Origin of the sequence: Romboutsia timonensis (assembly GCF_900106845.1) — a bacterium.
Taxonomy (GTDB): domain Bacteria; phylum Bacillota; class Clostridia; order Peptostreptococcales; family Peptostreptococcaceae; genus Romboutsia; species Romboutsia timonensis.
Map to the genome: position 1 here is coordinate 235,468 of NZ_LT629850.1, position 115,343 is coordinate 350,810.

General features: G+C 27.3%; 107 protein-coding genes and 2 other annotated features (1 of these 109 running past the window's edge). Of the genes, 97 read left to right on the forward strand and 10 right to left on the reverse strand.

Annotated features, from left to right (window positions below; genetic code table 11):
- From BN7997_RS03750 to murJ, 9 genes are all read left to right on the forward strand, one after another.
- Positions 1-174, forward strand: the 3' portion of a protein-coding gene (locus BN7997_RS03750) for a polysaccharide polymerase (protein ID WP_071119537.1). It extends 981 nt beyond the left edge of the window; 174 of the gene's 1,155 nt are visible here — the last part of the coding sequence; the start codon falls outside the window, past its left edge; the stop codon is at positions 172-174.
- Positions 174-1,013 carry a glycosyltransferase family 2 protein gene (locus BN7997_RS03755; RefSeq protein ID WP_071119538.1) on the forward strand — a complete coding sequence of 280 codons (840 nt, stop codon included), beginning with the start codon at positions 174-176 and terminating at the stop codon, positions 1,011-1,013. Before BN7997_RS03750 ends, BN7997_RS03755 begins: the two co-directional genes overlap by 1 nt.
- A gap of 23 nt (positions 1,014-1,036) precedes the next feature.
- Positions 1,037-2,218 (forward strand): CDP-glycerol glycerophosphotransferase family protein, encoded by a 1,182-nt coding sequence (locus BN7997_RS03760; RefSeq protein ID WP_071119539.1) that lies wholly within the window; start codon positions 1,037-1,039, stop codon positions 2,216-2,218.
- Positions 2,219-2,235: 17 nt separating this feature from the next.
- Positions 2,236-2,985, forward strand: a complete 750-nt coding sequence (locus BN7997_RS03765) for a glycosyltransferase family 2 protein (RefSeq protein ID WP_071119540.1) — start codon at positions 2,236-2,238, stop codon at positions 2,983-2,985.
- 159 nt (positions 2,986-3,144) lie between these two features.
- A complete protein-coding gene (locus tag BN7997_RS03770; protein ID WP_071119541.1) occupies positions 3,145-3,897 on the forward strand; it encodes a glycosyltransferase family 2 protein in 753 nt (250 codons plus the stop codon).
- A gap of 28 nt (positions 3,898-3,925) precedes the next feature.
- Positions 3,926-5,221 carry a UDP-glucose dehydrogenase family protein gene (locus BN7997_RS03775; protein WP_071119542.1) on the forward strand — a complete coding sequence of 432 codons (1,296 nt, stop codon included), beginning with the start codon at positions 3,926-3,928 and terminating at the stop codon, positions 5,219-5,221.
- A gap of 70 nt (positions 5,222-5,291) precedes the next feature.
- Positions 5,292-6,374, forward strand: coding sequence for a glycosyltransferase (locus BN7997_RS03780; RefSeq protein WP_071119543.1), 1,083 nt, complete (start codon positions 5,292-5,294; stop codon positions 6,372-6,374).
- A gap of 144 nt (positions 6,375-6,518) precedes the next feature.
- Positions 6,519-7,985 (forward strand): polysaccharide biosynthesis protein, encoded by a 1,467-nt coding sequence (locus BN7997_RS03785; protein ID WP_074010956.1) that lies wholly within the window; start codon positions 6,519-6,521, stop codon positions 7,983-7,985.
- Positions 7,986-8,015: 30 nt separating this feature from the next.
- Entirely contained in the window at positions 8,016-9,566 is a 1,551-nt protein-coding gene (murJ, locus tag BN7997_RS03790) for a murein biosynthesis integral membrane protein MurJ (RefSeq protein ID WP_071119544.1), read from the forward strand.
- Positions 9,567-9,644: 78 nt separating this feature from the next.
- On the opposite strand, the gene BN7997_RS03795 is transcribed toward murJ, so the two are convergent.
- Positions 9,645-10,724 (reverse strand): glycosyltransferase family 2 protein, encoded by a 1,080-nt coding sequence (locus BN7997_RS03795; RefSeq protein ID WP_071119545.1) that lies wholly within the window; start codon positions 10,722-10,724, stop codon positions 9,645-9,647.
- Between the two features lie 302 nt (positions 10,725-11,026).
- Here BN7997_RS03795 and BN7997_RS03800 point away from each other — a divergent pair, with 302 nt between their 5' ends.
- The 4 genes from BN7997_RS03800 to BN7997_RS15190 all read left to right on the forward strand — a co-directional run bounded on the left by BN7997_RS03800 (position 11,027) and on the right by BN7997_RS15190 (position 18,480).
- The gene (locus BN7997_RS03800) at positions 11,027-13,480 is read left to right on the forward strand and encodes a cell wall-binding repeat-containing protein (RefSeq protein ID WP_071119546.1); all 2,454 of its coding nucleotides are present in this window, start codon (positions 11,027-11,029) and stop codon (positions 13,478-13,480) included.
- A gap of 458 nt (positions 13,481-13,938) precedes the next feature.
- Positions 13,939-16,026: a family 10 glycosylhydrolase gene (locus BN7997_RS03805; protein ID WP_071119547.1), complete on the forward strand. Its 2,088-nt coding sequence runs from the start codon at positions 13,939-13,941 to the stop codon at positions 16,024-16,026.
- A 309-nt stretch (positions 16,027-16,335) separates the two neighbouring features.
- Positions 16,336-17,022 carry a C40 family peptidase gene (locus tag BN7997_RS03810; RefSeq protein WP_071119548.1) on the forward strand — a complete coding sequence of 229 codons (687 nt, stop codon included), beginning with the start codon at positions 16,336-16,338 and terminating at the stop codon, positions 17,020-17,022.
- A 127-nt stretch (positions 17,023-17,149) separates the two neighbouring features.
- Positions 17,150-18,480 (forward strand): IS3 family transposase gene (locus BN7997_RS15190; RefSeq protein ID WP_408638332.1). Its coding sequence is split into 2 segments (ribosomal slippage): positions 17,150-17,543 and positions 17,543-18,480, totalling 1,332 coding nucleotides; the frame shifts between segments, so codons are not numbered across the junction.
- A 50-nt stretch (positions 18,481-18,530) separates the two neighbouring features.
- Here the strand turns inward: BN7997_RS15190 and BN7997_RS03825 are convergent.
- A complete protein-coding gene (locus BN7997_RS03825; protein ID WP_071119550.1) occupies positions 18,531-19,511 on the reverse strand; it encodes an LCP family protein in 981 nt (326 codons plus the stop codon).
- Between the two features lie 199 nt (positions 19,512-19,710).
- On the opposite strand from BN7997_RS03825, the gene BN7997_RS03830 reads away from it, so the two are divergent.
- The 3 genes from BN7997_RS03830 (at position 19,711) to BN7997_RS03840 (ending at position 21,816) form a co-directional block, all read left to right on the forward strand.
- On the forward strand, positions 19,711-20,352 hold the full coding sequence (locus BN7997_RS03830; RefSeq protein ID WP_071119551.1) for a DUF3298 and DUF4163 domain-containing protein: 642 nt from the start codon (positions 19,711-19,713) through the stop codon (positions 20,350-20,352).
- A gap of 18 nt (positions 20,353-20,370) precedes the next feature.
- On the forward strand, positions 20,371-20,889 hold the full coding sequence (locus tag BN7997_RS03835; RefSeq protein WP_071119552.1) for an amidase domain-containing protein: 519 nt from the start codon (positions 20,371-20,373) through the stop codon (positions 20,887-20,889).
- Positions 20,890-21,030: 141 nt separating this feature from the next.
- Positions 21,031-21,816: an HAD family hydrolase gene (locus BN7997_RS03840; RefSeq protein ID WP_071119553.1), complete on the forward strand. Its 786-nt coding sequence runs from the start codon at positions 21,031-21,033 to the stop codon at positions 21,814-21,816.
- A gap of 33 nt (positions 21,817-21,849) precedes the next feature.
- On the opposite strand, the gene BN7997_RS03845 is transcribed toward BN7997_RS03840, so the two are convergent.
- From BN7997_RS03845 to BN7997_RS03855, 3 genes are all read right to left on the reverse strand, one after another.
- Positions 21,850-22,971 (reverse strand): DHHW family protein, encoded by a 1,122-nt coding sequence (locus tag BN7997_RS03845; RefSeq protein ID WP_071119554.1) that lies wholly within the window; start codon positions 22,969-22,971, stop codon positions 21,850-21,852.
- 15 nt (positions 22,972-22,986) lie between these two features.
- On the reverse strand, positions 22,987-24,213 hold the full coding sequence (locus BN7997_RS03850; RefSeq protein ID WP_330385858.1) for an MBOAT family O-acyltransferase: 1,227 nt from the start codon (positions 24,211-24,213) through the stop codon (positions 22,987-22,989).
- Positions 24,214-24,596: 383 nt separating this feature from the next.
- Entirely contained in the window at positions 24,597-25,061 is a 465-nt protein-coding gene (locus BN7997_RS03855) for a DUF4358 domain-containing protein (protein WP_071119556.1), read from the reverse strand.
- Positions 25,062-25,278: 217 nt separating this feature from the next.
- Between BN7997_RS03855 and uppS the strand changes: the two genes are divergently transcribed.
- The 12 genes from uppS (at position 25,279) to BN7997_RS03915 (ending at position 38,279) form a co-directional block, all read left to right on the forward strand.
- On the forward strand, positions 25,279-25,923 hold the full coding sequence (uppS, locus tag BN7997_RS03860) for a polyprenyl diphosphate synthase (protein ID WP_071119557.1): 645 nt from the start codon (positions 25,279-25,281) through the stop codon (positions 25,921-25,923).
- A 113-nt stretch (positions 25,924-26,036) separates the two neighbouring features.
- A complete protein-coding gene (locus tag BN7997_RS03865; RefSeq protein WP_071119558.1) occupies positions 26,037-26,858 on the forward strand; it encodes an N-acetylmuramoyl-L-alanine amidase family protein in 822 nt (273 codons plus the stop codon).
- 100 nt (positions 26,859-26,958) lie between these two features.
- Positions 26,959-27,867 carry a patatin-like phospholipase family protein gene (locus BN7997_RS03870; RefSeq protein WP_071119559.1) on the forward strand — a complete coding sequence of 303 codons (909 nt, stop codon included), beginning with the start codon at positions 26,959-26,961 and terminating at the stop codon, positions 27,865-27,867.
- Positions 27,868-27,916: 49 nt separating this feature from the next.
- A complete protein-coding gene (locus tag BN7997_RS03875; RefSeq protein WP_071119560.1) occupies positions 27,917-29,614 on the forward strand; it encodes an N-6 DNA methylase family protein in 1,698 nt (565 codons plus the stop codon).
- A gap of 58 nt (positions 29,615-29,672) precedes the next feature.
- The gene (locus BN7997_RS03880) at positions 29,673-30,017 is read left to right on the forward strand and encodes a hypothetical protein (protein ID WP_143023160.1); all 345 of its coding nucleotides are present in this window, start codon (positions 29,673-29,675) and stop codon (positions 30,015-30,017) included.
- Between the two features lie 116 nt (positions 30,018-30,133).
- Entirely contained in the window at positions 30,134-31,345 is a 1,212-nt protein-coding gene (locus tag BN7997_RS03885) for a patatin-like phospholipase family protein (protein ID WP_071119562.1), read from the forward strand.
- Between the two features lie 133 nt (positions 31,346-31,478).
- A complete protein-coding gene (locus BN7997_RS03890; RefSeq protein ID WP_071119563.1) occupies positions 31,479-31,739 on the forward strand; it encodes an HPr family phosphocarrier protein in 261 nt (86 codons plus the stop codon).
- 69 nt (positions 31,740-31,808) lie between these two features.
- Positions 31,809-33,521 carry a phosphoenolpyruvate--protein phosphotransferase gene (ptsP, locus tag BN7997_RS03895; RefSeq protein ID WP_071119564.1) on the forward strand — a complete coding sequence of 571 codons (1,713 nt, stop codon included), beginning with the start codon at positions 31,809-31,811 and terminating at the stop codon, positions 33,519-33,521.
- A 180-nt stretch (positions 33,522-33,701) separates the two neighbouring features.
- Positions 33,702-34,724, forward strand: coding sequence for a LacI family DNA-binding transcriptional regulator (locus tag BN7997_RS03900; RefSeq protein WP_071119565.1), 1,023 nt, complete (start codon positions 33,702-33,704; stop codon positions 34,722-34,724).
- A gap of 214 nt (positions 34,725-34,938) precedes the next feature.
- Positions 34,939-35,186, forward strand: a binding site (T-box leader).
- Between the two features lie 127 nt (positions 35,187-35,313).
- The gene (gene asnA, locus BN7997_RS03905) at positions 35,314-36,318 is read left to right on the forward strand and encodes an aspartate--ammonia ligase (RefSeq protein WP_071119566.1); all 1,005 of its coding nucleotides are present in this window, start codon (positions 35,314-35,316) and stop codon (positions 36,316-36,318) included.
- Between the two features lie 71 nt (positions 36,319-36,389).
- Complete coding sequence (locus tag BN7997_RS03910; protein ID WP_071119567.1) at positions 36,390-36,779, forward strand: YkvA family protein; 390 nt, start codon at positions 36,390-36,392, stop codon at positions 36,777-36,779.
- A 294-nt stretch (positions 36,780-37,073) separates the two neighbouring features.
- Positions 37,074-38,279: a dicarboxylate/amino acid:cation symporter gene (locus BN7997_RS03915; RefSeq protein WP_071119568.1), complete on the forward strand. Its 1,206-nt coding sequence runs from the start codon at positions 37,074-37,076 to the stop codon at positions 38,277-38,279.
- 136 nt (positions 38,280-38,415) lie between these two features.
- On the opposite strand, the gene BN7997_RS03920 is transcribed toward BN7997_RS03915, so the two are convergent.
- The gene (locus BN7997_RS03920; protein WP_071119569.1) at positions 38,416-39,492 is read right to left on the reverse strand and encodes a pyridoxal phosphate-dependent aminotransferase; all 1,077 of its coding nucleotides are present in this window, start codon (positions 39,490-39,492) and stop codon (positions 38,416-38,418) included.
- 187 nt (positions 39,493-39,679) lie between these two features.
- Between BN7997_RS03920 and hpt the strand changes: the two genes are divergently transcribed.
- The 8 genes from hpt to BN7997_RS15375 all read left to right on the forward strand — a co-directional run bounded on the left by hpt (position 39,680) and on the right by BN7997_RS15375 (position 45,886).
- On the forward strand, positions 39,680-40,198 hold the full coding sequence (hpt, locus tag BN7997_RS03925; RefSeq protein ID WP_071119570.1) for a hypoxanthine phosphoribosyltransferase: 519 nt from the start codon (positions 39,680-39,682) through the stop codon (positions 40,196-40,198).
- A gap of 322 nt (positions 40,199-40,520) precedes the next feature.
- A complete protein-coding gene (locus tag BN7997_RS03930; protein WP_071119571.1) occupies positions 40,521-41,834 on the forward strand; it encodes an MATE family efflux transporter in 1,314 nt (437 codons plus the stop codon).
- Positions 41,835-41,983: 149 nt separating this feature from the next.
- Positions 41,984-42,607: a phosphatase PAP2 family protein gene (locus tag BN7997_RS03935; protein WP_071119572.1), complete on the forward strand. Its 624-nt coding sequence runs from the start codon at positions 41,984-41,986 to the stop codon at positions 42,605-42,607.
- Positions 42,608-42,651: 44 nt separating this feature from the next.
- Complete coding sequence (locus tag BN7997_RS03940) at positions 42,652-43,626, forward strand: IS30 family transposase (RefSeq protein WP_071119190.1); 975 nt, start codon at positions 42,652-42,654, stop codon at positions 43,624-43,626.
- A 67-nt stretch (positions 43,627-43,693) separates the two neighbouring features.
- Positions 43,694-43,999 (forward strand): hypothetical protein, encoded by a 306-nt coding sequence (locus BN7997_RS03945; RefSeq protein WP_071119573.1) that lies wholly within the window; start codon positions 43,694-43,696, stop codon positions 43,997-43,999.
- 26 nt (positions 44,000-44,025) lie between these two features.
- Positions 44,026-45,252: a BaiN/RdsA family NAD(P)/FAD-dependent oxidoreductase gene (locus BN7997_RS03950; protein WP_074010957.1), complete on the forward strand. Its 1,227-nt coding sequence runs from the start codon at positions 44,026-44,028 to the stop codon at positions 45,250-45,252.
- A 100-nt stretch (positions 45,253-45,352) separates the two neighbouring features.
- The gene (locus tag BN7997_RS03955; protein ID WP_071119574.1) at positions 45,353-45,568 is read left to right on the forward strand and encodes an alpha/beta-type small acid-soluble spore protein; all 216 of its coding nucleotides are present in this window, start codon (positions 45,353-45,355) and stop codon (positions 45,566-45,568) included.
- Between the two features lie 147 nt (positions 45,569-45,715).
- Positions 45,716-45,886 (forward strand): hypothetical protein, encoded by a 171-nt coding sequence (locus BN7997_RS15375; RefSeq protein ID WP_143023161.1) that lies wholly within the window; start codon positions 45,716-45,718, stop codon positions 45,884-45,886.
- A gap of 49 nt (positions 45,887-45,935) precedes the next feature.
- Here the strand turns inward: BN7997_RS15375 and BN7997_RS03960 are convergent, their stop codons facing one another.
- Entirely contained in the window at positions 45,936-46,409 is a 474-nt protein-coding gene (locus tag BN7997_RS03960) for a hypothetical protein (protein WP_071119575.1), read from the reverse strand.
- Positions 46,410-46,525: 116 nt separating this feature from the next.
- Between BN7997_RS03960 and BN7997_RS03965 the strand changes: the two genes are divergently transcribed.
- The 7 genes from BN7997_RS03965 to pduL all read left to right on the forward strand — a co-directional run bounded on the left by BN7997_RS03965 (position 46,526) and on the right by pduL (position 53,754).
- The gene (locus BN7997_RS03965) at positions 46,526-46,999 is read left to right on the forward strand and encodes a hypothetical protein (protein WP_071119576.1); all 474 of its coding nucleotides are present in this window, start codon (positions 46,526-46,528) and stop codon (positions 46,997-46,999) included.
- Between the two features lie 25 nt (positions 47,000-47,024).
- Positions 47,025-48,791, forward strand: a complete 1,767-nt coding sequence (locus BN7997_RS03970; RefSeq protein ID WP_071119577.1) for a SpoIIE family protein phosphatase — start codon at positions 47,025-47,027, stop codon at positions 48,789-48,791.
- Between the two features lie 10 nt (positions 48,792-48,801).
- Positions 48,802-49,395 carry a flavodoxin family protein gene (locus BN7997_RS03975; protein WP_071119578.1) on the forward strand — a complete coding sequence of 198 codons (594 nt, stop codon included), beginning with the start codon at positions 48,802-48,804 and terminating at the stop codon, positions 49,393-49,395.
- A gap of 37 nt (positions 49,396-49,432) precedes the next feature.
- Complete coding sequence (gene aroC / locus BN7997_RS03980) at positions 49,433-50,602, forward strand: chorismate synthase (protein WP_071119579.1); 1,170 nt, start codon at positions 49,433-49,435, stop codon at positions 50,600-50,602.
- On the forward strand, positions 50,590-51,732 hold the full coding sequence (gene aroB / locus BN7997_RS03985) for a 3-dehydroquinate synthase (RefSeq protein WP_083335002.1): 1,143 nt from the start codon (positions 50,590-50,592) through the stop codon (positions 51,730-51,732). Before aroC ends, aroB begins: the two co-directional genes overlap by 13 nt.
- The gene (aroA, locus tag BN7997_RS03990) at positions 51,725-52,984 is read left to right on the forward strand and encodes a 3-phosphoshikimate 1-carboxyvinyltransferase (RefSeq protein ID WP_071119580.1); all 1,260 of its coding nucleotides are present in this window, start codon (positions 51,725-51,727) and stop codon (positions 52,982-52,984) included. Before aroB ends, aroA begins: the two co-directional genes overlap by 8 nt.
- Positions 52,985-53,184: 200 nt before the next feature.
- Positions 53,185-53,754 (forward strand): phosphate propanoyltransferase, encoded by a 570-nt coding sequence (gene pduL, locus BN7997_RS03995; protein WP_071119581.1) that lies wholly within the window; start codon positions 53,185-53,187, stop codon positions 53,752-53,754.
- 38 nt (positions 53,755-53,792) lie between these two features.
- Here the strand turns inward: pduL and BN7997_RS04000 are convergent, their stop codons facing one another.
- Positions 53,793-54,155 carry a winged helix-turn-helix transcriptional regulator gene (locus BN7997_RS04000; RefSeq protein ID WP_071119582.1) on the reverse strand — a complete coding sequence of 121 codons (363 nt, stop codon included), beginning with the start codon at positions 54,153-54,155 and terminating at the stop codon, positions 53,793-53,795.
- Between the two features lie 301 nt (positions 54,156-54,456).
- On the opposite strand from BN7997_RS04000, the gene deoC reads away from it, so the two are divergent.
- The 6 genes from deoC to BN7997_RS04030 all read left to right on the forward strand — a co-directional run bounded on the left by deoC (position 54,457) and on the right by BN7997_RS04030 (position 64,768).
- The gene (deoC, locus tag BN7997_RS04005) at positions 54,457-55,131 is read left to right on the forward strand and encodes a deoxyribose-phosphate aldolase (protein WP_071119583.1); all 675 of its coding nucleotides are present in this window, start codon (positions 54,457-54,459) and stop codon (positions 55,129-55,131) included.
- A gap of 428 nt (positions 55,132-55,559) precedes the next feature.
- Positions 55,560-59,102, forward strand: coding sequence for a pyruvate:ferredoxin (flavodoxin) oxidoreductase (nifJ, locus tag BN7997_RS04010; protein WP_071119584.1), 3,543 nt, complete (start codon positions 55,560-55,562; stop codon positions 59,100-59,102).
- A 99-nt stretch (positions 59,103-59,201) separates the two neighbouring features.
- On the forward strand, positions 59,202-61,163 hold the full coding sequence (locus BN7997_RS04015) for a fructose-1,6-bisphosphatase (protein WP_071119585.1): 1,962 nt from the start codon (positions 59,202-59,204) through the stop codon (positions 61,161-61,163).
- Positions 61,164-61,356: 193 nt separating this feature from the next.
- Positions 61,357-62,232, forward strand: coding sequence for a BglG family transcription antiterminator LicT (gene licT / locus BN7997_RS04020; protein WP_242873382.1), 876 nt, complete (start codon positions 61,357-61,359; stop codon positions 62,230-62,232).
- 49 nt (positions 62,233-62,281) lie between these two features.
- Positions 62,282-62,785, forward strand: a complete 504-nt coding sequence (locus BN7997_RS04025) for a PTS sugar transporter subunit IIA (RefSeq protein WP_071119586.1) — start codon at positions 62,282-62,284, stop codon at positions 62,783-62,785.
- Positions 62,786-63,082: 297 nt separating this feature from the next.
- Positions 63,083-64,768: a PTS transporter subunit EIIC gene (locus tag BN7997_RS04030; protein WP_071119587.1), complete on the forward strand. Its 1,686-nt coding sequence runs from the start codon at positions 63,083-63,085 to the stop codon at positions 64,766-64,768.
- A gap of 35 nt (positions 64,769-64,803) precedes the next feature.
- Here the strand turns inward: BN7997_RS04030 and BN7997_RS04035 are convergent, their stop codons facing one another.
- Positions 64,804-65,682: an AraC family transcriptional regulator gene (locus tag BN7997_RS04035; protein WP_071119588.1), complete on the reverse strand. Its 879-nt coding sequence runs from the start codon at positions 65,680-65,682 to the stop codon at positions 64,804-64,806.
- 169 nt (positions 65,683-65,851) lie between these two features.
- Between BN7997_RS04035 and BN7997_RS04040 the strand changes: the two genes are divergently transcribed.
- The 5 genes from BN7997_RS04040 to BN7997_RS04060 all read left to right on the forward strand — a co-directional run bounded on the left by BN7997_RS04040 (position 65,852) and on the right by BN7997_RS04060 (position 72,679).
- Positions 65,852-67,306 carry a UDP-N-acetylmuramoyl-L-alanyl-D-glutamate--2,6-diaminopimelate ligase gene (locus tag BN7997_RS04040; RefSeq protein WP_071119589.1) on the forward strand — a complete coding sequence of 485 codons (1,455 nt, stop codon included), beginning with the start codon at positions 65,852-65,854 and terminating at the stop codon, positions 67,304-67,306.
- A gap of 18 nt (positions 67,307-67,324) precedes the next feature.
- Positions 67,325-68,581: a dicarboxylate/amino acid:cation symporter gene (locus BN7997_RS04045; protein WP_071119590.1), complete on the forward strand. Its 1,257-nt coding sequence runs from the start codon at positions 67,325-67,327 to the stop codon at positions 68,579-68,581.
- A gap of 128 nt (positions 68,582-68,709) precedes the next feature.
- On the forward strand, positions 68,710-70,368 hold the full coding sequence (locus BN7997_RS04050; protein ID WP_195906795.1) for a sensor histidine kinase: 1,659 nt from the start codon (positions 68,710-68,712) through the stop codon (positions 70,366-70,368).
- Between the two features lie 10 nt (positions 70,369-70,378).
- Positions 70,379-71,128, forward strand: coding sequence for a LytR/AlgR family response regulator transcription factor (locus BN7997_RS04055; protein ID WP_071119591.1), 750 nt, complete (start codon positions 70,379-70,381; stop codon positions 71,126-71,128).
- Between the two features lie 120 nt (positions 71,129-71,248).
- The gene (locus tag BN7997_RS04060; protein ID WP_071119592.1) at positions 71,249-72,679 is read left to right on the forward strand and encodes a carbon starvation CstA family protein; all 1,431 of its coding nucleotides are present in this window, start codon (positions 71,249-71,251) and stop codon (positions 72,677-72,679) included.
- A 316-nt stretch (positions 72,680-72,995) separates the two neighbouring features.
- Here the strand turns inward: BN7997_RS04060 and ychF are convergent, their stop codons facing one another.
- Complete coding sequence (gene ychF / locus BN7997_RS04065; RefSeq protein ID WP_071119593.1) at positions 72,996-74,093, reverse strand: redox-regulated ATPase YchF; 1,098 nt, start codon at positions 74,091-74,093, stop codon at positions 72,996-72,998.
- Positions 74,094-74,314: 221 nt separating this feature from the next.
- On the opposite strand from ychF, the gene BN7997_RS04070 reads away from it, so the two are divergent.
- From BN7997_RS04070 to BN7997_RS04275, 43 genes are all read left to right on the forward strand, one after another.
- Positions 74,315-75,424: a ferrochelatase gene (locus BN7997_RS04070; RefSeq protein ID WP_071119594.1), complete on the forward strand. Its 1,110-nt coding sequence runs from the start codon at positions 74,315-74,317 to the stop codon at positions 75,422-75,424.
- A 217-nt stretch (positions 75,425-75,641) separates the two neighbouring features.
- A complete protein-coding gene (locus tag BN7997_RS04075; RefSeq protein ID WP_071119595.1) occupies positions 75,642-76,421 on the forward strand; it encodes a tyrosine-protein phosphatase in 780 nt (259 codons plus the stop codon).
- A 10-nt stretch (positions 76,422-76,431) separates the two neighbouring features.
- On the forward strand, positions 76,432-77,175 hold the full coding sequence (lgt, locus tag BN7997_RS04080) for a prolipoprotein diacylglyceryl transferase (RefSeq protein WP_071119596.1): 744 nt from the start codon (positions 76,432-76,434) through the stop codon (positions 77,173-77,175).
- 19 nt (positions 77,176-77,194) lie between these two features.
- Positions 77,195-78,130, forward strand: coding sequence for a 16S rRNA (cytosine(1402)-N(4))-methyltransferase RsmH (rsmH, locus tag BN7997_RS04085; RefSeq protein WP_071119597.1), 936 nt, complete (start codon positions 77,195-77,197; stop codon positions 78,128-78,130).
- A gap of 373 nt (positions 78,131-78,503) precedes the next feature.
- Positions 78,504-78,869 (forward strand): hypothetical protein, encoded by a 366-nt coding sequence (locus tag BN7997_RS04090; RefSeq protein ID WP_071119598.1) that lies wholly within the window; start codon positions 78,504-78,506, stop codon positions 78,867-78,869.
- 16 nt (positions 78,870-78,885) lie between these two features.
- Positions 78,886-80,865: a stage V sporulation protein D gene (locus BN7997_RS04095; protein ID WP_071119599.1), complete on the forward strand. Its 1,980-nt coding sequence runs from the start codon at positions 78,886-78,888 to the stop codon at positions 80,863-80,865.
- A 154-nt stretch (positions 80,866-81,019) separates the two neighbouring features.
- Positions 81,020-82,393: a UDP-N-acetylmuramoyl-tripeptide--D-alanyl-D-alanine ligase gene (locus BN7997_RS04100; RefSeq protein WP_071119600.1), complete on the forward strand. Its 1,374-nt coding sequence runs from the start codon at positions 81,020-81,022 to the stop codon at positions 82,391-82,393.
- 38 nt (positions 82,394-82,431) lie between these two features.
- Positions 82,432-83,403, forward strand: coding sequence for a phospho-N-acetylmuramoyl-pentapeptide-transferase (mraY, locus tag BN7997_RS04105; RefSeq protein ID WP_143023162.1), 972 nt, complete (start codon positions 82,432-82,434; stop codon positions 83,401-83,403).
- Positions 83,404-83,419: 16 nt separating this feature from the next.
- Positions 83,420-84,778 (forward strand): UDP-N-acetylmuramoyl-L-alanine--D-glutamate ligase, encoded by a 1,359-nt coding sequence (murD, locus tag BN7997_RS04110; RefSeq protein ID WP_071119602.1) that lies wholly within the window; start codon positions 83,420-83,422, stop codon positions 84,776-84,778.
- A 34-nt stretch (positions 84,779-84,812) separates the two neighbouring features.
- Positions 84,813-85,943 (forward strand): stage V sporulation protein E, encoded by a 1,131-nt coding sequence (spoVE, locus tag BN7997_RS04115; RefSeq protein WP_074010958.1) that lies wholly within the window; start codon positions 84,813-84,815, stop codon positions 85,941-85,943.
- A 14-nt stretch (positions 85,944-85,957) separates the two neighbouring features.
- Positions 85,958-87,193 carry an undecaprenyldiphospho-muramoylpentapeptide beta-N-acetylglucosaminyltransferase gene (gene murG / locus BN7997_RS04120; RefSeq protein ID WP_071119603.1) on the forward strand — a complete coding sequence of 412 codons (1,236 nt, stop codon included), beginning with the start codon at positions 85,958-85,960 and terminating at the stop codon, positions 87,191-87,193.
- Between the two features lie 72 nt (positions 87,194-87,265).
- Entirely contained in the window at positions 87,266-88,528 is a 1,263-nt protein-coding gene (murA, locus tag BN7997_RS04125) for a UDP-N-acetylglucosamine 1-carboxyvinyltransferase (protein WP_071119604.1), read from the forward strand.
- A gap of 164 nt (positions 88,529-88,692) precedes the next feature.
- The gene (locus tag BN7997_RS04130; RefSeq protein ID WP_071119605.1) at positions 88,693-89,430 is read left to right on the forward strand and encodes a cell division protein FtsQ/DivIB; all 738 of its coding nucleotides are present in this window, start codon (positions 88,693-88,695) and stop codon (positions 89,428-89,430) included.
- 27 nt (positions 89,431-89,457) lie between these two features.
- Positions 89,458-90,135, forward strand: a complete 678-nt coding sequence (locus tag BN7997_RS04135) for a DUF881 domain-containing protein (protein WP_071119606.1) — start codon at positions 89,458-89,460, stop codon at positions 90,133-90,135.
- Complete coding sequence (locus BN7997_RS04140) at positions 90,136-90,834, forward strand: DUF881 domain-containing protein (protein ID WP_242873383.1); 699 nt, start codon at positions 90,136-90,138, stop codon at positions 90,832-90,834.
- Positions 90,835-90,895: 61 nt separating this feature from the next.
- The gene (locus BN7997_RS04145; RefSeq protein WP_083335003.1) at positions 90,896-91,249 is read left to right on the forward strand and encodes a small basic family protein; all 354 of its coding nucleotides are present in this window, start codon (positions 90,896-90,898) and stop codon (positions 91,247-91,249) included.
- Positions 91,250-91,354: 105 nt separating this feature from the next.
- Positions 91,355-92,503 (forward strand): cell division protein FtsZ, encoded by a 1,149-nt coding sequence (gene ftsZ / locus BN7997_RS04150; protein WP_071119607.1) that lies wholly within the window; start codon positions 91,355-91,357, stop codon positions 92,501-92,503.
- Between the two features lie 454 nt (positions 92,504-92,957).
- Entirely contained in the window at positions 92,958-93,800 is an 843-nt protein-coding gene (locus BN7997_RS04155) for a sigma-E processing peptidase SpoIIGA (protein WP_071119608.1), read from the forward strand.
- Between the two features lie 23 nt (positions 93,801-93,823).
- Positions 93,824-94,546: an RNA polymerase sporulation sigma factor SigE gene (sigE, locus tag BN7997_RS04160; protein WP_083335004.1), complete on the forward strand. Its 723-nt coding sequence runs from the start codon at positions 93,824-93,826 to the stop codon at positions 94,544-94,546.
- An 86-nt stretch (positions 94,547-94,632) separates the two neighbouring features.
- Positions 94,633-95,406 carry an RNA polymerase sporulation sigma factor SigG gene (gene sigG, locus BN7997_RS04165; RefSeq protein WP_071119610.1) on the forward strand — a complete coding sequence of 258 codons (774 nt, stop codon included), beginning with the start codon at positions 94,633-94,635 and terminating at the stop codon, positions 95,404-95,406.
- Between the two features lie 136 nt (positions 95,407-95,542).
- On the forward strand, positions 95,543-96,016 hold the full coding sequence (locus BN7997_RS04170; protein WP_071119611.1) for a hypothetical protein: 474 nt from the start codon (positions 95,543-95,545) through the stop codon (positions 96,014-96,016).
- Positions 96,017-96,018: 2 nt separating this feature from the next.
- A complete protein-coding gene (locus BN7997_RS04175) occupies positions 96,019-96,669 on the forward strand; it encodes an accessory gene regulator ArgB-like protein (RefSeq protein WP_071119612.1) in 651 nt (216 codons plus the stop codon).
- Between the two features lie 73 nt (positions 96,670-96,742).
- The gene (locus BN7997_RS15035) at positions 96,743-96,862 is read left to right on the forward strand and encodes an AgrD family cyclic lactone autoinducer peptide (RefSeq protein WP_083335005.1); all 120 of its coding nucleotides are present in this window, start codon (positions 96,743-96,745) and stop codon (positions 96,860-96,862) included.
- A 72-nt stretch (positions 96,863-96,934) separates the two neighbouring features.
- Positions 96,935-98,608, forward strand: a complete 1,674-nt coding sequence (locus tag BN7997_RS04180) for a bifunctional diguanylate cyclase/phosphohydrolase (protein ID WP_071119613.1) — start codon at positions 96,935-96,937, stop codon at positions 98,606-98,608.
- 85 nt (positions 98,609-98,693) lie between these two features.
- Positions 98,694-98,957: a YlmC/YmxH family sporulation protein gene (locus tag BN7997_RS04185; protein ID WP_071119614.1), complete on the forward strand. Its 264-nt coding sequence runs from the start codon at positions 98,694-98,696 to the stop codon at positions 98,955-98,957.
- A 19-nt stretch (positions 98,958-98,976) separates the two neighbouring features.
- Complete coding sequence (gene nrdR / locus BN7997_RS04190) at positions 98,977-99,435, forward strand: transcriptional regulator NrdR (protein WP_071119615.1); 459 nt, start codon at positions 98,977-98,979, stop codon at positions 99,433-99,435.
- A 1-nt stretch (position 99,436) separates the two neighbouring features.
- A complete protein-coding gene (gene pgeF, locus BN7997_RS04195) occupies positions 99,437-100,147 on the forward strand; it encodes a peptidoglycan editing factor PgeF (RefSeq protein WP_071119616.1) in 711 nt (236 codons plus the stop codon).
- A 16-nt stretch (positions 100,148-100,163) separates the two neighbouring features.
- Complete coding sequence (locus BN7997_RS04200; protein ID WP_071119617.1) at positions 100,164-100,853, forward strand: winged helix-turn-helix domain-containing protein; 690 nt, start codon at positions 100,164-100,166, stop codon at positions 100,851-100,853.
- Positions 100,854-100,871: 18 nt separating this feature from the next.
- Positions 100,872-102,155: a HAMP domain-containing sensor histidine kinase gene (locus BN7997_RS04205; RefSeq protein ID WP_071119618.1), complete on the forward strand. Its 1,284-nt coding sequence runs from the start codon at positions 100,872-100,874 to the stop codon at positions 102,153-102,155.
- A gap of 84 nt (positions 102,156-102,239) precedes the next feature.
- Positions 102,240-103,172, forward strand: coding sequence for a YIEGIA domain-containing protein (locus tag BN7997_RS04210; protein WP_071119619.1), 933 nt, complete (start codon positions 102,240-102,242; stop codon positions 103,170-103,172).
- Positions 103,173-103,185: 13 nt separating this feature from the next.
- The gene (locus BN7997_RS04215; RefSeq protein ID WP_071119620.1) at positions 103,186-104,118 is read left to right on the forward strand and encodes a YIEGIA domain-containing protein; all 933 of its coding nucleotides are present in this window, start codon (positions 103,186-103,188) and stop codon (positions 104,116-104,118) included.
- A 2-nt stretch (positions 104,119-104,120) separates the two neighbouring features.
- The gene (locus BN7997_RS04220; RefSeq protein ID WP_083335006.1) at positions 104,121-104,321 is read left to right on the forward strand and encodes a capping complex subunit for YIEGIA; all 201 of its coding nucleotides are present in this window, start codon (positions 104,121-104,123) and stop codon (positions 104,319-104,321) included.
- 158 nt (positions 104,322-104,479) lie between these two features.
- Positions 104,480-105,808, forward strand: a complete 1,329-nt coding sequence (locus tag BN7997_RS04225; protein WP_071119621.1) for a DUF512 domain-containing protein — start codon at positions 104,480-104,482, stop codon at positions 105,806-105,808.
- Positions 105,809-105,822: 14 nt separating this feature from the next.
- Positions 105,823-107,148: a ribosome biogenesis GTPase Der gene (gene der, locus BN7997_RS04230; RefSeq protein ID WP_071119622.1), complete on the forward strand. Its 1,326-nt coding sequence runs from the start codon at positions 105,823-105,825 to the stop codon at positions 107,146-107,148.
- A gap of 22 nt (positions 107,149-107,170) precedes the next feature.
- On the forward strand, positions 107,171-107,776 hold the full coding sequence (gene plsY, locus BN7997_RS04235) for a glycerol-3-phosphate 1-O-acyltransferase PlsY (RefSeq protein WP_071119623.1): 606 nt from the start codon (positions 107,171-107,173) through the stop codon (positions 107,774-107,776).
- A 28-nt stretch (positions 107,777-107,804) separates the two neighbouring features.
- Entirely contained in the window at positions 107,805-108,827 is a 1,023-nt protein-coding gene (locus tag BN7997_RS04240; RefSeq protein ID WP_071119624.1) for an NAD(P)H-dependent glycerol-3-phosphate dehydrogenase, read from the forward strand.
- Between the two features lie 281 nt (positions 108,828-109,108).
- Positions 109,109-110,584, forward strand: coding sequence for a stage IV sporulation protein A (gene spoIVA, locus BN7997_RS04245; protein ID WP_083335007.1), 1,476 nt, complete (start codon positions 109,109-109,111; stop codon positions 110,582-110,584).
- Positions 110,585-110,939: 355 nt separating this feature from the next.
- Positions 110,940-112,049, forward strand: a complete 1,110-nt coding sequence (locus BN7997_RS04250; RefSeq protein ID WP_071119626.1) for a biotin/lipoyl attachment domain-containing protein — start codon at positions 110,940-110,942, stop codon at positions 112,047-112,049.
- Between the two features lies 1 nt (position 112,050).
- Positions 112,051-112,755 carry a YggS family pyridoxal phosphate-dependent enzyme gene (locus BN7997_RS04255; RefSeq protein ID WP_071119627.1) on the forward strand — a complete coding sequence of 235 codons (705 nt, stop codon included), beginning with the start codon at positions 112,051-112,053 and terminating at the stop codon, positions 112,753-112,755.
- 45 nt (positions 112,756-112,800) lie between these two features.
- Positions 112,801-113,256, forward strand: coding sequence for a cell division protein SepF (locus BN7997_RS04260; RefSeq protein WP_071119628.1), 456 nt, complete (start codon positions 112,801-112,803; stop codon positions 113,254-113,256).
- A gap of 96 nt (positions 113,257-113,352) precedes the next feature.
- On the forward strand, positions 113,353-113,610 hold the full coding sequence (locus BN7997_RS04265) for a YggT family protein (protein WP_071119629.1): 258 nt from the start codon (positions 113,353-113,355) through the stop codon (positions 113,608-113,610).
- Positions 113,611-113,622: 12 nt separating this feature from the next.
- Positions 113,623-114,408, forward strand: a complete 786-nt coding sequence (locus tag BN7997_RS04270) for a YlmH family RNA-binding protein (RefSeq protein WP_071119630.1) — start codon at positions 113,623-113,625, stop codon at positions 114,406-114,408.
- Between the two features lie 11 nt (positions 114,409-114,419).
- Positions 114,420-114,944 carry a DivIVA domain-containing protein gene (locus tag BN7997_RS04275; RefSeq protein WP_071119631.1) on the forward strand — a complete coding sequence of 175 codons (525 nt, stop codon included), beginning with the start codon at positions 114,420-114,422 and terminating at the stop codon, positions 114,942-114,944.
- Between the two features lie 74 nt (positions 114,945-115,018).
- Positions 115,019-115,252, forward strand: a binding site (T-box leader).
- Positions 115,253-115,343: the final 91 nt, after the last annotated feature.

Below are 115,343 nucleotides of genomic sequence, written 5' to 3' on the forward strand. Positions count from 1 at the left end.
GATGATAAAAAATCATATTTAACTGTAATAGTTATATTCTTAATATATTCTTTTGCAGAAAATTTATTATTAGAAGCTGGACTTAGCTTTGCTGTGGTGCTTTTAATTAAAGACGTTATAATGAGAGATAAAAGAGAAATTGATATATATAAATTTATAAGGAGACAGAAATAATGTTAGTATCACTGATAATGCCAACAATAAATAGATATGATGAAATATATTTATTAATGGACAGTTTAAAAAGACAAACATATAAAAACTTTGAATTAATAGTAATAGATCAAAATAACAATGATAAAGTTAAAGAGATAGTAGATAACTATGTGAATGACATGGATATAAAATATGTAAAAAGTGACAAACCAGGTTTAAGTTTAAATAGAAATATTGGAATTGATATGGCTAAGGGACAAATAATAGGATTCCCTGATGATGATTGTATTTATGAAGATGACACATTAGAAAAAGTTACAAGTTTTTTTGAAAAAAATAAAGATTATAGATTATATAGTTGTAAAACTATGGATTTAAATAAAGTAGATTACTTTAAGAAAATGTATGATGGAGAATGTGATATAGTAAGTACTAATATAATGGATACTTTAACATCAATAACATTTTTCATAAACTTTAAAAATGATAATTACACTAAGTTTGATGAAAAATTAGGTGTTGGAGGCGAATACGGCTCAGGAGAAGAAATAGATTATGTACTAGACTTATTAAACAAAGGATATAAGGGAAGATACTTTGGTGAAAATATAATTTATCACCCAGCAAAGAAACACTCTAAGTCAAAAGAAAAGTATCAAAGAGACTTTAATTATGGAAGAGGTTTTGGAGCGCTTTGTAAAAAAGAAATAGTTTATAGAAAAAACTATAAGTTTTTAAAAGTAATGGGATATAAAATAATTAGAAATATTGGTGGTATTGTTTTAAATAAAGATAGGGATTATCATGATGCAACAATAAAAGGAAGAATTGAAGGATTTAGACAATATAAATTATAAATGATATAGCGAGGACGGTACTTATGAGTAAAATAAATGCATTAATAAATATGATAATATCATATATAATTTATCCATTTAAAAAATCAGAATTTAAGAATAGAAATATTTGGCTTATAGGTGGACATGCGGGAGATATATATGACGATAACTCTAAGTTTCTTTATGAATATATATTAAGAAATCATAAGGATGTAGAAATTTACTGGGTTATAAATAAGGATAGTAAAGTAAAAGATAAAATACCTGGAAAGACCTTAATAAAAGGAAGTTTAAAAAATTATTTATATTATTATAATGCAAAGGTTATAGTATTTTCACATGCTCCATCTGCAGATATAGCTCCTTATAATTTTGCTGTTCCAGTTTTAAATAAATTCCATAAAAGAGTATTTAAAGTCTTTTTAAATCATGGGGCAATAAGTTTTAAGAAAAGAAAGCCTATGAATGCTAAATTAAAGAAGATGATTGATAACTTAATGAAAAGTTATAATATGACGACTGCCATATCAAAATTTGAAAGAGATATTATGGTTAACGAGTGGAAAATGAGAGATGATGCGGTATGTATAGTTGGTAGTGCTAGACAAGATAATCTTCCTTTAGATACTAAACCAGAAGGAAAAAACATTCTATACATGCCTACTTGGAGAGATTGGATTAAATTTGGAGATACTGAATTTACACAAACTGAGTACTTTAAAAATATAATGGATTTTTTAAATGATAAAAGATTAAATGATGTTTTAGAAAAAAATGATGTTAATATAAAGTTTTATATGCACCATTTAATGCACGAGTTTATAGATGATATAAAGTCAAATATAACTGGTAAAAAGATAATATTTTTAGATAAAGATGTTACTGTAGCAGATGAAATTACATCTTCTATAGCTAATATAACTGATTATTCAGGGGTTGCAATAGACTTTTTATATATGAATAGACCTATACTTTTTTATCAATTCGATAAGGAAAAATATAAAGATGAAGTTGATTCTTATATTGATTTAGATAAAGAAATGTTTGGTTATGTTGCCTATAACAAAGATGAGGCAGTAAATGAGTTAGTAAAATTAATAGAATGTGAATTTAAAGTTAAACAAAATCAAGAAGATGCAAGAAATAAATTTTTCAGATATAATGATAATAACAACTGTGAGAGGATTTATAACACTATATTAGAAAAGTTAAATAATATATAAATAGTGAGGAAAATAATATGAATAAAAATTTAGTATCTATAATTACTCCTATGTATAATTCTGGAAAATTTATAAAAGATACAATAGATTCTGTTTTAAGTCAAACTTATAAAGAATGGGAAATGATAATAGTTGATGATTGCTCTACAGATATATCTCCTGAGATAGTAAAATCTTATGTAGGTAGTGAAAGCAGAATAAAATATATAAGAACAGATAAAAACGGTGGAGTATCTAATGCTAGAAATATAGCACTAAAAAATGCTAATGGTCAGTATATAGCATTTTTAGATAGTGATGATATATGGGACAAAGAAAAATTAGAAAAGCAAATAAATTTTATGAAAGAAAAAGATTGCGCAATATCTTTTACATCATACGAATTAATAGACGAAGAAAATAAAAGATTGGATAAAATAGTAAGAGTAGTTCCAAGTATAGATTATAAAACATTATTAAAAGGAAATATACTAGGATGTTTAACAGTTATAATAGATAAATCGAAGTTAGATTTTGAAATAAAGATGAGTGGTGTTAGACATGAAGACTATGTGTTATGGCTATCTATACTAAAAAGAGGATACATAGCATATGGAATAGATGATGTTTTAGCTCAATATAGAAAATCTTTAACGTCGCTTAGTGGAAATAAATTAAAATCGGCTATGTGGACATGGAATATATATAGAAATGTAGAAAAAATACCATTATATAAATCTATATATTATTTCATTAATTATGGTATAAATGGAATTAAAAAAAGTTAAATCTTGATAAATTTTATTTTAAGTTAAATACTTATCCTATAGATATAAATTCATATATAAATTAAAAATTATATAAAATTAGCTAAGTATTCATTGTCATCTAAGAAGTAGTTATTTTAAATAGATAACAATAACTACTGTATAAGGAGAGTATAAGTTATGAATGAACCTTTAGTATCGATAATAACGCCTGTTTATAATGCAGAAAGGTTTTTATCAGACACAATAAAGTCAGTACAAAATCAAACATATAAAAATTGGGAAATTTTATTAATAGATGATTGTTCAAAAGATAATTCAGCTCAAATAATAAAAGAATTCCAAAAGTATGATAATAGAATAAAATATATAAAACTAAAAAAAAATTCTGGTGCATCAGTATCTAGAAATGAAGGTATTAGAAACGCAAAGGGTCGTTTTATTGCATTTGTAGATAGTGATGATATTTGGAAACCTGAAAAGTTAGAAATACAAATAAAATATATGTTAAAAGAAAACTTAGGGTTTACATTTACTTCATATAGATATATGAAAGAAAATGGTGAGCTTACTAATAAGATAGCAAAAGCTCCAAGTAAAATTAATTATAATGGGCTTTTAAAAAATACTATAATAGGATGTTCTACTGTAGTTATAGATAGAGAGATTGTTGACTATTTTGAAATGCCATTGGTAAGAAGGGGTCAAGATACTGCAACTTGGCTACAAATATTAAGAAAAGAAAAGTATGCCTATGGCATAGAACAAGATTTGGTTAATTATAGGCTTGTAGGAGAATCATTATCTAGTAATAAAATAAAAGCACTAAAAAGAACTTGGAATACTTATAGAAATGTAGAAAAACTAGGTTTACTTAAAAGTTCGTATGTATTTTGTTTTTATGTTTTTAATGCAATAAAGAAAAGAATATAAGTAAATTTTATATTAGGAGGAGAGAGTTATGAAAATTGCTATAGCTGGAACGGGATATGTAGGCTTAGTAACAGGTGTATGTTTAGCAGAAGTAGGTCATGAAAATGTTGTTTGTTTAGATGTGGACAAGCAAAAAGTTGATCTTATGAAGGATGGTGTTTCTCCTATATATGAAGAGCATCTAGAAGAATTAATGAAGAAAAACTATGAAAAGGGAAGAATTGATTATACTACTAATTATAAAGATGCATATAAAGATGCAGATATAATAATGATAGCAGTAGGGACTCCTGAAAGAAGTGATGGATCAGCTAACTTAGATTACATAAAAAAAGTAGCTAAACAAATAGCAAGTTCTGTAACAAAAGATACATTAGTAGTTATAAAGTCAACTGTTCCCATTGGAACAAATGATGCTATAGAAAAATTTATAAGAGAAAATTTAAAAAATAATGTAAGGATAGAACTTGCATCAAATCCAGAATTTCTATCTCAAGGAACAGCTGTAATGGATACTTTAAATGCATCAAGAATAGTAATTGGTGTTGAAAGTGAGTGGGCAAAAAATATTTTAGAAAAAGTTTATAAGCCTTTTAATCAACCTATAGTAGTAACTAATAGAAATAGTGCAGAAATGATTAAATATGCATCAAATGATTTCTTAGCTCTTAAAATATCTTTTATGAATGATATAGCAAATCTTTGTGAAATAGTAGGAGCTAATATAGAAGATGTTTCAAAGGGAATGAGCTATGATGAAAGAATAGGAAGTAAGTTTTTAAAAGCTGGTATTGGATATGGTGGATCTTGTTTTCCAAAGGATACTAAAGCCTTACACTGGTTAGCAAGTCACAATGGATATGAGTTAAAAACTGTAAAAGCAGCTATTGAAGTTAATGAATCACAAAAACTTAGATTAGTAAGAAAAGCTGCTAATTTAGTAGAAAGCTTTGATGGTATGAAGGTTTGTGTTCTTGGTCTTACTTTTAAACCAGAAACGGATGATTTAAGAGAAGCTCCTTCTATACCTAATATTCAGTATTTATTAGAAAGAGGAGCAGAAGTTGTTGCTTATGACCCTGTTGGAATTGAAAATGCTAAGAAAATATTTAAAGATAGTATAACATATACAACTAGTATAGACGAAGCTATAAAAGATGCTGATATTTGCTTTATAATGACTGAATGGAAACAAATTTTAAATTATGATATATCAAATTATAAAAATAAAATGAAAAGACCATTAGTATTTGATGGAAGAAACTGTTATACATTAGATACTATGAAAGATTTAGGTATAGAGTATTATTCTATAGGGAGATAATCCTTATAGAATAATTTTTTGAAAAAAGTTAATTTTACAATATATAGAATAAATTAGAGAGGTAAAATTTATGAAAACTATTTGTTATCTAGCAGATGGATCTAATCCTCACACTGTTAAGTGGTGTGATTATTTTAAAGATAAAGGTTTCAATATTCATGTAATATCTTTAAATGGTGGAAAAATAGATGGGGTTACAGTTCATGATTTTAGTAGTAATGTTGAAGAATTAAGAAATGAAAGTGCATTTAAAAAAACTGGATACATAAAAAATGTTAAGGAAATAAAAAAACTAGTACATGAAATAAAACCAGATATATTACATGCTCAATATGCGAGTAGTTATGGATTTATAGGAAGTTTATTAGGATATCATCCATACATTATATCAGTATGGGGAACAGATATATATGATTTCCCTAATAATGGACCAATACAAAAGCAGATTATAAAGCATAACTTTAGAAAAGCAGATTATATATTCTCAAATAGTAGAGATATGGCTAAGGAAGCCAATAAATATACGAAAAAGAATGTAGATGTTACATTCTTTGGAGTAGATATGGAAAGATTTAAACCTATAGAAGTTGAAAAAGAAGATGCTTTTGTTATAGGAATAATAAAAAGTTTAGAAAAAAAATATGGTATAGAATATCTTCTAAAAGCATTTAAACTCTTAAAAGATGAAAATTTAGATAGAAAAATATTACTTAAGATAGGTGGTTCTGGTAAAGACTTAGATAACCTAGTAAATTTAACAAAAGAGTTAGGTTTAGAAAATGAAGTTGAGTTTTTAGGAAGAATTTCACCTGAAAATGTAGCTAAGACTTTTTGTAGTTTTGATGTTACAGTATTCCCATCGTTAAGAGAAGGTTTTGGGGTTGCGGCTATAGAATCACAAGCTTGTGAAGTACCTGTAATAGTTACTAATGTTGGAGGTCATCCAGAGTCTTTAGATAATAATAAAACAGGATTTATAGTAGAGCCTAAACAGCCAGAAGAAATAAAAAATGCAATAATGAAATTTATAGAAGATGAAGATTTAAGAATTAAAATGGGTAAAGAAGGACGTAAATTTGTGAGAGACAATTACGAAATTAATCTTAATTTTAGTGATATAGCAAAAATTTACAATAATATCTTAAATAAATAAAAGAAAATATAACACTTATGTCGAATTAGTGGTATAATTATATAATATTAAAGGCTTAGTCTAAAGTAAACTTTTGTAGTTGTACAGGCTAAGCCTTTTTAGTGAAATGAGCTATGCTAATTTTGTAATTTGGAGGGATTTATTATGAAAAATATAAAACTAGCTACTAAAAATACTGATATATCTAGAGTATTAATTATAGGTGCTGGATGTGCTGGGGAGATGGTAGTAAAGGAGCTAGAGAAAAATCCTCAATTAAATAAGAAAGCAGTTGCCATTATAGATGATGACATTACGAGAATAGGGGATCAAGTGTCTGGAGTAGATATCGTAGGTACTAGAAATAGTATTTTAAAAATAGTAAAACTGTATAAAATAGACGAAATTATTTTTTCTATAGCTAATATATCTAAAAAGGGTAAAAAAGAAATAATAGATATTTGTAAAAATACTAATTGCAAAATAAAAACTATTCCAGGTATATATGAGATAATAGATGGGAAAGTTGATATAAAGCAGGTTAGAGATGTAGATATAGAAGATTTGCTAGGAAGAGAGCCTATTGAAGTAGATTTTAATTTAATGGGAAGTTATATACAAGACAGCACCATATTAGTTACAGGTGCTGGTGGATCTATAGGTTCAGAACTTTGTAGACAAATTGCGAATATAAGGCCAAAAAAACTTATAATGTTAGATAATTATGAGAATAATTTATACTCTATACAACAAGAGTTAATAAGAAAATACGGTGATAGTATTAAAATGATTGCCGTAGTGGCTTCTATAAGAGAACAGAAAAGGATGGAAAAAATATTTGATAAGTATAGACCTGAAGTTGTGTTTCATGCTGCAGCACATAAGCATGTGCCACTTATGGAAAATAGTCCAGGTGAAGCTATAAAAAATAATATTTTTGGAACTTTGAATGTGGCTATGCTTTCAAGTAAATATAATGTTAAAAGATTCTTATTGATATCTACTGATAAAGCCGTAAATCCTACAAATGTAATGGGTGCAACTAAAAGAGCTGCAGAAATGATAATTCAATCTTTAAATGAAGAAAGTAAAACAGAATTTGTAGCTGTAAGATTTGGAAATGTATTAGGAAGTAATGGAAGTGTGATACCTTTATTTAAAAAACAAATAGAAGAAGGAGGTCCAGTTACAGTAACTCATCCTAATATAATAAGATACTTTATGACAATAGAAGAGGCTGTAGGGCTTGTTATCCAAGCAGGTGGCATGGCAAAAGGTGGAGAGATATTTGTACTTGATATGGGAGAACCAGTTAAAATATTAGATTTAGCTAAAAATCTAATAAGACTAAGTGGATTTGAACCAGATGTAGATATAAAAATAGTTTTTACAGGACTTAGGCCAGGAGAAAAATTATACGAAGAACTTCTTATGTCTGAAGAAGGGCTATTAGATACTAAACATAAGAAAATATTTATAGGCAGACCAATAGATTTTGATAAAAATGACTTACAAAAGTATCTAATAGAATTGAGGAATATAGTTTTAGAAGAAGAGGATGAACTTATGGAACAAGCTATGAAAAATTTAGTTCCGACATTTATAAGCCCAGAGGTGGCTAATGCAATATAATAATTAAAAATATAGTGAGGAGTTTTAAGAATGTCAAAAGTAGCAAAAGCGGCAGTAGGTCTTATGCTAGTGACTATATTCTCAAAGGTTTTGGGATTAGTTAGAGAACAATTTCTTGCAGCCACGTATGGAACAGGATTATATGCAGCAGCTTATTCAACTGCTAATAATATACCTGTAATATTATTTTCTATAATAGGATCGGCAATAGCAACAAGCTTAATACCTATGTACAATAAATTAAATGCAGAATCAGGAGAGCAAAGAGCACTTGATTTTACAAATACATTAATAAATATAGTAATAATTATTTGTTTAATAATAGCTGGATTAGGAATGATATTTACTAAGCCTTTAGTAAAACTTTTTGCATCTGGATATGAAGGACAAGTATTATTAACAACTATAAGTTTTACAAGAATATTATTAATAAGTGTTGTATTTGTTGGATTATCAAATATAATGACAGGATATTTACAAATAAAAAATAACTTTGTTATACCAGGACTTATAGGTATACCATATAGTTTAGTTATAATGGCATCTATATATCTTAGTTCAAGAAGTAATATTTATATATTAGTGTACGGAACATTAATAGCAATATTATTTAAGTTTTTATTCCAAGTTCCTTTTGCATACAAAAAAGGATATAGATATTCTTTTAAAATAAATTATAAAGACCCAGCAATGAAGGAGATATTAGTTTTAATACTTCCAGTTGTTATAGGGGTTGGAGTAAGCCAAGTAAGTGCTATAATTGATAAAAGTTTAGCATCCACTTTAGGAACAAATGTAGTTGCATCTTTTAGTTATGCAACCAAATTATATGAATTTGTACAGGCATTATTTATAACATCTATATTATCTGTTGTATACCCTAAAATGTCTAAGTTATTAGTTGGTGATAATATTGATGCATTTAAAGTATCTCTTAGAAAAACTATCAATATAATAGTGTTATTATTAGTTCCAATAGCTATAGGTGCATCTATACTTGCAGTTCCAATAGTAAAGGTACTTCTTCAAAGAGGACAATTTACTTATGATGATACTATAATGACAGCTAATATACTGAAGTTTTATACAATAGGAATAATAGCTTTTGCTGTTAGGGATGTAATGACTAGAGGTTTCTACTCTTTACATGATAGTAAGACTCCTATGGTAAATGGTATAGTATCAATAGTGTTTAATATAGTATTAAATTTAATACTTATTAGATTTTTAGGATATAAAGGATTAGCTTTAGCTACAGCTATATCAGCTTATATTGGGCTAATTTTATTCTATTTTAGTTTAAAAAAGAAAATCGGAAACTTTGAACAACATAAAGTATTTTCAGTTGCAATTAAGTCTGTAGTTTCATCTCTTATAATGGGTGTAGCAGCTAAGTTTATATTTGAATTTGTATCTAATTTATTAGGTGCAGGAATTATAAATGAAATATTAAGCTTAGGATTATCAGTTGGAGCTGGTGCTATTATTTACTTTATAATAATATATATATTAAAAGTAGAAGAGTTAAATATTGTAATTGAAATGGTAAATAGTAAAGTTAAATTAAAAAGAAATAAATAATATAAAAGGTGTCTATATAAATAAATATATATATAGACACCTTTTATATACTAAAAAATTTATAATTAACTATTCAGGTTATTTTTTTAATATAGATTTAAATACTTTATACATATTAGCAGATTGTTTTTTAGCTTTAAGTAAATATTTATAAACTATATGATAAATTTTTGGATTACAATTTGAGATCTTAAGAGAAACTAATGATATTTTATGAGCTACATCATATGTATAATTAGTATTAAAAATTTTATAGTTTTCTCTTATACTTAATATATCAGAATTTATTAATCTTTTTATGTACTTTTTCTGAATGTCAGAGTTATTACTATATGAATATAGTTTATAAGATTCTACAGAGAACATTCTCATTACAAATGCACAGTATTCATCCCTAAATTTACTCATTAAATTTAAAATAGTTATATTTTTATTTACAATTTTTACGATTTCTTCAGTGTCTAATATTATACTGTCATCTATTATCTTTATAGAAGAATTATTTCTTTGGATATAATGATAGAATATTTTTTTTATATTTTTTATCCTTTTGCAATAAGGAAATAATCTAGAAAAAAAGGCTATATCCTCATAAATTTTCATATGTTCAGGATATTGTATATTATTTTCCTTTAAAATAGATGCTTTAATTAATTTATTCCAGGAATGTCCAGTTACGCCATTTTTATGATGAAGAATTTCTGATAAAATTTCATATCCACTATAAATACGATTTTCATCTAAATTAATTATTCTATTCTGAGTATTTCCATCTTCATAATCAACGAAATAACCACACATAGCAATATCTAAATCATTATTTGAAGCTTCATTATACATTGTTTCTATCATATTTTCGTCTAAATAGTCGTCAGAGTCTATAAATAATATATATTCACCACTAGAAATTTTTATTGCTTCATTTCTACAGTTAGATACACCTTTATTTTCTTTATTATCGATATATTTTATATTAGTATTTTCATTTATAAAAGTTTCAATTATTTTATGGCTATTATCATTTGAATTATCATTTACTATTATTAATTCTATATCCTTAAATGTTTGATTTAAGATAGAATTTAAACATCTTTCTAGGTAAAGTTCAGTATTGTATACTGGGACTATTACACTTACTTTAATATTTTTATTAGACATATATTAAAATTCCTTTCTAGGTTATATTAAAATATTTAAAAATAACCTATTATAATATTTTTACTTAATTTAATGGATTTAAATCATTTTTAATTAAATTTATTTTCAAAATAAAATCCTATAAATGTAATTTTATAGGATTTTGTATATAAATGCGTTAAAAATTCGACATATTAAATATTATATATATTCTTTTTATTATTAACAAGTGAATTATTAAGTAAAATTTTTTATTTACAAATTTTTACCATTTATATGATATAATTTGAACTATAAAGAACTTGTAATACAAGGGGGAAAATATGAATATAAAAAAGATACTTAGTGTAACAATAGCAACAATTTTTATCAGTACAAGTACTATTGTTCCAAAATCATATGCAAGTCAACAAAACGAATATGAAACATACGTAAAGCAAAAACCAAAATCATATAACCTAGAGAATATTGACTTACCAGAAGAAGTAAAATCCGACTTAGAAGAAGAAAATAATATAAAATACTTTAAATTAAAAACAAATGCAGAATATGAAGTAGCGTTAGCTTATGAAGATGGAACATACATATTTTATAAAAAGGCAACAACACTAGAAGAGGCAAAATCTATAGCAAATGATATAAAAAATCAGTATGTTGGTCAAAACATAATACCTGTAGTAATAAATCAAAATGGTATAATAGAATATGCAACAAATGCTATAGGAAGAATTGTAAAAATTGGAGATGGAATATCTGAGAATGCAACAAATTTTACAGTTAAATTATATAAAGATTCTGATAAGAAAAATGAATATACTTATATAAATAATGGATATATAGACGATGTTCCAATACTAGATGAAACAGAAACTATGGTAAAGCTAGAAGTAGCAGGATTTATTGGATGGATGGAAAAAGAAGATTCACAAGGCATAAATATACTTAAAGTACCAATAAATCAAGCTAAAAACCTAAGCTACTATCAAAATGAGAATGGACAACTTATTCATTATATAAGTGCAAATGTAGAGGGAAATACGGGTAGCAAAAGAAGTATAGGTAGAGCGCCAGCGTTTATGAATAGTGGAGTAAAATATTATAGCTACGATGGAAATTATTTTTACACTGATATAGAAAAATTAATAAGTGATGCAAAAGATAATAATCATAATAATGCAGTAAATAGTAACAATATCTTTTATAATTATTATCAATATTTATCATTAAGAAGTAAGGCATCATATACAGCAGAAGATATAAATACTTACTTTGCTAACAATACTCCAACAGATAGTGTATTAAGAAATACAGGAGAATACTTTATAAAAGCTCAAAGTAAATATGGTGTTAATGCATCTGCTATGGTAGGTATCGCTATGAATGAATCTGGAAAAGGAACATCTATTATAGCTAAAACTAAAAACAACATATTTGGAATAAATGCAGTAGATAGTAATTCTAATGGAGCAAATTATTTTAATAGTATAGAAGATTGTATAGATACATTTGCAACTGAATATATGACTAATGGATATTTAAATCCTAAAAGTTGGAAATATTACAGTGGACACTTAGGAAATAAAAATTTAGGTTGTAATGTTAAATATGCATCTGATCCATACTGGGGAGAAAAGTCATCAAGTTTTATGCATGATATGAATGCATATTTATTTAATCAAGGTAAAAGTGATGATTATAATAGATACACAATAGGTATTGTAAATAAAAATTCTGATATAAAAAATAAAGATGGAATAAGTTTATATACTGCATCACAAGGACATGCAGTATTAGTATCAGATAATAGACAAAAAAATACTGAAATAAATCCAGATAGAATAACTCCTTTAAATGTAACTAATCCAATACCAGGAAGTTATGACTGGACAGTAAAAGGATATATACAAAAAGGAAATATAGATATAGTAAATACACAAACTTCAAAAGTTATAGTTGATACAATAACAGGTGATACAAGATATGAAACTGCATCGATGATTTCTGATCATCAAAATTATACAACAGCAATACTTGTTAATGCTGATAATAGTATGGCGGATGGACTTAGTGCAAGTGGCTTATCAGGAGTATTAAATGCACCTATACTTTTAACTAAAAAAGACGCAATACCTAGTGAAACTGAGAAAAGGCTAAAAGGAGTAAATAAGGTTTATATAATAGGACAAGAAAACTCTGTAAGTAAAACAGTAGAAAAGAATATAAAGTCTAGAAATATAGAAGTAATAAGACTTGGAGGAATAGATAGAATTCAAACTAGCTATGAAGTAGCTAAGGAAATGAAAAGAATAAATCCTAATATAGAAAAGGTATTTTTAGTGAATGGATATAAAGGTGAAGCTGATGCTATGAGTGTATCATCAGTTGCAAATAGAGATAAAGCACCTATAATATTAACTAATGGAAATGATATACCTTTTACAATAAATAATAAGGAAACTTATATTATAGGTTTAGATGCTGTTATGAGTAATAACATAGTAACTAAGGTGAATGGAACTAGATTAGGCGGAATTGATAGATTTGCTACAAATAAAATTGTAATTGAAAAGTTTTATCCAAATACTAATGAATTTTATATATCAAAAGGATATGTATTAGTAGATGCATTAACAGTATCACCACTTGCTAAAAACTATCCAGTAGTATTAGCACATAAAGGTAGTGAAAAAAGTGTAGTAAAAAATGCAACTAAACTTATTCAAGTAGGAGGAATGGATAAGGATATAATAGAGGAATGTATATCACAAGTAAAATAAAATTCATTTTGCTAGAGCCATGTGCTTACAAAATAATTTATTTTGTAAAGGACATATTCTTGTTTTAACCGAGTATATATCAGTTGTTTAAAAATATTATAAGAAAGAGAGTTACCTTAATTGGTAGCTCTTTTTTTACTTACTAGGAATTTATGATATATAAAAAACTGTTGATAACTTTTGTATCAAAGTAAATTCAACATGTATAGTAAAGTAAAAAATGACATTTTTGAGCAACGGATGTATCCGAAGTGTGAACGAGGATATATCGTTGGCGAAATGAGCGAAGCGAATTTTTTATACAGTTAATAACTAAATAATTATATAAGACTTATTTTTTATATATAAACTATAAAATTATGTAGATAAAGGTGTAATTTTGTCAAGAATTGACTAGTATATTTTATTTATGTATACTTTTATATGTTAATTTCTAAAGAATTAGATAGGGGGGAATTATGAAGAAGTTTAAGACAGTTATTTTAGCATTAGTACTTATATTACCATTATTTAGGCTAGATGCATTTGCTGATACTAATACAGAAATGAGAGGAGTATGGGTATCATCTGTATATAATATGGACTGGCCTCAAACTAAGAATAATATAACAGCACAAAAAAAGGAGTATACAGACTTATTAGATAAACTAAAAAGTGTTGAAATGAACACTGTAATAGTTCAAATAAGACCTAAATCAGATGCACTATACAAATCAAGTATAAATCCATGGTCGGAGTATTTAACAGGAACACAAGGAAAAGACCCTGGATATGACCCACTTGTATTTTTAATTGATGAAGCTCATAAAAGAGGAATGGAATTTCATGCATGGTTAAACCCATATAGAATCACAACTAGTGGAACAGATACAAGTAAATTAGCATCAAATAATCCTGCAGTACTTCATCCAGATTGGGTAGTTAAACACTCAATATCTAATGGTGAAGCTCTTATATATAATCCAGGACTTCCAGAAGTTAGACAATATATTGTAGATACTGTAAAAGAAATAGTAACAAATTATAATGTAGATGGTATACATTTTGATGATTATTTCTATAGATCAGGTATAGATGATGATAAAGCATACAAAATGTATGGAAATGGAATGAGCAAGGATGACTGGAGAAGAGAAAATGTAAACACTTTATTACAAGAAGTAAAAAGTTGTATAAAGAGTATAAAACCAAATGTTAAATTTGGAGTAAGTCCAAGTGGAATATGGAAAAATAAATCAAGTGATTCAACTGGATCAGATACAAGAGGAAAAGAAAGCTACTATAGTGATTATGCAGATACTAGAACTTGGATAAAAAGAAATCTTGTAGATTATATAACTCCACAAATTTATTGGCCTATAGGGTATAGTGCGGCAGATTATTCAAAACTAATACCATGGTGGGCAAATGAAGTAAAAGGAAGCAACGTAGATTTATATATAGGACAAGGTGTATATAAACAAGGCGAAAGTAGTAATTCAAATCAAAATATAGCAGCAGAAATAAAAGATGAGATAAACTTAAACAGGCAATATAGTGAAATAAAAGGTAGTATGTATTTCTCGGCAAGAGATATAATAAAAAATACTACACTTCAAAATGATTTAAAGGATATATATAGTGATAAGCCAAAGGTTAAGCCTTTAAAGGGAAGTACAAGATATGAAACGGCAACAACTATAAGTAAAGAAGGGTGGCCAAATGGAGCTAACACTGTGGTTATTACTAGTGGAAATTCAATAGTTGATGGTGTAACAGCAACACCTCTTGCAACTTCATATGATGCACCTATACTATTATCTGATAAGGATACTTTGACTGATTATACTAGTACAGAGCTTAGAAGATTAAATCCTAAAAAAGTTATAGTAATTGGTGGAGAATCAGTAGTAAGTAATAAAGTTATTACTGAGCTGAAACGTTTATTGCCAAATGCTACAACTAATAGAATTGGTGGAATTGATAGATATGAAACTTCTTTAAAAATAGCAAAGGAAATAGACTATATAAATCCTATTAATAAAATATATGTAGCTGGTGGATACGGAGAAGTAGATGCATTATCAATAGCAGCAAAAGCAGGTGAAGAAAAGCAGCCTATAATACTAATGCCTAAAGATAATGTAGATTTTAATTCGTATAATTGGTTAAAGAGTAAGAATTTACAAAATGCTTATTTTATAGGTGGTAATGCAGTATTGTCAGATAATATTATATTAAAAATAAATGAGATAACTTCTAACAATGTTTTAAGCAATAGAGTTTCTGGTGATGATAGACAAGAAACTAATGGTAAAGTAATAGAAAAATTCTACACAAATTCTAGTTATGAAAAAGTACTTGTAACAAAAAGTAATCCATTAGTTGATGCTTTAACTGCAGGACCATTGGCAGCTAAGCTAAAATCACCTATAGTTATAGTAGGAAATAGTGTTAGTAAAACTCAAAGTAATATTTTAGAACCTAAGAAATCGAGCTTAGTTTATGAAATTGGAGGGGGAATTAATACAAATTCTATAAATCATGTAACTGAGCTATTAAAGTAATATGATAAATGAGTAATGTATTAAGTCCAGAGGGATATATAAGTAAGTATCAGATGCTACAATAAAAAATAGGCCTTTTTATTAAGGTCTATTTTTTTTAGATAGTATATATAATGAGTGAGAAGCATTGTATAAACAGATTTTTAGGGTGATTAGGAAGAGAATATAGAACATTAAATTATATATACATTAAAAAAAATTAAAAATTTTATAAAGTTATTGCTAAAAGTTACAAAGTTGTAATACAATTAACCTAAGGTAAAAGATTACAATTTTGTAACTGAAACTTAAAAATTAGGGAGATGAGATATGTTTAAAAAGAATATAATGGGAATTTTTTTTGCGACTTTTATAATGGTTTCTAATATGCAAACTGTATACGGAGCAGAAAAGGGAATAGTAAAACAATGTGATTATTTAAACATAAGAAAAGGTCCTAATATAAATTATAGTGTAGTATCTAAGGTTCGAACGAATGATGTTATAGATATAGTAGAAAAAAACGGAAATTGGTATAAGATAAAAACTAGTTCAAATATAGAAGGATGGGTAAATTCGAAATATATAGATTCTTATACTCAATCTTCAGATGAAGTAAAAACTGAACAATTAACTGCTCAAAATAGCAATATAAATAAAATAGTGAAGGTAGCTAATACTCAAATAGGAAAGAAATATAAATGGGGATCAGCAGGTCCAAGTTCATTTGATTGTTCTGGATTTACTAGTTATATATATAAAGATGGAGCAGGAATAAGCTTACCTAGAACATCAGTATCTCAATCTAAAGTTGGAATTAAAATATCAAGAAATCAACTAAAATCTGGAGATTTAGTATTTTTTAATACTTCTGGAAAGGGTATAAGTCATGTTGGTATGTACATAGGTGACTCTAAGTTTATACATGCTTCAACAAGTAAAGGTGTAAGAATAGATAGTTTAAATTCTAGCTATTATAAAAGTAAATTTGTAACTGCAAGTAGAATTATAAAATAATAAAAGAGACTCCTAGGAGTCTCTTTAAAATGTACCCTATAGAGTAGACAGCTAATAAAAAGGTCTACTCTATAGGGTATTTTTGTATATAATTAAATAAATAATAATTAGATCGGAGAAAATTTTAATGAGTAAAAAATTATTTACAGAAGAGGAAATAATAATATTAAAACAAAACAAATACGTTAAGAAAGTAACTTCAAAAGGTATTACTTATACAGATGAATTTAAAAGAATATTTATAGATGAAAATGGTAATGGTAAACTTCCTAGAATAATATTTGAAGAGTGTGGCTTCAATATCGATATTATAGGCATGCAAAGAGTTAAATCTTCTGCTAGCAGATGGCGTACGGCCTTTAAAAATGGCGGAGCTATAAAACTTACAGATACTCGCAAATACAATACTGGAAGACCTATTGAGAAAGATCTTTCAATAGAAGAAAAATACAAAAAACTAGAAGCTAAAATGAAGTTACTTCAAGCTGAAAATGAATTACTAAAAAAGTTAGACATGATAGAAAGGAGAGTGTTAAAGAAGAAGTAAGTTTATTTTCTTGTGAAAAATATGAGATTATTAAGTCTACAATAAAAAAATATAAACTTAAAAATATGATAAGTTATTTATGTAAAGTTGCAGGTGTATCACGTTCTGGGTATTATAAATACTTCTCATCAGAAAGCAAGGATTTAAGAAAATCAAGAGAAGATAAAGATATTTTATCAAAAGAAAATGTATTAAAAGCTTTTAACTTTAAAGGACGTAAAAAAGGTGCAAGACAAATAAAAATGGTTTTAAAAGATAGATTTAATATAATATATAATTTAAAGCGTATTAGGAGAATAATGAAAAAATATGGAATAGTTTGCCCGTATAGAAAAGCGAATCCTTACAGACGTATGATGAAAGCAAGTAAAGAGCATACTATTGTTTCTAATTTCATAAACAGAGAATTTAAGCAAGATATACCATATAAAGTGCTATTAACAGATATTACATATTTAAGTTATAAAAATGGAAAAAAAGCATACTTGTCTACAATAAAAGACTCCTCTACAAATGAAATATTAGCTCATTATGTCTCAGATAACCTACGGTTAGATATTGTTTTAAATACACTAGAAAAACTTAAGTCAAATGTGAATTTAAAACTCCATAGCGAAGCTATTTTACACTCAGATCAAGGTGTTCATTACACGAGTCCTAAATTTCAAAAGCAAGTACAGCAATTAGGTTTAAAACAATCTATGTCAAGGAGAGGCAATTGCTGGGACAATGCTCCACAAGAATCATTCTTTGGGCATTTTAAAGATGAAGTTATTCTTAGCAAATGTAGTACATTAGAAGAAGTGATAAAAGAAATAGATGATTATATGGATTACTATAATAATTATAGATATCAATGGAATTTAAGCAAGATGACTCCTGTTCAGTACAGAAATCATCTTGTTTCTTAGAAATACCTTTTTTTAAATTGTCCTTGACAAAGGGTACACTTTACTTATTTTTATGGAATTATATTTTTAAATATAAAGTCATGTAATGTATTTAATGATGATTCATTAAACTTTATAACAAATCCTTTACTTGGAAGTGTAACAGAAGTACTGGCGTCTGCAAATGGGAATTCTATTTGAGTTATAGATAAACTACCTATACCTAATATCTTTCCTGCTAAACCTATTATTTCAGTAGGTTTCATATTAGTTTTAACGTATGGTAATATAGTATCTAACAATTTAGGGTACTTACTTATTGGTAAATCTTTTACTCCAGCCATAAGCCCTTCTATAACCTGTCTTTGTCTTCTATCTCTTTCTTGTGTAGAGTCATTTTTTCTAATACGAGAATATGCTAAGGTTTGATATCCATTAAGCCTTTGAGTACCAGCTGAATTGATATATTCAATAGATCCTTTATTAGCATTATTACTCCACTTGTATGTTTCAGGAATAAATTTGTTTAATTCTTTAATTTCACTAGAGTGTACATCAACTTCAACTCCACCTAATGCATCAACTATATCCATGAATGAATAGAAATCAACAACTGCATAGTTTTGAATATCTATTTCAAAGTTATTTTCAATAGTTTCTACTAATAAGTTTACTCCACCATATGCATAAGCATGTGTAAGCTTTTCTTCACCATGACCAGGAATATCAACATAAGTATCTCTATTTAGAGATGTAAGTTTTAAGCTTTTATTTTTGCTATCTACTGTAAGTATCATCATAGAATCAGATCTAGAATTCTTTTCTCCAGGTCTTCCATCAGTACCTGCTAATAATATATTGGTTATGCCCTTTTCTGATTGGAAATTAGTTTCATTTAATATATTTTCATCAGCTGTAGCATCATGCATAGCATTTAATTTAAAATAAATATAACCAAAGGCTGCTGCAGGGAATGCTATAACTAATATAGCAAGTAATATTACAAGTTTTTTTAAGCCAGAGTTTTCTTTTTTTTCTTTTCTTCTCGCCAAAATAATCCCTTCTTTCTTTTTAATTTAACAACTTATACATAAATATAACAATATACATATTATATTAAAGTATTAGAATATATTCAAGATAATATAAATTACAAAAAATACAAATTATATATAAACTAGTATATAACCAAATATCAACTTCCTTCATATTAATAAATAATAAGTAAATATTAATAGGAGGATATTCTAAATGGTATCAATACAGACGTCAAGTATAGAGAAAAAAGATAACCTATCTGTATACAATTTAAATTATCCGATAATAAAATCAGATAATGAAAAAAATATAATAAATCACATAAATCAGAGAATATATGAAGATATAATAGCCTTTAAAAGTGCAATAGAGGATATAGCATATAGCAAAAATAACAGTTTATCTTGTATTAGTACAGATTATTATATTACCTATAATAATAATGGTATTATCAGCATACCTATAGAGTTCTCACAATTAGATGGATTATACAATATAAGTTATATAAACTCATATAATTATGATATAAATTTAGAAAAAGAAATTGATATAAAAGATGTATTTAATTCAGAAATAGATTACATGGAGATAATAGATAAAAAAATAGATAATAAGATAAAGGAATTATCAAGAGAGCTTAGTATAGATAAATATATTATGGTATTAGACTATTTAAAAGATATAATATTTTCTGATAATCCTACGTTTTATATATCTAAGGATGGTATAGTCATTTGTTTTTCAAGTTATGAGTTAGATCCATCTATATCAGATTTAAGTACATTTAAAATTTCATTTGAAGAAGATAGAAGTTATTTAAGCAAGTATATTATAGAAAAAATAATAGATATCTAAATTTAGGGGAGATAGAATATGGCAGTATTTTATGAATACAATAGAGAGGCTGCGGTAAGTTATGCTAGAAGATGGGCTCTTGGTAGAAATCCTGCTTATATGGACTATGAATTATGGGGGGGAGATTGTACCAATTTTATATCCCAATGTTTAAGAAGTGGTCAAATACCTATGGATTATACTGGTAGACATGTATTAGAAAAATGGTACTGGAATAGTGATAATAGCAGAACTCCAACATGGACTTCAGCAGAGCCATTTTATAAATATATAATAGGAAACAATAGTGAAAATACACAAAATTTTGGTATATATGCAAGGCTAGCAAATTATAATGAACTTGAGATAGGAGATATAGTTCAACTTGTATACGATAATAATGCATATCATAATATGATAATAAGTGAAGTAATATTAGATGGGGAATATCTTATTGATTATCTTATATGTCAACATACCTATGATCTATTAGACTATCCACTTAGCTTAAAAGAAGGGGAGAGAAGATATATTAAAATACTTGGATATTATAAATAGATTACTATTTAATTAATATAAAGTAATAGTTGAAAGCTATAATTAAGTTTAATAAAATACAAATAATACTAAATTTAAAATATTCAACGGGAGATTAATTTATATTATAATTAAGTTAAATATAAACTAGGGGGAAAAAATATGATTAAATTAATAGCATCAGATATGGACGGAACTTTACTAAATGATAAAGATGAAATACATGAAGAATTTTATCAAGTATTTCAAGAATTAAAAAAGCAAAATATAATATTTGCAGCGGCAAGTGGAAGACAGTATTATAATCTAGCAAAACGATTTGAAAAGATAAAAGATGATATGATGTTTATAGCTGAAAATGGAACTTTTGTAGTTTATAAAGGTGAAGAGTTATTATTAAATGCTTTAGATAAAGAAACTGCCATAGAACTTATAAAAATCGGTAGAGATATAAAAGAATCATATGTAGTTTTATGTGGGAAAAAATCTGCTTATATTGAATCAAAAGATGAAAGACTTATAAAAGAAGTTGAGAAGTACTATGAAGAATATAAGATAGTAAATGATTTAACTAAAGTTGAAGATGATATATTAAAAGTTACAATATGTGATTTTATAGGTTCAGAAGAAAATAGCTACACTTATTACAATGATTATAAGGAGAAATTACAAGTAAGTGTATCAGGTCAAATATGGTTAGATATAACAGATAAGGGAGTTAATAAAGGTCTTGCTATAAATAAGCTTCAAGAGTTATTAAATATAAAGCATGAAGAAACTATGGTTTTTGGAGATTATTTAAATGATTTAGAAATGATGGAAAGTGCATATCATAGTTATGCTATGGAAAATGCACATGATGATTTAAAGAAAGTAGCTAGATTTAGAGCCAAGAAAAATACAGAAAATGGCGTTGTAGAAAAAATTAAAGAAGTAATAAATATATAAATAACTCAAGGGCTGTATAAATTACAGCCCTAGTTATTTATAAAAAGTAGAATTAAATGACTGGATATTATTAATAAATAAAGCTTCAGTAATATTAGGATTTTTATTTAAATAATCTTCTAAATCAATATTATAATATCTAGGATCAACAACATGAATCTTGCTATAGTTATTAGTTAAAAATGGTAAGAGGTTATGAGCATATGAGTCTTTAAATACTATAACTTCATTAGATTTATTTTTATCTCCGTAAATAATAGCAAAAGCTGGATCTCCATGTAAGAAATATTGGTATTTATTTTTACCATTAAGCTTATCATTATCATAAAGTGTATTATAAGTTTTATCAAAGTCTACTTCTATTTTAAAGTTATTAAAAGTACTATATGAATATATTGAATCACCTTTAATCATAGGTAATAAAGCTTTAGAATAATAAGTTCCATAAAAATCATCAGAGACTTTATTATAATTATTAAAAAGTATTTTATTATCATATTTATAATCAAACATATCTAAATAAGAAAGATAAGCACCTAGTTGAGTCCAATGATGATCGGTATTGTAATATATATACTTATTCTTATTTTTACTTAAGATATCATAAGGTGTATAAAAGTTTAAATAATCCTTATTTGAAATACTATTGTTTATATAATCTAAGCTATCTTTTTGATTATCACTTATACAAAAGTTTGGTAAATCATTTTTATAAAAAGCTATAGAAGTAGGAACTACCATTAATTTTGATTTTATATTAAAACTTTCATACATATATGAAGCAGTATTTAATATATTAGAAATATTTTTATCTACACTTTCTTTATTAAATTTATATTTTTCCATAAGTTTATTATTTTTTCCAACATAAATATCTCTAAATTCTCTTTGACCTATTATGTAATTATAAGTATTTTTTAACTTTATAAAGTTAGCCCTTAATGGAAATTGATCAGATGTATATTCATCGAAATTTTTCATAAACTTCTTATTACATATATTTTCAAATGATATTCTAGGAAGCTGAGTTAATATTTTATTTTCTATTTCACTTATTTTTTTATCTTCAGTAAATAATGTTATAATAGGAACACTAAAAATAAAAGCTAGAAAAAATCCTATAGTAATAAATTTTAATAAATTTTTATCTTTCATAAATTCACCAACTTCCTAAAATCTAAAATATAAAAATGGATTAAATGATGCATCTACTAAAAATGATGTAGAAAGTATCATACCAAATATTAAAGTTATAATTCTTATATATTTATATCTATCCAATATTATTTTTATAATAGGTGTAGAAGCAATAATGGCAAAAATTATAAGAGTTATATTAGGAATTAAATAGTATAAAAATACATCATCTACTATAATATTTTTAAAATTAAACATAGAAATTAAATAATTATAAACACCATTTAAACTATCTATTTCAAATAATACAAAACCTATTATAACTAAAAACATAGTATAAAAATGTTTTATCCAATTAGGTAGTTTTTTTAAAAATTGTAGTAAAAATAACTTTTCAAAAATTAATATAATTCCAAAGTAAAGTCCCCATAATATAAAATTAAAACTAGCTCCATGCCATAATCCAGTTAAAAACCAAACTATAAATATATTAAGGAACCATCTACTTTTACTACATCTATTTCCTCCTAAAGGTATATAAACATAATCTCTAAACCATACTCCTAGGGATATATGCCATCTTCTCCAAAATTCAGTAATAGATTTTGATATGTAAGGAAAATTAAAGTTCTCTAAAAAGTCAAACCCAAAGATTTTTCCAAGTCCTATAGCCATATCACTATATCCACTAAAGTCAAAGTAAATTTGAAGTGTAAAACATATAATTCCTAACCAAGAGGTAGCCAAAGATAATGTATCGTAGGGAGTTGCTTTTATGCTATACCAAATTACTCCTAAATTATTAGCTAAAATTACTTTTTTACATAGTCCTATAATAAATCTATAAACACCATTATAAAATTTATCAAAGTTATGAATACGATGATTTAAATCATAAGAAACATCAGAGTATCTAACTATAGGACCAGCTACAAGTTGGGGAAATAATGTAACAAATGTAGATAGTGAAAAAATATTTTTTTGAATAGGTGCCTCATTTTTGTAAACATCTATGGTATAAGACATTGTTTGAAAAGTATAGAAACTTATACCTATAGGTAGTGTAATATTTAATAAAGGTATATTATAATTAGTAAGGCTATTTACTATAGATATAAAAAAGTCACTATACTTAAAGAAAGCAAGTAAGCTTAAATTTATTATAATAGAGAAAATAAGGGCTAATTTAGCCTTATATGTATTTCTATACTTATCTATAATTAGAGCATTTATATAATCTACAACACATGAAAATAGCATTATAAAAATATATATAGGCTCTCCATACGCATAAAATATTAAACTAAATATAAGTAAGATAAAGTTTTTAAGTTTATAAGGTACTAAATAGTAACTAAACAAAACAAGTGGTAGAAAGTAAAATAAAAATGTTATGCTACTAAATACCAATATATCACCACCTTTAAATTTATAAAAAATTCATTTTGATTGAGCTATGTGTCAGCAAAATATTTACTGTCACCAACCATATATCCCTGTTTTTAATATGGATATATATTGCTCAAAAATAATTATTTTATTGAAAGTTACACACAAATATATATTTCATAATATATTAGTATATTGAAAAAGAGTATATCAATATAAAAAATATTGATATACTCATATAATTTTAATAAGTATTATTTAATCATTTCTAATATTTTTGATTCTATATCCTTAGCATTATTAGTAGCTATAAAATAAACATAATCACCAACACTTTCAAGTATAGAATCAGCAACAGCAGTTGCATTTTCTTCTCCTCCGTATCCATCAGAGAAACTTCTTAAATTGTTAGTTTTATACTCTTCTATTGCTTTTTTTACCTTTTCAACATTATCTGTTTTAACTACGAATACATCTTGTAATTTTACATTTATCATAGCTTGTAAAATAAAGCCTTCTTTTATATCATCTTTAACATTTTCAAATACATAAAATTCTTTTGCATCTATATCAAATATAGGTTGAATAGGTAAAAGTGTTTCATTATTTATTGCTGATTTTATATCAGAAACTGGTATATCTTTAACTTCAGACTTAGATGAACATCCAACAAGTCCTAATGTTAAAACTAATGATAATAAAGCTATTAATTTTTTCATTGTATCCTCCAAAATATATTTATTTGTAATAATTATATAAATTTTACTATTTTCTACAATAAAAATCAACTTCAAAAAAGAAACAATATCTTAATTATTATTAAAACTTATTTCTAGTTATTTAGATATATATTTCATAAATAATAAATATTATAGTGTCTATAGTATGTAAATAATGTAAATAATCTTAATAAAATTATTTATGAGGTGAATTTTAATGAGAATACCAAAACATGTAGGTATAATTCCGGATGGAAATAGAAGATGGGCACAAAATAAGGGAATGACTAAAGACAAAGGATATGAAAATGGACTTGATCCAGGGATTGAAGCATATAGAGCATGTAGAGATATGGGAGTAGAGGAAGTTACATTTTATGGATTTACTACAGATAATACTAAAAGACCATCTATTCAGACTAAAGCTTTTACAGATGCATGTATAAAAGCTGCTCATATATTAAATGATGAAGGGGCATCTCTTTTAGTAATAGGAAATACTAAATCTCCAATGTTTCCAAAAGAATTATTACCATTTACAAATAGGACAAAAGGAAAAGATGGACAAATAAAGGCTAACCTATTAGTAAACTATGGTTGGCATTGGGATTTAAATACACTAGCAGATGCAGAAGGTGTAAATAAAAATAATATACAAAATCATATACAGTCATTTGATATATCAAGATTAGACTTGATTATAAGATGGGGAGGAAGAAGACGATTAAGTGGATTTTTACCTGTTCAATCTATATATGCAGATTTTTATGTATTAGATGAGTACTGGCCAGATTTTAATAAAAATCATATATCAGAAGCCTTTAAATGGTACAATACACAGGATGTTACTTTAGGTGGATAAAAAAAGGTAAAACAGAGTTAAATATTTACCAATGTTGAAAATTGCATTTTTGGATGTTAAAATATAATTTATTAATAATATAAAGAATATTATATATCTAGAGAGGCAAAAACATGGCTAATAGAAGAAATAATAGAAGAGGTAGACGAAATAAAAAACGAAGAATAAATAAAAATAAATTAGCATTATTATTTATAGTAGTTATATTGTTTATTGCTGGAGCTTTTAAATTAACACAAAGTGCAATTTCAACAATAAAAAATACAAGTAATAATAAAAAACAAACATCTGTTGTTGAAAGTTCAAATGTTGTTGAAAGTTCAGATAATGAATATGAAACTTTACCGACAGAAGTAGATAAAAATATAAATAAAAAATATACAATACTTATAGATCCAGGTCATGGAGGTAATGATAAAGGAACTATAGCCAATGATAAAATAACATTTGAAAAAGATATAACATTAAAAGTTGGAGCATTAGTGGCTCAAAAGCTAACAAAACAAAAAGATGTGCAAGTAATAATATCAAGAAATGAAGATAAATACGTAAGTCTAGCAGATAGAGCAAAGCTTGCTAATGAGCAAGGTGTTGATGCACTTGTATCTATACATCTAAATGGTCAAACTGGAGGAACTGACGCATTTGGACTTGAAACTTATTATACAAAAGAAAAAAATGATGGTTCATATGAACTTGCAAAACAAATTCAAGAAACTATAACTTCATATATAGATGTAAGAGATAGAGGTGTAAAACCAGAAAGATTCCAAGTTTTATTACAAAGTAAAATGCCAGCAGTATTAATTGAATGTGGTTTTTTATCTAATGATGAAGAAGCTAAAAAATTAAAAGATGAAGCATATCAGGAAAGTTTAGCAGAAGGTATAGCTCAAGGAATATTAACATATTTAGATACAAACTCAAAAAAATAAAGATGGCAAATGCCATCTTTTTTATATATTAAATTATATTACCTGTAACTATAAAAAAAAAATACATATATTAAAGTAGAATAAAAATAGGAGGAAAATTATGAGTGATTCTACTTTTAATATATTATCATTTGATGGAGGGGGAATTAGAGGGGCTTTAAGTATAAAATTATTAGAAAAAATACAAAATGAAACTCCTAATATAGTAAAAAAATCAAATATGATAAGTGGAACATCGACAGGAAGTTTAATAGCTCTAGGTTTAGCTTATGGGATGACTCCAAGTGAAATAAGTAATTTATATTCAAAAGAAAATCTGGAGTATATATTCGATAAATCTTATTCACAAATATCAAGACCTAAATATGATAATAATCACTTAAAAGAAATACTACTTAGTGTATTTCCAGAAAATTTAAAGTTAAAGGACTTAGGTAAGTTAGTTGTAATACCAACATTTTATGTAGGTAATGAATATAATTCTTGGAAAGCTATTTTTTATAATAATCTACCAAATTCAGAAACAGAAGATTATAGGGTTGTAGATGTTGCAATGGCCAGTAGTGCAGCACCTGTATTTTTTCCATCATATGATTGTCATATAGATGGAGGCATAATAGCAACAGATCCAAGTTTAGCAAGTATAATATATTCTATAGATGAGGAACTTGGAAAGAGAATGGATCAAATAAGACTTTTATCCTTTGGAACGGGATATTGTTACAATAGTATAAAGGAAGATACAAGTAAATGGGGTGCTATAGATTGGGTTATAAGCAAGGATCCAGATCTACCTATAATATCGGTAACACTAGAAGGAAATGCTCAGCTTAGTCAAATTTTTTCTAAAAAGCTATTAGATAGCAATTATTATAGAGTAAATCCTAAGATGGATAAGGACATATCAATGGATGATACAAAATCAATGGATTATTTATTAGAATTAGCAGAGGAATATAATATAAAAGATTGTATAAATTGGATAAATAACAAATGGAATAAAATATAGTATACTATAATTAAATATAAAAGTGTTTGTCGTGTTTAGGGGGAGAAAAATGGGAGAAACTTTTGCTATATCTAAGTTATATGAAGAAAGCTTAGATATAAATATAAAAAAAAGTAAAGGAGTATATTATACACCGAAAATTATAGTAGACTATATACTTAATAAGACTATAAAAAATCATGATATACTTAAAAATCCGATACCAAAAATATTAGATATATCATGTGGTTGTGGAAATTTTTTATTAGAGGCATATGATATTTTGTATGATTTAATAGAAAAAAATTTATACGAATTAAAGGAATTATATGGTGATGATTATATAAGCTATGATACTATTCATAACCATATAATAACTAATTGTATATATGGATACGATATTGATGCTGAAGCAGTAAATATATTAAAACAAGGACTTAAAGATAAAGGTAAAGGATTATCAGTAGATAAGTTTAACATATATTGTGAAGATTCACTAAAGATAAAATTAAATAACAAGTTTGACTATATAATAGGAAATCCACCGTATATAGGTCATAAAAATTTAGATAGTGATTATAAAAAATATATACTAAAAGAATACAAACAAGTATATAAAGGTAAAGCAGATTTATATTTTTGCTTTTATAAAAAAATAATAGATAATTTAAAAGATGATGGGGTTTGTAGTATTATAACTCCGAGATACTTTTTAGAAAGCCCATCAGCTAAAGACCTAAGAACTTACATAGATAAAACTACTAACATAGTAGAAATAATTGATTTTTTAGGATGTGAAGTTTTTAAAGACATAGGAATATCTAGTTGCATATCTACATTAAAGAAAGAAAAAAATTCACAAAGTACCAATATTCTAAGAATAAAAAATCAATCAATAGACATAAATCAATTTCATTCCATAGAAAAACTTATAGAAAATAATATTTTTGAAAGGTTAATATTATATAAAAATACAATAAATAAAGATTGGATAATAATTAAAAAAGAGGATAAAACTTTTTATGATAAAATTGAAGACTATTGCAATTACTCTTTAGAAGATATATGTACAAGTTTTCAAGGTATAATAACAGGATGTGATAAAGCCTTTGTAATAGATAAAGATGATGAAAAAATAAATCTTATAGATGATAGATTTCTTAAATCATGGGTAAAAAATAAAGAAATTCAAAAATATACAATTAAAGATAATAGATATAAGTTAATATACTCAAATGATATAAAAAATGAATCAGATAATCCTATAATAATAAATGATTTTATAGGGAAATATAAAGAAAGACTGCTAAATAGAAGAGAATGTAAAAAGAAATTAAGATTATGGTATGAACTTCAATGGGGAAGGGAAAAAGCTATTTTTGAAAGAAAAAAAATAATGTACCCATATAAATCTTTTGAAAATAGATTTGCCATAGATGAAAATAATAGTTTTTCTAGTGCAGATGTATATTCATTTTATATAAATAAAGAGTATGAGGAAATTTTTTCTTACGAATACTTAGTAGGACTATTAAACTCTGAAGTGTATAATAAGTATTTTAAGATAAACGCAAAGAAGATAAGTAAAAATGCATATGACTATTATCCTAACAAAGTAATGAAAATTAAGATATTTAAGGATTCTAATTATACACATATAGAAGATTTATCAAAACAAGTTTTACAGAGACTAAAAAATGGTGAAAGTAATATAAGTGATTTAGAGTATAAAATAAATAATCTGATTAGAGGATCCCTTGGCATATAATCACAAATATAATATTTCTACATATAATATATTTGAGTGTAAAAAGGGAGGAATATATATGATTAATGCAAGGGTAGATCAAAATTCAAAAACTGTGTATGTTGATGTTAGTGGCTATATAACTAATGAAGAAGCAAATTCATTTTTAGCAAAACATAAGCAAATGACAAAGGGTCTAAGAAAATCACAGTATAAATTAGTGGTTACACCTTCTAAATTTGAATGTGAAAATGACAATGATATAAAATCAGTTTGTATAGCCCTATATAAAGGTGGATATAGACAAATATATATGGTAGATCCAAAAGGATATATAATGAATACAGTATCACTAAGTTCTATGGAGCAAAAAATGTTTACAAAAGTAGTTAAGTTTGTAAAATCTGTAGACGATATAAAGTAATTTAATAATTACTATAAAATGAAAGATATATACCTAGTAACTTTTAAACTTGAAATACAGGATAATTTATAATATATTCTAAGTATATATCTTTCTTGTTTAATATAGGTGATTTTATGAAAGGTTTAGTATTAGAGGGAGGAGGCACTAAGGGTGCTTACCAAATAGGAGCATATAAAGCTTTAAGAGATTTAGGAATTGAGTTTCAAGGTGTAGCAGGAACATCGATAGGAGCCTTAAATGGTGCATATATAATTCAAAATGATATAGAAATTATGGAAGATATTTGGCTAACATATGACTATACTCATTTTATGAATATAGATGAAGAAACTTATGAAAAATATAAAAATGTAGATTTCACTGCAAAAAATATAAATAGTGTTATAGAACTTATAAATAAAGCTAGAAAAAATGAAGGTATAGATATCAGTCCACTTAGGGAGCTATTAGAAAAAACATTAAATGAAGATATTATACGAAAATCTAATAAAGATTTTGGTCTTGTTACAGTTTGGTGGGATAAAAAAATAAATCCACACCCATTATACATAGAAGATATACCAAATAAAAGGCTTATTGATTACTTAATAGCAAGTTCAAGTTTACCAATATTTCAATTAAATCGAATAGATGATAAACTTTTTTTAGATGGAATGTTTTTTGATAATATGCCAATATCTTTACTAGAACAAAAAGGATATGAAGATATAGTAGTAATAAGATTACTTGATGACTTTCTAGGAAAAATAAATTTAAATAAGTATCAAAATATAAATATAAAAACAATAGTACCATCAGAGTATTTAGGAGGATCCTTAAATAAAGATAAGGATAATGTACAAAAAAATATAAATTTAGGATATCTAGATGCTATGAAAGCTTATGACAGGTATGAAGGAATTAAATATTATTTTAATGTAGACTATATGTTTGATGAAGAGTATTGTTTTAATAAATTTAAAAGCTTAAAAACAGAAACTATAGAAAATATATTAAATTTATTTAATATAAAGAAAGATTCTACATTAAGAACATTATTAGAAGTTTTAATACCTAAGCTTGGTGAAAATTTAGGATTAGATAAAGATTTTTCATATAAGGATTTATTCTATTGTATATATGAAAAAAAGCTTGAAGAAAATAATATAAATAGAATTCAGCTTTATGATTTTCATAAACTCTATGATGTAGTAAATAAAAATATAAATGAAAATAAAAATATATCCTTAACTTATGAAACAAAATCAATAATACCAATGCAAAAAAATAAGTTTACAAAAGTAATTACTAATAGTATTATAAAAGATTTTTCAAATCAATTCTAAATATAGGGACAAAAAAAGTCCCTAGGGATAGAAAACAACAAAAGTACTAGAAATTTTACCAAAATCAAGTTATAATAAAGGTAAGCTAATAAAGTAAATAAATACTTAAAAATAAATTTTGGAGGTTTTACAAATGGAAAAAAATGTAAGCATAAAAAACGCAAGCGGATTACACGCTAGACCAGCAGGAATGTTTGTTAAAAAAGCTGCTGAGTTCAAATCTACAGTAGAAGTAATAGCAAAAGGAAAAACTGTAAACGCTAAATCTATAATGGGTATAATGAGCTTAGGATTAGGTCAAGGTGATGAATTAACAGTTGTTGCTAATGGTGAAGATCAAGAAGCAGCAGTTAACGCTTTAGTTGAATTAATCGAAGGTGGATTTGGAGAATAATAATTAAACCTCGGTTTTATCCGAGGTTTATTTAATATATTTAAGGTAAATAAATGAGGAGGAGTAGTAATGTATAATGGAACAGGAGCATCTCCAGGGATAGCATTAGGGAGGGCTTTAGTAATAGAGCATAGTGAATTAGTTATAGAAAAAAAGACTATCGAGAATATAGATGAAGAAATACAAAAGCTTGAGAGTGCAGTTAAGGTATCTAAAGAAGAATTAACTAAGGTTAAGGAAAAGGCTTTAGCTGAGCTAGGAGAGCATGAAGCTGAAATATTTGAAGCTCATTTATTAGTATTAGAAGATCCTGAATTAATTGGCTCTGCAATATCTAAAATAAGAGATGAAAAAGTTAATGCAGACTATGCATTAAATGAAATAAAAGAAATGTTTGTTGCAATGTTCGAATCTATGGACAATGAATACATGAGAGAAAGAGCAGCAGATATAAAAGACGTTACAAATAGGGTATTAAGACATATATTAGGTATAAAAGTAGTTGATTTAGCAGGACTTGATGAAGAAGTTGTATTAATAGCACACGACTTAACTCCATCAGATACAGCTACAATGAACAAGAATATGGTGCTTGGGTTCTTAACTGATATAGGTGGAAGAACTTCTCATACAGCTATAATGGCTAGAACATTAGAAATAGCTGCTGTAGTTGGATTAAATGATATAACTAAAAAAGTAAAAGATGGGGATTATATAGTATTTAATGGAGATACTGGTGAAGTTAGAGTTAATCCTGATGAAGAAACTAAAGCTAAATATGCTTCATTAAAAGAAGAATTTGAAGAATACAGAAAGTCTTTAGAATTATTAAAAGGACAAGCATCAATAACTACTGATGGTAGACATGTTGAACTTGCAGGGAATATAGGAAGTCCTAATGATGTAGAAGGACTTATAAAGAATGATGCTGAAGGTGTTGGACTTTATAGAACTGAGTTCTTATACATGGATAAAGAGGATTCTTTCCCAACTGAAGAAGAGCAATATGAAGCTTATAAAGCAGTACTTGAAGGAATGAATAATAAACCTATAGTAATAAGAACATTAGATATAGGTGGAGATAAAGAACTTCCTTACTTTGAAATGGAGGCTGAAATGAATCCATTCTTAGGATACAGAGCTATAAGACTTTGTTTAGATAGAAAAGATATATTTAAAACTCAATTAAGAGCTTTATACAGAGCAAGTGTACATGGAAAATTAAGAATAATGTTCCCTATGATATCTTCACTTGAAGAATTATTAGATGCTAAAGAGGTAATAAAAGAAGTATTAAAAGAATTAGATGCAGAAAATATAGCTTACTCTAATGATGTAGAGGTTGGTATGATGATAGAAATACCATCTGCAGCAGTTATATCTGATGTATTAGCTAAGCATGTAGATTTCTTCTCAATAGGAACTAATGACCTTATACAATACACTTGTGCAGTAGACAGAATGAACCAAAAGATAAGTCATTTATACAATCAATTTAATCCAGCAGTATTAAGACTTATAAAAATGGTTATAGATAATGCTCATAAAGAAGGAAAATGGGTTGGAATGTGCGGAGAAAGTGCAGGAGATCAAAGAATGATACCGATACTTTTAGGATTTGGATTAGATGAATTCTCTATGAGTCCAATATCTATACTTCCAGCAAGAAAATTAATAACTTCTTTATCTTATGCAGATATGCAAAAATTTGCAGATGAAGTATTAGCTATGGGTACAGCGAAAGAAATAAAAGAATACGTTGATAAAACTTTCAATATTTAGTAAGAAAGCCTTAAATGATTATCAATTCATTTAAGGCTTTTTATTTATATGAAAGTATAAGTTATAAATTATAGAACATATTATGTGAAATATTAAACAATAAATAGAAAATATGTGGTATTTAATCATACCTTTTTTTATAATATTAATATAACAATTAATAAAAAGGGGAGAATTTACGTGGCAACTTTAAAGGAAATATCGGAAAGGGTAGGTGTATCCATAAGCACAGTATCAAGGGTACTAAATCATGATGAGACCTTATTAGTATTAGACGAAACTAAGATGAAAATATTTGAGGCAGCAGAAGATTTAGAATATAAAACTATTACACAAAGAAAAAATAAAATAAAAAAAAGCCATAAATATAAAATTGGATTAGTTGAAATGTATGATGTTTCAAAGCAATTAGAGGATCCATACTATTTATTATTAAAAAACACAGTTGAAAAAGAATGTTTCAATAATAATATAAAACTAGTAAAGTTATATAATAACGGACTTAATTATGAATCACTTGAAGAAAAAGATTTAGATGGAATAATAGCCATAGGAAAGTTTTCAGATAAAGAAATCAATTTGATGAATGAATATTCTTCAAATATAGTATTTTTAGATTCTTCTCCTGATGATGAAAAATATGATTCGGTAAAAATTAATTTTAAGATGGGCGTTTTTTCAGCACTTGATTATTTATATGATTTAGGACACACTAGAATCGGATATATAGGTGATGGAAATACATTAGGTGATAATAAATTAAGAGAGAAGGATGTAAGATTAAAGTACTACAATGAATATATGAAAGAAAAAGATATATTAAATGAGGATTATATAATAAATTGTGACATGACTGCATCTGCTGGATATACTGCTATGATAGAGTTTATAAAAAAAGGAAATTTACCAACGGCATTTTTTATAGCAACTGATACAATAGCAACAGGAGTACTAAAGGCTCTTTATGAAAATAAAATAAGTGTACCAAATGATATAAGTTTAATTGGATTTAATGATATATTTGTTTCAAGATATACATTACCAGCACTTTCAACTGTGAGAGTTCACATTGAGAATATGTCTAATGCATGTGTTGGGCTTATGCTAGAAAGATTGAATAATAGAACTTACACTAAAAAGGTAATAATACCAAGTCAGCTTATAATAAGAGAAAGTACATCTAGTGTATCTAATGGTAATTAAATAAGTATAAAGTTTTAAATTATTTTACTAAAAATTTTAATAAATAGGAAAAAGATTCCTACTTTAAAAGAGAAAATTATTTTTATATTAAACTTATTAAAAAGTATTAAATTTAAAAACTAAGTAAAACGAATTAAAACAATCAAAATTAAAGCAAAAATAAAGTAATTGACAGAATAAATTAAATATTCTATCATTAGCTTATATAAATAATTTAAAAACTGTGAATGGAAGAGTAAGTATAGAATGTAGTCAAAGCGAACTGGAGATGGTGAGAGTCCAGTATGAAGTCTATATTGAAGAACATCCAGGAGTTGCTAACCGAAATTTAAATTTAGTAGGCTTAGCCGGTATCAATCCGTTACCAAATTGAACTGTATCGAATAATCTGTACAGATGAGAGAACTTAAATTTTAAGTTAATCAGGGTGGCACCGCGGAAGTATAACCTTTCGTCCCTATATTTTTAATATAGAGACGAAAGGTTTTTTTATTGGACAAAAATTTATGGTCAGATTTTTGTTTAAAAATAAGTTTTGAATGAAATGTATGATATCATGCTCAAATTATAATGATAAGGAGAGAATAATATGTGTTTAATAATACCAGAACAATATAAATCAAGCCTAGGAGTAATACAAACTCAACAAGCAATAAAAGATCTAAAGGATTATTTTGAACAAAGACTTTCAGAAGAACTAAAATTAACAAGGGTTTCATCTCCTTTATTTGTATTACCTGAGACAGGAACAAATGACAATTTAAATGGAGTAGAAAAAGCTGTAAATTTTAATGTACCAAATATAAATAAGAATGTAGAAATAGTACAATCGCTAGCTAAATGGAAGAGGGTAGCCCTTAAAAAGTATGGATTTGAGACTGGAAGAGGAATATACACAGATATGAATGCTATAAGAAAAGATGAGGAATTAGACAATATACATTCAATATACGTAGATCAATGGGATTGGGAACTTATTATAGATAAAGAAGAAAGAAATAAAGTAAAGCTAAAAGAAATTGTAAAAAAAATATATAAAGTTTTTAAAGAAACAGAGGAACACGTTCATGAGATATATCCTGAAATAAAAAAGATACTTCCTAAAGAAATAACATTTATAACTTCTCAAGAATTATTAGATATGTATCCAGATTTATCTCCTAAGGAAAGAGAAGATAAAATTGTAAGAGATAAAGGTGCAGTATTCTTAATGCAAATAGGAAAGATATTAGATAATGGAGATAAACATGATGGAAGAAGTCCAGATTATGATGATTGGGAATTAAATGGAGATATATTATTCTATAATCCAGTATTAGATAATGCTATAGAGCTTTCATCTATGGGAATAAGAGTCGATGAAGAGAGTTTAAAATATCAGTTAGATGTAGCAAATTGTAATGATAGAAAAGAATTAGATTATCATAAGTCATTATTAAATGGAGAACTACCATATACAATAGGTGGTGGAATAGGTCAATCAAGAATATGTATGTATTTCTTAAATAAAGCACATATAGGAGAAGTTCAAGTTGGTGTGTGGCCTGATGATATGATAAGAAAATGTTCACAGTCAGGTATACACCTTTTATAAAATAACCTATTTATATAAGCTATTATATGGGTTATAATATAACTTAATATATAGCTTATGAGGTGATAAAAATGAGTAAAATGTCATTTGTTACTGATATGATATTAGATACATTTAAAAGAGTATTAGTTAGATTTAAAAATGCAAAATTTGGATTACTATTTTTTATAAATATTTTTAAAATACCAGATTTTTTAACTGATAATAGAGTTAATATATTTAGTAAGTTTAAGTTAATATTTTCACTATTAACTGCTATTTTATATATTATTTCAGGCATAGATTTAATACCGGAAATAATTACAGGTATGTTTGGATTTATTGATGATATCTTTGTATTAGTTTGGAGTTTAGGTATTGTTAATGAAGAAATAGAAAAGTATAAAAAGATTTTAAAAGATAGTAAAGACCCTAATGTAATAGAAAATGTAAACTACAATATATATGATGAAGATGAATAGTAATTTATTTTACTATTCATTTTTTGCGTATAAGGAAATTATAATATTATTTTTTATATAATCTTTAAAGAAAAGTAAGATAAATAGCTTTATAACTTTTATAAACTTATATGATACAAGTTGTAGTAATTATTATATAGAAGGATATAATAAATAATTAAATTTTATTCTAAAACATATAATAAAATAAAAAAATATGGAAAAAGATAGGGTAAAAAAGTATAAGGAAAATGTTGAAACATTGTTAAAAAATTGTTATTCTAAAGAAAAAGAATAATCATAGGGGGGGAAATTATGAGTAAAAAGAAAATAGGATTAGTTCCTAAATTAATTATAGGTATCATAGCCGGTATATTAATCGGGTCGTTTGCTCCAGAATTTTTAGTAAAAGTTTTAGTTACAGCAAGCTCATTATTCTCAGCGTTCTTAAAGTTCGTAATCCCATTTATAATAATAGGATTTGTAACTGCAGGTATAGCGGATCTTGCAACAGGAGCTGGAAAATTATTAGGGGTTACAACAGGAATAGCTTATGGATCAACAATAGTAGCAGGGACATTAGCATTTATAGTAGCATCGTTGATATTCCCATCTTTCATAGATCCAAGTGTAGCATCACAAATAGGAGATCCAGAAGCAGGAATGCTAGAACCTATATTTACAATACCATTATCACCAATGGTAGATGTAACAGCAGCAATAGTATTTTCATTTACTATGGGTCTTGGAATATCAGCGCTTAGAAATAATGATAAAGGGGAAATATTATATAATCTATTCCAAGAATTCCAAGAAATAATAACAAAAGTTTTATCAATAATAATAATACCTTTATTACCGATTTATATTGCAGGAACATTTGCAAATATAACATATGCAGGACAAGTGTGGAATATATTAAGTATATTCTGGAGGGTATATTTAGTAGTAATACCATTACATATAGTATATTTAATAATACAATTTACAACGGCAGGATTTGTAACTGGTAAGAATCCTTTAAAGATGTTAAAGAATCAAATACCAGGATACTTAACAGCTGTAGGAACTCAATCTTCAGCAGCTACAATACCTGTAAATGTTGAATGTGCTAAAAATAATGGTGTTAGTAAAGAAATAAGAGAATTTTGTGTACCTTTATGCGCAACAATTCACTTATCAGGAAGTATAATATCTGTTACATCATTTGCTGTTGCAGTACTTATGATGAATGGTATGGATCATGGATTTTCAACAGTATTTCCATTTATATTAATGTTAGGAATAGCAATGGTAGCAGCACCAGGAGCACCGGGGGGAGCTATAATGAGTGCACTTCCATTTTTACCAATGATAGGTATACCATCTGATGGTGGTCTTGCAAGTCTAATGATAGCATTATACTTAACGCAAGATAGTTTTGGAACTGCAGCAAACGTATCAGGAGATAATGCTATAGCAGCAGTTGTAGATCATTTAAATAAAAAGTGGAGTAAAAAAGCAGATAATAAAGTTGCTTAATATAAAAGAGTGTGGATTTAATCTACACTCTCTTTATATTAAGGTATTATAAAATATATATGCTGTAGATAACTTGTAATCTGATCATTGATTTTATCAACGATATATCGTTGACGAAATGGGCAAGGAAAAATTTTTATTTAAAAATTTTCTTTAAATTCTCAACTAATAATTTATTTTCCTCTGGTTTCAGAATACAGACTCTGAAAAAGTATTCATCTAAACCATCAAATGATACACAGTCTCTTATTATAATTCGCTCAGGTATAAGTTTTTCTCTAACTTCTTTAGCTGTAAGTGATTTTGATTTTATTTCGCATAATATAAAATTGCCTTGGCTGTTATAAATTTTTAAATCAGCGAATTTACTAAGTTCATTTATTAAATAATCTCTTTCTTTTGTCATTAAAGAATATGTACTTTCTATAAATTCACTATCATTAAACATCACTTCACCCATCATAGATGCGAAAATGTTTATATTCCATAAATCAAGGTTAGAGTTCATTTCACATTTTATTTTATTATTTGAAATTAGTCCATAACCAAGTCTTATACCAGGAGTTGAAAAGAACTTAGAAGTGCCTCTTATAACAAATAAATTCTTATATTTATCAACTAATGAAGTAGATGAATAAATAGACATATTTGTAAACTCTATATATGTTTCATCCACCATAACAAAAGAGTTAGTACTATTTAATATTTTTTCTACTTCATTTTTAGTAAAAGTAAATCCTGTGGGATTATTAGGATTACATATAACGATTAACTCATAATTATCTTTATTTATAGTTTCTATAAGCTTGTCTACATCTATATTAAAATCACATTCTTTTTTTGAAAAATATTTAGTTATATTACATCCTATTTTAGATAATTCCTTTTCATACTCTGAATAAGCAGGAGATAAAAGTAACGACTTTTTAGGATTAATAGTTTCTATAAAAGAAGATATTAATTCTGTAGCACCACTACCTAAAAGTATGTTATCTATTGAACAGTTGCAGTAATTAGATATAGAAGTTTTTAGTTCTATATATTCAGGGTCAGGGTATACTGATACTTTATCTATGTTATTTACTACATATTTTTTAGCTAGTTTTGATGATCCAAAAGGATTTATATTAGAACTAAAGTCCATAAAATCTTCTTTTGAAAATCCATATTGACTAGATAAATCATATAAATTTGCACCATGATTTACTTTCACATAATCACCATCCTAAAATTATTATTTACATATATAAATTATAATATAAATATATCATTATTCCAAATTATACTACTTAATTACAACTGATACGAATTATATATTAAAATTAAATAAAAATATTCTATTATTTACATAGATATGATATACTAAGGTTATTATAATATACGTAAAGGAGACAGGGAAAATGGCAACTATAGATGTAATGATATCTGAAGAAGAAATAGCTAAAAAAGTAGAAGAACTAGCAAAGCAAATAGAAAAAGATTATGAAGGAGAACAATTATTAGTAGTAGGTATACTTAAAGGAGCCAGTGTATTTGTTTCTGATTTAATAAGAAAGATAAATTTAGATGTAAATATAGATTTTATGAGTGTTTCAAGTTATGGAAATGGAACTGAAAGTTCAGGGACAGTTAGAATATTAAAAGATTTAGATGTTGATATAGCAGGAAAAAATGTATTAATTGTAGAGGATATAATAGATTCAGGACTTACTTTAAGTAATTTAGTAAAAGAGTTAGAAATAAGAAATCCTAAATCATTAAAATTATGTACGCTATTAGATAAGCCTGAAAGAAGAACTTCAAATATACCAGTTGATTATGTTGGGTTTGTAATAGAAGATAAATTTATTGTTGGATATGGAATAGATTGGGCAGAAAAATATAGAAATTTACCTTATATAGGTTCAGTTACAGTTTAAAAATAAATTAAAAATATAAAATTCGTATTATAAATTAGTAATACGGATTTTTTTTATAAAAATTTAAGGATAATTATAAATATATAATTATAAAAATGAACTACTTAACTATGGAATTTTTTAGAGGAACATGTTAATTAACTTATTTTTATAGTTAAATATTATTATTTAAAATATTAGATGTTGATTAAATGAGGTATTTATAAAATACAATGAAGAAATAAGTTTAGTTAAAATAGAAATATTAAAAAATATAAATATTGACCTTGCCATTGGTGGAGGGTTTAATATTGTAAGAGTAAATAAAAAGGAGGAAAGGTAAATGGTCAAACAGTTTTTAGGATATGCAATACCATCAGCTTTAGCTATGTGTATAGCATCATTGAATACAATAATAGATGGTGTATTTTTAGGAAATGGAATTGGAGATGCTGCACTAGGGGCAGTTAATATAGTAATGCCAATTACAATAGTATTTTTTGGCCTTGCAACTATGGTATCAGTAGGAGGTGGCGCACTAATATCAAAGAACTTTGGAGCAAATGAAGATGAAAAAGGAATTAGTATATTTAGACAGGTTACATATATGCTAATAATAATGAGTCTTTGTTTAAGTGCAGTTTGTGTTATATTTGCAAAACCAATAGTTAAAATAATGGGAGCTACTGAAAACCTACTACCATTAGCGGCTGAGTATCTAAAATATTATGCAATGTTTTGTTTACCAAGCTTATTAGGAATTGCATTTAATAGCTTTTTAAGAAATGATAATAAGCCAAAGCTTGCAATGGTATCTACCATATGTGGAACTATAAGTAATATAATTTTAAATTATATATTCATATTTAAATTGGGATTAGGTATAAAAAGTGCAGCAATAGCTACAGGATTTGGACAAATAATAACTCTTTTAATAGCTCTTCCACATTTTATATTAAAAAAAGGAAAATTAAGTTTTGGAAAGCAAAATCTAGAGGCAGGTACAATAAGGGAAGTATTAAAAATAGGATTACCATCATTTTTTGCAGAGGCAGCTTTTTCAGTTATAATATTTGTTCATAATTTAGTTTTAGTTAATACAGTTGGAGAAATAGGTATATCTACCTATGCAATAATAAACTATATAACTACGAATATATACTTAGTACTTTTAGGAGTTACTCTTGGGGCTCAGCCACTTATAAGTTACAATTATGGAGCTAAAGATGGTGAAAAAATGCTAGTATTTTATAAACTTTCAAATAGAACATCAATTATAATAGGAATAATTTTTGCTTTATTATGTTTTGTATTTGGAAGAGAGATAATTTCTGTATTTACATCAGATAAAGAGCTTATAAATATATCATATATAGCAGTAAATATAAACAACTTAGCGTATTTATTCATAGGAAAAAACTTAACTACAACTATGTACTATCAAGCTATAGAAATACCAAAATACTCAAACATGATATGTGCAATGAGATCTATATTAATTTTACCTATAGTATTAGTTATTATGGCAAAAGCTTTTGGGGAAAATGGAATATGGATTAGTATGGCAATATCAGAGTTTATGATTATATTAATATCAAAGAAAATATTCAATATAAATAAGTGTACAGAAAATGCAGTAACTAACCTAGCATCATAACTTCAAATAATTTTAGAAAAAACCATATCATAAAAATGATGTGGTTTTTTCTTTAAGAAAAAGTAGCTATTATGCAAATAAATTTTTATTTAATATTTACATTAAAAAAAGTGTATAATCATATAAGATACAAAGATAAGGAGGAGATTATGAATATTCAAATTAATATATTAAAATTTTTTCAAAGTATAAGGAATCCAATATTAAATGCGTTCTTTTTAATATTAACAATAAGCACAGAAGTACCGGTTATAGTTATTTTAACTGCTATAATGTACTGGTGTATAAATAAAAAATATGGTCAAAAACTTTTATTTTCATTAACAGCAAATATAGCAATAAATACAGGAATAAAAGAATATGTAAAAGCACCGAGACCTATAGGAACTGAGGGACTTGAATCTTTAAGGGTGTCTACTGCTACAGGTTATTCTTTTCCAAGTGGACATACACAAACAGCTACAACATTTTGGACCAGTTTAATGATTATATTTAGGAAAAAATGGATGTATATATTAGGTTCAATAATGATATTAGGAGTTGGATTATCTAGATTATATTTAGGTGTTCACTGGCCTATAGATGTAATTTGTGGATGGATATTTGGTATAGTATTTACAATAATGTTCTCAAAATTATTTGATATTGTAGATAAAAATAAAAACTATAAACTTTTATTATTAACGTTAATACCATTTATAATTTTTATTTTTATAGTCCTGAATTGTATAATTAAATCAGACAAATATATAAACAAAAAAAGACACTTATGATATACTTAGTTAACCTACTAAAATCAACAAAAGGAGTACCAAAAATGTCTTTTAATCATATTAACATAAATCAGCTAACAAATCTAGAAGCAAATTACTATTTAGGCGTGAAAGCAAGAGCTTGCGCTCAAAGAATGAAAATTGGAAAAGATAAAGTTTACAGATATTACAAGCTATTTATGCAAGGACTTACTGTTCAAGAAATATATAATCAATACCTAATAAATAAATCTAGATGTGGAAGAAAGCCCATTGTATTAAGCAAAGAAAAATTAGATGATATCAATAATAAGCTAGAAAATGATTGGTCTTTAGATGCTATCGCAGGAAGAGATAAAATAGATGGAAAAGATGAAAAAATATCAACAAAAACATTATACAAATTAGCAAAACAAGGTGTAATAGATATAAATAAGTTGAGACGTAAGGGTAAAAATAACCCGAAGGGTCATAACGAAACAAGAGGTAAAATTAATACATGTAAAACAATTCATGAAAGAGATGAAAAGTATCCTAATGCTAAAACTAGTATAGAATATGGCCATTTTGAGGGAGATACTATTGTAGGAAAAGCTAGAAAATCAGCTATAGTTACTTTAGTAGAAAAGTATTCAAAATATATTGTATTACTTAAAGCAAGTAGAAAGAGTGAGGATGTTAAAGAAGCAATTTGCAAATGGCTATCATCTTTACATAAGTCGTGTATATCTACTATTACATTTGATAGAGGTAAAGAGTTTTCAAAATGGTCAGACATAGAAAAAGATAGTTCAGTTAATATTGAAATCTACTTTGGAGACCCTGGATCACCAGGTCAAAGAGGGCTAAATGAGAATTCAAATGGAATAGTTAGAAAAGATTTACCTAAGTCTACAGATTTATCTGCATATTCTCAAGAAGAATTAAATATGATTGCGTATAAATGGAATTCTATACCTAGAAAATCACTAGACTATAAAACACCAAATGAGGTTATAAAAGAAGCAACTGGATTTGAAAGCTTACTTACATTTGCTTAGTGATTCATAAGTAATTTGTCTGATTTAAATTGACAATTCAGGAGTAAAAAGTGAATCATATATTAAGATGTTAGGACTTTTATCAGGATTTATATTAGGGTATATAATTGAAGATAAGTTTATAAAATTTAATACTATAGATGAATATAAAAAAGAAATTAGCTTTAGTTCAAAAATAGATACTAATAAAGACTATATAGTAAAAAGTGCATACAGATTTATATTAGGAATATTTACACTTTTATTAGTATTTTTAATATTAAACTATATAATGCCTAAATATGTATTATTTAAATTTATAAAATATTTAATAATAACTTTATATGCTGTAGCAGGTGTTCCAGCATTATTTAAAATAACAAAATTAGCTTAAAATAAATATAAACTTGAGGTGACAATTTGAAAAAAGTAGTAGTAATAGGAGCTGGAGCAGCAGGTATGATGGCAGCTGCAACTGCGGCTAATAGAGGATTAGATGTAACATTAATAGAGAGAAATCATAGAGTTGGAAGAAAAATATTAATAACAGGAAAAGGTAGATGTAATATAACTAATGATTGTGATATAGAAGAACTTATAGAAAATGTACCTACAAATGGTAAATTTTTATATAGTGCATTTTACACTTTTACAAATACTGATGTTATTGATATGTTTAATAAATTAGGTGTTGAAACTAAAACAGAAAGAGGAAAAAGAGTATTTCCTTCAAGTGATAAAGCACATGATATTGCTAATGCCCTTGAAAAAATGATAAAAAGTCAAAAAGTAAAATTACTTCTTAATACAAAAGTAGATAAAGTAGTATCAAAAGGAAGTAAGATAGAAAAGGTAATATTAGATAATAAAAAAGAAATATTATGTGATAGTGTAATAATTGCAACTGGAGGACTTAGTTATCCATTAACGGGTTCAACAGGAGATGGATATAAATTTGCTAAAAGTCTTGGTCATAGTATAGTAGATACTAAGCCATCATTAATAGGAATAGAAGTGCAAGAATCCTTTGTAAAAAATCTTGAAAAATTATCTCTTAGAAATATTGAAATATCAGTGTATAACAGTAAAAATAAAAAAATATATGATGATTTTGGAGAGCTTGAGTTTACAAAGTATGGCGTTGACGGACCAGTTATAAAATCTGCAAGTTGTAGAATGAAAGATACTACAAAAGAAAACTATAAAATAGTATTAGATTTAAAACCAGCACTAGATGAAGAAAAATTAGATAAAAGGATACAGAGAGATTTCCAAAAATATACTAACAAGAAGTTTGAAAATGCATTAGATGACTTATTACCAAAAAAATTGATTCCTGTAATAATAGAATTAAGTGAAATTGATAAAGATACAGTTGTTCATCAAATATCTAGAGAACAAAGAAAGTCTTTAGTTCACTTATTAAAGAACATAACTTTAACTGTAAAAAGATATAGACCTATAGAGGAAGCAATAATAACTTCAGGTGGAATTAAAGTGAATGAAATAAATTCTAGTACTATGGAATCTAAATTAATAGAAGGTCTTTTCTTTGCTGGAGAAGTTATAGATGTAGATGCATATACAGGTGGATTTAACCTTCAAATTGCATTTTCAACAGGATATTTAGCTGGATACTATTGTTAGAAAAATATTATTGTGTGTAAAAATTACCAAGAATGAAAAGTAGTAAAGTCCATATAATACTACCAAGAAACAAAATTATTTAGAAAGAAGGTAATCAACAATGGCAAACAACAATAATAATCAAAAAGTAGTTCCACAAGCTAAACAAGCTTTAAATCAAATGAAATTAGAAATAGCTAATGAATTAGGTATGGCTAACTATCAACAAATGGACAAAGGTAATTTAACAGCTAGAGAAAATGGTTATGTAGGTGGATACATGACTAAGAAATTAGTTGAAATGGCTGAACAACAAATGGCTGGAAAGCAACAATAGTAGATAATAGAATAATATAGAGATACAATAGGAATAGCCTTATAAATTTATAAAATTTATGAGGCTATTATTAATTTATTTATATGGTAATAAAATTTTTATTTATGGATACAATACAAAAGAATATATATATAAGGAGTGGTACATATGCCTACAGTTAATTTTGATGAAATAAAAACTAAATTTATAAATGCAGATTTAGATGAAAAAATACGTATTTATACAACAACAGAAGGATTATCAGTGGCTGAATTTAGAGAGTTACTTAAATATTATCCAATACAACACTTATCAAAATTAGAAAAAGCATTAGGTTAATATAAAATAGAATATAATAAATTAAAAAAGAAGTCATTTGACTTCTTTTTTAATTTAAATTAGATTTATGCACATAGTTATAGATTCGTTCATCTCCTAGATCTATAGACTGAGTAGTTATATATTTTATAATACAATCAACATCACAACTATTTAAATATTCAAGAGGAATGGATAAGGTGTAACCACTAGACTCTAGTAAATTTTTTAGTTTTATTCTTTGAGATATACTAGGTTTTTCAGGTATGGATTTTACACCTCTTTTTTTGCTGCTTGATAAGTTTTCATTTTGAATATTTATTAATTTTTCTATATAAGAGGTATAAGACTCTTTAAAATCATTTTCTAATAAAAGTTTTTCATCTAAGATATCATTTATATCTCCATTGGATATGATATTCTCAACAAACTTATCAGCAGTTAGTTTTCCAGTAGTAATTCCTTTTTGATATTTTCTAAGTATTTTTTTTGTATAATTATAAATTTTACTACGAATTTCTAGATCTAGTTGTTCCATTTGCATAATAAGCACTCCTTTATTTATAGGGTTATAAAACTCAATATTTTTATTATTGTCAAGTATAAAAAATAATATAATTGTAAAAATATAAAAATATAAATAAATTTGGAGGTTTTACTATGATAAATGGAATAATAAAGCTTTTTTATTCTGAAGTTGTAAAAACTAATATGAAAAAAATGCCAAATGGGGAGTATTACTTAAAAGATGAATATAAAGAAATTAAAAACTTAACACTTAAAATAGATAGTTTAGCACTTAATATAATAAAACTTATAATAGTAATGATTACACTTATATTAGCATTTGAAATAAATACTATATTAGGGATTGGATTATTTTTAATAGAGTTTTTATACATAATTTATAAAAGAAATTTAGAACAACAAATTTTAGAGAGTATAAAGCATTTAAAAGATAATGTAGAAATGACTACATTAGATGTATTAACTGAGAGAGGAAAATCAGGTATAAACATACTTATAACTCTTTTGATACTTGGACTTATAACAAATTTTAATTGGTCTATAGTGATTAGCTTTATAGTTGTTTTTTTATTTACTATAAAAGATATATATAGTAATATTAAATAATGACGAAATAAGGGGGAGGACGAGTATGTTTGATAACAATAATACAGAAAATTATAAAATGAAAAACTTAGTTGATATATCAGCTATGGTAACTCAATCATTAAATTTCTTTGATATAAAGGATAAAATAATAGAAAAAATGCTTGAGGTAGTTCATCCCACTAAAGCATGTGTAAATTTATTTTATAGGAATAACTATGAATATGCTTATTTAGTGTGTTCGGAGACTTTAAATGAAATACCAGATTTATTTGATATAAAAACTTCAAGGGGAATTAAAATAGATTTTAATGAATACCCTAAATATATACATGAAGCTGTAGCTAAAAAGGAAATAATATACATAGAAAACATATTTGAAGATGAAAGAGCAGTAGATGAAAGAGAATTAGCTAAAAAAGAAGGATATATAGGAAGAATTGTTTTTCCTCTTGTTGTTAATTATAATGTAGTAGGTTTTATGACTTGCTTTTTAACTAAAGATGATAAAATAAATGAATACGATATAGATTTTATTTCATCTGTATCATCTCTTATAAGTTTATCTATAGATATAACAATGAAAAATAACAATACTCATATGTTAGTTCATAAATTAAGAGGTGCTATTAGCTCTATAAATGAAGCAATACAAAAGTTATATTTTAATAATAATATAAATGAGTTTTTAGATCATTTAAGTAAACAAGCTTGCCATATAACACACAGTAAGGAGACTATAATAGTAACGGAAAAAGTAGAGAATAAAAATAAGATGTTTAGTTTCTATGGTGTAGAAGGAAAAAAGCAAACTAACATATATCCTATAATCGGAAAAATCCTATCTCAAGATTCTATAGGAGCATATTGTAATGAAAATAAATTACATTATAATGAAATAAAAAACTATATATACTATAAGATTAAAGATAGTAAATCAGTCATTGGTTACATAGTATGTGCAAATAGCCCTAACTATACAGATGATGATTTAAATATATTAAGTATATTTGCAAAACAGCTTTCGGTAGCACTTAAATTATATGAATATAATTTAGTAGAGATTAAACATAAGATTCTTGAAAATGAATTAGATGTATTAAATAAACAGCAAAAACTAATAATGAATGAAGGTAAAATAAAATATAGTATAGATAATGAATTAAATTTCTATCATAGACCAGCTAAAGTAGTAGGTGGGGATTTTTATCATGCAATAAAAGTTAGTGATGAAAAAATAGTGTATATACTAGCTGATGTAATGGGACATGGTATAGTATCAAATTATGCAGTAGCTATTATAAAAGGAGCATTTAAAGTATTATCTAGAATTTGTAGCTCACCTGGAGAAATAATGACTAATCTAAATGATATGCTTTATGATGAATTTGATAAAATGGGAATATTCACAACTTGTTTAGTAAGTATGATAGATACCAAAGAAAATACAATAACAATATCAAATGCAGGTCATTATAGTCCTATTATAATAAAAAAAGATAGTTCTATAAAAAGAGATTTAGATTGTAAAAAAGGGATACCAATAGGTGTTATAGAAGATGTAAGCTATGAAAATAATGTATTAAGCCTAGATGAATGTAGCATGATTTGTATGTATACAGATGGGGTATTAGAGATAAAAAATAAATCAAAAGAAGAATATGGAATATCTAGATTAGAAAACTTTATAAAAAATAATTACAAAAATAATCAAGAAGTAATTATAGAAAAACTAAAAAGTGAACTTAAAGAATTCTCTAATAAGGATAACTATGATGATGATATATTAATAGTGATGCTAAAGAATAATTAAGGGGGATACTATGAACACAGATATTTTAATAATAAATGGAAGCCCTAGAAAAAATAAAAATTGCTTTAAAATTTCTGAAGAAATCTCAAATAAATTAAATCAAAATAATATATCAAATAAAATATTTAATATTTATGATATGAATATAGAATATTGTACAGCATGTGGTTTTTGTGAAAAAACTGGATTTTGTAAATTTAAAGATGACATGACACCAATGTATGAAATGTTTGATAAAGCAAAGGGAGTTATAGTTATAAGTCCTGTAAACTTTGATTGTATAACTGCAAAATTAAAAACACTAGTCGATAGAACACAGGCAATTTATGCAAGTAAATATATATTAAAGAAGCCTTCAATTGATAGAAGTAAAAAACGTATAGGAATGTACATTGCTGTAGGAGGATCTACTCCGTATGAAACACAATTTATGGGTGGGCAAATAGTAATGGACTTTTTCTTTAAAAGTGTAAATAACAAATTAAAATATAATATATATTTAAATAATACAGATAAGCTAGAGTATGAAGAAAATACATCATTTAAAGAAACACTAAAAGAAAACTTAAATAAATACATAATAGATATAAAAGAGCTTGATTAAACAAGCTCTTTTTGAGTAAAAAACAAAGGAGGAAATTATGTTAAGATACTTAACTAGTGGAGAATCACATGGAAAAAGCTTAATATCAATATTAGATGGAATACCAGCTAATATTGAATTAAATATAGATGAAATAAACTATGAATTAGAGAAAAGACAAGGTGGGTATGGTCGCGGTGGCCGAATGAAAATAGAAAAAGATAAGATAAATATCTTAGGTGGAGTAAGAGGAAAAATAACATTAGGTGGACCTATATCAATAGAGATAAAAAACAAAGACTATGAAAACTGGATACAATATATGAATCCTATGGACAACATTGATTTTGAAACTAAAAAAGTAGAAAAAGTAAGACCAGGGCATGCTGATTTAGTTGGATGTTTAAAATATGATTTTGAAGATGCGAGAAATGTACTTGAAAGATCAAGTGCAAGAGAAACAGCAAGTAAGGTAGCAGTAGGTGCTATTTGTAAGCAAGTTTTAAAAAATTTTAATATAGATTTTACTTCTCGTGTTGTTCAAATTGGAAATGTAAAAGATAATAATAGTTATGATTTTGATTATATAAAAGAAAATGTAGATAAAAGTGCAGTTAGATGTATAAATAAAGATGTAGAAAAAGAAATAATAAAAGAAATCGATAAGGTAAAATCTGAAGGTGATACTTTAGGTGGAGTTGTAGAAATCAGAGTGAAGAACTTAATTCCAGGATTAGGTTCATATACTCAATTTGACAAGAAAATAGATGGAGAACTAGCAATGCACTTAATGAGTATACAAGCTATAAAGGGTGTAGAAATAGGTATAGGATTTGATGTTGCAAATAATTATGGTTCTAATGTTATGGATGAAATATATTATAACAATGAAGATGGAATAAAAAGAAAAACTAATCAACTAGGTGGAATTGAAGGTGGAATGACAACAGGTGAAGAGTTAGTAATAAGATGTGCAATGAAACCTATTCCAACTCTTTATAAACCACTTAAATCTATAAATATAAATACACTAGAGAGTTATAGTGCAAGTATAGAGCGTTCAGATAATTGTGCTGTACCAGCATGTAGTGTAGTATGTGAAAATGTAGTTGCATTTGTTATATGCAAATACTTCCTAGATAAAATAGGTGGAGATAATTTAAATGATTTAAAATCAAACTATAATACATATATAAAAAGGTTAGGTGATAGAGGGTGGAAAAGATAATAAATGAGGTTTGTAATATAGTAATAGATAATAGCTATAAGAACTTTACATCATCAGTTTATGAGTTTAATAATAAGAATATTGAAGATTTATCTATAATTAATATAAATGAAATATATGACGAAGTTCTAATTATAAGTGATGAGAATGTATATAACTATCAACTTGACAATTTTATAAATAATATAAAAGCGAAAATGATATATGAATATATAGTTCCAGAAGGAGAAGATTCAAAATCATTATCAGTATATGAAGAAATAATTAAGTATTGTATAAGAATAAATTTATCTAGAAAATCATTAATAATAGCATTAGGTGGTGGAGTTATAGGTGATTTAGCAGGTTTTGTAGCATCTACATATATGAGAGGTATTGATGTATGCCAAATACCAACAAGCTTACTAGCACAAGTGGATTCGTCAGTAGGCGGCAAAACTGGATTAAACATAGGAAATTTAAAAAATATAATAGGTACTTTTTATCAACCTAAGTTTACTTATATAAATATAGATGCATTAAAAACATTACCATATAGTGAATTTATATCTGGAATGGCAGAGGTTATAAAATACAGTATAATTTATGACTATGATTTTTTAGATTACCTTATAGATAATAGTGAAAAAATACTTGATAAAGATAATGAAACACTATGTTATATGGTTGAGAAATGTATTCAAATAAAAGCAGATATAGTTTCTAAAGATGAAAAAGAAGGTGGTCTTAGAAAAATATTAAACTTTGGCCATACATTTGGCCATGGAGTTGAAAAGCTTTGTAAAATAAGTCATGGTGAAGCTGTAAGTATTGGTATGAATATGGCATTTAAGTTATCATTAGAAAAAGGATACATAGAGGAAAGTTACTACAATAAATTTATACAAGTATGTGAAAAATTCAATTTACCTTTAGGATTTAATCTACCATTATATGAAAAAGATGAAATTACTGAAAGAGATAAAGATAAGATAAATAAAGAAATACTTGAAATAATGAAAAATGATAAAAAGAATAGTTTCGGAAAGATTAATTTAATACTTCCAATAGATTTTGGAAAGGTTGAAATTACTGACAATATAGATGAAGATGAAATATTAAACATAATAAAGGGGGCAAATCATGCTTAAAGGAAGTTTTGAACTTATAGGTGATAAGTCTATATCCCATAGAGCAGTTATGTTTTCTTCTATATCTAAAGGGCATAATAAAATAAGCAATTTCTTAATGGGAGAAGACTGCTTAAGCACAATATCTTGTTTTAGAAAAATGGGTGTAGATATACAAATAGATGGTAAGGATGTATATGTAAAAGGAAATGGATTATATGGACTTAAAAGACCAAAAGAAATATTAGACGTAGGAAATTCGGGAACTACAATAAGACTTATGATGGGAATACTTGCAGGAAATAAATTTGATGCAACTTTAATTGGAGATAATTCTATAGCTAAAAGACCTATGAAAAGGGTAACAGACCCATTAAGACTTATGGGATGTAATATAGAAGGAAAAGATGATGCTAACTATACACCTATAAAAATATATGGTGGAGATTTAAAAGCTATCGATTATCATATGCCTGTTGCATCAGCACAAGTAAAATCTGCTTTAATACTTGCAAGTCTTTATGCAAATGATACTAGCTTTATATATGAAAAGGTAAAAAGTAGAAATCATACAGAAATAATGTTAAAGTCATTTGGAGCAGACATAAATGTAGAAAATTTAAAAATAAGTGTAAATCCAGTAAATGAGCTATTTAGCCAAGATATATATGTACCTGGAGATATATCATCAGCGGCATTTATAATAGTTTCAGCCTTAATAACTAAAGGTTCAGAAGTTATTATAAAAAATGTAGGATTAAATGAAACTAGAACTGGGATAATAGATGTAGTTAAAAATATGAATGGAAATATAGAAATAATAAATGAAAGATTAGTTGGTGGAGAATTAGTAGGTGATTTATTAGTTAGATATACTAAAGACTTATGTGCAACTACAATAGATAAAGATATAATTCCAAGACTTATAGATGAAATTCCAGTAATAGCTGTACTTGCTACACAAGCTGAAGGAACTACTATAATAAAGGATGCACAGGAGCTTAAAGTAAAAGAAAGTAATAGAATAAAGTCTATGGTAGAAAATCTAAAGATATTAGGTGCTGATATAGAAGAATTAGAAGATGGAATGATAATAAAAGGAAAATCTAAATTAAATGGTGGAAAAATAAAGACATTTAAAGATCATAGAATAGCAATGGCATTTTCTACTTTAAATTTAATATCTGATGAAAAAATAAAATTAGATAATGAAGATTGTATAAATGTATCATTTCCAGGGTATTTTGATCTTATAAAAAGTCTAACAAAATAATACTAGATTACAAAATATATAGAGTATAAAAACAAATTAAAGTTAACAAAATAGTATAAGATGGTTTTTGATAAAGATATTGAATTATCAAGAATTTATCGATGATTTTATTAGTTAAAAAGCTAATAAAATCATTTGATTTATTGTTAAATATTATATATAATGTATCATGTATACAAAATAATTAGGAGGAATTTAAGATGAAATTACCAATAGCATTATCTAATAGACACGTTCACTTAAGCCAAGCAGACATAGAAGCATTATTTGGTGCAGGACATGAGTTAACTCATTTCAAGCCATTATCTCAACCAGGACAATATGCTTGTGAAGAAAAAGTTGACTTAGTAGGACCTAAAGGCACTATAAAAGGAGTTAGAGTTTTAGGACCAGCTAGACCTAGTACACAAGTTGAAATATCTTTAGCAGATGGATTTGCTTTAGGAATAAAAGCTCCAATAAAAGAATCTGGTGATATAGCAGGAACTCCAGGTGTTAAATTAGTAGGACCAGCAGGAGAAGTAGAATTATCAGAAGGTGTTATAGTTGCTTCTAGACATATACATATGAGCTTAGAAGATGCAGCTAGATTTGGTGTAACTGATAAGCAAATAGTAAAAGTTAGAACTTTCGGACCAAGAGCTGTAGTATTTGAAAATGTATTAGTAAGAGCTAATGCTAACTTTGCATTAGAAATGCATGTAGACGTTGAAGAAGGAAACGCTGCAGGTGTTAGAAATGGTGAAGAAGTAGAATTAATAGCTGAATAATTATATAAAAAAGAACGGATTTTTTAAGATCCGTTCTTTTATTTTTCGATATTTTTTTCATACTCAATTCCGTAATCATACATTTGTTCAAGTAGAGGTATCATTTTTTGCCCCATATCAGTTAAGCTATACTCAACTTTAGGTGGAACTACAGGAAAAACTTCTCTATGTACAAGGCCATCTTCTTCTAAACTTCTAAGTTGATTAGTTAACATTTTTTGTGTAACATCTGGCAATTTTCTTTTTATTTCGCTGAATCTAAGACTTCCACCGCTTAAATACCAAAGGATAAGTATTTTCCACTTACCAGAAACTAATCTGTGAAATAAAGTCATAGGACATGTGTCATATTTTAAACAACGGTTTGACATATGACATTTACTATGAGAACTTAAGCTCATCTGTAAACACCTCACATTTTTATTTTATAAAGTTAGTATATCATAAATAAAATATATAACAATATACATAGTATACTTTTATATACTATGTATATTATAAGTTTCTACATATAAAAAAAGTGCCTACTTGTTAAGTTTAAATTAAGAATATATTATTAATTTGTAAATTCTAGTAAATAATATGTTATTTTTTTGTTAATTATAAATAATGCTATAAAAAATAAGTTTATATAAATTACATAATATGGTAACATGATATGTAAATATATAACGAAAAAAGCGGTAAAAAGGAGAATTTGTAATGAATAAGAAAATAGCCAATATGATAGATCATACTATATTAAAAGCTATAGCAACTAAAGATGATGTAGTTAAATTATGTAACGAAGCAAAAGAATATGGGTTTTTCTCAGTTTGTATAAATCCAGCAAATATAGAACTAGCAAAAGAAGAATTAAAAGGAAGCAATGTTAAAGTATGTACAGTTATAGGCTTCCCTTTAGGAGCAAATACTTCAGCTGTTAAAGCTTTTGAAACAAAAGATGCAATAGCTAAAGGTGCTGATGAAGTTGATATGGTTATAAACATAGGTGCATTAAAAGATAAAAACTATGAATTAGTATATGAAGATATAAAAGCAGTAGTAGATGCAGCAAATAAAGAAGCTTTAGTAAAAGTTATAATAGAAACTTGCTATTTAACTGATGAAGAAAAGAAAATAGCTTGTGAGCTTGCAGTTAAAGCAGGAACTGACTATGTAAAAACTTCTACAGGATTTGGAACAGGAGGATCGACTCCAGCTGATATAAAACTTATGAGAGAAACTGTAGGAGAAAATATAGGTGTAAAAGCATCTGGTGGTGTTAGATGTGAAGAAGATGCAGTTAAAGTAATAGACGCTGGGGCTACTAGAATAGGGGCTAGTGCTTCAATTGCTATAGTAAGTGGAAATAACGAATCTAAAAGTGACTATTAATACTAAATAAAAATTTAATGCTTAGATTATAAATTTATGGGTATTTAATATATGTATTAGATAAAAATAATTAATCTATTGAGCTAGTTATTTTACTAAGTATATTTAAATTACTATATAAAGTTTTTTAACTATCAAAATATATCTTGCTAAAATATAGTATTTCAGTAATCATATTTAACTAGCACAAAGAGTTAATTAAATTAGAAGATAAAGAGTAGAATTAAATTAGCTTATAATATTATTTATACTTGTAATAAAGAAGGAATCTATAACATTTTATAGAATACCTTCATTATTATGTAAATTATAGCATAATATTTATATGTATATGAATTGTACTAAAATATACATTGTATTCATTATACACTGTAGCTAAGATTTAATACTTAAACTACATAGGAGTAATATTAAGGAGGATACACATTATGGCTAAATTCATGAAAACTGTTGATGGAAATACAGCTGCTGCACACGTTGCGTATGCATTTACTGACGTAGCTGCTATATTCCCGATAACTCCATCTTCAAACATGGCAGAAGCAGTTGACGATTGGTCAGCGCAAGGAAGAAAAAATATATTCGGACAAAAAGTTAATGTTGTAGAAATGCAATCAGAAGCAGGAGCTGCTGGAGCATTCCACGGTTCATTACAAGCAGGTGCATTAACAACAACATTTACAGCATCTCAAGGTTTATTATTAATGTTACCTAACATGTATAAAGTTGCTGGAGGATTACTTCCAGGAGTATTCCACGTAAGTGCTCGTGCTCTTGCTACTTCAGCATTATCTATATTTGGTGACCATCAAGACGTTATGGCAGCAAGACAAACTGGATGTGTACTATTAGCTTCAGGATCAGTTCAAGAAGTTGCTGATATAGCACCAGTTGCACACTTAGCTGCAATAGAAGGTAAATTACCTTTCATACATTTCTTCGATGGATTTAGAACATCACACGAAATACAAAAAGTTGAATTATTAGAATACAGTGACTATGCGTCATTATTAAATATGGAAGCTGTTAAAGCATTTAGAGATAGCGCTTTATCTCCAAATCACCCAGTAACTCGTGGTACAGCTCAAAATGATGATATATATTTCCAAACAAGAGAAGCATCAAACAAATACTACAATAATATAGTAGGTGTAGTAGAGAAATACATGGCTAAAATGTCTGAATTAACAGGAAGAAAGCATGGATTATTCAATTACTACGGAGATGAAAATGCAAAGAATATAATAATAGCTATGGGTTCTGTTACAGAAACTATAGAAGAAACTATAGATTACTTAAATGCTAAAGGTGGAAGCTATGGTTTAGTTAAAGTTCATTTATATAGACCATTCTCTAATAAGCACTTATTAGAAGCTATACCAGCTTCAGCTGAAAGAATATGTGTACTTGATAGAACTAAGGAACCAGGTTCAACAGGTGAACCATTATACTTAGATGTACGTAATGCATTCTTTGATGTAGAAAATGCACCAATGATAATAGGTGGAAGATACGGATTAGGTTCAAAAGATGTTACTCCTACAGATATAAAAACTGTATTTGATAACTTAACATCAGAAAAACCTAAGAACAATTTCACATTAGGTATAGTAGATGATGTTACAAATACTTCATTAGAAAAATCTGAATCAATAAAAATAGCTCATCCAGGAACTGTAAGATGTAAGTTCTGGGGATTAGGATCTGACGGTACAGTTGGAGCTAACAAGCAAGCTATAAAAATAATAGGAGATAACACAGATAAGTATGCTCAAGCTTACTTTGCATATGACTCTAAAAAATCTGGTGGTATAACAATGTCTCACTTAAGATTTGGAGATGCTCCTATAAGATCAACTTACTTAATAGATGAAGCTGATTATATAGCTTGTCATAACCAATCATATGTTAACCAATATGATTTATTAAAGGGACTTAAAGAAGGTGGAGTATTCGTACTTAACACTATATGGTCTCAAGAAGAATTAGAACAACACTTACCAGCTAAAATGAAGAAATTTATAGCTGATAACAATATAAACTTCTACACTGTAAATGCTACTAAGATAGCTCAAGAAATAGGTCTTGGAAATAGAATAAACATGATAATGCAATCTGCATTCTTCAAGTTAGCTGCAATAATACCTGAAACTGAAGCTGTAGAATACTTAAAAGATTCTATAAAGAAAGCTTACGGTAAAAAAGGTGAAAAAGTTGTTAACATGAACTTTGAAGCTGTTGAAGCTGGATTAAATGCTTTAGTTAAGATAGACGTTCCAGCTAACTGGTCTAATGCTGAAGAGTTAGAAATGGCAGTAGATTCAGATGAACCAGAATTCATAAAGAACATATTAAGACCTATGAATGCTCAAGAAGGTAATAACTTACCAGTAAGTGCATTCGAAGGCTTAGAAGATGGTACATTCCCAGCTGGTACTGCAGCATACGAAAAACGTGGAGTAGCAGTTAATGTTCCAGAATGGATAACTGATAATTGTATCCAATGTAACCAATGTGCATATGTCTGTCCTCATGCATGTATAAGACCAGTATTAGTAAATGAAGAAGAAGCAGCTAATGCTCCAGAAAGCTTTAATACTAAGAAGGCTATAGGTAAAGGATTTGAAGGATTACAATACAGAATGCAAGTAAGTCCAATGGACTGTACAGGATGTGGAAACTGTGCTGACATATGTCCAGCTAAGCAAAAAGCTTTAGTTATGAAGCCTCTTGATACTCAAGAAGTAGAAGTAGAAAACTGGGCATTTGCAGTTGATACTACTAAAGTTGCTCCTAAAGGAGATATAATGGCACCAACTACAGTTAAGGGAAGTCAATTTAGACAACCACTTATAGAGTTCTCAGGAGCTTGTGCAGGATGTGGAGAAACTCCATACATCAAGTTAGTTACTCAATTATTTGGAGATAGAATGATGATAGCAAATGCTACAGGATGTTCTTCTATATGGGGAGGATCTGCTCCATCAACTCCGTACACAGTTAACCATGAAGGTAAAGGTCCATCTTGGGCAAACTCATTATTCGAAGACAATGCTGAATTCGGATACGGAATGATGCTTGGTGTTAAGCAAATGAGAAATAAAATAGCTGAAACTATGCAAACTCTATTAACTATGGATATATGTGAAAGTGCTAAAGAAGCATTTAATGCATGGTTAGAAGCAAGAGAAGATGGTGAAGCTTCTAAAGCTGCTAGTGAAAAGGTACTAGAAGTATTAGCTGGAACATGTTCTTGTGCAGATGAAGAAGTAAAATCATTATTATCTGAAATAGAATCAAGAAAAGATTACTTAGTTAAGAGATCTCAATGGATACTTGGAGGAGATGGATGGGCTTATGACATCGGTTACGGTGGATTAGATCACGTTCTTGCTTCAGGTGAAAATGTAAACGTGCTTGTATTTGATACAGAAATATACTCAAATACAGGAGGTCAAGCTTCTAAGTCAACTCCAGTTGCTGCAATGGCTAAGTTCGCTGCTGCTGGTAAGAGATCTAAGAAGAAAGACTTAGGTATGATGGCTATGAGTTACGGAAATGTATACGTTGCTCAAGTTGGTATGGGTGCTGATAAGAACCAATTAATGAAGGCTATAATAGAAGCTGAAAAGCATGATGGACCATCATTAATAATAGCATACTCTCCATGTATATCTCACGGAATAAAAGAAGGTATGGGTAGAGCTCAAGCTAACATAGAAAAAGCTGTTAAAGCTGGATACTGGCATTTATACAGATACAACCCACAATTAAAAGCTGAAGGAAAGAATCCTTTCACTTTAGATTCTAAGGAACCAACTGAAAGCTTCAGAGAGTTCTTAATGGGTCAAGTAAGATATGCTGCTATAGCTAAGCAATATCCAGACGTAGCTGAAGAATTATTCAATATGGCTGAAGAAAATGCTAAAGAAAGATACAATAACTATAAGAGATTAGCTGAAAACTTCTAATAGAAATATAGTTTGAAAATAAAGGATGGACAAATTTTGTCCATCCTTTTGTTGTAAATATGCTAAAATATAAGTAGTAATAATGTTTGGAGGTGTTAAATGAAAAATATTGAAAAAGAGCTTAAATACTTAAAAATATTATCAAAGCAATACCCAAGTATATCAAAAGCGAGTACAGAAATTATAAATTTAGAAGCTATTCTTAATCTTCCAAAGGGAACGGAGCACTTTATAAGTGATATACATGGAGAGTATGAAGCATTTGTGCATGTGCTTAAAAATGGTTCAGGAGTTATAAAAAGAAAGATAGAAGAATTATTTTCAAGTACTATAAGAGAGAGTGAAAAAAAGACATTAGCAACTTTAGTATATTATCCAGAACAAAAGCTAGCATTAATAGAAAAAGAAGAAGATAATATAGATGATTTTTATAGAATATATATATATAGATTAGTGGAGTTGTGTAGATATGCATCAAGTAAATACACTAGATCTAAGGTAAGAAAACTTCTTCCGGAAGATTTTAAATATATAATAGAAGAATTTTTAAATGAACATGTAGAACAAGTACACAAACAAAACTATTATAAAAGTATAGTAGATACTATTATAAGTATAGATAGGGCAAAAGAGTTTATAATAGCTATATCTAAAGTTATACAAAAGTTAGTAGTAGATAGACTTCATATAGTAGGAGATATATATGATAGAGGTCCTAGACCGGATGTAGTTCTAGATACACTAATGGACTATCATTCAGTAGATATACAATGGGGAAATCACGATATATTATGGATGGGTGCTGCAAGTGGAGAAAAAACTTGTATAGCAAATGCCCTTAGAATATCAGCTAGATACTCTAATTTAGATATTATAGAAGACATCTATGGAATAAATTTACTTCCACTAGCAACATTTGCATTAGAACAATATAAAAGCGATCCTTGTAACTGTTTTATGCCAAAAGGAAGTGCAGGCGAAACATCTACAAAAGAAAAAACTCTAATAGCAAAAATGCATAAGGCTATAAGTATTATACAGTTTAAACTTGAAGGTGAAGTAATTAAAAGAAGACCTGAGTTTGAAATGGATCATAGATTGCTTTTAGATAAGATAAACTATGAAGAAGGAACTATAAATTTAAAAGGAAATATATATAAACTAAAAGATACTAATTTCCCAACTATAGATCCGAAGAATCCATATAAGTTAACGAAAGAAGAAGAGATTGTAATTGATAAGTTAGTATCATCATTTAAAAACAGTGAAAAACTACAAAAACATGTATCATTCTTATTCTCAAAAGGAAGTATATATTTAGTTTCTAATGGAAATTTATTAATACATGGATGTGTTCCTTTAAACGAAGATAAAAGTTTTATGAAAATGAAGCTTCAAGGACAGGAATATAGTGGTAGAGAATTAATGGATAAGATGGAAACTTTAGTGCGAGAAGGATATCTCTTTAAAGATAAAACTAATCAAAAACAATATGGAATGGATATTATGTGGTATCTATGGACAGGAAAATGCTCTTCATTATTTGGTAAAGATGATATGACTACTTTTGAAAGGTATTTTATAGCAGAGAAGGAAACTCATAAAGAGAATAAGAACCCATATTTTACATTAAGAGAAGATGAAGATGTATGCAATAAAATTTTTAAAGAATTTGAATTAGATACAAATGAATCTCATATAGTTAATGGACATGTTCCAGTTGAAAGTAAAAACGGTGAAAGTCCAATAAAAGCTAATGGAAGAATAATAGCTATAGATGGAGGTTTTTCAAGAGCATATCAAGAAAAAACTGGTATAGCGGGATATACATTGATATATAATTCGCAAAGTCTACAACTTGTATCTCATGAGCCGTTTACATCAACAGAAGAAGCAATAGTAAATGAAAGTGACATACTATCAACAACAATGTTAGTTGAACATAAATTAAGCAGAAAAACTGTAAAAGACACTGATGCAGGTAAGAAGTTATTAGATGAAGTTGATGATTTAAAATTGCTTTTAACAGCATATAAAAAAGGTATTATAAAAGAAGTATAAATTAGATAGGAAATTGATTTTTTAAGCTCTTGACATGAAAATATAATTAATATAATATTATAAATATAACTAAATAAAATATATCTGTTTAAATTAATAAAATGGATTGTTACTGATAGAGCAGGCAATACCTAAGTTAAGATGTACTTTTTGTACCTTGATTTAGGTATTTTATTTTGGGGGGCTAGAGACAATGGTGACCATAAAGAAAGTGTACAATAATAATGTTATTTTAGCATTTGAAAATAGTAGTAAAAAAGAAGTGATATTGACAGGGTGTGGGATTGGATTTGGAAAGAAACCAAATGATACTGTTGATGATAGTAAAATTGAAAAGAAGTTTGTAATACAAGATAATAATTTTGAGAGTAAAGTAAATAAATTAGCAAGTGAAATACCAGAAGAGGTTTTTGCTGTAAGTAGTGCAATAATAGAATATGCAGAAAAGAATTTAAATACTACATTAGATGAATATATTTATATATCTTTAACAGATCATATATATTTTGCACTTAAAAGATATAAAGAAAATTTACCGATAAAAAATGAACTATTATATGAACTTAGAAGAATTCACAAAAAAGAATATGAGATAGGTAAATGGGCAATAGAATATATAAATAAAACTTTTAATGTAAACTTTTTAATAGATGAAGCAGGACTTATAGCAATGCATATTATAAATGCAAATTATAGAGAATCTACTAATAAATCATGTTTAATTATGAATATAATAAATCAAATACTTGATATAATAAAAAATTATTATTCTATAGAATTTATAGAAGATGAAATTAATTTTGACAGGCTATTAACTCATCTAAAGTTTTTTGCAAAACGATTAATAGATAAAACGGAATCGATAGATACTAACAATAATGGTTTATTAGAAATTGTAAAAGTACAATATAAAGAAAGTTATGATTGCGTAAAACAAATAAAATCATTTATAGAGGAAAACTATACTTATAAAGTAAATGATGATGAGGTATTATACTTGATATTACATATAAATAGAGTAATATCAGTTATAAATTTTAATAAAGAAATAACTAAAAGTTATGTATAACATTTAATAATACAAAAATATAATATAATAATCAAAGGAGATAAAGAATATGAGCTTTTTCAAAAATTTATTTAAAGGGAACAAAGAACAAGATGTAAAAAAAGAACAAATAGTACCACTAACTAATGGGGAATTAGTAAATATATCTCAAGTTCCAGATGAAGTATTTTCAAGTAAGATGATGGGTGATGGATTTGCTATGAAAACATCTGATGGGATAATAGTATCACCAGTAGAAGGGACGATAGTAACAGTATTCCCAACTAAACATGCAGTAACTATAAACTCTGTGGATGGAAGAGAAGTATTAATACATTTAGGAGTAGATACAGTTTCTTTAAAAGGTGAAGGATTTGAGACATTTGTAGAAGAAAATCAAAAAGTTAAAGTTGGAGATAAACTAGTTAAAATGGATGTAGAATTTATAGAGAAAAATGCAAAATCTTCAATGCCAATAGTAGTATTTACTAATTTATCAGAAGGTGAATCAGTTAAACTAGTAGAAGGAACTGTTAAAGCTGGAGAGTTAAATAAAATAGAAATAGTAAAATAATATTTCGTGAAAATGTTTACATAGGAATGCTAGTGTGATATACTAAATATATAAAGTTAATACGTATAGCGTGTTACTGGTTATGCAGGCATGAGCTAAATTATTTATGGTTGCTTTTTATACCATAAATTGTTTAGCTCTTTTTTTATGCTCAAAATAACTATATTAAATAATAATACGTTGACAACATGAGCATAGCGAATTTTATTGTAATAATAGTTTTAATAATTAATAAAAATAAAAAAACTGCATAGCTAGAGAATAGTAAAAATAAAAAATAATGGGGAGGAAAAAGAAATGCTTCAATACTTACAAAGAATTGGGAAAGCAATAATGCTTCCAATAGCAGCGTTACCTGTTGCAGGTATACTACTTGGGGTTGGGGGATCACTAATAAATATAGCAGCACTTGAAAATGCACCAGCTATATATCAACCATTAATTGCTTTTGTTAATATCCCAATGATAACTATAATATTAAAAATAATGCAAGGTATAGGGGATATAGTATTTGGAAACTTACCGGTACTATTTGCAGTAGGTACTGCAATAGGTCTTGCTAAGCAAGATAAAGGTACAGCAGCACTTGCTTCTGTATTTGGTTTCTTAATAATGAATCAAGTTATAGGTGTATTATTAGGTATGGGTGCTACACCATTAGGGACTTTAGTTTCAGGTGATGTGCCAGCTCAATATGCACAATATGTAACTACTACATTAGGTATATTTACTCTTAATATGTCAGTGTTTGGTGGTATTATAACAGGTATAGTAACAGCTACATTACATAATAAATATTACAATATACAATTACCAGCAGTTATAGGATTCTTCTCAGGAGCAAGATTTGTTCCAATAGTAGTATCTTTAGCTATGGCAGTTGTAGGTGCATTATTAGCTTATATATGGCCATTTGTACAAGATGGAATAGCAGTAATTGCATTATTCGTTAAAAATGCAGGACCAATAGGAACATTCTTATATGGATTAATAGAAAGAGCCTTAATACCATTTGGTCTTCATCATATATTCTATACACCATTCTGGTATGGATCATTTGTTGATGGTCAAGTTATAATAGATGGAGCGTGGCAAACAATTCAAGGTGCTAACTATGCTTACTTTGCTCAATTAGGAAATATGCAAAGTATAGTTGGTGCAGATGCAGATACTATGTCAACTATAGTTTCTGGAACAACAAGATTTATGGCTGGTAAATTCCCATTCATGATGTTTGGACTTCCAGCTGCAGCATTAGCAATGTATCATACTGCTGCTCCTAACAAGAAAAAGATTGTTGGAAGTTTATTAGTATCAGCAGCATTTACATCTTTATTAACTGGTATAACTGAACCATTAGAATTTACATTCTTATTTGTTGCACCAGTATTATATGTAGTTCATTGTATAATGGCAGGATTATCATACTTCTTAATGGATATACTTAATGTATTTATAGGTATGACATTCTCAGGAGGATTAATAGACTTTACTTTATTCGGAATACTTCCTGCAGGAGCTGGAGTTCCAACAAACTGGATAAGAGCTATATTAGTAGGTGCAGGATATGCAGTAGTTTATTACTTCTTATTTAAAACTTTAATACTTAAGTTAAACTTAAAAACTCCAGGTAGAGAAGGGGATGAAGAAGAAGCTAAACTTTACTCTAAAGCAGACTTCCAAGCTGCTAAAGGATTAGATGGAAAAGAAGCTCCAAATAAAGCTAATGGAAAAGATGAAATAGTACAAAAAGCTCCAGAAGTTTTAGCTGCATTAGGTGGAGAAGAAAATGCTGTATCAATAGACGCATGTATAACTAGACTTAGAGTTGAAGTTAAAGATAAATCAAAAGTAGATAAAGATAAGCTAAAAGCATTAGGTGCCGTAGGGGTTGTTGAAGTAGGTAATGGAATACAAGCAATATTTGGTGCTAAAGCAGATGCTTATAGACATGAGATAAATAGAATATTAGGAAGAAACTAATATAAAAAGGTATGAAGTTTAAACTTCATACCTTTTTAAGTATCAGATATAGGGTTTTCAAAATTATGGATTGTAGGATTATAATTACTTGGAGAAACACCATATACCTTTTTAAATGCTCTTACAAAACTTGAATAGTCATTAAACCCACATCTAGAACATACACTACTCATACTTAAACCATCAGATATAAGAGACCTTGCAAGTATGAGTCTTTTTTGTACGACATAATTATGAATAGAGCTTCCTATTTGATTTTTGAATTTTCTCATAAGATAATATTTACTTATAAAAAATTCTGAAGCTATAGTATCTATAGATAAATCATTTTCTAGATTAGAGTTTATATAATTTAAAACGCCCTCTATTGTTTTATCATATTGAATATCTTCGATATCTCTATTTTTATCGCTATTTAAAAATAACCTATTCATTAAAACCATTAATTGCACAAATAATGATTCTTTTAAAATCTCACTTCCAAATTCATTACTATTATTGCAATTTTGTATATCTTGAATTAGATTTTTTATAATCTCAATTGATTTCATATTTAATCTAAGTAAATTATAATTATTTTTAATTGCTACCTCGAAGCATTTAAGTAGATCATTATTACCTTGAGCATATTTTGCCATAAAATCTGGATTTAACCATATAACTATACGCTCATAGTACTTATTTGGGTTTACTACTGGCTTGTGAATTTCATTTTTATTTACAAATAAAATATCCCATGGTTTTAAGATATAGGCTTTACCTTCTATATAATAAGTTAAATCACCATCAATTAAAATTACTATTTTACTGAAATCATGATGATGATATTCAAATTTAATATCTTTCTTATCTCTAATATGGAAGATTTTAAAATTGTCATTTAAGTAACCAACTTTGTTATTTATATCTTTCATAATCCACCTACCTTCTAAATTAGATTATAGAGCATTTTTTGCAATATAACAAGCAACTTAAGCAATGTACATAGTAATTTTGTATTTATATAATAATAAATATAGGTTTAATATTTGAATTAAAGCATAATTATATATAGATTAATATAAAATTTGGAGGGAAAAATAAGTGAAGTTAAATGATTTATTAAAAGGAATAAATATACTTAGTGTAAATGGTGACTTAAATATAGACATAAATAACATAGCATATGACTCAAGAAAAGTTAAAGAAAATACATTATTTATATGTATAAAAGGATTCAACTCAGATGGTCATAAATATATAGAAAGTGCTATAGAAAAAGGTGCTAAAGCATTTTTAGTACAGGAAGATATAAATATAGAAGGATATACTTTTATAAAAGTAGAGGATACTAGAGCATCTATGGCAAATGTTGCTGATAATTTTTATAACAATCCATCAAAAGAATTAGGAGTTATAGGAGTTACAGGAACTAATGGTAAAACAAGTATAACAACTTTCTTAAGTGAGATATTAAGTTCAAATAATAAAAAAGTAGGTCTTGTAGGAACTATAAAAATATTTGATGGTGATAAAGAAGTTGAATCTAGTTCAACAACTCCTGAAAGCATAGATTTACAAAAGCATTTTAGAACTATGATTGATAATGGATGTGACTATTGTGCAATGGAAGTATCATCTCATTCATTAGTATTAAATAGAGTAGATGAGACAGAATTTAAATTAGGAATATTTACAAACTTAACTCCAGAGCACTTAGATTTCCATAAAGATTTAGAAGATTACAGAAATGCAAAGGAAAAATTATTCTATAAAACGACTACAGCAAATATAATAAATATAGATGATGAAGGTGGAGCTAAAATATATGAAAATATAAAATCTTTAAGTACACCTTGCTATACTTATGGAATAGATAATAAAGCAGACTTTATGGCAAAAAATATAAAAATAGATGCACGTGGAGTATCTTATACATTAGTAACTCCAACATATGAAGAAGAAATATTTGTGCCAGTACCAGGTAAATTTACAGTTTACAATACTTTAGCAGTAATAGCAGCTTGTTACATGTTAAATATACCTAAAGAAATAGTTAAAGAAAGCTTAGGAAAAACTAAGGGTGTTGCAGGAAGATTTGAAACAATAACTAATGATAAGGGAATAAGTGTTATAGTTGATTATGCACATACTCCAGATGCATTAGAAAATATATTAAATACTGCAAAAGGATTTGCTAAGTCTAATATAATAACTGTATTTGGGTGTGGTGGAGATAGAGATACAACTAAGAGACCTTTAATGGGAGCAATAGCACAAAAATTATCAGATGTATGTATAGTAACTTCTGATAACCCAAGAACTGAAGATCCACAGCTTATAATAGAAGATATATTAAAAGGATTAGATAAAAATAAAGAAAATTATAGAGTAGTTGTAGATAGAAGAGAAGCTATAAAAGAAGCTATAGAAATGGCTCAAAAAGATGATATAGTAATCATTGCAGGAAAAGGACATGAAAATTATCAAATTTTAGGAAAAGTTAAGCATCATTTTGATGATAAGGAAATAGCACAGGAGTTTTTAAATAATAAATAGAAATAAAGGAGAGAGAGTATGAAATCATTTTGGAATAATTATAAGTCTTCTATAGTATTGCTAGGAGCTATATTACTAGGTGGTATAGTAGGCGCAACTATGGGAGAAAAAGCAGTAGTTTTAAAACCTATAGGAGAATTATTCTTAAACTTATTATTCATGACATTAGTACCATTAGTATTTTTCAGTGTTACATCTGCAATAGCTAATATGGGCGGAGGAATGCAGAGATTAGGAAAGATACTAAAGAGTATAGTTATAGTATTTTTAGGAACGGCTTTAGTTGCTGCTGTTATAGGATTAGTTGGAGTACTTTTAATGAATCCAACAAAAGGATTAGATACATCATTATTTAAAGATATAATATCATCTGCTAACGATAGTTCAGCAACAGAAAAAGTAGGATTATTACAACAAATAGTAAATACATTCACTGTAAATGACTTCTCATTATTATTATCTAGATCAAATATGTTACAATTAATAGTATTCTCAATATTATTTGGTATAGGTACTTTAATGGCAGGAGAATCTGGAAAGTCAATAGCTAAGTTTGTTCAATCAGGTTCAGCAGTTATGATGAAAGTAATCAATATAATAATGATGGCAGCACCAATAGGACTTGGATGTTACTTTGCCAATGTTATAGGAGAGTTAGGATCACAGTTATTATCAGGGTACTTAAGAGTAACTATATTATACTTAATATTAACAGCAGTAATTTACTTTGGTTTATTTACTTTATATGCATTTATAGCTGGTGGAAAAGATGGAATAAAGGCATTCTGGTCAAATGCAGTATCTCCAACAGTTACATCATTAGCAACTTGTTCAAGTGCAGCTTCAATACCTGTAAACTTAGATGTAACTAAGAAAATGGGTGTTCCAGAAGATATAGCAGAAACTGTTATACCATTAGGAGCTAATGTTCACAAAGATGGTTCAGTTGTAACTGGCGTATTAAAAATAGCATTTTTATTAGGATTATTAGGAACTAATATGAATACTATTCCAATGATGTTAGCTATATTAGGTGTTGCATTTATAAACGGTGCAGTTATGGGAGCTATACCAGGTGGTGGATTTATGAGTGAAATGTTAATAGTAAGTGCATTTGGAATAGATCCAGCATTACTTCCAATAATAGTTGTTATAGGAACAATATTAGATGCTCCTGCAACATTATTAAACTCAACTGAAAATACAGTATGTGCTATGCTTGTAGCAAGACTTGTAGAAGGTAAGGATTGGTTAAAAAATAAAATAAATAATTAATATACATAAGAGTGCTAAATGCACTCTTATTTTTTGTTATATATCATTAATAATAAATATTGATTTATATAGAATAATCTAGTAAATTAAAACTTGGTTTAAAGTAAAGAGTATTTAAGGAGTAACATATGGATAAAAGCACTATATTTTTACAATTACTTGAAAAATCAAGTTTAACAATAGTATTATTTATAATAATTACTAAAATAAAAGGATTTAAGTATATATTTCAAAAGGAAAATTATAAATTAAAGGATTTATTAGTTATATCATTAATATTTACTGATTTAGCTATACTTGGTACATATAATGGAATAGATGTACAAGGGTCTCTTGCAAATACGAGAATAATAGCCATTGTATCAGGTGGAGTTTTATTTGGACCATTAGTTGGTATAACTTCAGGTATTATATCTGGTTTTCATAGATATATAATAGATATTGGAGGTATAACAGCTTTTCCATGTTTTATATCTTCTATATTTGCAGGAGTACTATCTGGATTTTTTTATCAAAAAATTAGTAGCAGATATAAGTGGGTGTATGGAATAGCATGTGGAGTAATATCCGAGAGTTTTTCTATGATTTTAATATATTTCTTATCAAAACCTCATAATATTGCAATTGGAATAATAAAAAAGATTTATATACCAATGATTGTTGGACAAATTAGTATAGGTTTTCTAATATCTATAGTTGATGCCATAAAAAAAGAAAAAGAAGAAGTAGCTGCTATGCAGTCGAAGTTAGCTTTAGATATTGCGAACAAAACATTACCATATTTTAGATCTATAAATGAAGAGTCTCTAGAGAAAATATGCAGGATAATAAAAGATGAAATAAACTCTGATGCAGTTAGTATTACTAATAGAAATGAAGTATTAGCATATGTTGGAGTTGGGGAAGATGCGTTTAAAGCTCCTTATACAGAAATTAGTAATATAACTAAATGCTCAATAAAAGAAAATAAAATTTTAAATATACAAGTAAAAAAAGAGGAAAGTTCAATAAGTGAAAAAGCAGATTTAAAGACTGCTATGATAATACCATTAACAGATTCTCAAGGTGTAGTTGGTACATTGAAGATTTACTATGCAAAGAAATATGATATGAGTCATTCTAAAAAATCTTTAGCTATAGGTTTATCACAAATTATTTCAACACTTATGGAAATATCAAAAATAGAAAAGATAGAAAATGAAAGGAAAAAATCAGAGATAAAAGCTTTACAAAGACAAATTAATCCACATTTTTTATTTAATGCATTAAATACTATAACTTCATTTATTAGAATTAATCCAGATAAAGCAAGAAAGCTTATTATAAATTTATCTACTTATATGAGATACAATCTGGAAGTAAATGATAACTTAATAGATATAAATAAAGAATTAGAGCAAGTAAAAGCATATGTAGAAATAGAAAAAGCAAGGTTTGGAGATAAACTTACAGTTTTATATGATATAGATGAAAATATAGAAGCAAAGATTCCAAGCCTTACAATACAGCCACTTGTTGAAAATGCGATCATACATGGAATAAGAAAAAATGGTGGTTGTGGAACTGTAGTTATTGGAGTAAAGAAAGAAGATGGATATACCAGAGTATGGGTAGAAAATGATGGTATAGCTATAGATCTTGATGTGATAAAAAAGGTATATAGTGGAGAAATGCCAGATAATAAAATTGGACTTTATAACGTTCATTTAAGATTAAAATTAATATATGGACAAGGTTTAAATATATATAGATTAGACCCTGGAACTAAAATGGAATTTTATATATAGAGGAGATATTATGAAAGCAATTATAGTAGAGGATGAATTTCCAGCTAGAGAAGAATTAAAATATTTTATAAAAAATTTTAGTAAAATAGAGATATTAAATGAGTTTGACAATGGAGTAGAAGTATTAAAATTTATACAAGAAAATATAGTTGATGTAATATTTTTAGACATAAATATTCCTTTATTAGATGGTATGCTGCTTGCAAGAACTATAAATAATTTCAAATTTAAACCTAAGATAGTATTTATAACAGCATATAAAGAACATGCAGTAGATGCATTTGAGTTAGAAGCGTTTGATTATATATTAAAGCCTTATTCTGATGATAGGATAATATCTATGTTAAATAAACTAGAAAAAAGCTACTCTAGTAATATAAGTATAGATAACAAGTTAGAAGAAGAAAAAAAGTTTGTTCAAAAATCAAAAGCTTCAAGTATTAGTTTATGGAAAAATGATAAGTTAAGAGTAGTAAATATAAAAGATATATATTACTGTGAAGCTAGAGAAAGAGAAACTATAGTATATACAAAAGATAGTGAATATATCGTAAAAGAATCTATAAAAGAATTTGAAAAAAATTTAGATACAAACCTATTTTTTAAAACACACAGGTCTTATATAGTAAATATATCCAAGATAAATGAAATAATACCTTGGTTTAATAATACGTATAAATTAAAGTTAGATGATATAAATTCAGAAATACCTGTTAGTAGAAGTAAAATTAAAGATTTTAGAATAATTATGAACATATAAATGCATTTAATGTAGTAAATAATGCATTTCATGTAAAAAAACTAAATTAAACACAAAATATAATGTATCATACTAAATGAAATAATAATTGATACTTAAATTAATAAAGGAGAAGACGGTATGATAACATTTATATCTTGTTTAGCAATTTTAATAATTGGCTACTTTGTTTATGGAACATATGTAGATAAAAACGCAAAGTTAAGCGATGACAATCAAACACCAGCAGTTAGATTAGAAGATGGTGTTGACTATATGCCAATGCCTTGGTATAAAGTATTTTTAATACAATTCTTAAATATAGCAGGTACAGGACCTATATTCGGTGCTATAATGGGAGCATTATTTGGACCAGTAGCATTTTTATGGATAACATTTGGTACTATATTTGCAGGTGGAGTACATGATTACTTATCAGGTGTTATATCTATGAAGCATGATGGTACTTCTGTTTCTGAAATAGTTGGTATATACTTAGGCGATGGAATGAAAAAGGTAATGAGAGTATTCTCTGTTATACTATTAATATTAGTTGGTACAGTTTTCGTTACATCTCCGGCAGGATTATTAACATCTATGACAGGAATTGATAAAAATATATGGGTAGTTTTAATAATAATATACTATATAGTTGCTACAGTTTTACCAGTAGATAAGGTTATAGGTAAAATATATCCAATATTTGGTGCATCTTTATTATTCATGGCAATAGGTTTAGCAGGAGCTATGATAATAGGACACTTTAATGGAAGTATGGTAATGCCTGAAATGACATTACAAAACTTACATCCAAGTGGATTATCTATATTCCCATTCTTATTTACAACTATAGCTTGTGGAGCTTTATCAGGATTCCACTCTACACAATCACCTATGATGGCAAGATGTATAAATAGAGAGAGTGAAAGTAAAAGAGTATTCTATGGAGCAATGGTTGTAGAAGGTATAGTGGCTTTAATATGGTGTGCAGTTACAATAGCATTCTTTGGAGAAAGTGGAGTTATACAATCGGCTCTTGATAGCTTCGGAGGTCAATCAGGAGTTGTAAGTCATATATCTAAAGAGTTATTAGGTCCAATAGGTGCAGTTCTTGCAGTACTTGGTGTTGTTGCTTGTCCTATAACAAGTGGAGATACAGCATTTAGAAGTGCAAGACTTACAATAGCTGATGCCTTCAATATAAAGCAAGACGGATTATTAAGCAGATTTAAATTAGCAATACCACTATTTGCAGTTTGTGTATTCTTAACTACTATAGATTTCAATATAATATGGAGATACTTTGCTTGGTCTAACCAAACATTAGCTACTATATTCTTATGGACAGCGACAGTATACTTAATAAAAAATGAAGCTAATTACTGGATATCTTTAATACCGGCAACATTTATGAGTTCTGTATGTGTATCTTATATATTACAAGCACCAGAAGGATTTAGATTAAATGCTATGTTATCTAATGGAGTAGGTGTAGTTGCTGCAATAGTATTATTTGTATTATTTATGTTAAATAAAAATAAATTTGTGAAAAACAAAGATTCTAAAATATAGCTTAATAAAATAAAAAAGATAAACCAATTAGGGTTTATCTTTTTTTACGCTTAAGGATATTATAATATTTAAAAAAATGTGGATAACTTCTGAATGTAAGTAATATCAATAAGTTGGTTTTGAGCGTAAAAAAGATTTTGAGCAACGGACGAAGTCGTTGGCGACATGAGTGAAGCGAATTTTTTATTTAAAGTACTATATAAAAACTTTGAAATTATATTAGTATCACAATAGAAAAAATATAGTCATTAACTTAATAAATATAGATTTATATATTAATTAAAAATGGATAGGCAATATACCTATCCATTATATATTATACGTTAAATCTGAATAATATAACATCTCCATCTTTAACTACATATTCTTTACCTTCAAGTCTAACTAATCCTTTTTCCTTAGCAGCAGTCATAGTACCAACTTGTACTAAATCATTAAATGCTATAGTCTCTGCTCTTATGAAACCTCTCTCTATATCAGAGTGTATCTTACCACCAGCAGCTGGAGCTTTAGTTCCAACTTTTATAGTCCAAGCTCTAACTTCTTGAGGTCCAGCAGTTAAGTAAGATATAAGTCCAAGTAATGCATAAGAAGATTTTATTAACTTATCAAGACCAGATTGCTCAAGTCCTAAAGTTTCTAAGAATTCTTTCTTTTCTTCTTCAGTATCAAGTTCAGCTATTTCTGCTTCTATTTGAGCACAAACAACAACAACTTCTGCATTTTCAGTAGCAGCAAATTCTCTTACTTTAGCAACGTATGCATTATTTTCACCTTCATCAGCTAAATCATCTTCACTTACATTTGTAGCATATATTACAGGCTTTGATGTAAGTAAGTTTAATGAATCAACGAAAGCTTTTTGATCTTCACTAAAGTCCATAGTTCTAACACACTTACCATCTTCTAAAACAGCCATTATTTCTTTTAAGAATTCAACTTCAGCAGCTACAGATTTATCAGCTTTAGCAGCTTTAGTTGATTTTTGTATTCTTCTATCTAATATTTCTATATCAGAGAATATTAATTCTAAGTTTATAGTTTCTATATCTCTTAAAGGATCAACAGAACCATCAACGTGAACAACATTTCCATCTTCGAAACATCTAACCACGTGAACTATAGCGTCAACTTCTCTTATATGAGATAAGAATTTATTTCCTAAACCTTCACCTTTAGAAGCTCCTCTAACAAGTCCTGCTATATCACAGAATTCTATAGCAGTAGGAACTATTTTTTTAGAGTCATATAACTCTCTTAATTTTTCTAATCTTTCATCTGGAACAGAAACAACACCAACGTTTGGCTCTATCGTACAGAAAGGATAGTTAGCAGACTCAGCACCTGCTTGTGTTATTGCATTAAATAGTGTACTTTTACCTACGTTTGGTAAACCAACTATACCTAATTTCATATATATCGTCCTCTCTTTTGTCAATTTTATTTATAAATTTAAACAACCTATTAAGTTATGAAGTAGGCTTAATAAGCTAACTTATCAAGTTTATTTAGTATTTGTGTAGACATACATTCTAATTATACAACATATATATAATAGATGTAAACTATACAATTAAGTTAATACAAATAATAAAAACTTATTTAAAAATTAATTTTTGTGGTGAGGTTGATTTTATGTTATTTTCTATAATCTTATTTTCATCGTTAGCGTTGAGCTTTATATTAAAAGGAAGTTATGAAAACATATTTATAGTTTTAGCAACAATGGCATTTTATAAGCAAGTAATAGTTAATAAAAATTATAAAAATTTAATTTATGGAGCATTGATTTCGTTTATTGGGATAAACTTGGTTATATCTTTTATATTTAAAGACTATATAGTAATTAAAAATACGCAACCTACAAAAGAAAAAGAAGAGACTTTAGTTTTGTTAGTATCAGAAGGTGAGGATAAAAATTATAATATAAGAGAGCGTTCGACTCAAATTTACTATGAAGAAGGTTATAAAGCTATGATTACTGGTATAAGCAATTTATATAATTATAAAAGCCATTATAGTAAATTAGGGTTTAGTGAATTTAAGCATAAAGCAGAAGAAATAGCAGAAAAATTAAGGCATAGTTTAGGAAATGGATATAGAGTTGTTAATTCATATATGTATTCAAAGCCTTATTTTGAATACTCAGTAGAATCAATTATCGAACAAGGATACACAAAAATAATAATATGTCCTTTATTTATGACAGAAGGAACTGATTACGATGTTTTCATGGAAAGATATGAAGAATTAAATCTTGCATCTAGGAACATAGCAGGCGTTGAAGTATTAGAACCATTTTATAATGCTAATAATTTAGCACAGCTTTATAAAGATGAAATTTTAAAGAATATAAGAAAATCAGAAGAGGACAGCGGAGTACTATTAATTGGACTTCATAATAAAAATAATTTAGAGCAAGACATATTATTTAGAGAAAGAATAAAAAAATACATAGAAGATGCTGAAAAAGATATAGATATCCAAATAAAATTGCCTCTTTTAGAAAATAATAAAAAAGATATAATTAAATCAGGTGAAGAACTTTTAGAATATGGAATAAGCACTTTATATGTTGTTGCACCAACATCTACTATAGATACTATGTACACTAGACATTTAGTCAATAGTATACTTGAAGAACTAGATATGGGTGATACTAGATTTTATTATATAGATCCACCGGATAAAATAAATACTTTAGTTGATACACTTTATACAAAAATAATACTTATGCAAATTTAGTAAAAAATAAGAGTTATAATATTTTTTATAGCCCGGGAAATATGGCATTATTTGTTGTAGTGTATTAAGGTTTTGGTAAAATTACAGAAAATATATCAAAAGTTAATGATAGAAATATTATAAATTAAAAATAAAAAGTAGAATTATTACAATTCTACTTTTTATTTTGTTATAATATTACAATAAGAATTATATCTTAAGAATGGAGGTATTTTATATGATAGATATTCATTGTCATATTGTTCCAAATATTGATGATGGAGCAAAAAGTTTAGATGATGCTTTAGAAATGGCTAAAATTGCATACGATGAAGGAATAAGAAAAATAGTTAATACATCTCATTATCATCCAAATTTTGAATATAAAAAAGGAAAAGAACTTTTTGAAAGTGTAAAAGAGTTTAATAATATACTTAAATTAAATAATTTAGATATAGAAGTACTTATAGGAAATGAACTTTATTATAGTGAAGATATAATAGAAATTATAGAGCAAAAAGAGTTTTATACACTAAATAATAGTAAATATTTACTAATAGAATTTCCACCGATTAGATTTCCTAAAAATATAGTAGATATAATATATGAAATAAAAATAAGAGGGTATGTACCGATATTAGCTCATGTTGAAAGATATAAAGAAGTGCAGGAAAATGTAAATATAATTTATGATTGTATAAAAGAAGGAGCTTTAATTCAAGTTAATTCATCAAGTATAATTGGTAAAAATGGAAAAGAAGCAGAAAGAGTAAGTGAAATATTACTCAATAATAATATGATACATTTTATAGCTACAGATGCACATTCAAGTACAAGACGTAGACCTATAATAAGAGAAACTTATGATTATATAGTTAGAAAATATGGAGAGCAAAAAGCGGAAATGTTATTTATACAAAATCCATATAAAGTTATAGAAGATAAAGAAATATCTATAGAATCTCCTAGAAAATATGAAAAATCTAAAGGATTTTTTAAAAAATTATTTAAAAAATAGAGGTGTATAAATGGACAGAGTTGCATTTAGTATATTTGGTATAGATGTTATGTGGTATGGAATACTTATGGCATCAGGAATGATACTAGGAACAATTATAGCTTTAAAAGAAGCTAAGAGAGTTGGTATTAGTGAAGATAGTGTACTTGATTTAGCAATAATAGCTATACCTATGGGACTTCTTGGTGCAAGATTATATTATGTTTTATTTAATTGGGGATATTATTCTCAAAATCCATCTCAGATACTTAATTTTAGAGGTGGAGGAATGGCAATACATGGAGCATTAATTGCTGGACTACTTACAGGATATATATTTACTAAAATTAAGAAAATTAACTTCTTAAAAATGGCAGATACTATTATGATAGGTATGCCTCTTGCGCAAGCTATAGGAAGATGGGGAAACTTTATAAACCAAGAAGCTCATGGAGGGCCAACTAATTTACCATGGGGAATTATGGTAGATGGAGTAAAAGTGCATCCAACATTTTTATATGAATCAATATGGGATGCATTAATATTTGTATTCTTATGGATGTTTAGAAAGAAAAAGAAATATGAAGGTCAAATTATAGTATACTATATAGGTCTTTATTCTTTAGGAAGATTTTTTATAGAAGGACTTAGAACTGATAGTTTAATGATAGGACCATTAAGAATGGCACAAGTTATAAGTTTAGTTGGTGTTATTGGTGCTATAATTGCACATATATATTTATCTAAAAAAGAAAATAATAAAACAAAAGAATAAAAACAAGGAGAGAATTAAAATGGAATTTCATCACGTGTCCGTACTCTTAAATGAGTGCATAGAAAACTTAAATATAAAGCCTGACGGAGTATATGTAGACTGTACTATGGGAGGAGCAGGACACTCTAAGGAGATAGTTAAAAGACTATCTGATAATGGATTATTTATAGGATTTGACCAAGATAAAAATGCTATAGCTACTGCGAAAGAAAGATTAAGTGAGTATAGCGATAGAGTTAGATTTGTTCACAGTAATTTTGAAAATATAAAGGAAGAACTAGCAAAAATAGGAGTTTATAAAATAGATGGAGTACTTGCTGACTTAGGTGTATCATCTCATCAATTAGATGAAGCTGATAGAGGATTTTCATATATGCAAGATGCTCCACTTGATATGAGAATGGATGTAAGATGTGACTTTTCTGCATACGATGTTGTTAATACCTACAGTGAAGAAGAGTTAGCTAAAATAATAAAAGATTATGGAGAAGATAACTGGGCTAAACGTATAGCCAAATTCATAGTAGATGAAAGACAAGAAAAACCAATAGAAACTACAGGAGAACTTGTAGAAGTTATAAAAAAAGCAATACCTAAAAAAGCAAGGATAGATGGTCCACATCCTGCAAAAAGAACTTTCCAAGCTATAAGAATAGAGGTTAACAATGAGCTTGGAGTCATAACAAAGATGATAGATGATGCTGTTTCTATAATGAATGAAGGAGGAAGAGTTTGTATAATAACTTTCCATTCATTAGAAGATAGAATAGTAAAAAACGAATTTAGAGACTTAGCATTAGACTGTGTATGTCCATCACATTTACCTATATGTCAATGTGATAAAGAATCACTAGTGAAGGTTATAACTAGAAAGCCTATACTTCCAAGTAAAGAAGAAATAGAGGAAAATCCAAGATCAAGAAGTGCTAAATTAAGAGTAGCAGAGAGAATATAATTAAAATATAGTGATATATTAAAGAGGGTTATGTAAAGTAATTGAATTATTTTATATAACCTCTTTTAATATATAAAAATATATCATTTAAGGAATTAAGCACTTTTTATACACTTTGATTTTGGTGAAGCCGACTTTAAGCAATGGATGTGTCCGAAGCATATCGTATGTTTTATAAAATGTTTAACTTATATGTCGCTTAAGGTTATGTAAATATTACACTAAAATCTAATATATAACATGAATTAATATATAGTTTAAAATTTTTAGATATTGATAAGATATTCTGTGTTAATTTTTCTAAAACTTTTAAAAGGGACATCTAGCATTTATCACAAATATATAACTAATTAGAGTATACAGAGGTGGATAAATGAAAAAGAAGATTAAAACTGATAAAGTTAAAAACATAAATGAATATAAAAAAGAAAAGAAGAATAAATATAAAAAGAGAAAAAATAGAAAGATAAAAAAAGTAATATTAAGATTTGGATTAATCATAGTTTGTTTTTTAATAATTATTATTAATATATGTGGATACTCAGTTGTGGGTAATCTTAAATATGATATATATTACTTAAAAAAAGAGCTAAGACAGGAGGAAATAAGGTTAGATGAGTTAAAAGCGAAAGTAGATACAAATAGTTCTATAAGAGAAATAGAAGAAAAAGCGAAAGAAGAGCTTAATATGGATTATCTTAAGAAAAACCAAATTAGATATATCGAAGTAGAGAATTAAAAAAGGAGGGGGAAACTTGAAAAAGATAAAACGAATGAGTAAGAAAAGATTAGTGCTTGTTCTTATACTAGCATGTGGTTTATTTTTTGCACTTACGTTTAGAACTGGATATCTTCAAATTATAAAAGGGGATTGGTTAAGTACTAAGGCTATTGATCAACAAACAAGGGAAATACCTATAGAACCTAAGAGAGGAACTATATATGATAGAAATATGAAAGAAATAGCTGTAAGTATTACAAAATATACAGTATGGTGTAAACCAGTAGAAGTAAAAGATAAAGAAGCTGCAGCAAAGCAAGTAGCTGAAATATTAGGGAAAGAATATGACGACGTATACAAATCAATATCAAAAAAGAACATGGCATTAGTAAAAGTACAGAGATGGATAGATGATGAAAAAGCAAGTAAAATAAGAGAGGCTAAAATATCTGGAATATGGGTAGCTGAAGATAATCAGAGATATTATCCATATGGAAACTTTGCAGCGTATGTTTTAGGTCATACATCAGCAGATTCACAAGGTATAGCTGGAGTTGAGATGCAATATGATAAGCATTTAAAAGGAACAGCGGGAAAACTTATTGTAAGTACTGATGCATCAGGTAGAGAGATTCCACAAGGTTTAGAAAAATATTATGAGCCAGTACAAGGAAATGGTTTAATATTAACTATTGATGAGGTTATACAGCACTATACTGAAAAGGCGGTTCAGAAGGCATACGAATTAAATAATGCAAAAAGGGTAACAGTTGTAGCTATGGATCCTAAAACAGGTGATATATTATCTATGGCATCAAAGCCTGATTATGATCCAAATGATTCTAGAACTCCGATATATCCATACTACCAAGAAGAATTAGATAAATATGATGAAAAAGATAAGATAAAAGGATATTATCAAATGTGGAGAAATCCAGCTGTAAGTGATACATATGAGCCAGGTTCTACATTCAAGTTGATAACATCTTCAGCAGGTATTGAAGAAGGTGTTGTTAAAGAAAGTGATAAATTTACTTGTACAGGAAGTTTAACTATAGGTGGAAGAAGAATCAAATGTTGGAGACACTACAGACCACATGGTGAACAAACATTTGCAGAAGGTGTACAAAACTCTTGTAACCCTGTATTTATGACTGTAGCAGAACGATTAGGTGTAGCTAAAATGTATGATTACATAGAGGCTTTTGGTTTTATGGAAAAAACAGGTATAGACTTACCTGGAGAAGCTAAAGGTATAGTTTATAATGAAAAAAATGTGGGACCAGTTGAACTTGCAACAATGTCTTTTGGTCAATCTATATCAGTAACACCAATGCAGCTTATAAGAGCAATTTCTACAATAGCAAATGATGGAAAAATGATGCAGCCAAGAGTAGTAAAAGGATATACTGATAATAAGGGTAATGTAATAGAAGAGATCGAACCTAAAATGATAAGACAGGTAGTTTCAGAAGATACAGCTGATAGAATGATGAAAATAGCAGAATCAGTTGTTAGTAAAGGTGGAGGTCATGCAGCATATATACCAGGATATAGAATAGGTGGAAAGACTGGTACTGCTCAAAAAGTTGTAGATGGTAGATATGCTCAAGGTAAATACATATGTTCATTTATGGGAATAGCACCAACAGATGATCCACAAATAGTAGTTCTTGCAATAGTAGATGAACCAACTGGTGTAAGTGCATTTGGTAGTACAACAGCAGGTCCTATAATTAAGGAAATTATGAGTGAGGTGTTACCGTATTTAGGTGTAGAACCAGTATACACTGAAGAAGAAAAGAAAGAACTACAAAAAAATCAAGTGGTAGTGCCAGATATAAGAAATTTAGCTATAGAAGATGCAGTTAAAATATTAGAAGAAAGTAATCTAAAAGCTAACTTGGATCCAGATATAGAAATTCCAGAAGGCTCAAAAGTAGTAGATATGTTCCCTAAACCAGGAGTTAAAGTAGATGAAAACTCAAGCATAATGCTCTATTTTAACAACTAAAAGTAACATATAGTTAGAAATACCTTCAAAAATATATAAATATAGTATATAATTAATAGGTTGATATTTATAAGGGGGGCAATGTATATGGATTTATACATTGCCTTTTATTAAGAAAATATAGTTAGAAATTAAAATATAAGGAGGATTGAGTATGAATAGTCTAACGATATCAGAACTAGCAATTGCTACAAAAGGTAAATTAGTAATTGGAAATGAAAGTGACACTATAAATGACATAGTTATAGATAGTAGAAAAGCAAACAAAGATAATGTATTTGTTGCTGTAATAGGAGAAAACTTAGATGGTCACCAATTTATGCAATCAGCATATGAAAATGGATGTAAAACATTCATAAAAAATGCAAGTAGTAGCATAAAATTAAATAGTTCGGATATAAATTTAATAGAAGTAAAAGATACTCAAATAGCATTAGGTGATATTGCTAAATACTATAAAGAAAAGTTTGATATACCATATATAGGAGTAACAGGAAGTGTAGGAAAAACAACAACAAGAGATATGATATACGCTACAGTTTCTTCAACATTTCATACACTAAAGAATCAAGGTAACTTAAATAATCATTTTGGAGTTCCTTTAACTTTATTTAATTTAGATGACTCTTATGAGTGTGCAGTTATAGAAATGGGTATGTCGCACTTTAAAGAAATAGAATATTTAGCCAATATAGTAAATCCTAAAATAGGTGTTATATCTAATATCGGTTTATCGCATATTGAAAACTTAGGGTCTCAGGAAGGGATACTACAAGCTAAAATGGAAATAGCAACTAATTTTAATGAATCGAATACTTTGGTTGTTAATGGAGACGATAAATTTTTAGGAACTTTAAAGGGAAAAAATCTTGAGTATAAATTAAAAACATTTGGATTCAATAAAGATAATGATATATACTGCGAAAGTTATGTGATGGGTGAGGAAGATTTAACTTTTGTTTGTTATATAGATAGTAAAAAAGAAGAAATATTCATACCTACAGTAGGAGAACATAACATTTATAATGCAATGGCAGCTATATTAGTAGGAAGAGAATTAAACATATCTTTAGAAGATATAAAACGTGGATTAAGAAACTTTAAAGCAACTAAAATGAGATTAGACATAATAAAAAATGATAAAATGACAATAATTAATGATGCATACAATGCAAGCCCTGACTCTATGGAAGCTGCTTTAAAAATACTTGGAAGATACAAAAATAGAAAAGTAGCTATACTTGGAGATATGTTTGAAATGGGTGAACATACTGAATATGGACATCGTCTAGTAGGAAAGTCTGCCGTAGATAATACAGATGTAATAATAGCTATAGGAAAAGACTCAAAATTTATATCTGAAGAAGCTAAAGCTCTAGGATTTAATGAAAATAACATACATCATTTTAATACAAAAGAAGAGGCTATAGAAAAAATAGATGAACTTGTAAAAAAAGATGATGTAGTTTTAGTTAAGGCATCTAGAGGTATGGAATTAGAAAAAATAGTAGAATATCTTAATAAATAATCATAAAAGAAATAGCCAACAAGGGAGAGGAGATATATATTATGTTAGGAATAACAGAACTTACTTATACATCGTTGATTTCGTTTCTAATAGTAGTTATATTAGGTCCAATATTTATACCTATGTTAACTAAATTTAAATTTGGTCAAACAGTAAGAGATGATGGACCGAAAACACACTTAGCTAAAAATGGAACACCTACAATGGGTGGAATATTAATGATCGTAGCTATACTGATAACAGGACTTACTAGAAGTAAAGTAGGACCAGATATGGTTATAGGTCTTATATGTATATTTGGATTTGGATTAATAGGTTTTATAGATGACTTCATAATAATAAAAAAGAGAAGATCATTGGGACTAAAACCTTGGCAAAAAATCGTAATGCAATTTGGATTAGCTTTATATGTAGCTAATTATCAATATACTGTATCTGCAAGTGCACCTCAGCTTATGGTACCATTTACAGATATAGCAATAAATTTAGGGCCATTATATGTTCCTATAATGATATTTGTAATAGTTGGAACAGTTAATGCTGTTAACTTAACAGATGGTTTAGATGGATTAGCATCAGGAATAACATTAATAGTATCTACATTCTTTATGTTACTTGCATCTTATTCAGGTGTTGCAAACACAGAAGTTGCTGTATTAGCAGCGGCTACTATTGGTGCTTGTTTAGGATTCTTAGGATTTAATGCATACCCTGCAAGGATATTTATGGGTGACACAGGTTCAATGGCTTTAGGTGGAGCAGTTGTTGCTTTTGCAATACTTACAAACAGTGTACTTTTAATACCATTAGTTGGAGGTATATACTTTGCAGAAGCTATATCAGTTATACTTCAAGTAGCATCATTTAAATTAACAGGAAAAAGAATATTTAAAATGGCTCCTATACATCACCATTTTGAACAATGTGGATGGCCTGAGACTAAGGTAGTATTTACATTCTGGATAGTAACTATAGTGCTTGCTTGGATAGGTATAATAGCAATATTTTAGTTCGGGGGTATAAACAATGAATCTAAAAAATAAAAAAGTTTTATTAGTTGGTTTAGCAAAAACTGGTGTATCTACAATTAAACATCTAAATAGATTAGGTGCAAAAGTGGTTGTAAATGATATAAAAGATAAAGATAAGTTAAAAGATATATTAGATGAACTTTCTGATTTAAACAATGTAGAATATATATTAGGACATCACCCTGAAAATATAGATGATATAGATATGACAGTTGTATCTCCAGGAGTACCATTAGATTTACCTTTTATATTAAAGATAAAATCTAAAAATATAGAGATAATAGGAGAGGTAGAATTAGCGTATAGACTTTCTAAAAATCCAATATTTATTGGTATAACAGGAACTAACGGAAAAACAACTACAACATCTTTAGTAGGAGAAATATTTAAAAAGGCTAATAGAGATACTTATATAGTTGGAAATATAGGAAATCCTGTAATAGATACAGTAGGTGTTGCTAATGAAAATTCTGTACTAGTTACAGAATTAAGTAGTTTTCAACTTGAAAGTATAGCTACTTTTAAGCCTCATGTAAGTGCAATACTAAACTTTACAGAGGATCATTTAAATAGACATCATACTATGGAAGCTTATATGGAAGCAAAGGCTAGAATATTTGAAAATCAAGATAGCAAAGACTTCTGTGTATTAAATTATGATGATGAAGATGTAAGATCTTTATCAGATAATGTAAAAGCTAAAAAAATATTCTTTTCTAGGAAAAAAAGTTTAGAGTGTGGAATATATTTAGATGAAGCTAAAAATATCATTGTGAATATAGATGAAAAAATTACACTTTTAAATAAAGATGAACTTAGTCTTCCTGGTGACCATAATCTAGAAAACTGTATGGCTGCAGCAGCAATAGCATATGTATCTAATATAGATATAGATACTATAAGAGAAGTATTAAAAACTTTTGCTGGAGTTGAGCATAGACAAGAGTTTGTAAGAAACTTAAAAGGAGTAATGTTTGTAAATGATTCAAAAGCTACAAATCCAGACTCAAGTATAAAAGCTGTTCAATCTTATAATAGGCCTATAGTATTAATAGCTGGTGGTATGGATAAACAAAGTAGTTTTGATGAATTTTTAGATGCAGCAAAAGAAAATGTATATGCATTAGTTTTACTAGGTGAAACAGCACAAAAGATAAAAGAGTGTGCTCAAAATAAAGGATTTGATAACATAACTGTAGTAAAAGATATGAAAGAAGCAGTAAATGCTTCTTATCAAATTGCTAAAGATGGTGATGTAGTTTTATTATCACCTGCATGCGCAAGTTGGGATATGTATAAAAGTTTTGAAGTAAGGGGTATTGACTTCAAAGATAATGTAAACAATTTAAAGTAACCTCTTATCTAGGGAATGGAGGGAAAGCTTTATAATGGCCAAAGAAGCTTTAAAAAAACAAATTGATAAGAGTACTAAAACAGAATTTGATAGTGTAATATTTTATACAACTATGACTTTAGTATTTATAGGTATCATTATGGTGTTTAGTGCAAGTTTTGTTCAATCTGCTTTTAAACACAATGATTCTTATTACTTCTTAAAAAGAAATGCTATTTATGCTACTTTAGGATTTATATCTATGATTATAATATCTAATATAGATTATAGATTTTGGAAGAAAAATGCTAAAGCAATAGGAATAGTATCAGTTATACTATTACTTTTGGTATTAACACCATTAGGTATAAAAGCAAATGGTGCAAGACGTTGGTTAGGATTTGGAGCATTTACTATACAACCAGCAGAAATTGCAAAGTTTGCTACTATTATAATCACAGCAAAGTTTATAGAAAAAAGATATGATTACATGAAGTCTTTAACAAAAGGAGTTCTGCCTATTCTTATAGTTCCTGGGTTATTCTTTGCTTTAATAATGCTTCAACCAAATATGTCTACAGCAGGAACTATAATATTAGTTACATTTGTTATGATATTTGTAGCAGGTCTTAATATGAAGTTTGTTATAGCTATGTTTGGAAGTGGGGTTGGTTTATTTTTACTTTTAGCCCTTACATCTGAGTATAGATTAAAACGTATATTATCATTCTTAGATCCATTTCAAGATCCATTAGGTAATGGATACCAGGTTATACAAGGCCTTTATGCATTAGGCTCAGGAGGGTTATTTGGAATGGGTCTTGGAAAAAGTCAACAAAAATGGTTTTACATACCTGAGCCACAAAATGACTTTATATTTGCAATAATAGGTGAAGAATTAGGACTTATAGGATGTGCAGTAGTAATAATGTTATTTGTTATACTAGTATATAGGTGTGTAAGAATAGCGTTAAATTGCACTGATATATTTACATGTATGGTTGTAATAGGTATAGGTGCCCAAATAGGAATCCAAGCTGCATTAAATATAGCAGTAGCAACTTCATCAATGCCAGTTACCGGAGTGGCACTACCATTTATAAGCTATGGAGGAACCTCACTTATTATATTTATGAGTGCTGTTGGTATAGTATTAAACATTTCAAAACATGTCAAAATGAACTAACAGGAGATGATTAAATGAAAGTCTTATTATCAGGCGGTGGAACTGGAGGACATGTATATCCAGCTATAGCCATCGCAAATAAAATAAAAGAAGAAAATCCTGATGCAGAGATATTATTTGTAGGAACAGAAAAAGGAATAGAGTCTGAAATAGTTCCTAAATATGGATATGAACTAAAAACAGTAACAGTTCAAGGATTTAAAAGAAAGATAGATTTAGATAATGTTAAAAGAGTTTTTAAACTATTTAAAGGTTTAGAGCAATCTAGAAAAGTAGTTAAAAAATTTAAGCCTGATATAGTAATAGGCACAGGTGGATATGTAAGTGGGCCTGTATTATTTAATGCAGCTATGAGCAAAGTTCCAACTGTAGTACATGAACAAAACTCTTTCCCAGGCGTTACTAATAAAATACTTGCTAAAATGGTTACAACAGTATTAACTAGTTTTGAAGATTCACATCAAAGATTTCCAGAAGGAACTAGAGACAAATTAGTGCTTACAGGAAATCCAGTTAGAAAAGAAATATTAGTAGCTAGAAAATCTATAGCAAGAAGAAACTTAGGTATAAGTGAAGATAAAAAAATGGTTCTTTGCTATGGTGGTAGCGGAGGATCTAGAAAAATAAATGATGCTATGAAATTAGTAGTTAGAAATATGGTTAAAGATGATGTTGCTTTTATATTTGCAACTGGAAAATCATATTATGATGAATTTATTAGTAGCATAGAAGATTTAAATTTAAAGCCATATCAAAGAGTAGTTCCATACTTAGAAGATATGGCAAATGCGCTAGCTGCAAGTGATTTAGTTATAGGAAGTGCAGGCGCAATATCATTAGCTGAAATAACAGCACTTGGAAAGCCGTCTATAATAATACCAAAAGCATATACTGCAGAAAATCATCAAGAATACAATGCTAAAAGCATAGAAAAACAAGGTGCAGGAGTTGCTATACTTGAAAAGAACTTAACTGATGTAAGTTTAAATGATGCAGTAACTAGACTTTTAGGAAATAGAGAAGAATTATTAGAAATGGCTAATAAAAGTAAAGAAATAGGAAAACCAGAAGCTATAGACCTTATATATGATGAAATTTTAAAAATATATAATGCTAATAATAAGGAAAAGTTACATAAAAAAGAAAGCAAAAAATCTAAAAAAGAAGAAAATACTGATACTAATGTAGACTTAGATAAAAAAGAAGATACAAGTAGTCAAGGTAAAGTAATAGGAATAAAGAAAAAGTAACATATATCCCCTCTAGTACATAGCTTAAAATTATAGGCACTATGATTTTAACAGCACTAGGGGGGATTATTTGTGTGTAAATATATAGTTAGTGGTGGAAATAAAATAGAAGGTAAGCTAAATATAAGAGGAGCTAAAAATTCTATTTTACCTATAATGGCCGCTACTATACTAAATGAAAATAAAAGTATAATTCATAATGTACCTAATATATCCGATGTTTATATAATGATAAAAATATTAGAAAGTATAGGATGTAAAGTTGATTATGAACCTGATACTTTAATTATAGACAGCTCTAATATAAATTCAGGAGAGATAGATGAAGAATATGTTAGGCAAATGAGGTCGTCAATAATAATTATGGGGGCAATGATAGGAAGATTAAATTATACAAAAATAAGCTATCCTGGAGGGTGTGCTATAGGATCAAGACCTATAGATTTACATTTAAAAGCACTTAAGAAATTAGGTATAAAAATAGAAGAAAAAAATGGATATATAAAATGTTTTAAAGATAATTTAAAATCAGCTACAATTAATTTAGAATTTCCGAGTGTAGGAGCAACAGAAAATGCTATATTAGCCGCAATAAAAGCAAAGGGAATTACAAAAATATACAATGCGGCCAGAGAACCTGAAATAGAAGATTTAGCAAAATTTTTAAATGCTATGGGAGCAAAAATAAATGGAGCAGGAACTAGTTATATAGAGATTGAGGGCGTTAATAGGTTAAATGAAGTTGAATATGAAGTTATACCAGATAGAATTGCTATAGGAACATATATGATTGCAAGTGCCATAACTGGTGGCACTTTAGAAGTAGATAAGGTAGTGCAAGATCATATGGAACCTATATGTGATAAGCTAAGAATAGCTGGATGTGATATAAAATATACTGAGAAGGGGTTAATTTTAGTAGCACCTAAAAAAATAAAAGCTGTAGACTTAGTAAAAACTTGTCCTCATCCAGGATTCCCAACTGATATGCAATCTCAACTTATGGCACTTATGACATTGTCAGATGGTGTGAGTGTATTTCATGAGACTATTTTTGAAAATAGGTTTATGCATTGTGCAGAACTTATTAGAATGGGAGCTAATATAAAATATATAACAGAAAATATATGCATGGTAAATGGAGTAGAAAAACTACACGGTGCAAGAGTTAAATCTCCTGATTTAAGGGGAGGAGCATCTTTAGTATTAGCAGCACTAGCAGCCGATGGTAAAAGTGAAATCAGTGATATATATCATATAGAAAGAGGATATGAAAACTTTGAAAATGTATTAAGAAGTCTTGGTGCAGATATAATTAAATTAAAAGATGAATAAAGGCCTTAAGGCCTTTTTATATTTAATAAAGAAATTTTAGGTAATTAATTAAGTAAATTAATAAATTTATAAGTTAAAAAATAATATAAATTAAGATATATGTAGGAGATAGCACTACAAAAGTTGTATTTATATATAAAATACAGATTAAGAGGGGTACATAGATGAAAAAAAATAAAAAAAGGATAAACACTAGTAAAGTAGTTATTATTTTTAGTCTTATATTAATTGTAGTTATAGTTTTATACACATCACTAAATAGTGGAATATTCAATAGTGATAATATTGAAATAGAGGGGAATAAATATGTTGAATCTGAGTATATTATAAAAGCTTTAGAGGTAAACAATAACAAAAATATATTTAGATATAATATAAAAGATATGGAAGAAATATTATTAAATAATAAATATATTGATAAAGTTGAAATAAAAAGATTACTACCAAATACTTTAAAGGTTAGTATAATAGAAAAAGAAATAGTGGCGAATTTATATAATGAAGAAATATATTGTTATATAGACAAAGAAGGTAATTTTGTAGATGAAATTGATGAAAATAATAAAGATAATGAAGTAATTACAGTACATATAGATTATAATAAAACTGATTCACAAGAGATAAAATTTAAGAATGAAGAAAATAAAAAAAGGTTACTATACTTATTAGAGTATATAAAAGAAGAAGGTATTTATAAAAAGATAGACAATATAGATATGACAAAACCTAATTCTATAAATATGAGCACTAAGGAGGATATAAATATACTACTAAATAGTGATGAAGAGTTAAAATATAATATATCTAGATTAGCAATGATTTTAGCTGATTTACAGAATAAGAAACAAAAAGGAGGAGAAATTGATTTATCTACTGGAAAGTATGCTTTATATAGGCCTTAAAAATTAAGTCCAATAGGAGTTGATATTATGAAAATAAAAATTCCCTATAAAAGTGTAGTTGTTAGTAGTGTATTTTTAGGGGTATTAATAAGTCTTCAATTTAAGACTATCAATTTAGAGAATGAAGGAATGACTACATCTAAGAAAGGAGAGCAACTACTAATAGAGTTAAAATCATTAAAAAAAGAATCAAATAGCTTAAAAGAACAAATAAATACAATAAAAAGGGAAATAGATAAATACAAAGAAGATGAGGGAGATGATATTTTAAAATCTGAAATTAAGTATTATGAAGAATTAGCAGGATATACAAATGTTAAGGGTACTGGAATAATAGTTAAATTGATAAAAAATAGTTCAGAAGATAGTATAATTTATAATTATGACTTAATACTATCGATTGTAAATAAATTAAATTCAGCTCAAGCAAGTGCTATATCTATAAATGGAGAAAGAATAGTGTTTGATACATACTTAGACTTAAAAGATGATAGTTTATACATAAACAACACTAAAATAAAAGAGCCAATAACTATAAAAGCTATAGGAAATAAAGAAACATTAGAGTCTGCACTTAGAATTAAGTATGGTATTGCTTGGGAGATAGAGAAATATTATAACTATAAAGTTGATATAAAAAGTGACGATAATATAAGTATAAGTGGATATGATAAAAAAATAAAAGATATAGATTTTGGTAATTAAATGAATAAGAGAAAAAAATATATAAAACAAAAAATGGTTATGCTATGCGCGTTTATATTAGGTATACTTATAGCTATATATATTAAGACTTTAAACCCAGAGAAGGTTTATATAACATTAGAAGAAAAGAAAAATTTAGAGCATAAAATAGAAATAGAAAATAAACAAATAGAAAAGCTCAGAAATATTAAACTTGAATATGAGAAAGACTTAGAAGCATACGAGCAAAGATCATTAAATGAAAAATCTGTTAAGGAATTAATGGAATATGAATTATCATATTTAAAAGATGTTACAGGAGAATCTAAGGTAATAGGGGATGGAATAATAATAACTATAAAAGATAGTGAAAATGATTTAAAAGAAAATCAAAATCCAAATGAACTTATAGTTCATGATATAGATATATTAAGAATTGTAAATGATTTAAAAAAAGCAGGAGCTATAGCAATATCTATAAATGGAGAAAGATTACTTACATTAAGTAAAATAAAGTGTTCGGGTTCAACTATAAAAGTAAATGATACTACTTATGGACAACCATTTATAATTAAAGCTATAGGAGACTTAAATACATTAAAGGCTTCAGTGACTTCTCCACAATCATATACTAATATATTACAGGAAGTATACGGTATTTATATAAAAGTAGAAGAAAAAAATGATATTATAATAAATTCTTTCAAAAAATATGAATAAAAAGTATTAAAAAACTTGAAAAATATATTAGTTTCAAAGTAAAATAGAAAAGGTGAGCATTATGATATGGATACTAGCAGGGCTAGCACTTGGAGTAGTAGTAGGATTTTATATTCCATTTACATATCCAGCAAATTATTCTTTATACATGTCAGTAGCAATACTTGCCACTATAGATTCAATATTTGGTGCAGTAAAGTCAGGATTAAACGGTAAATATGATAATTTAATCTTTGCAACTGGATTTATAGGAAATGCGTTATTAGCTATAATATTGACGTATATAGGGGATAGATTAGGTCTTCCGCTTTATTATGTCGCTATATTAGTATTTGGGTCGAGATTATTTGACAATTTATCGGTGATAAGGAGACATATTGTTACAAAAATTAGTGATAAAAAAAGAGGAAAATAAATATTTTTGTGGAATAACTTACTTAAGAATTAACAAAAATTTAGAATTAAATGATATAATTAATACATACATTTACTTACAATCATAAAATAAGGAGGTCTATATATGCTAAACTTTGACGTAGAAATAGATGGTCTTGCGCAAATTAAAGTAATCGGTGCAGGTGGCGGTGGAAATAACGCAGTTAATAGAATGGTAGAAGCTCAGCTTCAAGGTGTAGAGTTTATAGCAGTTAACACAGATAAGCAAGCTCTACATACATCAAAAGCTGAACATAAAATTCAAATAGGTGAAAAGCTTACTAGAGGACTAGGAGCAGGAGCAAATCCTGAAGTAGGAAAGAAAGCAGCAGAAGAAAGTAAGGATGAAATTATAAAAGTACTTGAAGGTGCTGATATGGTATTTGTTACAGCTGGTATGGGTGGAGGAACAGGTACTGGTGCAGCTCCTGTTATAGCTCAGCTTGCAAAGGAAATGGGAATTCTTACAGTAGGAGTTGTTACTAAGCCATTCGTATTTGAAGGTAAAGTAAGAATGAAAAATGCTGAAAATGGGATAGCGGAATTAAAATCTAAAGTAGATACATTAATAACTATACCTAATGATAGATTATTACAAATAGTTCAAAAGAACACTTCTATGTTAGATGCATTCTCTATGGCAGATGATGTATTAAAACAAGGTATACAATCAATATCTGACCTTATAGCAGTACCAGGTCTTATAAACTTAGACTTTGCAGACGTTACTTCTGTAATGAAGGAACAAGGTCTAGCTCATATGGGTATAGGTAATGCAACAGGGGAAAATAGAGCTATAGAAGCAGCTAGAGAAGCTATACAATCTCCACTTCTTGAAACTTCAATAAGAGGAGCCAAAGGAGTATTACTTAATATAACAGGTGGGGCTAATTTAGGTCTTCTTGAAATAAATGAAGCATCAACTTTAGTTCAAGAATCTTGCGATCCAGAAGCTAATATAATATTTGGAGCTTCTATAAGAGAAGATTTAGCTGAAGAAATAAGAATAACAGTAATAGCTACAGGATTTGATGAAGCAAAGCATATGGAACCAGAAGTAATAGAAAAGGTTAAAACTTCACCGAAGCCAACATTAAATACAGCTCCGATAACTACTAAACCTAGCGAAGTAGAAGTAAAAGAAGAAGTTGCTGTTACTAGAGAAGAGCCAAGAAGAAGTTCTATATTAGATGATGATATGGAAATACCAACTTTCTTAAGAAGAAGAAGATAAATATATTAAGAAGCCAATAGGCTTCTTTTTTTATGTATAAGAAAACTATGAAATAAAAATTTTTTATAGATAACATATTAATATAAAAATATCAATAGATTTAGAATTATAAAAAATAATATTTTGAAATACTTCACCCATGCAGTGGCTCAAACAACAGATATTACTAAATTAGTAGCAAGTTTTATATCATTAGCGATATGAATGAAGTAAATTTTTTATTTAGAATATTCATATTTATTAGTAAAAAAATAAGATAAAATTTTACTTATATTAAATTAATTCAACAAATAAACAATACAGAAATATAAGTAACTAATATTTAATAGTAAAATGCTTTCTTTTTTTGTTTATTTATACTATAAATTAAATTTCTTTCGACTATTAAAAATGACATAAAATAAAGCATAGTTCAACTTATAATATATTACAAAGGTTAAAGGGGGGGAATGTAATGTATATAGAATACTACATTATAGAAAACCTATTAATAAATTATATTATTATAAGTTGTACTTCTATTCTTATAAAAAGGCATACTAACGAAAAAAAAAAATGGATAGGTGCTTTTTTAGGAACTATATACTCAGTTGCATATCTATATCCTACTTTAGGCGTATTATTTACATTGCCATTTAAGTTAATAATTATGACATTTATAATATTGACATCATTCACCTATAAAGATAAAAAAGAATTTATAAGAATATCTTTAGTGTTTTACTTAGTAAATGTTTTTATATGTGGAAGTACCTACTTTATAATCTACTTTACAGGTATAGAGCATATGAAAATATCATTCTTAATAGTATGTACTTATATAAGTTGTGAATTGCTTAAATACATATATCGGGACATAAAAAATCTTAAATATATTAAGGACATAAAAAAAACAATAGATATAAATTTACTTGGTAAACATTTTACATGTGAGGCGTTAGTAGATAGTGGAAACTTACTAAAAGATCCTTTAGGTAATAATGAAGTTATAATAGTTAAATCAAGGGCACTAAAGGGGATTATAAGTGATGAGTTAGTAGAATATAACTATGAGAATATGGATGTATTCAAAGTGCAGAATATTATAAGTTCTTCAGATGAAATATTATCCTCAAGGGTAAGACTTATTCCATATAAGCATGCAGGAAGCAATAGTGGTTCAATAATTTTAGGGATTAAAGCTGACTACATTGAAATTGATAAAAATAAAATAAGTAATGTTGTTATTGGGCTATCTAATTTTGATGATTCAGAATATGATGCTATTTTGAATCCAAATATATTACAGGGGATTTAAATAAAAAAAAGGGGGAGATTAAAGTGAAGTCATTAATATCAAAGGTATTAAATAAAATAGTATTTATATTAATTAAGCTTAATATTATAAAGCCAAAAAGTATTTTTTATATGGGAGGAGTAAATATATTACCTCCACCATTAAGTGCAGAAGAAGAAATGGAATTACTACAGCAATTAGAAACTGATGATAGTATAAAGCAAATTTTAATAGAAAGAAATCTAAGACTAGTTGTATATATATCTAGAAAATTTGAAAATACAGGTATAGATATAGAAGATCTAATATCTATAGGTACAATAGGACTTATAAAAGCAGTAAATACTTTTAAATTGAATAAAAATATAAAATTAGCTACATATGCATCTAGATGTATAGAAAATGAAATTCTTATGTACCTTAGAAAAAATAATAAGAAAAAAATTGAAGTTTCATTTGATGAACCGTTAAATATAGATGTAGATGGTAATGAATTATTGTTATCTGATGTACTAGGAACTGAAAATGATGAAATATACAAAATTATAGAGGAAGAGATAGATAAAGACTTATTAGTTATGGCACTAGATAGATTATCAGATAGAGAAAAGCAAATAATGGAGTTGAGATTTGGGTTAACTACAAGGGGTAGAGAAAGAACTCAAAAGGAAGTTGCTACAATGCTTGGAATATCTCAGTCTTATATATCAAGATTAGAAAAGAAAATAATATCTAGATTAAAAAAAGAAATGAAAAAATTTGTATAGATAAATAAATTACTCTTAAAAGTATAAAAATATATGATGTGTAAATAATTTCATATAAGAAAACTTTTAAGAGAGGACTGAAATGTATGCAAATAAATAAAGTTGAAATCTGTGGTGTAAATACATCTGAACTTCCAGTTCTTAAAAATAATCAAATGATGGAGCTTCTTTTAAAAATAAAAGAGGGAGATGAAGAAGCTAGGCAAGAGTTTGTTAGAGGTAATTTAAGATTAGTTTTAAGTGTGATACAAAAATTTAATAACAGAGGGGAAAACATAGATGACTTATTTCAAATAGGTTGTATAGGACTTATAAAAGCAATTGATAATTTTGATTTAAGTCAAAATGTAAGATTTTCAACTTATGCGGTACCTATGATAATAGGAGAAATAAGAAGGTACTTAAGAGATAATAATCCTATAAGAGTAAGTAGGTCATTAAAAGATATTGCATATAAGGCATTGCAAGTTAGAGAAAGATTAGTAAGAAATAATGCTAAAGAACCAACAGTATCGGAAATAGCAAAGGAGCTAGAACTAGAAGTAGAGGATGTAGTCATGGCTCTAGATGCAATACAAGATCCAATATCTTTATTTGATCCAGTATACCAAGATAATGGAGATGCAATATTTGTAATGGATCAAGTACAAGATAAAAAGGATACAGACGAAAATTGGTTACAGGAAATAGCATTAAAAGAAGCTATTAAGAAATTAAACAGTAGAGAAAAATTGGTATTGGATTTAAGATTTTACAAAGGAAGAACTCAAATTGAGGTAGCAGATGAAATAGGTATATCACAAGCACAAGTATCAAGAATAGAAAAAAATGCATTAAAAAATATGAAAAAATATATATAATGAATTTATTATTATCGTTGGTATTTATGTACCAACGTTTTTTATATGGATAAGTTATAAAAATATGAAGCTATAAATTGGAAATTTTTACATGAAATGATATAATATAAATATATATTAAATAGGAGGAAATTTTGTGTTAGAATCATCTTTAGTTTATATAATTACGAGGACTTTTCCTGAAAGTTTAATTTTAGTATTATCTGGAGTAGTTTTGTTAGGTATAAATATAGATAAGAAAAGGATATTTAAAGATGGAATAATTTTAGGAATGATAATAGGAATTATAAGGTTACTACCTATAACTTTTGGAGTTCATTCAATATTGTCTATGATATCCCTATGTATAATACTGCTTAGATATGATAACAATGATATAGTAAAATCTATGGTATCTACTTGTCTTGTATGGATATCATTAGCACTTAGTGAATGTATTTATATATTAATATCTATATCATTTTTAAATATAAAAGTTGAAAGATTAACTGATAATACAACTTTACAGGGAGCAATTATAACACTTCCGTCATTATTAATAATGTTTTTAATAGTGTTATTATTAAAGTATGCAAAAGATAATATATTAAAGTTTAAAGTAAGAGGTTAAATATGGGTGGGATAGAGAAAATAGCACTAAATTTATCTACTAGGCTAGGAAATAAACTTGATAAAGGTGAAGAAGAAAAAGCTATTCTAAATTATGGATTATTTATAATTATGCATACTTTTATAGGTATAATTATTACATTATTAGTAGGATTAATAACTGGAATGTTAATTGAAATCTTACTAATAACTATTACTAGTGCATTATTTAAAAGATATACTGGTGGTGTTCATGCAAGTACACCAGAAATATGTTTAATTATTGGAGTTATATTATCATTAATACTATCGATATTATGTAGATTTATAGTTATTAATATAGATATAAATAAAATTGTTTTTGCAGGAATGATAATAATAGCATTTTCTTATTACATGATATACTATAATTGTCCAGTTTCTTCTAAAAATAAACCACTGAAGAATGAAAAAACTAGAAAAAAGTTAAAAAAGAAAGCATTTATTTTACTTAATATATATACTATTTTGCTTATAATGTTATATATTATATATTATATTTTAAAGATAAGTATTGTAAAAAGTATTATAACATCTTTTATATTAGGGATATTTTTTCAGATGTCATCGTTGACAAATATAGGATCAAAAACTATAAATTTATTGGATAAAGTATTTGCTTTTCTTAATAAATAAAGTATTGATATGATTTTAGAATAATTATTAAATTATTTAAAAATATATTTTATCAAGATAGGGAGATTTAAAAATGAATTTTTTATTTAACACTTTATCAGAATTAATATTAGGTGTAGCTAAAGGAGCATCAACTTATTGTGCACTTGTATTTTTTGAACCAGAAATACCCAAATCGTTAAAAGAAAAATAATAGAAAAACCATAAGGACATACAGAACCTTATGGTTTTTGATTAATGGTAATATTTAATTAGGTGAAGTTATATGAGTAGTTTTGAACAGAAAAGAAATAAACAAGTATTTGAGATAATTGTAATATTAAAAATTATATATATAGCACTAAGTATGATAGCTATATCAAGTACATACAAATTCAAGAAAGAAACTACAGATATTATATGGATGCTTATTGTATTTAGTATAATATTAGTTTTTGTATTAGCTTATTTTTATTGGATAGTGTTTTATATAAGAGATAGAATAGATAAACCTTCTAGAATAGCTGATTATATAGAAATGACGATTATGATAAGTGTTTTTATACTTTCAATGATAACTACAGGATTACAAGATAGTGGGTATAAATTACTTGGAATTTTTATAGTATTAATTAGTGCTATACAATTTGGTAGAAATTATAGCTTAGGTGTTGCTAGTATTTCTACAATTATAATATTGCTTATAGATTTTATATCAGTTGGACTAGATAAACAAACTTTAAGTCAATATTTTGAAAATGATTTAGTTTTATTGAGTGCATTATTTGTAACCGCATTTATATTAGGTATGTATGTAGATATAGAAAGAGAACATAGTAAAGAACTAAAAAATCTAGCTAATATAGATGAATTAACAGGGCTGTATAATCATAGATATTTTCAAGAGTTTTTACAAAAATCTATTGATAATGCAGATAAGAAAAATCAAGAAGTTTCATTACTATTTATGGATATAGATTACTTTAAAAATTTCAATGATATTAATGGGCATCAAGCTGGAGATTTACTTCTTAAGGAAATTAGTCAAATAATGAAATCTTGTATTAGAGGTTCTGATGTTGTAGCAAGATATGGGGGAGAAGAATTTGCAGCCATACTCCCAAATACTACAGAAAATAATGCAGTAAAAATAGGTGAACGAATTAGATCATCTATACAAAATACATATTTTAAAGGACAAGAAAATCAGCCAGATAAAAACATAACTATATCAATAGGTGTATCATCATATCCAAAAAAAGCTATAAATAAGCATCAATTAATCAATACTGCTGATGATGCATTATATAGGGCAAAATCATTTAATAGAAATAGAGTTGAACTATATCGTAGTGTATTAGATGACTTATCTGAAAATATGGACATAAATAAAGATACTGTAAGATCTTTAAAAGCTTTTATAAGTATGATAAATATAAAAGATAGATATACGTATGCACATACAGAAAGAGTAGTTATATATACTAAGTACTTTGGTGAATATCTAGATTTAACTAAAGCTGAAAAGATTAGGCTACAAGTGTCGGCATATCTTCACGATATAGGTAAGTTAGAAATACCAGATGATGTTTTAAACAAAAAAGAAAAACTAACGGAATCAGAGAGACAGATGTTTATTAATCATCCTCAAGCAGGTGTTGATTTGATAAAAGATATAAAGCAACTTGATGAATTTAAACCAATAATAAAACATCATCATGAAAGGTATGATGGTAAAGGATATCCAAGTGGTCTAAAAAGAACAGAGATACCTTATTTATCGAGGATACTTACAATAGCAGATAGCTTTGATGCTATGACGTCTAATAGACCTTACAATAAAGTAAAAACTCAGGAAGAAGGAATTAAAGAGTTAAGGGATAATGCGGGTACACAGTTTGATCCAGATTTAGTTGAAAAATTCATAGATATGCTTGATAAATATAAAGATAAATTTTAAAAAGATGACCAATATAGGTCATTTTTTTTTGCCCAAGTTCATAATTATTTTTATAAATATATTTTTTATTGAGAGGAGATATAATATGATAAGAGTATCTGATATAATGGAAAAGGAAATAATAAATGTAAAAAATGGAAAAAGGATGGGATTTATAACAGATATAGATATGGATATTAATGAAGGAAAAGTAATATCATTTTCTATATCTGGAGATAGTGGACGTGCTTTTTTTTCTAGAGGATATGAAGAAGAGGCAATATCTTGGAATGATATACTAAAAATAGGATGTGATACTATAATAGTAAATATAGGATCAGAGTTTAATTTAGACGAATTTAATATATAGCTACAAAGGAGGACTAAAGATGCAATGCCCTTATTGTAATCATAAAGAATGTAAGGTAATAGATTCTAGACATACGGATTCAAAATCTATAAGAAGAAGAAGAGAGTGTGAGGCATGTAAGAAAAGATTTACAACTTATGAAAAAATAGAAACAACACCTATTATGGTAATAAAAAAAGATAATACCAGAGAGTACTTTGACGGAGACAAAATAAAATATGGTATATTAAAATCTTGTGAAAAGAGACCTGTATCAATTGAACAAATTGAAGAAATAGTAGCGTTTATTGAAAATGAAATAAACAAGCACTATATTTCAGAAATAGAAACTGAAAAAATTGGAGAAATGGTAATGGATAAATTAAAAGATGTAGATGAAGTGGCATATGTAAGATTCGCATCTGTTTATAGACAATTTAAAGATATAAATACTTTCGTAACAGAATTAAAAAATATACTTATGGAGAGAGAAGACTAAGATGAACAACTATATAACAATACAACAAATAGATGAAAAGATAGATTTTGTTAATTTAGCTATAACACTTAGCAATGTAAATTCAAAATCTAGAGAAGATATGGAAGTAGTTTGTAAAGATGGAAATTTCAATATAGAAAATTTAACTAGTAATATCCAAATACACTCAGATATAGTTAATAAAATAGATGAAAGTAATATAGGACAAAAAAAAGAGGGAGATGCATTAATAACAAATATACCTAATACACCTTTGCTGATATTTACAGCTGATTGTGTACCTATCGCTATAATTGATAAAAAGAACAAAGCTATAGGACTAGCCCATGCTGGATGGAGAGGAACTTATGATGCAATAGCTAAAAAAACTATAGAAAAAATGGTAGATAATTATAATACAAATCCTAATGATTTAGTCTGTGTTATAGGTCCATCTATTGGTCCTTGTTGTTATGAGGTATCTAAAGATTTAGTTGAAAAATTTAACATGAATTTTACAAATAGTACAGAAAAATTTTATACAATAGAAGAAGATAAATATAAATTAGATTTATGGAAGATTAATGAGCATATACTAAGGGAATGCGGAGTTAAAGATGAGAATATAATAAATCTAAATTTATGTACTAGCTGTAATAGTGATAAATTTCACTCTTATAGAAAACATAACAAAACACCAGAAAGAATAGGTACTATACTACAGATAAAATAAAGGAGGATATATTATAATGAAGCCTAAGATCCTTATTATAGATGATGAGATTCATATAGTAGAACTTATTAGATTTAACCTAGAAACATCAGGATATGAAGTAGATATTGCATATGATGGACTGGATGGATATCTTAAGATAAAAGAAAATGCACCACATTTGGTACTTCTAGACTGGATGTTACCTAATATAAGTGGTATAGATATGTTAAAGAAAATAAGAAATGATAAATCACTATCTGATATACCAGTTATAATGCTAACTGCTAAAAATATGGAAAGTGATAAAATAGAAGGGTTAGAATTAGGCGCAGATGATTATATAACAAAGCCATTTAGCATAAAAGAACTATTAGCTAGAGTTAGTTCAGTTCTTAGAAGATATAATATAAATAAAGAAAATGTTGAGAATGTTTTAACTGTAGGAAGTTTAAATGTAAATCTTCTTAAGCATGAAGTTTTTAAAGGAAATGAAAAAATTGATTTAACTCTTAAAGAATTTGAATTATTAAAGCTATTGCTTGAAAATAAAGGTAAGGTACTTTCAAGAAATTATCTTTTAGATAAAATATGGGGATATGATTATTATGGAGAAACCAGAACAGTAGATGTCCATATTAGATATTTAAGAAAAAAAATAGAAGGGGATAATTCATCAGAAAAATATATACAAACTATTAGAGGAGTAGGGTATAAGATAGATTAAAAGTTAGGAGACACCTTTATGGATAATGTTGTATTAATTTTTATAACGCTAATGGCATCTACAGTATCGATAATATGTATTAGATACAATATAAGACTTAGAAATTATCTAAAAGTATTTATAGAAATATCTAAACAAATAAGTAATAGAGAATTTCACTCTAGGCTAAATATAGATGCAAGAGGAGAACTTGGAGAATTAAGCAAAAACTTTAATGACATGATAGATATAATGAATAGCAAAATCGAGGAAGTAGAATATAATCATCTTCAAATGACATCTATACTAAAAAGCATATCTCATGGAATTTTAGCTGTTGATATTGATGGTAATATAATGCTTATAAATGAGGAAGCTAAAAGAATATTAAAGTGCGATAAATATGAGATTATAGAGGGGAAAAATATAAATCTTATAATAAATGAATTAAGTCTACTAAAAGAAATTGCTTTATTTAAAGGATCTAAAGAAAGTAAATATATAGAACTTACAACTGATGATGAAATAGTGTATAGTATAAACCTAGATCCTATATATTTGCAAGATATGGATAATATAATAATTGGTTCAATTATAAATATTAAAGATATAACTGAAAAAGTTAAATTAGAAAATATGAGGACTGACTTTGTTGCTAATGTAAGTCATGAACTAAAAACCCCTCTTACATCTATAAGCGGATTTGTAGAAACCTTAAAGTTAAATGAAAATATAGATATAGAAACTAGAAATAGGTTTTTAGGAATAATTGAAAGTGAATCTGATAGGCTAAAAAGACTTATAGATGATATATTATTACTATCATTTATAGAAAAGAAAGAAACTAAATCTATAGAATTAGTGAATATATATGAAGTTTTTATGGAAGTATACGAAATGACGCATTACTTTGCTAAATCTAAGAATATAAATGTAAGCTATAAGTTTAGTGATCAAAATATATCAATATTATCTAATCGAGATTATGTAAAACAAATATTTTTAAATTTAATTGATAATGCCATTAAATATACACCAGAAAATAAGGATGTATATGTAGAAGTTTATTATGATAAAAATAACTTAGTAATCAAAGTAGGCGATAATGGAATAGGTATACCTAAAGAAGATATAAAAAGAATATTTGAAAGATTTTATAGAGTGGATAAAGCTAGAAGCAGAGAGGTAGGCGGGACTGGTCTAGGTCTTGCTATAACTAAACATATAGTAAAGAATTTAGATGGAACTATAAATGTAAAAAGTGAATTAGGACAAGGTAGTGAATTTATTATTACTATACCAAAGAAAAATTTCCTTAAATAGAGGAAATTTTTTTTTGTTTTTGTGCAAACTAACTTTAATTACAGTTTTATGTTAGTAAGGTAGAAATAAAAGGAGTTGATACAGATGAAGGAAAGTCTTATAGCAGATGACTTGTTTAGGCGTGCATTTATAGTAGCTTTACTTATAGGAGTACTGTGCAGAGGATTAGTATTACGGGTGACTGATAAACAGTATCCATCTAGACCTCAAGACTACTTAGAGCAGATAATAATATCTGGATTATCAGCATCTCTTGGTGCAATAGCATTTCCTGCTCTTATAGATAAAGAATTTTCAGCATTAACATTTTTTGCTGTAGCAATACAACAATTTCAAGGTTTATCGCAAGAAGAAAGGATTACAATAGAAAATATAGATAATGGAGAGGTGGTGCCTAAAGGAGCAGCATATATAGAAGAAATATCATCTACATATGAAAGTAGAAGTTATATAAGTCTATTTTCATCATTAGTTGCTTCAGTGGTATATATATATTGCGCTAGAGCTTATAAGTTTGGCTTTTTACCATGTACCATTTTAGCTGCAATAGGTGGAGTTATAGTAGGATTTATTTTTAAAAGATATTTAAGAAGAAGTAGTATAGGAGATATAGCTGATGTAGTAGAGGCTAAGATTAATTTCGATGGTCCAATACTTAAAGTTAATGATGTATTTATAGAAAATATAGGTTTAGAGGATACTAGAAGTAAATATTTAAAAGAAGGTATTGCAATAGAGATTATACCTAAAAATATGAAGGCTTATGGGGTTGTTAGTGACTTGGGACAGAGACAAGCAGTGCTTCATAACTTATTTATTCACTTTGGGATAAATAAGGATATAGATGAAAAGGATTTATTAGCTACAACGAAAATAAATTTAGATAAAAATACAGTAGTTATTCCATATTTACCTCTTGTTAAAGATATTGATGAATTAATAAAAGTAGTGAAAAGTACACCTATATTAGAAGTATCTAAGGGAAAACAAAGTGCCTATAGTGGTGAAAAATTATAAGAGGGGTGAGAAAATGGACAAGATATTTTTTATAGGAATTATTATTGGGATATTATCGAGACTTATAATGTTACATTTAGATCAAAAGCAATATCCAACTGAACCAAATATTTTGCTATCGCAATTAGTTTTAGCATTTGTTGCATCAGCTTTAGGCTCTCTATTAGTACCAGCGCTTATAGAGCGTTCATATACATCTATTACTTTCTTATCTTTAGCAGCACAACAATTTAGGCAAGTGAGAGATAATAGAAGGGATACCCTACAAAATTTAGAAGATGTACAATTGATACAAAGAGGAAATGCTTTTATAGAAGAAATAGCTAGAACATATGAAGTTAGAAATTATACTTGTATAGTAACGTCATTTCTTACAGTAGGGATTTATTATATAATATCAAGCGAGTTCAAATTAGGAGATACTACGTCAATTATAATTAGCTCTATATGTGGATTAGTTTTAGCATTTATACTTAAAAAATTACTTACAAGACAGAGTATTGGTGATATAGCAGATGTAGTGCCTTCTAAAATTAGTTTTGTAGATGAATGCATTATGCAAATAGGAGAATTAAAAGGTATAACTAATATAGGGTTAGAGGTAGATAGAGAAAAATATTTATCTCAGGGGTTAGGAATAGAAATAATACCAAAGGATAAAAGTTATGCTAATGTAGGAACTATATATGATCCAGGTCAACGTCAAGCTATTATATATAATATATACTCTAGAATAGGAATTTTAAGAGAAGAAGATGAACCTGCTTTTTATCCGTTACCGAGAATGAATCTGAATAATGGAAGTCTTATGATAGCTGTTGTTCCAGTAGATAAAGATATAAATAAATTGATAGATGCAGTTAAATCATGTCCTATTTTATCTAGTGCAAAGGGTAAAAATGTATCATTAAAAAATTATAAAATAGACAAGAAGGGAAGTGTATAGGTATGGGAATGAATATAGGTATAACTGATTATACTCTGGGTATAATTACAACTGACAAAAATATGAAACCAGTTGGAGGGTGTCCTATAATTTATGCAAATGATAATAAAGATTTGCAAAATAAAGCTATGCTAATGGCAAAAAGTGTTGGTGGAATGGTTCACGCTATTACTAAGGAAACTTTAATTATAGTTAAGCATTAAAAGGTACCATATGGTACCTTTTATAATCTGACAAATATTGACTTGATTTAATAAAACATGTTATTATAATATGATGTTTAAAGAAACGGATATAATGCTTATAACTTATTTAAGTTATAAAAATTAAATTAATATAAAAAGAAAAGTGGTGATTATATATGGAAGTAAATGTAAAAAATACAAATAATGTAATAAGTAAAGTATATAAAGATAGTATCGCAGATGAGTTAGGAATAGAGGTTGGTGATTTACTTATTTCTATAAATGGGGAACCTATACATGATATAATAGAATATAGATTCTTATTAAGTGATGAATACTTAGAAGTAGAAATACAAAAGCAAAATAGAGAAGTGTACATATATGAGATTGAAAAGGATTATGATGATGATTTAGGTATTGAATTTACTAATCCAATAATAGATAAAGCTAAAAGTTGTAGAAATAAATGTGTATTTTGCTTTATAGATCAATTGCCTAAAGGAATGAGAGAAACTCTTTATTTTAAAGATGACGACTCAAGACTTTCATTTTTACAAGGGAACTTTGTAACTCTTACTAATATGAGCGAAGAGGATATAAATAATATAATAAAATACAGAATAAGTCCTATAAATATATCAGTTCATACAACAAATCCTGAACTTAGAAAAACTATGATAAAGAATAAATTTGCAGGTAACTTATATAGTATAATGGAAAGATTAGCAGAAGCACAAATTCAAATGAATTGTCAGATTGTTTTATGTCCTGGATACAATGATAAGGAAGAATTAGAAAGAACGGTATCAGATTTAACTAAATTATATCCTTATGTAAATAGTGCAGCAGCTGTTCCTGTTGGAATAACTAAGCATAGAGAACACTTACCAAATCTAGAGATATTTAATGAAAAAACAGCAGGCGAAACTATTGACCAAGTAGACAAGCTACAGAAAAAATATCTTAAAGAATTAGGAACTAGATTTATATTTTTATCAGATGAGTTTTATATAATGGCAAATAGAAAGCTATTAGACTATGATGAATATGAAGGATTTATACAATTTGAAAATGGAGTAGGTATGATAAGTAAATTTGAAAGAGAAATAAAAGACTACTTAGAAAACTTATCAGAAGACCATAAATCTAAAATAAAGAAAGTATCTATTGCTACAGGGCATTCAGCATATGAATTTATGTGTGAAATGGCAAAATGTATAATGGAAAAATGCCCTAATGTGCAGATAGATGTTTATAAAATAATAAATAATTTCTTTGGAGATACAATAACTGTTTCAGGTCTTGTAACAGCAACAGATATAATAGATCAACTAAAGGATAAAAATTTAGGTGAGACTTTATATATACCAAGAAGTATGCTAAAAGCTGATGAAGAAATATTTTTAGATAATATAACTTTAGAAAATTTAAGCGACATCATGGGACTTGAAGTTGTACCTTGTTTAAATGAAGGTAAAGACTTTATAGATAAAATTTTGAAATAAGAAAGGAGATTATTATGAGTGATAATAGACCAGTAGTTGCGGTAGTAGGAAGACCGAATGTTGGAAAATCAACATTATTTAATAAATTAGCAGGAAAAAGAATATCTATAGTAGAAGATACTCCTGGAGTAACTAGAGATAGAATATTTACAGAGGTAGAGTGGTTAAATCATTACTTTACATTAATAGATACAGGAGGTATAGAGCCAGATAATGGAGATATAATATTATCTCATATGAGAAATCAAGCTATGCTTGCTATGGATATGGCTCATATAATACTTTTCGTGGTTGATGGAAAATCAGGATTAACAGCAGCAGATAGAGAGGTTGCTCAAATTCTTAGAAAGACTAAAAAACCAGTTATACTTGTAGTAAATAAAATAGATAGTCAAAGTCAATTTGACAATGTATATGATTTTTATGAATTAGGACTTGGAGTTCCATTTGCAATATCAAGTGCTAATAGTATGGGTCTTGGAGACTTATTAGATGAAGTTGTTCAAAATTTCCCAGAAGGATTAAATACTGAGTATGACGAAGATATAATAAGAGTTGCTATAACAGGTAAGCCTAATGCTGGTAAAAGTTCTATACTTAACAATATATTAGGTGAAGAGAGAGTTATAGTAAGTCCTATTGCAGGGACAACAAGAGATGCTGTTGATACTTATGTAGAAAAAAATGGACAAAAGTTCCTTCTTATAGATACAGCAGGTCTTAGAAGAAAAAGTAAAATATATGAAACAGTAGAAAAGTACAGTGTAATAAGATCTATGGCTGCAGTAGATAGAGCAGATGTAGTATTAATAGTAATAGATGCAAAAGAAGGAATAACAGAACAAGATACAAAGGTTGCAGGAATAGCTCATGATGAAGGTAAAGCTTGTGTATTTGTAATAAACAAGTGGGACTTAATAGAAAAAGACAACAAAACTTTAGGAAATTATACTAAAGAAGTTAAAGAAAAATTCCCATTCATGATGTATGCACCAGTAATATTTGTTTCAGCAAAAACTAATCAAAGAATGAATAAAATATTAGAAACAGTTGAATATGTAGCAAGTGAACATGCTAAGAGAGTATCGACTTCTGCATTAAATGATGTAATAGGTGAAGCGGTAATGTTAAACCAACCACCATCAGATAAAGGTAAGAGACTAAAGATTTACTATGGATCACAAACTGGAGTTAAACCACCTAAGTTTACTTTATTTATAAATGATAAGAACTTAACTCACTTCTCATATCAAAGATATCTTGAAAATAAAATAAGAGAAAACTTTGGATTTGAGGGTACACCAGTACAATTTGAATATAGAGAAAAAAATAAAAAATAAATTTAACTAAGGGGGAATAAATATGCTTAGTTATATATTGATTGTCATAATTGCTTATCTTTTAGGTAATATATCTACTTCATATATAATAGCTAAAAAAATGATGGATGTAGATATAAGAACTCAGGGATCTGGAAATGCGGGATCTACAAATGTACTTAGAACTTTAGGTAAAAAAGCTGGTGCAATGACTTTTATAGGTGACTTATTAAAAGGTGTTATAGCAGTTCTTATAGCAAAGTTAATAGCTACAATATCAGGGGTTGATATAGCTACAGCAGGATATTTAGCTGTAGTGGGTGTTGTATGTGGACATAACTGGCCAGCATTTTTAGGATTTAGAGGTGGAAAAGGTGTAGCAACTTCTTTAGGTTCTATGATAGCTATAAATCCTGTTTTAGCATTATCATGTTTTGGAATATTTTTAGTTATAGTAGCAATTACTAAATATGTATCTTTAGGAGCTATAGTTGGTATATCTATGTCTCCTATAATGATGATATTTACTAAAAATAGTAAAGGGTTAATAGCTACATTATTCTTAACTGTATCAGTAATATATACTCATAGAGAGAATATAAAAAGATTACTAAGTGGAACAGAAAGAAAATTAGGTGAAAAAAAATAATTTTAAATACTGTTAGGTGGTGTTTAATATGGAAAAAGTATGTGTATTAGGAACTGGAAGTTGGGGAAGTGCATTAGGATTAACTTTGGCTAAAAAAGGCTATGAAGTTAGCATGTGGACACTTAACGAAGAACAGGCTAAAAGAATAAATAAAACTAAAGAAAATATAGATTATTTACCAGGTGTATTATTTCCAAATAATATGACTGTTACAACTTCTTTAGAAGAAGCTGTATTAAATAGTATAATTATAGTTTTAGCAGTTCCATCACAAGCTATAAGAAGTGTATGTAATCAAATAAAGCCATTTATAAAAGATGAACAGATAATAGTTGATGTAGCAAAAGGTTTAGAAAAAGGTACGGGTCTTAGATTATCAGAAGTAGTAGAGGAAGAGCTTCCGAATAATCCATATGTAACTTTATCAGGACCATCTCATGCAGAAGAAGTTGCGAGAGATATACCTACTACAGTAGTTGTAGCATCTACTAATTTAGAAGTGGCTCGAAGAGTTCAAGATATATTTATGGGACCTAAGTTTAGGGTTTATACAAATCCAGATATAGTTGGAGTGGAACTTGGAGGAGCATTAAAAAATATAATAGCTTTTGGAGCAGGTATATGTGATGGATTAGGTCTTGGAGACAATTCAAAAGCAGCTCTTATGACTCGTGGAATTAGAGAGATAAGTAGATTAGGGGTTGCTATGGGAGCAGATGCTTCTACTTTTTCTGGGCTATCAGGAATAGGTGACTTAATTGTAACTTGTACTAGTATGCATAGTAGAAATAGAAGAGCAGGGATTTTAATAGGACAAGGAAAGAGCTTAGAAGAAACTTTAGAAGAGGTGAAAATGGTAGTAGAAGGAATAACTGCTACAGAAGTAGCTTATGAGGTTTCTAAAAAATTAAATGTAGATATGCCTATAACAAGTGCAATATACTCTATACTACATAGTAATTTAAACCCTAATGAAGTGGTAATAGACTTAATGATGAGAAATAAAACTCATGAAATGGAAGAAATAGTAAGTGAAAAGCTAGGATTTTAATCCTAGCTTTTTTACGCTTAAGAATATTATAATGCTTAAAAAAATGTTGATAACTTCTTAATGTAAGTAATATCAATAAATTGGTTTTGAGCGTAAAAAAGATTTTGAGTAACGGACGAAGTCGTTGGCGACATGAGCGAAGCGAATTTTTTATTTATATATTAGGGATTTTAAATTATCTATTAATTTAAAATGAATTTTTTAAAAAGAAATTTAAATTTGGAATAATAGTCCCACTGTGAAAATATAATCTATTAAGAAACTATATGCAGGAGGGGAACTTGATGAATAACATATATGAAGATATAGCAAAAAGAACTCAAGGAGATATATACATAGGAGTAGTTGGCCCTGTTAGAACAGGTAAATCTACTTTTATAAGAAAATTTATGGAGAATCTTGTGTTACCAAATATAGAAAATGAATTTAAGAGAGAAAGAACACAAGATGAAATACCACAAAGTGGATCAGGTAAGACTATAATGACTGTGGAACCAAAGTTTGTTCCAGCTGATGGAGTAGAAATAAAAATAAAAGATACAGTATCTTTAAAGGTTAGAATGGTTGATTGCGTAGGGTACATAGTAGATGGAGCTTTAGGACATGAGGAAGAAGGAAAACAAAGATTAGTGTCAACTCCTTGGTCACAAGAAGCAATGACTTTTGAAAAAGCAGCAGAAATAGGAACTAAAAAAGTTATAAGAGATCACTCAACATTAGGTATAGTAGTTTTAACTGATGGATCTGTAACAGGTATAGATAGAAAGAATTATCTTTCAGCTGAAGAAAGAGTAATAAATGAGTTAAAATCTTTAAATAAGCCATTTGCAGTTGTTTTAAACACATTAGATCCATATAGCGAGTCTACAGAATTATTAAGATCAGAGTTAGAGGAAAAATATGATGTACCTATAGTTCCTTTAAATGTTTTAGCTATGGATGAAGAAGATATAGAAAATGTAATGGAAACTGTACTTTATGACTTCCCATTAAATGAAATAAGAATCAACTTACCTAAATGGGTAGAAGGATTAGAGAGAAATCACTGGATTAAAAATAATATAATCTTTACATTAAAACAAAGTATAGCAGAAATAGGCAAATTAAGAGATGTAGATAGTATAGTTAAAGGATTCTCAGAGCTAGAATTCTTAGAAGATACAGAAGTAGAAAATGTAGAACTTGGAGAAGGTGTTATAAGCATTGATTTAACAGCTAAACAAGATTTATTCTATAATGTATTAGAAGAAAAAAGTGGATTTAAAATAGATGGAGATCATCAATTATTAAACCTTGTAACTAAATTATCAAGAGTTAAAAATGAATATGATAAAATAGAAAGCGCTTTATATGATGCTAAAACTAAGGGATATGGAGTTGTAGCACCTTCATTAGATGAACTTAGCTTAGAAGAGCCAGAAATAATAAAGCAAGGTAAACAATATGGAATAAAATTAAGAGCAAATGCACCTTCACTTCATATAATAAAAGCTGATATATCAACAGAAGTATCTCCTATAGTTGGAAATCAAACTCAAGGTGAGGAGATGATTAAATATTTACTAGATACGTTTGAAGAAAATCCTAGTGAATTATGGGCATCAAATATGTTTGGAAAATCATTAAATGATTTAGTTAAAGAGCAATTACAAAGTAAGCTGTATACTATGCCAGAAGAAATAAGAGTTAAAATACAAAAAACATTACAAAAAATAATAAATGAAGGAAGTATGAATATAATAACTATATTATTATAAAACTTCTACGTTAAAAAGGCTAAATATAATTATTTAGCCTTTTTAACGTAGAAGTAAACTATAATATGGAAATTTATCTTAATAATTAAAAAATAGAAGAGGGATTAATAACTTTAGAAGTATTAAATAGATATTTTGAGCAAAGTGAGTTTTTTTATTTACACGAAAATCTAATATTAGATTAATAAATATAAAAACTAAATATTTTAATATATATTAAAGAAAAACAAAAATTAAATTAGTAGAAAATAGTTAAACTATGTAGTGTTTTTGAAAATTTAATTAAAAGGAAATTCAATATTATTTGAAGAAATAGTATAAAAGTTTTAATGAAAGGGATTGGGGAGAGTTAGCCTTGAGAAAAATAAGAAAAATAAAGTACTCTAGATTATTTATTATTATAATATTTGCTTATATACTACTTCAAATTACTATAAATATAATAGGAAATAATATTGAGACTTTGGTAATAGAAAGTGAAACTATAGAGCTAAAGGTAAGAGCAAAAGGATTAGTTATAAGAGATGAATATTTAATAAAATCAAATCAAAGTGGAAATATAAAAAATATGGCTAAGGATGGAGAAAAGTTAAAAAAAGGTGATGCACTAGCAGCTATATATAACAATAGTAAAAGCTTAGAAGAAAATAAAAATAAAAATAAAATAATTCAGTTGAATAAAGAAATTGAAGATTTAGAGGCTGAATATTCAAATAGTAAATCTAATTTAAGTAAAGAGTTAATAGATATTAAGATTAAAACTAAAAAAGAACAAAGAGCAGTTCTTAATTATGAAAATAATAAAAATGTAAATTATTTAAGTATGCCAACATCAGGTGTAGTATCCACTAAGTATGATGGATATGAGGATATATATACATTAGATAAATTAGAAAATTTAACAGCTAAGGATATAGAAGATGTAGAAAATAATTATAAAAAACTAGATATTGAGAATACATTTATAAAAGAATCAGAAGTAATAGCTAGAGTAATACAAAGTGACTATTCATATATAGCTATACTTACTGAAAATGATATTTTTGAAGATAATCAAAAGGTTGAAATAGTATTTGATAGTGATAATGTACAAGGAAATGTGGAAGAAATATACAGAAATGGAGATAATAATGTAGTTATATTTAAAATAAGTAATCAAAATGTAGAAATTTATGATACAAGAGTAAAAGAATTTGATATAATATATAAGCAAATAGACGGTTTGAAAGTTCCGAAACAATCTATAGAAGAAGTAAACAATCAAAAGGGTGTATATGTATTAAATCAAGAGACTAGAAAAGTAGACTTTGTTGAATTAAAAACTATACAATATGAAGATGATGAAGTTATATTTATAGACTATTACAAGAATCAAAAAGAAGGTATAAAAACAATTGACATACATGATGAAATCATTCTAAAGCCGAACAGTATAAATAAAAATATAAAAATAAGTAGGTGGTAAAGTGAGTGCAATTAGAGAAAATCTTGAATCAATAAAATTTAATATAAAAGAATCTGCTAATAATGCTAAAAGAAGTAGTGAAGATATAACTTTAATAGCAGTTACTAAAACAGTAGATGTTGATAAAATATTAGAAGCCATAGAATATGGAGTTGCAGATGTGGGAGAGAATAAGCCACAAGAATTAGCAAGAAAATATGATATTATTGGAGATAAAGTTAAATGGCATTTAATTGGAAGCCTTCAAACTAATAAAGTTAAGTATATAATAGATAAGGTGCACATGATACACTCTTTAGATAGAGAATCTCTGTGTGAAGAAATTCAAAAAAGAGCTGAGAAAATAGATAGAATTATTGATTGTCTAGTTCAAGTAAACATATCTAAAGAAGATAGTAAACATGGATTATATGAAGAAGATGTTATAGACTTTATCACAAATATTTCAAATAAGTACACTAATATTAGAATAAAAGGACTTATGACTATGGCACCATTTACTGAAAATGAAGATGAAGTAAGAGAAGTATTTAGAAGTCTTAAAAATTTATCACTAGATATAGATAAATTAAATATACCTAATGTGTCTATGAAATACTTATCAATGGGAATGAGTAATGATTATAAAATAGCAGTAGAGGAAGGTTCCACTATTGTTAGAGTAGGAACATCAATATTTGGTGAAAGAAATTATAATAATCAATAAATTAAATAATAAACTAAAGAATAAATGAGTAGGAGGATGTTAATAATGGGAGAAGGAATATTCAATAAATTTAAAAACTGGATAACTGAAGAGGAAGAAGATTTTGATGGTGTAGAAGAAGAATATGAGCAAGAAGATGAAGAGGAAGTAGAACAATTTACATCAATACCAAATACTAAAACGGCTAAAATTGTTAACTTGCATACAGCAAGCCCAATGAAAGTTGTTATAGTAGAACCTAAAAAATATGAGGAAGTTACTACTATAGCAGATCATTTAAAACAAAAAAAGGCAGTTATAGTTAATTTAGAAAACTTAAATGATCCAGGGATTCGTAAATCAATATTTGAGTTTATGAATGGAGCAGTATACGTTTTAGATGGTGGAATACAAAAAGTTTCTAAGGGAATCTTTATACTAGCACCTAATAATGTAGATATAGATTCTAGTATAAAAAAAGAATTAGAAAGTAAAACACTTTTCCCTTGGCAAAGTAAATAGTATTTGATTAAGTACTATAAGTACTATATTAAAAAGATAATTCAAACTTAAAAGTTATATTTTAAAATACCTATATAAAAATAAAGGAGTGATAATATGAGCACAATAGGAATAGCGCTATATTATTTATTTGATATATTATCATGGATTATAGTTATTAAAAGTTTTATGACATGGTTACCAAGTGGCGGTGGAAAATTTTATGATGTATTATCAACAATAACAGAGCCTATAGAAGCACCAATAAGATCAGTGATGTATAAGTATACAAATGGACCAGTGGATTTTTCTCCAATGGTAGCTATACTTGCACTTATGCTATTAAAAAATGTAGCATTGAGAGTATTTATTTAAGGCAATTATTATATGGATAAAATAAAACTTACTAATCATATAAAAGACATAGATTTAAAAAATAAAATGTTTAAAGTAATAGACAAAGCTAATAGTTGCTTAAAACATTATGATGTAAAATGTACTGATTTTTTAAATCCCTATGAAATAAAAAATGCAATAGCTATTTTAAATTCATTTAATGATATTAAATATAGTGTGGATGGAGGGTATGACAATGCAGAAAGAAAAGTTATATTTATATATCCATACTATATGGAATATGAGGATATAGAATGTCCTCTAGAGATAGTTCAAGTAGAGGGAAACTTTAAATTTAAAGAGATATCTCATAAAGACTATCTAGGTGCGATACTTAACTTAGGTATAGTAAGAGAAAAAATAGGAGATATAATAATACATGACAATTTTTGCCAAGTTGTAGTAACTAGTGGTATATGTGATTTTTTAACTATAAACTTAAATAAAGTATCTAGGAATAAAGTTATTGTTAAAAAAATTTCTAGAGATGATATTATACCAAATTCACCAAACTACAAAGATATATCTTTTACAGTTTCATCACAAAGGTTAGATTGTATAATAAGTGGACTTTATAATATATCAAGACAAGATAGCTTAAAGTACATAAATGGTGAAAGAGTCCATGTAAACTATGAAAAAATAACTTCGCCGTCTAAAGAAGTTGAAGATAATTCATTAATATCTGTAAGAGGCAAGGGTAGGTCAATTATCATCAATGTAGGAGAGATTACAAAAAAAGGCAGAATAAAAGTTCAAGCGAAGTTAATAGTATAGGAGGGAAATAGATGATAGCTCCAATAGAAATAGAAAATAAAGAATTTAAAAAAGTATTAAGGGGTTATAAAGAAGAGGAAGTAGATGAATTCTTAGACTTAGTAAAAGAAGACTATGAACAACTATATAGAGAAAATGCAGAGTTAAAGGAAAAGGTAAGGTTATATCAAGACCAAATTAATAAATATGAGAATATAGAAGAAACATTGAATGCTACTTTAATAACTGCTCAAAGAGCTGCAGAAGATACTTGCAATGCGGCTAATAAAAAAGCTAGAATTATAGTTGAAGAAGCAGATTTAAAAGCGAGACAAGTTATAGAACAAGCTAATAATAGTGTTATAGAGATAAGAAAAGAATACGATTTAATGGTTAAGGAATTTAAAGTATTTAGAAATAAATTTAAATCGTTACTAGAAGATGAAATAAAAAGTATAGATGAAATATTCTATAATGTAGATGAAAATCCTAGTGGATTCGAAAATACTATGATGTATAACTTACAAAATGAAGCTGCAATTTCTAGTTTAGACTAAAAGATTATTCAAAAAAACATTGACTATTCAGAAAAATTATTATAAAATTTTTTATTATAAAATAAAATACTATTTTAAAAGCAATGATGGAGACAGTAGACTTTAGATAATTTTACAGAGAGTTGGCATAAGCTGAGAGCCAATAAATTTATAAAGTTGAATATCACTCCTAAGCTGCAGGCTGAAAGACATTTGTTTATTAAGCTGTGCCGGTTAATGCCGTTAAACTATAGAGTGTAATATATATTAATTTAAATTTTAGTATATATTAAATTAGGGTGGTAACGCGATTAATACTCGTCCCTTTTTTAGGGAACGAGTTTTTTTATATTCAAAATAGTGTTATTTATTAAAACATCTTGTTTAAGCTTATTAAGATTAGATAAAAATTATAAATAT

What these genes read in the sequence shown, in the direction of transcription:
- BN7997_RS03755 (WP_071119538.1), top strand. Translation starts at nt 174, where the DNA reads ATGTTAGTATCACTGATAATGCCAACAATAAATAGATATGATGAAATA.
- BN7997_RS03760 (WP_071119539.1), top strand. Translation starts at nt 1,037, where the DNA reads ATGAGTAAAATAAATGCATTAATAAATATGATAATATCATATATAATT.
- BN7997_RS03765 (WP_071119540.1), top strand. Translation starts at nt 2,236, where the DNA reads ATGAATAAAAATTTAGTATCTATAATTACTCCTATGTATAATTCTGGA.
- BN7997_RS03770 (WP_071119541.1), top strand. Translation starts at nt 3,145, where the DNA reads ATGAATGAACCTTTAGTATCGATAATAACGCCTGTTTATAATGCAGAA.
- BN7997_RS03775 (WP_071119542.1), top strand. Translation starts at nt 3,926, where the DNA reads ATGAAAATTGCTATAGCTGGAACGGGATATGTAGGCTTAGTAACAGGT.
- BN7997_RS03780 (WP_071119543.1), top strand. Translation starts at nt 5,292, where the DNA reads ATGAAAACTATTTGTTATCTAGCAGATGGATCTAATCCTCACACTGTT.
- BN7997_RS03785 (WP_074010956.1), top strand. Translation starts at nt 6,519, where the DNA reads ATGAAAAATATAAAACTAGCTACTAAAAATACTGATATATCTAGAGTA.
- murJ (WP_071119544.1), top strand. Translation starts at nt 8,016, where the DNA reads ATGTCAAAAGTAGCAAAAGCGGCAGTAGGTCTTATGCTAGTGACTATA.
- BN7997_RS03795 (WP_071119545.1), bottom strand. Translation starts at nt 10,724, where the DNA reads ATGTCTAATAAAAATATTAAAGTAAGTGTAATAGTCCCAGTATACAAT.
- BN7997_RS03800 (WP_071119546.1), top strand. Translation starts at nt 11,027, where the DNA reads ATGAATATAAAAAAGATACTTAGTGTAACAATAGCAACAATTTTTATC.
- BN7997_RS03805 (WP_071119547.1), top strand. Translation starts at nt 13,939, where the DNA reads ATGAAGAAGTTTAAGACAGTTATTTTAGCATTAGTACTTATATTACCA.
- BN7997_RS03810 (WP_071119548.1), top strand. Translation starts at nt 16,336, where the DNA reads ATGTTTAAAAAGAATATAATGGGAATTTTTTTTGCGACTTTTATAATG.
- BN7997_RS03830 (WP_071119551.1), top strand. Translation starts at nt 19,711, where the DNA reads ATGGTATCAATACAGACGTCAAGTATAGAGAAAAAAGATAACCTATCT.
- BN7997_RS03835 (WP_071119552.1), top strand. Translation starts at nt 20,371, where the DNA reads ATGGCAGTATTTTATGAATACAATAGAGAGGCTGCGGTAAGTTATGCT.
- BN7997_RS03840 (WP_071119553.1), top strand. Translation starts at nt 21,031, where the DNA reads ATGATTAAATTAATAGCATCAGATATGGACGGAACTTTACTAAATGAT.
- BN7997_RS03845 (WP_071119554.1), bottom strand. Translation starts at nt 22,971, where the DNA reads ATGAAAGATAAAAATTTATTAAAATTTATTACTATAGGATTTTTTCTA.
- BN7997_RS03850 (WP_330385858.1), bottom strand. Translation starts at nt 24,213, where the DNA reads ATGCTATTTTCATGTGTTGTAGATTATATAAATGCTCTAATTATAGAT.
- BN7997_RS03855 (WP_071119556.1), bottom strand. Translation starts at nt 25,061, where the DNA reads ATGAAAAAATTAATAGCTTTATTATCATTAGTTTTAACATTAGGACTT.
- uppS (WP_071119557.1), top strand. Translation starts at nt 25,279, where the DNA reads ATGAGAATACCAAAACATGTAGGTATAATTCCGGATGGAAATAGAAGA.
- BN7997_RS03865 (WP_071119558.1), top strand. Translation starts at nt 26,037, where the DNA reads ATGGCTAATAGAAGAAATAATAGAAGAGGTAGACGAAATAAAAAACGA.
- BN7997_RS03870 (WP_071119559.1), top strand. Translation starts at nt 26,959, where the DNA reads ATGAGTGATTCTACTTTTAATATATTATCATTTGATGGAGGGGGAATT.
- BN7997_RS03875 (WP_071119560.1), top strand. Translation starts at nt 27,917, where the DNA reads ATGGGAGAAACTTTTGCTATATCTAAGTTATATGAAGAAAGCTTAGAT.
- BN7997_RS03880 (WP_143023160.1), top strand. Translation starts at nt 29,673, where the DNA reads ATGATTAATGCAAGGGTAGATCAAAATTCAAAAACTGTGTATGTTGAT.
- BN7997_RS03885 (WP_071119562.1), top strand. Translation starts at nt 30,134, where the DNA reads ATGAAAGGTTTAGTATTAGAGGGAGGAGGCACTAAGGGTGCTTACCAA.
- BN7997_RS03890 (WP_071119563.1), top strand. Translation starts at nt 31,479, where the DNA reads ATGGAAAAAAATGTAAGCATAAAAAACGCAAGCGGATTACACGCTAGA.
- ptsP (WP_071119564.1), top strand. Translation starts at nt 31,809, where the DNA reads ATGTATAATGGAACAGGAGCATCTCCAGGGATAGCATTAGGGAGGGCT.
- asnA (WP_071119566.1), top strand. Translation starts at nt 35,314, where the DNA reads ATGTGTTTAATAATACCAGAACAATATAAATCAAGCCTAGGAGTAATA.
- BN7997_RS03910 (WP_071119567.1), top strand. Translation starts at nt 36,390, where the DNA reads ATGAGTAAAATGTCATTTGTTACTGATATGATATTAGATACATTTAAA.
- BN7997_RS03915 (WP_071119568.1), top strand. Translation starts at nt 37,074, where the DNA reads ATGAGTAAAAAGAAAATAGGATTAGTTCCTAAATTAATTATAGGTATC.
- hpt (WP_071119570.1), top strand. Translation starts at nt 39,680, where the DNA reads ATGGCAACTATAGATGTAATGATATCTGAAGAAGAAATAGCTAAAAAA.
- BN7997_RS03930 (WP_071119571.1), top strand. Translation starts at nt 40,521, where the DNA reads ATGGTCAAACAGTTTTTAGGATATGCAATACCATCAGCTTTAGCTATG.
- BN7997_RS03935 (WP_071119572.1), top strand. Translation starts at nt 41,984, where the DNA reads ATGAATATTCAAATTAATATATTAAAATTTTTTCAAAGTATAAGGAAT.
- BN7997_RS03940 (WP_071119190.1), top strand. Translation starts at nt 42,652, where the DNA reads ATGTCTTTTAATCATATTAACATAAATCAGCTAACAAATCTAGAAGCA.
- BN7997_RS03945 (WP_071119573.1), top strand. Translation starts at nt 43,694, where the DNA reads ATGTTAGGACTTTTATCAGGATTTATATTAGGGTATATAATTGAAGAT.
- BN7997_RS03955 (WP_071119574.1), top strand. Translation starts at nt 45,353, where the DNA reads ATGGCAAACAACAATAATAATCAAAAAGTAGTTCCACAAGCTAAACAA.
- BN7997_RS15375 (WP_143023161.1), top strand. Translation starts at nt 45,716, where the DNA reads ATGCCTACAGTTAATTTTGATGAAATAAAAACTAAATTTATAAATGCA.
- BN7997_RS03960 (WP_071119575.1), bottom strand. Translation starts at nt 46,409, where the DNA reads ATGCAAATGGAACAACTAGATCTAGAAATTCGTAGTAAAATTTATAAT.
- BN7997_RS03965 (WP_071119576.1), top strand. Translation starts at nt 46,526, where the DNA reads ATGATAAATGGAATAATAAAGCTTTTTTATTCTGAAGTTGTAAAAACT.
- BN7997_RS03970 (WP_071119577.1), top strand. Translation starts at nt 47,025, where the DNA reads ATGTTTGATAACAATAATACAGAAAATTATAAAATGAAAAACTTAGTT.
- BN7997_RS03975 (WP_071119578.1), top strand. Translation starts at nt 48,802, where the DNA reads ATGAACACAGATATTTTAATAATAAATGGAAGCCCTAGAAAAAATAAA.
- aroC (WP_071119579.1), top strand. Translation starts at nt 49,433, where the DNA reads ATGTTAAGATACTTAACTAGTGGAGAATCACATGGAAAAAGCTTAATA.
- aroA (WP_071119580.1), top strand. Translation starts at nt 51,725, where the DNA reads ATGCTTAAAGGAAGTTTTGAACTTATAGGTGATAAGTCTATATCCCAT.
- pduL (WP_071119581.1), top strand. Translation starts at nt 53,185, where the DNA reads ATGAAATTACCAATAGCATTATCTAATAGACACGTTCACTTAAGCCAA.
- BN7997_RS04000 (WP_071119582.1), bottom strand. Translation starts at nt 54,155, where the DNA reads ATGAGCTTAAGTTCTCATAGTAAATGTCATATGTCAAACCGTTGTTTA.
- deoC (WP_071119583.1), top strand. Translation starts at nt 54,457, where the DNA reads ATGAATAAGAAAATAGCCAATATGATAGATCATACTATATTAAAAGCT.
- nifJ (WP_071119584.1), top strand. Translation starts at nt 55,560, where the DNA reads ATGGCTAAATTCATGAAAACTGTTGATGGAAATACAGCTGCTGCACAC.
- BN7997_RS04015 (WP_071119585.1), top strand. Translation starts at nt 59,202, where the DNA reads ATGAAAAATATTGAAAAAGAGCTTAAATACTTAAAAATATTATCAAAG.
- licT (WP_242873382.1), top strand. Translation starts at nt 61,357, where the DNA reads ATGGTGACCATAAAGAAAGTGTACAATAATAATGTTATTTTAGCATTT.
- BN7997_RS04025 (WP_071119586.1), top strand. Translation starts at nt 62,282, where the DNA reads ATGAGCTTTTTCAAAAATTTATTTAAAGGGAACAAAGAACAAGATGTA.
- BN7997_RS04030 (WP_071119587.1), top strand. Translation starts at nt 63,083, where the DNA reads ATGCTTCAATACTTACAAAGAATTGGGAAAGCAATAATGCTTCCAATA.
- BN7997_RS04035 (WP_071119588.1), bottom strand. Translation starts at nt 65,682, where the DNA reads ATGAAAGATATAAATAACAAAGTTGGTTACTTAAATGACAATTTTAAA.
- BN7997_RS04045 (WP_071119590.1), top strand. Translation starts at nt 67,325, where the DNA reads ATGAAATCATTTTGGAATAATTATAAGTCTTCTATAGTATTGCTAGGA.
- BN7997_RS04050 (WP_195906795.1), top strand. Translation starts at nt 68,710, where the DNA reads ATGGATAAAAGCACTATATTTTTACAATTACTTGAAAAATCAAGTTTA.
- BN7997_RS04055 (WP_071119591.1), top strand. Translation starts at nt 70,379, where the DNA reads ATGAAAGCAATTATAGTAGAGGATGAATTTCCAGCTAGAGAAGAATTA.
- BN7997_RS04060 (WP_071119592.1), top strand. Translation starts at nt 71,249, where the DNA reads ATGATAACATTTATATCTTGTTTAGCAATTTTAATAATTGGCTACTTT.
- ychF (WP_071119593.1), bottom strand. Translation starts at nt 74,093, where the DNA reads ATGAAATTAGGTATAGTTGGTTTACCAAACGTAGGTAAAAGTACACTA.
- BN7997_RS04070 (WP_071119594.1), top strand. Translation starts at nt 74,315, where the DNA reads ATGTTATTTTCTATAATCTTATTTTCATCGTTAGCGTTGAGCTTTATA.
- BN7997_RS04075 (WP_071119595.1), top strand. Translation starts at nt 75,642, where the DNA reads ATGATAGATATTCATTGTCATATTGTTCCAAATATTGATGATGGAGCA.
- lgt (WP_071119596.1), top strand. Translation starts at nt 76,432, where the DNA reads ATGGACAGAGTTGCATTTAGTATATTTGGTATAGATGTTATGTGGTAT.
- rsmH (WP_071119597.1), top strand. Translation starts at nt 77,195, where the DNA reads ATGGAATTTCATCACGTGTCCGTACTCTTAAATGAGTGCATAGAAAAC.
- BN7997_RS04090 (WP_071119598.1), top strand. Translation starts at nt 78,504, where the DNA reads ATGAAAAAGAAGATTAAAACTGATAAAGTTAAAAACATAAATGAATAT.
- BN7997_RS04100 (WP_071119600.1), top strand. Translation starts at nt 81,020, where the DNA reads ATGAATAGTCTAACGATATCAGAACTAGCAATTGCTACAAAAGGTAAA.
- murD (WP_071119602.1), top strand. Translation starts at nt 83,420, where the DNA reads ATGAATCTAAAAAATAAAAAAGTTTTATTAGTTGGTTTAGCAAAAACT.
- spoVE (WP_074010958.1), top strand. Translation starts at nt 84,813, where the DNA reads ATGGCCAAAGAAGCTTTAAAAAAACAAATTGATAAGAGTACTAAAACA.
- murG (WP_071119603.1), top strand. Translation starts at nt 85,958, where the DNA reads ATGAAAGTCTTATTATCAGGCGGTGGAACTGGAGGACATGTATATCCA.
- BN7997_RS04130 (WP_071119605.1), top strand. Translation starts at nt 88,693, where the DNA reads ATGAAAAAAAATAAAAAAAGGATAAACACTAGTAAAGTAGTTATTATT.
- BN7997_RS04135 (WP_071119606.1), top strand. Translation starts at nt 89,458, where the DNA reads ATGAAAATAAAAATTCCCTATAAAAGTGTAGTTGTTAGTAGTGTATTT.
- BN7997_RS04140 (WP_242873383.1), top strand. Translation starts at nt 90,136, where the DNA reads ATGAATAAGAGAAAAAAATATATAAAACAAAAAATGGTTATGCTATGC.
- BN7997_RS04145 (WP_083335003.1), top strand. Translation starts at nt 90,896, where the DNA reads ATGATATGGATACTAGCAGGGCTAGCACTTGGAGTAGTAGTAGGATTT.
- ftsZ (WP_071119607.1), top strand. Translation starts at nt 91,355, where the DNA reads ATGCTAAACTTTGACGTAGAAATAGATGGTCTTGCGCAAATTAAAGTA.
- BN7997_RS04155 (WP_071119608.1), top strand. Translation starts at nt 92,958, where the DNA reads ATGTATATAGAATACTACATTATAGAAAACCTATTAATAAATTATATT.
- sigG (WP_071119610.1), top strand. Translation starts at nt 94,633, where the DNA reads ATGCAAATAAATAAAGTTGAAATCTGTGGTGTAAATACATCTGAACTT.
- BN7997_RS04175 (WP_071119612.1), top strand. Translation starts at nt 96,019, where the DNA reads ATGGGTGGGATAGAGAAAATAGCACTAAATTTATCTACTAGGCTAGGA.
- BN7997_RS15035 (WP_083335005.1), top strand. Translation starts at nt 96,743, where the DNA reads ATGAATTTTTTATTTAACACTTTATCAGAATTAATATTAGGTGTAGCT.
- BN7997_RS04180 (WP_071119613.1), top strand. Translation starts at nt 96,935, where the DNA reads ATGAGTAGTTTTGAACAGAAAAGAAATAAACAAGTATTTGAGATAATT.
- BN7997_RS04185 (WP_071119614.1), top strand. Translation starts at nt 98,694, where the DNA reads ATGATAAGAGTATCTGATATAATGGAAAAGGAAATAATAAATGTAAAA.
- nrdR (WP_071119615.1), top strand. Translation starts at nt 98,977, where the DNA reads ATGCAATGCCCTTATTGTAATCATAAAGAATGTAAGGTAATAGATTCT.
- pgeF (WP_071119616.1), top strand. Translation starts at nt 99,437, where the DNA reads ATGAACAACTATATAACAATACAACAAATAGATGAAAAGATAGATTTT.
- BN7997_RS04200 (WP_071119617.1), top strand. Translation starts at nt 100,164, where the DNA reads ATGAAGCCTAAGATCCTTATTATAGATGATGAGATTCATATAGTAGAA.
- BN7997_RS04205 (WP_071119618.1), top strand. Translation starts at nt 100,872, where the DNA reads ATGGATAATGTTGTATTAATTTTTATAACGCTAATGGCATCTACAGTA.
- BN7997_RS04210 (WP_071119619.1), top strand. Translation starts at nt 102,240, where the DNA reads ATGAAGGAAAGTCTTATAGCAGATGACTTGTTTAGGCGTGCATTTATA.
- BN7997_RS04215 (WP_071119620.1), top strand. Translation starts at nt 103,186, where the DNA reads ATGGACAAGATATTTTTTATAGGAATTATTATTGGGATATTATCGAGA.
- BN7997_RS04220 (WP_083335006.1), top strand. Translation starts at nt 104,121, where the DNA reads ATGGGAATGAATATAGGTATAACTGATTATACTCTGGGTATAATTACA.
- BN7997_RS04225 (WP_071119621.1), top strand. Translation starts at nt 104,480, where the DNA reads ATGGAAGTAAATGTAAAAAATACAAATAATGTAATAAGTAAAGTATAT.
- der (WP_071119622.1), top strand. Translation starts at nt 105,823, where the DNA reads ATGAGTGATAATAGACCAGTAGTTGCGGTAGTAGGAAGACCGAATGTT.
- plsY (WP_071119623.1), top strand. Translation starts at nt 107,171, where the DNA reads ATGCTTAGTTATATATTGATTGTCATAATTGCTTATCTTTTAGGTAAT.
- BN7997_RS04240 (WP_071119624.1), top strand. Translation starts at nt 107,805, where the DNA reads ATGGAAAAAGTATGTGTATTAGGAACTGGAAGTTGGGGAAGTGCATTA.
- BN7997_RS04260 (WP_071119628.1), top strand. Translation starts at nt 112,801, where the DNA reads ATGGGAGAAGGAATATTCAATAAATTTAAAAACTGGATAACTGAAGAG.
- BN7997_RS04265 (WP_071119629.1), top strand. Translation starts at nt 113,353, where the DNA reads ATGAGCACAATAGGAATAGCGCTATATTATTTATTTGATATATTATCA.
- BN7997_RS04270 (WP_071119630.1), top strand. Translation starts at nt 113,623, where the DNA reads ATGGATAAAATAAAACTTACTAATCATATAAAAGACATAGATTTAAAA.
- BN7997_RS04275 (WP_071119631.1), top strand. Translation starts at nt 114,420, where the DNA reads ATGATAGCTCCAATAGAAATAGAAAATAAAGAATTTAAAAAAGTATTA.